This window comes from Phycicoccus sp. Soil748, assembly GCF_001428025.1.
GTDB lineage: Bacteria > Actinomycetota > Actinomycetes > Actinomycetales > Dermatophilaceae > Pedococcus.
In genome coordinates, this window is record NZ_LMSC01000012.1 from 419,348 (window position 1) to 518,567 (window position 99,220).

Consider the following 99,220-nt stretch of genomic DNA (forward strand, 5'->3'; position numbering starts at 1 on the left):
TGGGTCGTGGAGTCGGGGTGTGACGCCTCCCCCGACGTCGCGACGACGACGGTGGCGGGCAGCCCCGCCCGTCCTGAGGCGGCGAGCAGGCCCGCAGCGGCCAGCGTCTCGTCGTCCGGGTGGGCCGCGACCACGACGACTCCCGTCGAGGCGCCGAGCAGCTGCCGGTCGCCGACGCGGGTGTGGGTCCACAGGGCGCGGAGCCACTGCGCCTCCGGGGTACCCGCGGCGTGCGGGTCGAAGCCGGGTGCCTCGCCGTCCGGACGGCTGCCGGCGTCGCTCACGGTCGGTCGCTCACGGTCGGTCGCTCACGGTCGGTCGCTCACGGTCGGTCGCTCNTGGTCGGTCACTGCCGGCTGCCAGCACCTGCGCGCCGAGCGCCGCCTCGTCACGCTCGGCGTGGTGCTGGCGCAGGTAGACCTGCAGGTCGGCGGTGCGGGCGGCGTGCGCGGCGTCGGAGGTCAGTGGACCCGGCCCGAGGGCGTGGCCCACGCGCGTGGCGACGTCCTCGGCCACCGAGGCGACCACGCTGCGTACGCGTGCCGCGAGCAGGGCACCGGCGGCACCGTCGGCATTGCCGGCGTCCACCGCGGCAGCCGCCTCGGCCAGCACCGCGCGGGCGGCGTGCAGGCCGGTGTCGACCGCCCCGACGTGCATGAGCGCGACCTGGTCGGGCGCCCGGCGACCGGCTGTCGCAGCGAGGGTGCGGGCCATCCCGACCGCCCCGCCGTACCAGCAGGCCGCGACCCCCATGCCGCCCCACGCGAAGCCCGGGCGCTCGAGGTACCACTCGTCCCCACCCACCGGCTGGGCCGGCACGGCGTCGTAGTGGGTGGCCACGCTGGTGAGCTCGGGCAGGCCGCGGGAGACCCAGCCGGTCGGGTCGTCGTGGGTGACCCCGGGGTGACGCAGGTCGACGGCGAACGCGCGGCGGGCCGTCGGCGAGGTGTGGGCGGTCACGACGGCATGGGTCAGGTGCTGGGCCAGCGAGCACCAGGGCTTGGTGCCGGTGAGCGTCCAGATGCCGGTGTCGTCGGCCACGGCCTCCAGCCGGACCCCGGGCGCGTGCGCGGCGTAGACGCCCCAGGACTGCCCGGGACCAGCGCAGTCCCCCGCACCCGCCTGGTCGAGGATGGCGAGGGCGTCGAGGTGCGGCTCGACCGCCCGGGCGACGGTGAGGTCGACAGCAGCGAGCGAGGCCAGCAGCGACCACAGCTCGGCTGTGCGCCCGTGCCCGGGAAGCGGGACGTCGCCGAGGTCGTCGAGCAGGGCCAGTGCGGCGCCTGGGCCACCGGCTGCGTCCACCGCTCGCCGGAGCAGCTCGTCGACGCCCATGGAGGCCGCGCCTCCGGAGCCGGTGCCGGGCACGACACCCGAGGCACCCGGAGCGAGCTCCACCCAGACCGGGTCCGCCCCGGCAAGTCTCGCAGCCATCGGGTGCGGGGTGGGTGCTACTGGATCAGCTTGCGGTCGCGCAGGGTCGCCAGGGCCTCGTCGAGGATCGCCTTGCCGTCGGCGTCGGAGCGGCGCTCCTTCACGTAGGCCAGGTGCGTCTTGTAGGGCTCGACCTTCGGCGGGGCGGGCGGGTTGGCCTCGTCCTGGCCGGCGGGGAACCCGCAGCGCGGGCAGTCCCAGGTCTCGGGGACCGCGAGGCCCGGCTCCTCGGCGAAGCTGGGACGGGTCTGGTGGCCGTTGGCGCACCAGTAGGACACGAAGACGCGAGGAGCGGCGTCGCCGCGCTCGGCCTCGCCCATCGGGCCGGCGCCGACTCGGCTGCCGCGGATTGCGTTGCCACCTGCCATGTTGGAAGTACTTCCTCTCGGGTCAGGCGGAGAAGCGGTCGATGAGACCGATGCCGACGATGCACGCGAACCACACGATGCCCACCGCGACGGTGAAGCGGTCGAGGTTGCGCTCGGCCACGGACGACGAGCCCAGCGAGGTGGACATGCCACCGCCGAACATGTCGGACATGCCGCCACCCTTGCCCTTGTGGAGCAGGATGAGCAGCGTCAGGAACAGACCACCGATGACCAGCAGCACCTGCAGGCCAATGCGTACGGCTTCCACGGTTCACCCATCTTCGTCGACAACAGTCCGCCACCGAAACGGCAGCAGCGGTCAGGATACCTGTTCGCCGCGCCGGCCAGAACCGGCCGCGCCGGGCTCAGGCCGTCTTGTGGTGGTCGCGGTAGCGACAGATGGAGGAGAACTCCTCCGGCACGATCGAGGCACCGCCGACGAGGGCGCCGTCGACGTCCTCCTGCTCCATGATCGCGGCGACGTTGGCCGCCTTGACCGAACCGCCGTACAGCACCCGCACGCTGTCGGCGAGGCTGCCGCTGTAGAGCTCGGCCAGCTTGGTCCGGATGGCCGCACACACCTCCTGGGCGTCCTCGGGGGTGGCGACCTCACCGGTGCCGATCGCCCACACGGGCTCGTACGCGACGACCAAGGTCGCGGCCTGCTTGGCGGTGACGCCCGCGAGCCCGGCCTCGACCTGGGCCAGGACGTGCTGCACGTGCTCGCCTGCCTGTCGGACCTCGAGCCCTTCGCCCACGCAGAAGATCGGGACGAGCCCGTGCTTGAACGCAGCCTTGACCTTGGCGTTGACGACCTGGTCGGTCTCGGCGTGGTACTCGCGCCGCTCGCTGTGGCCGACCACGACGTAGCTGCACCCCAGCTTGGCCAGGAACGCGCCGGAGACCTCACCGGTGTAGGCACCGGCGTCGTGGACCGACAGGTCCTGGGCGCCGTGCCGCAGCTGCAGGCGGTCACCGTCGATGAGCGTCTGCACCGAGCGCAGGTCCGTGAACGGCGGGAGCACGACCACCTCGACGGCGGCGAAGTCGTGGCGGCCGTCGCGCAGGGTCCAGTCGAGCTTCTGCACGAGGTGGGTCGCCTGCAGGTGGTCGAGGTTCATCTTCCAGTTGCCCGCCATCAGGGGCGTGCGGCCGGAGGTCTTGGCTGCCATGGGGTGGTCCTAGGGGTGTGACGGTGGGCCGGGCGCTGGGCCCGGCCCACCGGGGACGTCGTGGGGCGGGTGGTGCGGTGGTCAGGCGCGGGTCTCGTCGAGCACCGTGAGACCCGGGAGCTGCTTGCCCTCGAGGTACTCCAGGCTCGCGCCACCGCCGGTGGAGATGTGGCCGAACTGCTCGTCGGCGAACCCCAGCTGCCGCACGGCCGCAGCGGAGTCGCCTCCGCCGACGACCGTCAGGGCGCCCTGGGCGGTCACCTCGACGAGGGCCTTGGCCACGGCAGCCGTGCCGGCGGCGTACGGCTCCATCTCGAACGCCCCCATGGGGCCGTTCCAGAAGACGGTGCGGCAGTCGGCGAGCTTCTCGGCGAACAGCACCCCGGACTCGGGGCCGATGTCCAGGCCCATCCGGTCGGCCGGTATGGCGCCGGCCGGCACCACGTCGTGCTCGGCGTCGGCCGAGAACTCGGTCGCGGCGACGATGTCGACGGGGAGCACGATCTCGACACCTCGCTCCTCTGCCTGGTCGAGGTAGCCCTTGACCGTCTCGACCTGGTCGACCTCGAGCAGGCTCTTGCCGACCTCGTAGCCCTGGGCCGCGAAGAACGTGAACACCATGCCGCCGCCGATGAGCAGGCGGTCGGCGGTCTGCAGGAGGTTGTCGATGACCCCGAGCTTGTCGGACACCTTCGCGCCACCGAGCACCACGGCATACGGGCGCTCGGGGTCCTGGGTCAGGCGCTGGAGCACGCCCACCTCGGTCTCGACCAGGCCACCGACAGCGGACGGCAGCAGGCGGGCCACGTCGTAGACGCTGGCCTGCTTGCGGTGCACCACCCCGAACCCGTCGGACACGAAGACGTCGGCGAGACCGGCCAGCTGACCGGCGAACTCGGCGCGCTCCTCGTCGGTCTTGGCCGTCTCCCCCGCGTTGAACCGCAGGTTCTCCAGCAGCACGACGTCGCCGTCCTGCGCGGCGTCGACGGCCGCACGGGCGCTGTCACCCACGGTGTCGGTGGCGAAGGTGACGTCGCGGCCGAGGACCTGCCCGAGGCGCTCGGCGACCGGGGCCAGGGAGTACCTGTCCTCGGGCGCGCCCTTGGGGCGCCCGAGGTGGGCGCACACGATGACGCGTGCGCCCGCCTCGGACAGGGCCTTGATGGTCGGCGCGGACGCCTTGATCCGGCCGTCGTCGGTGATGGTGCGCCCGTCGAGGGGCACGTTGAGGTCTGACCGGACGAGGACGCGCTTGCCGCGCAGGTCGCCCAGCTCGGAGATCGACTGCATGGGTCGGCTCAGTCCGCTCGGTGGGCGGCGCTCAGAGCGACGAGCCGACGAGGGTCACGAGGTCGGCGAGGCGGTTGGAGTAGCCCCACTCGTTGTCGTACCAGCCGACGACCTTGACCTGGTTGCCGATGACCTTGGTGAGGCCGGCGTCGAAGATGCAGGACGCCGGGTCGGTCTCGATGTCCTTGGAGACGATCGGGTCCTCGGTGTAGACGAGGATGCCCTTGAGCGGGCCCTCGGCGGCGGCCTTGACCGCGGCGTTGACCTCCTCGACCGTGGTCTCGCGGGACGCCTCGAAGGTGAGGTCGGTCGCCGAGCCGGTGGGCACGGGCACACGCAGCGCGTAGCCGTCGAGCTTGCCCTTGAGCTCGGGCAGCACGAGGGCGACGGCCTTCGCCGCACCGGTCGTGGTCGGCACGATGTTGAGGGCGGCGGCGCGAGCGCGGCGCAGGTCCTTGTGCGGGCCGTCGTGCAGGTTCTGGTCACCGGTGTAGGCGTGGATCGTGGTCATGAGGCCCTTGACGATGCCGAACTCGTCGTTGAGGACCTTGGCCATCGGCGCCAGGCAGTTCGTGGTGCAGGACGCGTTGGAGATGATCGTGTGCTTGTCGGCGTCGTAGGCGCTGTCGTTGACGCCCATGACGACGGTGACGTCCTCGTTCTTGGCCGGGGCCGAGATGATGACCTTCTTGGCACCGTTGTCGACGTGCACCTTGGCCTTGGTGGCGTCGGTGAAGAAGCCGGTCGACTCGATGACGACGTCAGCGCCCAGCTCGCCCCACTTGAGGTTGGCGGGGTCGCGCTCGGCGAAGACCTTGAACGTCTTGCCGCCGGCGGTGATGTCGGTGTCGGTCGAGGTGACGTCACCGTCGAAGCGACCGAGGATCGAGTCGTACTTGAGCAGGTGCGCCAGCGTGGCGTTGTCGGTGAGGTCGTTGACGGCGACGATCTCGATGTCGGCGCCGGAGGCGACCACAGCGCGGTAGAAGTTGCGGCCGATGCGGCCGAAGCCGTTGATGCCTACGCGAACAGTCACGATGCCTGGTCCTTCTCAGATGGGGACGGTATGCCGCGTGGCGCGGCACGAGTGTTCGCTCCGACCCTATTGGATCGGGCGGCCACGTCGACAGCGTGGTCCGGTGTACGGGCCGGTAACCGGCGGCCGCAAACCTGCCGGCAGGCCACGGCGACGAGCCGGCGACCAGCCAGGTGCAGATGGCGATGTGCAGAAGGCGAGGTGCAGCCGGCTAGGAGTCGCCGCCGTAGAGGTCGCGCGTGTAGACCTTCGCCTCGACGTCGCGCAGCTCGGCCACCATGCGGTTGGCGACGATGACGTCGGACTCGGCCTTGAACGCCGCGAGGTCGCGCACCACCCGGGAGCCGAAGAAGTGGTCGCCGGTCAGGCCCGGCTCGTAGACGACCACCTCGACGCCCTTGGCCTTGATGCGCTTCATGATCCCCTGCACGCTGCTGGACCGGTAGTTGTCCGACTCGGACTTCATGATCAACCGGTGGATGCCGACCACCGTGGGTCGGCGGCGCAGGATGTCGTTCGCGACGAAGTCCTTGCGGGTGGTGTTGGCGTTGACGATGCCCTCGATGAGGCTCTGGGGCACGTTCTGGTAGTTCGCCAGCAGCTGCTTGGTGTCCTTGGGGAGGCAGTATCCGCCGTAGCCGAAGGACGGGTTGTTGTAGTGGTGCCCGATCCGCGGGTCGAGGCCGACACCGTCGATGATCTGGCGCGAGTCCAGGCCGTGGGTGGCGGCAAAGGTGTCGAGCTCGTTGAAGAACGCCACCCGCATCGCCAGGAAGGTGTTGGCGAACAGCTTGATGGCCTCGGCCTCGGTGCTGTCGGTCAGCAGGACGGCGACGTCGTCCTCCTGCGCCGCCTCGAGCAGCAGGTCGGCGAACCGCTGGGCCCGGTCGCTGCGTTCCCCCACCACGATCCGTGACGGGTGGAGCAGGTCCCACAGCGCCTTGCCCTCGCGCAGGAACTCCGGGCTGAACACGACCGAGTCGAGGCCGAGCCGCGCCGACACCTCCTTCGTGAAGCCCACCGGCACGGTCGACTTCACCACCAGGGTCGCGGCGGGGTTGCGGCTCGAGGCGTCCTTGAGGACGGACTCGACGCTGGAGGTGTTGAAGTAGTTGGTGTCGGGGTCGTAGTCGGTGGGGGTGGCGACCACGACGAACTCCGCCCCCGCGTAGGCCTCGTCGGGGTCGGTGGTGAACGACAGGTCGAGGCCCCCGCCCGCCAGGAAGCGCTGGATGTCGGCGTCGTGGATGGGGCTGGTGCCGCCCTTGAGGGTCTGGACGCGCGCCTCGTCGATGTCGAGGGCCACGACGGGGTGCCGCTGCGCGAGCAGCACGGCGATCGAGAGCCCGACGTACCCGGTGCCGACGACCGTGACCCTGGTGCGGGCGGGGCCCTGGTCGGGGCCGGTGCCCCGGTTGGGAGCGGTGCCCTCGTCGGGGACCGCGCCCTGGTCAGGGGCGGCGCTCACGCGTCGAGCATGTCGGGCGTGAGGTTGGCCTCGGTACCGGGGATGCCGAGGTCCTGGGCCCGCTTGTCGGCCATCGCGAGCAGGCGGCGGATCCGTCCGGCCACGGCGTCCTTGGTCATCGGCGGCTGCGCCAGCTGGCCCAGCTCCTCGAGCGAGGCCTGCTTGTGCTGCAGACGCAGCTCGCCCGCCTCACGCAGGTGGTCCGGGATCTCCTCACCGAGGATCTCCATGGCGCGGTGCACGCGGGCGCCGGCGGCCACGGCCGCACGGGCGGAGCGGCGCAGGTTGGCGTCGTCGAAGTTGGCCAGGCGGTTGGCGGTGGCGCGCACCTCCCGGCGCATCCGGCGCTCCTCCCAGGCGAGGACTGCCTCGTGGGCGCCGAGCCGGGTGAGCATGGCGCCGATGGCGTCGCCGTCGCGGATGACCACGCGGTCGACGCCGCGGACCTCGCGGGCCTTGGCCTGGATGCCGAGGCGGCGCGCTGCACCGACGAGCGCCAGTGCTGCTTCGGGGCCCGGGCAGGTCACCTCGAGCGCGGACGACCGGCCGGGCTCGGTGAGCGAGCCGTGGGCGATGAACGCCCCGCGCCAGGCAGCCTCGGCATCGCACGCCGAGGCGCTGACGACCTTGGGCGGCAGGCCGCGGACCGGACGGCCACGGGAGTCGATGAGGCCGGTCTGGCGGGCGAGCGCCTCGCCGTCCTGCACGACGCGGACGACGTAGCGGCTGCCCTTGCGCAGGCCACCGGCCGCCAGGACGAGCACCTCGCACGGGTGGCCGTAGAGGTCGCCGATGTTCTTGCGCAGGCGGCGGGCGGCGTTGGCCGTGTCGAGCTCGGCCTCCACGACGATCCGGCCGCCCACGATGTGCAGGCCACCGGCGAAGCGCAGCGTGGCGGCCACCTCGGACTTGCGGCAGCAGGGTTTGGTGACGTCGAGCCTGCTCAGCTCGTCCTTGACCCGCGCCGTCATCGCCATGCCGTCATCCTGCCATCTCGCCGTACCGAGCCGGTGCAGTACCGACCGCTGCCTTCGTCCTGCCGGGCTCGTGCGTCACCGCACCGACAGGGCCTCACCCGAAGACGTCACGGTACGCCGCCGCGAGCCGCAGCGAGTCATGGTGCCCCGGTGCCCCGCGCTGTGCCACGGGCGCGATGACCACCTCCGCGCCGAGGCGCCCGGCCGCGGCCCGGAGCTCGTCGACGTCGTCCACCGCGACCGGGTCGGCCAGGACCACGTCGAGGCGCAGCCGGGGCGCGTGGTCGGCCAACGCCTCCACCTGCCGGGCACAGCTGAACCCGGCGGTCTCGCCGGAGTGCTCGAGGTTGAGGGTCAGCAGGCGCCGGGCGGAGGTGTCGTGCAGGGCGTCGCGCAGGCCGGGGACCAGCAGGTGCGGCATCACTGAGGTGAACCACGACCCGGGGCCCAGGATCACCCAGTCGGCCTCGCGGACCGCCTCGATCGTCGCGGGGGCCGAGGGCGGGTCGTGGGGCTCGAGGGCAATGCTGCGCACCCGTCCGGTGGTGGACGCGACCGCGACCTGGCCACGGACCGTCTGCACCGCCGAGGCGTCGGACGGGTCGAGACCCTCGATCTGGGCGGTGATCTCCAGCGGCACGGCCGCCATGGGCAGGACGCGCCCCCGGGCGTTGAGCAGGCGTCCGACCAGGTCGAGGCCGGCGACGGGGTCGCGGTCGAGGTCCCACAGGGCGGTGATGAGCAGGTTGCCGAGCGCGTGGCCGCCGAGCGGGCCGTCCCCGTGGAACCGGTGCTGCAGGACGTCGCGCCAGGTGTGGCCCCACTCGGTGTCGTCGCACAGCGCGGCCAGGGCCATCCGCAGGTCGCCCGGCGGCAGCACGTTGAACTCGTCGCGCAGCCGTCCCGACGAACCCCCGTTGTCGGCCACCGTGACCACGGCGGTGATGTCGTCGCAGACGAGCTTGAGCGCCTCCAGCGAGGCGGCCAGGCCGTGCCCACCCCCCAGGGCGACGACCGCGGGACCGCTCACTCCTGCCCCAGGTCGCGGTGGACGACGAACGTCGCGACGTCGTCGGTGGACAGCCGCGAGCGCAGGGCCTCGGCGACCGCCACCGACCGGTGCTTCCCGCCGGTGCAGCCGACGGCCAGGGTGGCGTAGCGGCGGCCCTCGCGGACGTAGCCGGCGACGACGGGCTCCATCAGGGCGGCGACCCGCTCCACGAACTCGGGCGCCCCCTCCTGGCCCAGGACGAACTCGGACACCTGCGGGTCCTTGCCGGTGAAGCTGCGCAGCTCGGGGATCCAGAACGGGTTGGGCAGGAAGCGCATGTCGAACACGAAGTCGGCGTCGAGCGGCACGCCGTACTTGAACCCGAAGGACATGACCGCGATCCGCACCTTGGGCCCGGCCCCCTCGCCGGCGAAGACAGGGTGGACCTTCTTGGCGAGCTGGTGGACGTTGAGGCCGGAGGTGTCGATCACGACGTCGGCCACCGACCGCAGGTCGGCCAGCATCTCGCGCTCGCGCACGATGCCGTCGAGCAGGCGACCCTCGCCCTGGAGCGGGTGCGGGCGGCGGACCGACTCGAACCGCCGGACCAGCGCCTCGTCGGTGGCGTCGAGGAAGACCAGGTTGGGGTGCCAGTTGCGCTCGCGCAGCTCGCCGAGGGCGGTCTGCAGGTGGGCGAAGAACCCGCGGGCCCGCACGTCGACCACGGCCGCGATCCGCGGCAGGCGCGCCGAGCTGCCCTCACCGTGCGCGAGGTCGGCCAGCGACACCAGCAGGTGGGGCGGCAGGTTGTCCACGACGTACCAGCCGGAGTCCTCCAGGACGTTCGCCGTGGTCGACCGGCCGGCGCCGCTCATCCCGGTGACGATGACCAGCTCGGGGCGCTGCCCGTGCTGCCCCTCGTCGTGCCCCTCCTGCTGCTCGGATCCCGCGGTGTCGCCTGGGGTGTCCCCTGCGGTTCTCACTGCCCTGCCCCGTCCTCGTCGATGATCTCGCCGGTCATGAGGTTGACGGCCGGTGTGGCCGGGCCCTCGCTGGACAACTCTGCCGCAATCGTGGCCGCCAGCGCAGGGCCGATGCCCGAAACCGCCACGAGGTCATCGACCGAGGCGGCCCGGACCTTCTTCACCGAGCCGAAGTGGCGCAGCAGCGCCTTGCGCCGGGTCTCCCCCAGGCCGGGTATGCCGTCGAGGGCGCTGGCGGTCATCGCCTTGGACCGGCGCTGGCGGTGGAACGTGATGGCGAAGCGGTGCGCCTCGTCGCGGACCCGCTGGAGCAGGTAGAGCCCCTCGCTCGTGCGCGGGAGGATGACGGGGTAGTCCTGCCCCGGCACCCAGACCTCCTCCAACCGCTTGGCGAGGCCGACGACCGCGATGTCGTCGATGCCGAGCGCGGACAGTGCCGCCCGCGCCGCGTTGACCTGCGGCAGGCCGCCGTCGACGACGACGAGGTTGGGCGGGTAGGCGAACTTCCTCGGCTTGCCGGTGTCGGGGTCGATGCGTTCCGGGCCGGCCTCGGGGTCGGGGCCCAGCTCGACGTCGGAGGACTGGTCGCGCTCCTCGAGGTAGCGGCTGAACCGCCGCGTCAGCACCTCGTCCATGGCCGCCGTGTCGTCGACGTCCTCGCCGCGGATGACGAACCGGCGGTACTCGGACTTGCGGGGCAGTCCGTCCTCGAAGACGACCATCGACCCCACGACCTGGGACCCCTGGATGTGGCTGATGTCGTAGCACTCGACGCGCAGGGGGGCGTCGACGAGGTCGAGGGTGGACTGCAGCTCCTGCAGCGCCTGGCTGCGTGCGGTGAGGTCGCCCGCCCTGGCCAGCTTGTGACGGGCCAGGGACTGCTTGGCGTTGCGGTGCACGGTCTCCAGCAGGGTGCGCTTGTCACCGCGCTGGGGCACGCGCAGGTCGACGTTGGAGCCGCGCAGCGACCCGAGCCAGGTCGACACCGCGTCAGGGTCGTCCGGGAGCACGGGCACGAGGACCTCACGGGGTACGCCCTCGCCGGACTCGCCGCCGTACACCTGCTGCAGGAGGTGGCCGACGATCTCGGGGACGGACTCGGCGTCCATCTCGGCGACCCAGCCCCGCTGGCCGCGCACGCGGCCGCCGCGGACGTGGAAGACCTGGACGGCGACCTCGAGGCCGTCCTCCTCGAGGGCGAACACGTCGGCGTCGGTGCCGTCGCCGAGGACCACGGCCGACTTCTCCAGGGCCTTGCCCAGGGCGACGAGGTCGTCGCGGAGCCGGGCAGCCTGCTCGAACTCCAGCTCCCGGGAGGCCGCGGCCATCTCGCGCTCGAGCCGCTTGACGAAGCGGGTGGTGTTGCCGGCCATGAAGTCGCAGAAGTCGGCGGCGATGTCGCGGTGCTCCTCCGGGCTCACCCTGCCGACGCAGGGCGCGGAGCACTTGTCGATGTAGCCGAGCAGGCACGGGCGCCCGACCTGCCCCGCGCGCTTGAAGACGCCGGAGGAGCAGGTGCGGACGGGGAAGACCCGCAGGAGCAGGTCGAGGGTCTCGCGGATGGCCCAGGCGTGGGCGTAGGGGCCGAAGTATCGGGTGCCCTTGCGCTTGGCGCCGCGCATGACCTGTGCGCGGGGGAACTCCTCCCCCATCGTCACGGCCAGGTAGGGGTAGGACTTGTCGTCGCGGTACTTGACGTTGAAGCGCGGGTCGAACTCCTTGATCCAGGAGTACTCGAGCTGCAGCGCCTCCACCTCGGTGGACACCACCGTCCACTCGACGCTCGCCGCGGTCGTGACCATGGTGGCCGTCCGCGGGTGCAGGGCCGACAGGTCCTGGAAGTAGGAGGACAGGCGGGGGCGCAGCGACTTGGCCTTGCCGACGTAGATGACGCGGCGGGCCGAGTCGCGGAACCGGTAGACGCCGGGGTCGACCGGGATCTCCCCCGGGGCGGGGCGGTAGGTCGACGGGTCAGCCACGAGTCCACTCTATGGAGCGCCACCGACGCCCCCGCGCCGAGGTGAGGTTCGCCGGGGTGAGGTTCAGGTGACGCTGATGCCGTCCCCGCTGATCGTGACCTTCTTCTCGGGCAGCGGGGAGGAGGCCGGTCCGTTCTTGACCGCGCCGGTGGTGATGTCGAACTTGCTGCCGTGGCAGGCGCAGTTGATGGTGCCGTCCGAGACGTCCGCGACGATGCACGCCTGGTGGGTGCAGACCGCGCTGAAGGCCTTGAAGTCCCCGGACGTCGGCTGGGTGACGACGACCTTCTGGTCAGCGAAGATCTTGCCGCCGCCCACCGGCACGGTGGCCTTGGAGATCGCGTCCTTCACGGCGTTGGTCGCCGAGCCGGCGGCGTCGCTCGCAGTCTGCTGGGCCGAGCCGCACCCCGCCAGGGAGGCTGCGCCCACCGCACCGACGGCGCCGAGGCCGGCGGAGGCGAGGACGGTCCGGCGCGAGGGGCCCTCGAGGGATCGGTCGTCGGTCTGGGTCATGGTGCGCCTTTCGGTGGGGAGCCGCGCACAGGGGTCGTCCGGTGCGGTGCGAGGGCCCGAGTATGCCGCCCGCACCCGGTAGGACGAACGGGGCCCGACGAGAGTTCACCGGGCCGTCTGGACGGCCGGTGTCTGGGATGTGCCGTTTGGTGAGACACGTGGTAACGACACGGTCACGCCTGAGACCAAGGTCCCCCTGTTCCCTGCGAGCCGCGTCATAGTCTGCACAACACCCCAACCGGGGTGACCGTGGGTGCTGCCTACCGCCGTCTCCACGAGCACCAAAGTGACTTCAGGAGGAGTCTTGCGTTCCGTCTTCAAGATTGGCGCGCCCGTCGTGGCTGCTGCCCTCGCACTGAGTGCCTGTGGTGGCACCACCAACGACGCCGGCTCCGGCAGCGGCGGCAAGGCGTGTGACCTCAAGATCGGCTTCTTCGGTGCACTGACCGGAGACGCCGCCAACCTCGGCATCAACATCAAGAACGGCGCCGAGCTCGCCGTCACCCAGTACAACGAGAAGCACGCGGACTGCAAGGTCTCGCTCACCTCGTTCGACAGCCAGGGCGACCCCTCGATCGCCCCCGGACTGGCCCAGAAGGCCGTCACCGACAAGAAGCTGGTCGGCATCGTCGGCCCCGCGTTCTCCGGTGAGTCCAAGGCTGCCGACCCGATCTTCGACAAGGCCGGCCTCAACATCATCACGGCCTCCGCCACCAACCCGGCGCTGTCCGAGAACGGCTGGAAGACCTTCCACCGCATCCTCGGCAACGACGCCACCCAGGGCCCGGCCGCGGCGAAGTACATCAAGGACGTCCTCAAGGCCCAGAAGGTGTTCGTCTCCGACGACACCTCCGAGTACGGCAAGGGCCTTGCCGACATCGTCAAGAAGGACCTCGGCTCGGCCGTGGCCGGCAGCGACGAGACCGCGGCGGACGGCAAGCAGGACGACTTCTCCCCCACCGTCACCAAGGCCAAGGCCTCGGGCGCGACCGTGTTCTTCTACGGCGGCTACTACTCCAACGCGAGCAAGCTCGTGAAGCAGCTCAAGTCCGGTGGCTTCACCGGCACCTTCGTCGCCGCCGACGGCGTCAAGGACGACGGCTTCATCAAGGGCGCCGGTGCGGCTGCCGAGGGCGCGATCGTCACCTGCCCGTGCCTGCCCCCGGACAAGGCTGCCGAGTTCTCGGCCGCCTACAAGAAGGCCTACAACTCCGACCCCGCGACGTACTCGGCCGAGGCCTACGACGCCGCGAACGTCTTCCTCGCCGGCATCGCCGCGGGCAAGACGTCCTCCTCGGACATGAACGCCTTCATCGGCTCCTACAGCGCCCAGGGCGTCACCAAGAACGTCAAGTTCGACGCCAAGGGTGAGCCCTCCGAGGTCTCCGTCTGGGCCTACAAGGTCTCCGGCGGCAAGATCGTCCCGGACCAGGAAATCAAGTAGCACCACACATGGCGGCCAGGGCTCTCTGCATCGAGGGTCCTGGCCGCTACCGTGTTCCCGTCCGGACCCGGACCTGCCGCGCTGAGGCGCTGCGGTCCCCCAATACGGAGGTCTGATGGATCTTCTCCTCAACCACTTCTGGGAGTTCACGATCACCGGGCTGGCCTTCGGGGCCGTCTACGCGCTGATCGCCCTCGGCTACACGCTCGTCTACGGCGTGCTGCGGCTCATCAACTTCGCCCACTCCGAGGTCTTCATGTGGGGCAGCTTCGCCTCCGTGTGGGTCCTGACCGCGCTGGGGGCGAGCAAGGCCAGCGGTGTCGGCGTCGTCGGCTTCCTCGTCATCGGCTTCGCCGCGGCGATGGTCACCTCGGCCCTGGTCGCCCTGGGCCTGGAGTTCGTGGCCTACCGGCCGCTGCGCAAGCGCAACTCACCACCGCTCATCGCGCTCATCTCCGCGATCGGCGCCTCGTTCGTCCTGTCCGAGGCGATGGGCCTGCGCGACAAGCCCTTCAAGTGGTTCGGGCTGGACACCGACCTCGCCAGCTACGTCGGCCGTCCCCGTGAGGCGTCGCCGCTGCCGCTGAACATCGACACCGTCCGGCTGTTCCGGGTGTTCGACTACCGCGTCTCCAACATCGACCTCATCGTGCTGGGCTCGGCCATCGTCATGATGGTCATCCTCGACCAGTTCGTGAAGCGGTCCCGCCTCGGCCGCGGCATCCGCGCCGTCGCGCAGGACCCCGAGGCTGCGGCCCTCATGGGCGTCAACCGCGACCGGGTCATCCGGCTCACGTTCGTCATCGGCGGCGCCATGGCCGGTGCCGCGGCGATGATGTACCTGCTCAAGATCGGTGTCACGCGCTACAACGCCGGCTTCCTGCTCGGCGTGAAGGCGTTCACCGCGGCCGTCCTCGGCGGCATCGGCAACCTGCGCGGTGCCCTGCTCGGTGGCTTCGTCCTCGGGGTGGCCGAGAGCTACGGGTCGGCGATCTTCGGCTCGAACTGGAAGGACGTGGTGGCGTTCACGCTCCTCGTCATCATCCTGCTGTTCCGACCCACCGGCCTGTTGGGTGAGTCCCTCGGAAAGGCCCGCGCATGAACGCCGTCTCCTCGTTCTTCCACGGCATCGGTGACCGCTTCCGGGCGCTCCCCCGCTGGGCCAAGATCGTGCTCGCCATCGCGGCGGCGGTCATCGTCTACCTGCTGCCGATCATCAACCCCCCGCTCATCACCACGACCGACTCCGACTTCGGCGCGGTCCTGTTCCTGTGCGCGTTGTACGCCCTGGTCGCCATCGGGCTCAACATCGTCATCGGCTACGCCGGCCTGCTCGACCTCGGCTACATCGGCTTCTTCGCGATCGGTGCCTTCACCGTCGGCGTGCTGGGCTCGGCCCACGCCAAGCTGCCGCTGCTGCTCTGCATCCCCATCGCCATGGTCGTCACCCTCGTCTCCGGCATCGTCCTCGGTGCCCCGACGCTGCGTGTCCGTGGCGACTACCTCGCGATCGTGACGCTCGGGTTCGGTGAGATCGTCCGCCTCATCCTCGTCAACGCCGACAGCCTGACCGGTGGCTCACGGGGCATCTCCAACATCCCGACCCCGCCGAACCTCGACCTGTTCGGCATCCCCCACCTGGTGTGGGACGGCTTCGTCGCCAAGGTCGACCTGTCCAACCAGACGCGGTTCCTGCAGTTCGGGGTCACCGACTCGATCCCCTACTACTGGCTGGCCCTGACCCTGGTCTTCATCGTGCTCTTCCTCGACTGGCGGATGCAGAACTCGCGCGTCGGCCGGGCCTGGGAGGCCACCCGCGAGGACGAGGACGCCGCCGAGCTGATGGGTGTCCCCACGTTCCGGTTCAAGCTGCTGGCGTTCGCGACCGGTGCTGCCATCGGTGGCCTGTCGGGTGCGCTCTTCGCCACCAAGCAGCAGTTCATCAACCCGGACAACTTCACCATCCTCTACTCGGTGCTGTTCGTGGCGATGGTCGTCGTCGGTGGCCAGGGCAACCGCTGGGGCGTCGTGGTCGCGGCCGCGCTGCTCACCTGGGCGCCCGAGAAGTTCCGCTTCCTCGCCGACGCTCGGTTCCTGCTGTTCGGCCTCGCGCTCATGGCGCTGGCCATCTTCCGGCCGCAGGGCCTGATGCCACCTCGAAGGTCGGTCCGCGCCAAGAAGGCCGACGAGGTAGCCCCTGACCAGATCGACGCGGAAGGAGTGGCTCGTGCCTGACACGACACCGGGTACCACCCCCGGCAGCACGCCCGACCCCGAGCAGCACGACACCGCCAAGGAGACCCGGGGCACCCGGGTCGACGACGACACGGTGCTCGGCCCCGACACCGAGGCGACGCCGGACACCTCCGTCGACATCTCCGTCGAGGAGGTCGCCGACCTGCCGAAGGGCAAGATGCTCGAGGTCGAGGACGTCACCCTGAGGTTCGGCGGTGTCACGGCGCTCGACGGTGTCTCGTTCCACATCAACACCGGCGAGATCCTCGGCCTCATCGGCCCCAACGGTGCCGGCAAGACGACCTGCTTCAACGTCATGACCGGCGTCTACCAGCCCACCTCGGGCGGCGTGCGGTTCATGGGCGAGCCGCTGGGCAAGCGCCAGAAGTTCCAGATCACCAAGCTGGGCATCGCGCGCACGTTCCAGAACATCCGGCTCTTCCACAACATGACGGCGCTCGAGAACGTCCTCGTCGGCGCCGACGCGCACCACTCCACCGGCATGTTCTCCGCGCTCCTGCGGCTCCCGAAGCACCACGCCGAGGAGTCCGAGGGCATGGACCGCGCCTACGAGCTGCTCAAGTTCATGGGGCTGGACAAGCGCGCCGACGAGCTGGCGCGCAACCTCCCGTACGGCGACCAGCGCCGCCTCGAGATCGCCCGCGCCCTCGCGACGAACCCCAAGCTGCTCTGCCTGGACGAGCCGGCGGCCGGCTTCAACCCGGCCGAGAAGGCCCGGCTCATGGAGCTCATCCAGTCGATCCGCGACCAGGGCTACACCGTCCTGCTCATCGAGCACGACATGAAGCTCGTCATGGGCGTGACCGACCGGATCGTGGTGCTGGAGTTCGGCAAGAAGATCGCCGAGGGCCTGCCTGCCGAGATCCAGGACAACCCTGCGGTCATCGCCGCCTACCTGGGAGTTGATGAAGATGCTTCTTGAGGTCGACGACCTCTGCGTCAACTACGGACGCATCGAGGCGATCCGCAACATCTCGTTCACGGTCGGCGAGGGCGAGGTCGTGACGCTCATCGGCGCCAACGGCGCCGGCAAGACCACGACGATGAAGACGGTCTCCGGGCTGCGCCCGGTGCGGCAGGGCTCGATCCGGTTCGAGGGCCAGGACATCACCACCGTCCCCGCCCACGAGCGGCCGGTGCTGGGTATCGCGCAGTCCCCCGAGGGCCGCGGCTGCTTCGTTGGCATGACGGTGCTGGAGAACCTCGACATGGGCGCCTACGCGCGCCCCGACCGCAAGTCGCCGAAGATCGGCGAGGACCGCGACCGCGTGTTCGGGCTGTTCCCCCGGCTCGCCGAGCGGCGCACCCAGGTCGCGGGCACCATGTCCGGCGGCGAGCAGCAGATGCTCGCCATCGGTCGCGCGCTCATGGCCAACCCGAAGCTCCTGCTGCTCGACGAGCCGTCGATGGGGTTGGCGCCCAAGCTGATCCAGCAGATCTTCGACATCATCACGGAGATCAACCAGCAGGGCACGACCGTGCTGCTCGTGGAGCAGAACGCGGCACAGGCGCTCAAGCGCGCGCACCGCGCCTACATCCTCGAGACGGGCGAGATCGTCCGCGAGGGCTCCGGCGAGGAGCTGGCCAACGACCCCGCCGTCAAGGCCGCCTACCTCGGTGGGGACCTGTAGTCCGACCCGGGCCCGTCACCTGACTCGGGCAGACGACCCACGTCGAGGGCTGAGGGGCGTGCCGCCCATGGGCAGCACGCCCCTCAGCCACGTCGGGGCCGGCATCCCGGCGTCTACTGCGGGACGACGGCGACACCCTGGTGCAGCACGCCGTTCACGGTGGTGAAGTCGCCCCCCACCACCAGCGCGCCGGGCACGCCGCTGACGCTCCATACGCCCATGGCGCTGTCGAACGCCGCGGTGCCGGTCACGAGCGCGCCTGTGCTCGAGCTGAACGCTGCGAAGCGTGCCCGGTCGGCCCGCGTGGAGCTCCCGGGCGCCACGGCGCACGAGCTTCCGTGGGTGCCGTAGTAGAACCGCCCGGCGACCTCGAACGCGCCCTGCATCCCGCCGTTGCACCAGGTGCGCCACAGCAGGCCGGTCGGACGGGTCGTCGTGCTGAGGTTGTAGGCGTCCCACTGGTAGATGTTGTCCGGGCAGACGTCGCCGCCGTAGAGGCGCCGGTCGTCCGGGCTGAGGTAGAGACGGGTGATCCACGGGCCGGCTCCCGAGCACCTGCCCACTCCGCCGAGCTGCCGTGGGTGGAGCGCGCCGTTGGTGCCGTAGACCACCGCGATCCCGGCCGGCATGGTGCGACCGTTCACCGTCGTGAAGGGGCCTCCGAGGTAGACGCGGCCGGCGTCGCTGCTGACCGCGAGGGACTGGACCATGCCGCCGGACCTGAGTACGCCGGTCGGGCCGACCGTGTCGGCGACGAACGTGGTGCTGAGGGCGCCGCTGGCCCCCCACAGCCTAGCGACGTGTCGGCGGGTCACCCCGTTGACCGTGGTGAACTGGCCGCCGGCGAAGAGCCAGCCGCGGGCGGTCCCGATCGACAGCACGCTGTTGTTGACCGCCGGCTTGAAGACGCCGTCGACGGAGCCGGTGCTCGCCACCACCGAGGCCAGGCGCGGACGGCTGACCCCACGGACGGCGAGGAAGGACCCGGCCAGGAAGAGGCGGGTGCCGTCGGTGGACAGGGCGAGGTCGAGCACCTCGTTGTCGGTGTTGGCGCTGAACGTGGGGTCGAGCTGTCCGGTCCTCATGTCGAGGGCGGCGACGCCCTGGCGCACCTGGCCGTTCACGCTGGTGAACTCGCCACCGACGTAGACCCGCGCCGCGTCGTCGGCCACGGCCAGGGTGTTGACCCGGTCGCCGGGCGTCGGGTTCCAGGCGGTGAGTGCACCGGTGCCGGTGAGGAAGGCGGCCGCGTCGTGCCGCGTGGTGGTCCCGGACCGGCCGAAGCGGCCTCCGACGTACAGCACGCCGTCACGCACCTGCAACGCCGCGACCTCGACCGAGCACGGCGGGTTGCTGTGGGCGTACCCGGTCGTGTGCCGGGTGTTGCAGCCGGCGAGGAGCGCGTTGAACGAGGTCACCGCACCCGCCGCGGTGACGGCCGCGAGCCGAGCCCGGCCCACCGAGGAGACGGTGCCGAACAGGCCCCCGACGAAGACCGTGCCCGTGGCCGGGTCCACGCGCAGCGCACGGACGGTGCCGTCGGCCGCCGGGGCCCAGGAGGTCGGGACGCCGTCCGCGGTGAAGGCGGCGAGACGGCTGCGCGGGACCTGGCCGCTGGGCCCGGACACGGCGGTGAAGGTGCCACCGACGTAGACCACGGAGCCGTCGGGTGAGACGTCGACGGTCTGGACGGCCCCGGACGCAGCCCCGGCGAACACCGGGTCGGTCGCGCCGGTCGAGGCGTCGAGCCGGACGAGACCCGAGTGCGGCTGGTCACCGACCGTGGTGAAGTCGCCGCCGGCGTAGATCGCGCCACCGGCCGCCGCGAGGGCACGCACCGTCGCGTTGGTGGGGGCGGCGGTCCATGACGTGACGATGGAGCCGAGGTCGGGGTCGACTGCTGCGAGGTGGGTCGCCGGCACTCCAGCGAGGCTCAGGAAGTCACCACCGAGCACCACCCCGGCTGAGGTGCGGGCCATGGCTCGGATCGGGCTGCCGGGCCTGGGGTTCCACGCGGACACGAGTCCCTCCGCCGTGACGCGCGCCGCACCGGGTCGGTACGCGGTGCCGACCCGCTTGAACCGTCCCGCGACGTACCAGCCGCCGGCACCGTCCGGGATCGCCGCATCCACCGGGCCGTCGATGCTCGGCCAGGCAGCGCGCACGCCCGTTCCGGAGTCGACCGGCACGCCGTACCCGGTGGTCGGGCCCACGTAGTCGAACCCACCGGCGAGGTAGACCCGGTCGCCGGACACCAGGGTGTCGCTGACGCGGCCGTTCGTGCCCCACCACGACGCCGGGTCCGCGACCCCAGTCGAGGTGGTGGTCGTGGTGGTGGTCGTGGTGGCGACGGTCGCAGACGTCGTGGCGGCGACGGACGCCGGCGCGGCGGCGGCGGTCCCCCACACCGAGGCGAGCGCCACCACTGATGCGGTCAGGACGGCAGGCCACGGTCGCATGACCGATCTCCTTGGCTGGGAACACACCGCGGTCGCGGCGACGTACCCATGAGACGCCAGGACGTCTGTGCCCGGATCGTCCTGCAGGGGCAGGAGGACCTACCGCAGGGGGCGGAGGAGAACAGGCTGTTTGGTTGTTGTTGCGTTCGGCTGTTCGGCGGACTCCTCGGTCGGCTGCGTGACCGGTGGACGAGCCCCGGGTCTCAGGCGCGCTTGCGGGTGCCTCCCTTGCCCGCGGCCGCCGTGCTCGCACCCTTGCCCACGCCGGTCTTGCCGGCGGTCTTGCCAGCGATCTTGCCGGCCGCAGCGGCCGCCTTGCCCGTGGAGGTCTTGCGTGCCGGGGCGGTGGTCGAGGCTGCCGCGCCTGCGGCCTTGCGTGCCTTCGGTGCGGCGGCGGTCTTCCGGGTCGCGGTCGCCTTCTCGGTCGCCGTCGTCCGCGCGGCGGTGGCGGCAGCCGTGCGCTTCGTGGCCCGGGTCACCGCCGCAGCCTTGGCCGCACCGGCCGCGGGCACCTTGGCGCCCGTGGGCCGGTGGGTCGAGCGCGCGCTCTTGGCGAGCACCGGTGCCAGGAACCGACCGGTGTGGCTGCCCTCGACCTCGGCCACCTCCTCCGGCGTGCCCTCGGCCACGACGAGGCCACCACCGCTGCCGCCCTCGGGACCCATGTCGACGATCCAGTCGGCGTTCTTGATGACGTCGAGGTTGTGCTCGATGACGATGACGGTGTTGCCCTTGTCGACCAGCCCCTGCAGGACCTCGAGCAGCTTGCGGATGTCCTCGAAGTGCAAGCCGGTCGTGGGCTCGTCGAGGACGTAGACGGTGCGGCCGGTGGAGCGCTTCTGCAGCTCGGAGGCCAGCTTGACGCGCTGGGCCTCGCCGCCGGAGAGCGTGGGCGCGGGCTGGCCCAGGCGCACGTAGCCGAGCCCGACGTCGTTGAGCGTCTTCATGTGCCGGGCGATGCCGGGCACCGCGGCGAAGAAGTCTGCGGCCTCCTCGATCGGCATGTCGAGGACGTCGGCGATGGTCTTGCCCTTGAAGTGCACCTCGAGCGTCTCGCGGTTGTAACGGGCGCCGTGGCACACCTCGCACGGGACGTAGACGTCCGGCAGGAAGTTCATCTCGATCTTGATGGTGCCGTCACCCGAGCAGGCGTCGCAGCGCCCGCCCTTGACGTTGAAGGAGAACCGCCCCGGCTGGTAGCCGCGGATCTTCGCCTCGGTGGTCGTCGCGAACAGCTTGCGGATCGCGTCGAAGACGCCGGTGTAGGTGGCCGGGTTGGAGCGCGGGGTGCGGCCGATGGGGCTCTGGTCGACGTGCACCACCTTGTCGAGGTGGTCCAGCCCCTTCACGGTCTTGTGGCGCCCGGGGACGTGGCGCGCGCCGTTGAGCTTGTTGGCGAGCACGTTGTAGAGGATGTCGTTGACCAGCGTCGACTTGCCGGAGCCGGAGACGCCGGTGACAGCCACGAGGTTGCCGAGCGGGAACGAGACGTCGACACCGTCGAGGTTGTGCTCTCGCGCCCCGACGACGGTGACCTCGCGCCCCTTCTCCTGGGGCCGGCGCTGCAGCGGGGTGGGGATCTCGAGGCGACCAGAGAGGTACTTGCCGGTGACCGAGTCCGGGTGGTCGAGCAGGCCCTGCACGGGCCCGGAGTGCACGACGACACCGCCGTGCTCGCCGGCGCCGGGGCCGATGTCGACGACCCAGTCGGCCGTGGCGATGGTGTCCTCGTCGTGCTCGACGACGATGAGGGTGTTGCCGAGGTCGCGCAGGCGGGTCAGCGTCTCGATGAGCCGGTGGTTGTCTCGCTGGTGCAGGCCGATGCTCGGCTCGTCGAGGACGTAGAGGACGCCGACGAGGCCCGACCCGATCTGGGTGGCCAGGCGGATGCGCTGCGCCTCGCCACCGGACAGCGTGCCGGCCGGGCGGTCGAGGGACAGGTAGTCGAGGCCTACGTCGAGCAGGAAGCCCAGCCGCGCGTCGATCTCCTTGATCACGCGCTCGGCGATCTGGCGCTCTCGGGGCGTGAAGTCGACCTCCTTGAGGAAGGCCGCGCACTCGGCGATGGCGAGGGCACAGATGGCCGAGATGCTGTGGCCGCCGATGGTGACGGCGAGCGACTCGGGCTTGAGGCGGGCCCCGCCGCACTCCGGGCACGGCACCTCCCGCATGTAGCCCTCGTAGCGCTCGCGGCTCCATTCGGAGTCCGTCTCGGAGTGCCGGCGCTTGACGAACGGGACGACGCCCTCGAAACCGGTCGTGTAGGAGCGCTCACGGCCGTAACGGTTCTTGTAGCGGACGTGGACCTTGTAGTTCTGGCCGTGGAGCAGGGCCTCGCGCGCCCGCGCCGGGAGGGCGTGGAACGGCGCGTCCATGGAGAACTTGAGGTCGTGGCTGAGGGCGGTCATGACCCGCTGGAAGTACTCGGCCGAGCCGCTCCCCTGGGCCCACGGCGCGATCGCACCCTCGGCCAGGGAGAGGTCCTCGTCGGGGACGAGGAGCTCGGGGTCGACCTCGAGCTCGGTGCCGAGACCGCTGCACTTGGGGCAGGCGCCGAACGGGCTGTTGAAGGAGAACGAGCGCGGCTCGACGTCGTCCATCGACAGGGGGTGGTCGTTGGGGCAGGCCATCCGCTCGGAGAAGCGGCGCTCGCGCTCCGGGTCGTCGGCCTCCTTGTCGACGAACTCGACGACGAGCACGCCCCCGGCCAGGCCGAGAGCGGTCTCCACGGAGTCGGTGAGGCGGCGCTTGGCGCCCGCGTCGTCGCCCTTGGCCACGAGGCGGTCGACGACGACGTCGATGGTGTGCTTGACCTGCTTCTCGAGCTTCGGCGGGTCGGTGAGCGAGACGACCTCGCCGTCGACCCGCGCCCTCGAGAAGCCCTTGCTCTGCAGCTCGGTGAAGAGGTCGACGTACTCCCCCTTGCGGGCGCGCACGACGGGCGCCAGCACCTGGAAGCGGGTGCGGTCGGGCAGCTCGAGCAGCCGGTCGACGATCTGCTGCGGGCTCTGCCGGGTGATCGGCTCGCCGCAGACCGGGCAGTGCGGACGGCCCGCGCGGGCGAAGAGCAGGCGGAGGTAGTCGTAGACCTCCGTGATGGTGCCGACGGTCGACCGCGGGTTGCGGTTGGTCGACTTCTGGTCGATCGAGACCGCCGGGGACAGGCCCTCGATGAAGTCGACGTCGGGCTTGTCCATCTGACCCAGGAACTGCCGCGCGTAGGCGGACAGCGACTCCACGTAGCGGCGCTGGCCCTCGGCGAAGATGGTGTCGAACGCCAGCGACGACTTGCCCGACCCGGACAGGCCGGTGAACACGATCATCGAGTCGCGGGGGAGCTCGACGGAGACGTCCCTGAGGTTGTGTTCGCGGGCGCCCCGGACGACGAGCTGGTCGTGGTTGGGGCGGGCTGGGGGCGTGGTGGGGTGCACTGCGGTCACGCGCTTCATGCTAGGTGCCTGCACTGACAGCCGCGTCACCAGCGCCTACCGTGACCCCATGACGACGCCTCGTACCCACGCATGACGACGCCCCCCACGAGCACCCCGATCGAGGAGTACGCCGTCCTCGGCGACACCGAGACCGCCGCGCTGGTCAGCCGGTCCGGGTCGATCGACTGGCTGTGCCTGCCGCGGTTCGACTCCCACGCGTGCTTCGCCGCCCTGCTCGGCACGCCTGAGCACGGCCGGTGGCTGCTGGGCCCCACCAAGAAGGCGCGCAGCACCCGCCGCTACCTGGAGAACTCCTTCGTGCTGGAGACCGTCCACGAGACCGACACCGGCTCCGTACGGGTGCTCGACCTCATGCCCATCGGCGACGGGCGGGCCGACATCATCCGCACGGTCGAGGGCCTGCACGGCACCGTGCGCATGCGCCACGAGTGGGTCGTCCGCTTCGACTACGGCACCGTGCGGCCGTGGGTCTCCCGGGGCGTGGGGCACCGCCTGGACAGCGACGTCATCACGGCGGTCGCCGGCCCGGACATGCTCATCCTGCGCGGCACCCGCCTCCCGACCGCCGTCGACGGTCACCACGTCGACGAGTTCGAGGTCGCCGCCGGCCAGGTCCAGACCTTCTCGACGACGTGGTTCCCCTCGTACGAGCCCGTCCCTCCCCCGCTGGACATCGACTCCCGCATCGAGGAGACCATCGCGCGCTCCAACGAGTGGGCGGGGCGCTGCAGCTACGGAGGCCCCTACAGCGAGCAGGTGGTCAGGTCGCTGCTCACCCTGCGCATGATGACCCACTCCCGCTTCGGCGGGATCGTGGCCGCCCCGACGACGAGCCTGCCCGAGGACTTCGGCGGGGAGCGCAACTGGGACTACCGCTTCTGCTGGCTGCGCGACGCGTCCCTCACCCTGGAGGCGCTGGTCAACTCGGGCTACCTCGAGGAGGCGAGGCTCTGGCGCAACTGGCTGATCCGCGCGGTCGCCGGCGACCCCGAGGACCTGCAGATCATGTACACGATCGACGGCGCCCGACGCCTTCCCGAGCGCACGCTCGACCACCTCCCGGGCTACGCAGGGTCCACGCCCGTGCGGATCGGGAACGGTGCCGTCGACCAGCGGCAGTCCGACGTGCTCGGCGAGGTCATGATCGCGCTCGACGAGGCCCGCGAGAAGGGACTCGAGGTCTCCCGGCAGGGCTGGGCCATGCAGCGCACGCTCGTCAACCACCTCGCCGAGCACTGGCAGCGTCCCGACAACGGGCTGTGGGAGATCCGCGGCCCGCTGCGCCACTTCACCCACTCCCGGGTAATGGTGTGGGCCGCCTTCGACCGCGCCGTACGCGGCGTGGAGCACTGGGGGCTCGAGGGCCCGGTCGAGCGGTGGCGCGCCCTGCGCGACCAGGTCCGCGAGGAGATCCTCGAGCACGGCTGGTCCGCCGAGCGGGGCACCTTCACCCAGCACTACGACACCGACCAGGTCGACGCCTCGCTCCTGCTCATCCCGCAGGTGGGCTTCCTGCCCCCGGACGACCACCGCGTCCTCGGCACCATCGCGGCCGTGGAGGAGGACCTCATGCGCGACGGCTTCCTCATGCGCTACCGGACCGAGACGAAGGTCGACGGGCTCTCCGGTGACGAGCACCCCTTCCTCGCCTGCTCGTGGTGGCTCGTCACGGCGTACGCACAGTGCGGCCACCTCGACAAGGCCCGCCCCCTCATGGAGCGGCTCGTGGCGGTGATGAACGACGTCGGCCTGGTGTCGGAGGAGTACGACCCGGTGGCCCGGCGAATGGTCGGCAACTTCCCGCAGGCGTTCTCCCACCTGGCCTTCATCGGTGCTGCGCACGCGCTCGCCGACGCGGAGGCGCGGGGTGCCGCCGAGGCGGGGACCCGGATACCGTGACGCGGATGACGCGCGAGCTCACCGTCCTGGCCGACCAGACCGACCGCCTCCTGGCCACCGCCCGGGGCCTCACCGACCCCGGCGGCCCCTCGTTGTGCGAGGGGTGGAGCCGCGGGCACGTCCTGACCCACCTCGCCCGCAACGCCGAGGCCATCGGCCGCCTCGCGTCGTGGGCGGTGACCGGACAGCGCGAGGAGATGTACCCCGGGGGTGCCGAGGCCCGCGACGCCGACATCGAGGCCGGGGCCCGCCGAGCCGCGGACGAGCTCGTCCGCGACGTGGCCGCCACGGCTGCAGACCTCGTCCCGCGCCTGGAGGCCCTCGAGGGGCCGCTGGCCGCCCAGGAGGTGGAGATGCGCGGCGGTATGCGGGTGCCGGCCACGGGACTGCCCTTCCTGCGGCTACGTGAGGTCGTCTACCACCACGTCGACCTCGACGCCGGGTTCGCGTTCGACGACGTGGATCCCGACCTGCTGCGCCGGTTCGTTGCCGACGCCGTGCACCGGCTCGGTCTCGGCAAGCGCCCGCCGGGCGTCGTGGTGCGCTCCGACGAGGGCGACGCCTGGACGGTGGGCGACGGCTCTGCGACCGTGGCCGGTCCCTTGTCCGGGATCCTGCTCTGGCTGGCCCGGCGCGACACGTCGCAGGTCCGCGCCGTCGACGGCGAGGTCCCCTCGCTCCCCCGCGGCGCCTGAGACCGTCAGCCCGTCAGCCCGTCAGGACGGACGGGCCGGTGATCCCGGCCCGTCGGGCGATGGCGACCGCGGCGAGCGCGGAGTGCACCTTGAGCTTGTGCAGGATGCTCTGGATGTGGGTGCGCACCGTGTTGGGCGACACGTGGAGCAGCTCGCCGATCTCCGTGCGGCTCATGCCCTCCGCGAGGCACCCCAGCACCTCGAGCTCGCGGGTCGTGAGCTCGCTGATCCCCTGCACGTGCTCCAGGGGTGCACGCTGGCCGCGGGACAGTGACACCAGCACCCCGGCGAGCAGCTCGGCGGGGATGCGGGTCTCGCCGTGGGCGACGCCGCGGACCGCCTCGACGAGGTCCTCGGCGGTGGCGGTCTTGGCCACCCAGCCGCGTACCCCGCCCTGGACCGCCTCGACGATCTGGCTGCCCGAGTCCAGCCCCGTGACGATGACGACCCCGACGTCGGGGCGCCGCTGCAGCGCCTCGACGGCCAGCGGCAGCCCGTCGACGCCTGCGAGGTCGAGGTCGAGGACCATGACGTCGAACTCGCCCTCCTCGAGCAACGCCTGCCCGCCCTCGAGGGTCGTGGCCGTCCCCACCACCGTGAGGTCCTCGTAGTCCGCGAGGCACACGACGAGGGCGTCCACGAAGACCTCGTGGTCGTCGACGACGACGACGCGTATGGGGGCTGGCATAGCGCAACCATGCCGTCTGGCGCCCGCGCCACCCACCGACCCGTGCTGGAGAAGGCCCTACGTCAATAGGGTGATTCTGCGGACGACCCCTCTCTGGGCACCCTACGGAGCATGCGCGAGGGCTCCCACACCGGTCATGACCGGCGCAGGAGCCCTCGGCACGTGCGGGCTCAGCGCAGGTGCACCGGCCACGAGTCGAGCGACCCGTGGGCGGACATGAGCGCGGCGGCCTGGAGCCGGGAGTGGACCCCCAGCTTCGTGAGGAGGTTCTGGACGTGGGTCCGGGCGGTGCTGCGCTGCACGCCCAGGGCCTCGGCCATCTCCTCGGTCGTCTGGCCCTCCATGATGCAGCGCATCACCTGCCACTCACGGTCGGTGAGGAACTGCAGGGCCCAGAGCGGGTCCTCGGTCGACTTCTGCGGGCGCAGTGCGCGCTGCAGCAGGGCCGGCTCGACCGCCAGCTGGCCGCGCACGGCACGGTCCAGCATCTCGACGATCTCGGCGATCGGCTTCTCCTTGCCGACGTAGCCGGACGCGCCCTCGACGATGGCCCGCCCGACGATGGCGTGGTCCGCCTCGGCCGAGAGCATCACGACCTTGGTCTCGGCGGAGACCTCCCGGATCTGGTGGATCGCCATGACCGAGGTGCCACTGGGGAAGTTCACGTCCAGCAGGCAGACATCCGGCTTGTGCATCTCGACGGCCGCGATGGCCTCCTCGGGGTTGCCCGCGAGGGCGACGACCTCGTGGCCAGCGGCACCGAGCGCGAGGCCGAGGGCCTCGAGCAGGAGCAGGTGGTCGTCACAGACGACGATCCTCATGACGCCACGGACCGGATGGCCGTGCCGGCGAGGGTGATGTCGGCGACGACGCCGCCCTCCTCGGCCGTGCTGATGCGGAACGAGCCGTGGCAGGCCGCCACCATCGCCCGCGTGGTGGTCAGCCCGAGCGAGGTGCGCGAGCTGATGCGCCCCAGCCCCGGGCCGTCGTCGCGCACGGTGACGTGCACGCCGGCGGCGTCGGTGTGGACGGCGACAGCCACGTGGCCGTCGTCGCCCGCGGCCCGGACCGCGTTGTCCAGGACGCAGGCGAGTGCCCGGCTCAGGGCCACGGGACGCGCCCATGCCCGGAGCGGGGTGTCCGCGTCGAGGGTGATGACGCAGGCGGCGGTCGCCTGCGCCCGGTCGACGGCCGACGCGGCAACCTGCACCACGTCGGTGTCGACGACCTCGTCACCGTGGGCCTCGCCGAGGACGACCTCGACGAGGTCGGCGAGCCATCGTGCCTGTCCGGCGATCCCATCCATCTTGCGACCGACGTCGCCGCCTTCGGTCCCCGACAGGAGGAGGATCGCAGCGAGTGGTTGACGCAGGTCGTGCAGCAGTGCCCTGACCGTGTCCATCTCTCCACCAGCGACAGATCGCTGGTAGTCCTGAATCTGTGCAGCCATGTGTTCCCTCACCAACCCGCGGACGGAAACCTGCACCCCCTGTGAGCTCTCCGTGGCTCCGCGACCGGTCAAACGTAGGACGTGCAAAAGAACGGCAGCAATAGTCATTAGGGACTAAGCGAGTTCGCTGAGTCATGCTGTTTGCCTACCCTCGTTGCAGAATGCATGACATGACCTACGACGGGCACACCACCCCATCCGCACGAGGCACCGAAATCGTCCTGGAGGTTCTCAGCATCCGGAAGATCTCCGTCTCGGCGATGGACAACAACGCCTATCTCCTGCGGTGCCGGTCCACCGGAGCACAGCTGCTCATCGACGCCGCGGACGAGGCGCCACGGCTGCTCGAGATGGTCGCCGAGGGCAGCGGCCCGCTCGAGACGGTGGTGACGACGCACCAGCACTGGGACCACCACCGCGCGCTCGCGGAGGTCGTCCGCGCCACGGGTGCGACGACGGTGTGTGGCGCCGACGACGCCGCCGGTATGCCGCTCCCCCCGGACCGCACGGTCGGCCAGGGCGACCAGGTGAGGTTCGGCGAGGTGGTGCTCGACGTCATCCACCTCCGCGGTCACACCCCCGGGTCGATCGCGCTGGCGTACGGCGACCCGCACGGCCACACGCACCTGTTCACCGGTGACTCGCTCTTCCCCGGAGGGGTGGGCAACACCAAGAACCCGGGCCAGTCCTTCGACTCCCTCATCGAGGACGTGACGACGCGGGTCTTCGACGTCTACGACGACGACACCCACGTCCACCCCGGGCACGGCGCCGACACCACGCTGGGCGCCGAGCGGCCGCACCTGCAGGAGTGGCGCGAGCGCGGCTGGTGACCTCGCGGGGTGGCCCGGGCAGATCGCGCCGACGGTCGGGCGGACACCCCGGGGACCGCGGCGTGGCGCTCACTACAGTCACCGGCATGTCGCCGCGCCGGGCACCCGCCCCTCCCCTGCTGCTCGTCCTCACAGCAGTGGTGTCGGTGCAGTTCGGCGGCGCGCTCGCAGCGACCCTCGTCCCCGAGATCGGCGCCGCGGGCTCGGTCACGTTGCGCCTGCTCTTCGCGACCCTGATCCTGCTCGGTATCGCGAGGCCCCGGCTCCGTGGTCACGACGCCGCGGCCTGGCGCACGGTCGTGGCCTTCGGGCTGGCCCTGGGCCTGATGAACCTCGCCTTCTACGCCTCCCTGGCGCACCTTCCCATCGGCGTGGCCGTCACGGTCGAGTTCCTCGGTCCGCTGACCCTGGCCACGGTGCTGGCCCGGCGAGCGCGCGACCTGCTGGCGGTGGCCGCTGCAGCTGTGGGGGTCGTCCTCATCTCCCGCGCCCTGCAGGTCCCGCTCTCCCAGATCGAGTGGACCGGGCTGGGTCTCGCGGCGCTGGCGGGAACCTGCTGGGCCGGGTACATCCTCGCCAGCGGCCGCGCCGGCACCCAGTTCGCGCAGCTCGACGGGCTCGCGCTGGCGATGACGGTCGCCTTCGTCGTCACCCTGCCGCTGGGGCTGCGCACCGTGCCGACGTGGACGGGTGAGTCGGTCGCGAAGGGTTTGGGCATCGCCGTGCTGTCCTCGGTGCTGCCGTACTCGCTCGAGCTCGCGGCCCTGCGGCACCTGACCGCGCGGGTGTTCGGCATCCTGCTCAGCCTCGAGCCCGCCGCCGCCGNGGATGGCCCTGGTGGTGCTGGCCAGTGCGCTCGTCATGGGAGGCGGGGGCCAGCGCCGCGACCCGGCGGCGCAGGGTGCCTAGGAGGTCGCGTCCGCGCGCTCGTCGCGCCGGGTCTTGAGCAGGCTGGCGACGGTGGTGACCCCGAGGATCAGGACGATCGCGGCCAGCGACACCGAGATCGGGATGTCGGGGGCTGCCTCGACGTGCTTGCCACCGTTGATGAACGGCAGCTCGTTCTCGTGGAGCGCGTGCAGCACGAGCTTGACGCCGATGAACGCGAGCAGCACGGCCAGCCCGATGCTGAGGTAGACGAGCTTCTTGAGCAGGCCGCCGATGAGGAAGTACAGCTGCCGCAGCCCCATGAGCGCGAACAGGTTCGCGGTGAGGACGAGGTACGGCTCCTTGGTCAGGCCGTAGATCGCCGGGATGGAGTCGAGCGCGAAGAGCAGGTCGGTCGTGCCCAGCGCCATGATGACGATGAACATCGGGGTGGCCAGCTTCTTGCCGTCGATCCTGGTGAACAGCTTGGCGCCGTCGTACTCCTGCGTCGCGGGGAACCGGCGCTCGACCCACTTCATGAAGCGGTTCTCCTCGTACTCGTCGTCGTCACCCTCGCCCTCGCGGGCCAGCTTGACCGCGGTGTAGATGAGGAACGCGCCGAAGATGTAGAAGACCCAGGAGAACTGGTTGATCGCCGCGGCGCCGGCGGCGATGAAGATGCCGCGCAGGATGATCGCGATGATGATGCCGATGAGCAGGGCCGCCTGCTGCAGCTTCTCGGGGACCCCGAACCGGGCCATGATCAACAGGAAGATGAACAGGTTGTCCACCGACAGCGAGTACTCGGTGAGCCACCCCGCGTAGTACTCCGTCATGAACTTCGCGCCGGCCTGGTCGTGGGTGAACCACCAGACGCCGAGGCCGAACACCACGGCGGCCCCGACGTAGAGGGCCAGCGCGCCGCTGACCTCCTTGGTCGTGGGCACGTGGGGGCGACGGGCGATGACGAACACGTCGAAGAGCAGGACCGCGGCCATCAGGCCGATGGTGAGCCACCAGACCCAGGTGGGGACCTGCATCTGGGTCGAGGTGGTGTAGGCGAGGGTGGTCAAGGCAGAGCCTTCCGGTCACGGGCGTGGCCGGAGGTCTCTCCCGCCCTGGTGTGGCGGACCGGTTCCCCGGGCCGCGTGGGCGTGGCCGGGGCCACGAGCCGGTCGGCCGTGATGACGAGGACACCGCGTGGGGATACTCCCCTCCGAGTGGTCAGCACCAGACTGTACCCGCCTCCCGGGGTGTGGCCCGACCCGTGTCCGGGTACAACGGGGCACATGGCTGAGAACACGTCGAGGAACAAGTCCGGCTCCGGCAAGGCCGACCCGGGTCCCAGCGTCAAGGACCCGGAGGTCTACGAGGCCCTGCGCGACGACGGCGCATCCAAGGAGAAGGCGGCCCGGATCGCCAATTCGGCAGCAGCGCGCGGCCGGTCGGCGGTGGGCCGCAAGGGCGGTGAGCACGGCGACTACGAGGACTGGAAGGTGGAGGACCTGCGCCACCGCGCTGCAGACCTCGGGATCGAGGGCCGGTCGTCGATGTCGAAGTCGGAGCTCATCGACGCCCTGCGCAACCACTGACCCGCGACCGGCTACTGGGTCGCGGCCGACATCTGCCGCAGCTCCTTCTTCAGGTCGCCGATCTCGTCGCGCAACCGGGCTGCCAGCTCGAAATGCAGGTCGGCCGCGGCCTGGTGCATCTGCGTCGACAGCTCCTGGATGAGGTTGGCCAGGTCGTTGGCGGGCAGGTTGCGCAGCCGGTCGGAGGCCACGCCGGCATCGGCCTGGACGGCCCCACGGCCACCCCGGCCGCCACCCTTGCCGCGTGACTGGCTGCGCCCCGAGCCGATGAGCGCCTCGGTGTCGGCGTCCTCCCGCTGGAGCAGGTCGGTGATGTCCGCGATCTTCTTGCGCAGCGGCTGGGGGTCGACCCCGGCCTCGAGGTTGTAGGCGATCTGCTTCTCGCGGCGGCGGGTGGTCTCCTCGATGGCCTCCTGCATGGAGGGCGTGATCTTGTCGGCGTACATGTGGACCTGGCCGGACACGTTGCGGGCCGCGCGGCCGATGGTCTGGATGAGCGACCGGGCCGACCGCAGGAACCCCTCCTTGTCGGCGTCGAGGATGCTCACCAGCGAGACCTCGGGCAGGTCGAGCCCCTCCCGCAGCAGGTTGATGCCGACGAGGACGTCGTACTCGCCCATCCGCAGCTCGCGCAGCAGCTCGACCCGTCGCAGGGTGTCGACCTCGCTGTGCAGGTAGCGGACCCGCACCCCCTTGTCGAGGAGGTAGTCGGTGAGGTCCTCGGCCATCTTCTTGGTCAGCGTGGTGACCAGGACGCGCTCGTTCTTCTCGGTCCGGACCCCGATCTCGTGCAGGAGGTCGTCGATCTGGCCCTTGGTGGGCTTGAGCACGACCTCGGGGTCGATGAGGCCCGTCGGGCGGATGATCTGCTCGACGACGCCGCTGCTCTGCGCCAGCTCGTAGGGACCGGGCGTCGCCGAGAGGTAGACGGTCTGGCCGATGCGGTCGAGGAACTCCTCCCACCGGAGAGGGCGGTTGTCCATGGCGGAGGGCAGCCGGAAGCCGTGGTCGACGAGCTGGCGCTTGCGCGACATGTCGCCCTCGTACATGGCCCCGATCTGGGGCACCGTCACGTGGGACTCGTCGATGACGAGCAGGAAGTCCTCGGGGAAGTAGTCGAGCAGGGTGTTGGGGGCCGAGCCGCGGGCCCGGCCGTCGATGTGCATCGAGTAGTTCTCGATGCCGGAGCAGGAGCCGACCTGCCGCATCATCTCGATGTCATAGGTCGTGCGCATGCGCAGGCGCTGGGCCTCGAGCAGCTTGCCCTGCTTCTCGAACGCCGCGAGCTGGTCGGCGAGCTCGAGCTCGATACCGCGGATCGCGCGCTCCATGCGCTCCGGGCCGGCGACGTAGTGCGTGGCCGGGAAGACGTACATCTCCTGCTCCTCGCGCATGATCTCGCCGCTGACGGGGTGCAGGGTGTAGATGCGCTCGATCTCGTCGCCGAAGAACTCGATGCGGACGGCCAGCTCCTCGTAGACCGGGATGATCTCGACGGTGTCGCCGCGCACCCGGAACGTGCCACGGGTGAACGCGAGGTCGTTGCGGGTGTACTGCATCTGCACGAACCGGCGCAGCAGGTCGTCGCGGTCGACCTGCTGGCCGACCTTGAGCCGGGCCATCCGGTCGACGTACTCCTGGGGCGTGCCGAGGCCGTAGATGCAGGACACCGAGGCCACGACGACGACGTCGCGACGGGTGAGCAGGGAGTTGGTCGCGCTGTGGCGCAGCCGCTCGACCTCGTCGTTGATCGAGGAGTCCTTCTCGATGTAGGTGTCCGTCTGCGGGATGTAGGCCTCGGGCTGGTAGTAGTCGTAGTAGGAGACGAAGTACTCGACCGCGTTGTGGGGCAACAGCTCTCGGAACTCGTTGGCCAGCTGCGCCGCCAGCGTCTTGTTGGGCGCCATCACCAAGGTCGGTCGCTGGACCTCCTCGATCAGCCAGGCGGTCGTCGCGGACTTGCCCGTGCCGGTGGCGCCGAGGAGGACGGTGTTCTCCTCCCCCGCCCGGACGCGCTTGGCCAGGTCGGCGATGGCCGCGGGCTGGTCGCCGGCGGGCTGGAACTCGGAGACGACCTGGAACGGTGCCACCGTGCGCTGCAGGTCGGTCGTGGGACGCATGGGACAACCGTATGCCTCCGCACCGACAGCGCACCGGTCGCCATGGTGTCGGGCACCGACGTCCGGGCCATGTCCGACCCCGCGCTACCGTGAGCGCCGCTCCGCCACCCGACCATCCCCACCCGTCACCGCCCCGTCCAAGGAGGCCACCCGTGTCCGCCCCGGCGACCACGTCCCGACTCACGCGCCGCGGCATACCGGTCGACCCGCGGTTGCGGGTCCTGGCCCTGGGCACCTTCGTCAACCGCGCCGGTGCCGGCGCGACCGTCACGACGTTCGCCCTGTACTTCACCCGGGTGGTCGGCCTGTCGGCCGCCCAGGTCGGGCTCGCGCTCTCGATCGCCGCGGTCGTCGGGATGCTCGCGCAGGTCCCGCTCGGCCACCTCGGTGACACCCGCGGGCCGCGCGAGGTGATGTCCGCGCTCACGGCCGGCTTCGGGGCGGTGGGGCTGCTGTTCCTCGTCGTGCGTGACTTCTGGACGCTGACCCTGGTGCTGGCCGTGGTGACCGCCCTGCAGAACGGCGGCGGCTCCGTGCGCAACGGCTACATCGGTCGGATCGCCGTCGGCGGCTCCGGGGTGGCCTTCAAGGCCTACCTGCGGGCGGTGACCAACCTGGCCATGTCGCTCGGGGCCGCCCTGGGAGGCATCGCCCTGTGGGTCGACCGGCCGTGGGCCTACCTCGCGGTGTTCGCCGTCGACGGCGTCACGGGCATCGTCGCCGGGCTGGTCAGCCTCCGGCTCCCGCACCTGTCCCCCGCCCCGGCGCGGGGAGCCGGTGAGCCCCGGCTCGCGGTCCTGCGCGACACCCCCTACGTCGTCGTGACCCTGTTGACCGGCATCGTCGCCATGCACTTCGTCGTCATGGAGATCGGCATCCCCCTGTGGGTCAGCCAGCACACGAAGGCCCCGACCGCGATCGTCGCGGTGCTGCTCGTCCTCAACACCGTCGCCGTGACGCTCTTCCAGGTGCGGATGACCCGTGGTGTGGACGGCGTCGTCGAGTCCTCGCGCACCATGGTGCACGGTGCCCTGTGGATCGCCGTGGCGTTCGCCGTGATCGCGACCTCGGGCTGGCTGGGACCTGTCGGTGCCGCTGCGGTGCTGGTGGTGGGCGCCGCCGTCCACGTGGTCGGCGAGATGCGCTCCAGTGGTGGGCAGTGGGGTGTCCAGATGGGCCTGGCCCCGCAGGAGCGGCAGGGCCAGTACCAGGGCTTCGCCGGCCTCGGCTTCTCGCTGTCCAACGTCGTGGCGCCGACCCTCATCACGCTGCTGTGCATCGAGTGGGGCTGGCCGGGCTGGCTGGTCCTGGCCGCGCTGGTGTTGGGCGCTGCCCTCGCCCTACGGCCCGTCACCGCCTGGGCGCAGCGGACGCGCGAACGCTACGGCGCCCTCTCGGCCACGGGCTGAGACGTCGCTGCGAGCGCCCCGCTGCCCGCGTTGACTGCGGGGGTGGACACAGCTGCCGTCGGAGAGACCCGGCGGTGGGCGATGCTGGTGGCCAGCACCCTCGCGCAGGCCGCTTCGGCGATCGCCCTGCACGGGCCGGCCTTCCTCATCCCGGTCCTGGTGAGGCGCCTGGACCTGTCACTGGCGCAGGCGGGTCTGGTCAGTGCCGCTCCCGTGGTGGGCGTGATGCTCACCCTCGTCGGCTGGGGGCTGCTCGTCGACCGCAGGGGTGAGCGGCTCGTCCTCGTCACGGGCCTGTTCCTGACGTCCGCAGCGTGCCTCGCCGGCACCGTCGTGCACGGCCCGGTCGCTCTGGCCCTGACGCTGTTCCTCGCCGGCGGCGCCGCAGCCTCGGCGAACGCCGCCAGCGGTCGCGTCATCGCCGGCTGGTTCCCGCCGCACCGACGGGGGCTCGCCATGGGCATCCGCCAGATGGCCCAGCCGCTCGGCGTGGGCGTCGCCGCGGTCACCATGGCCGTCATCGCGGACGCGGACGGCATCGGCGCGGCCCTGTGGGTGCCGACGGTCGCGGCCGCCGTGGCGGCGGCCCTGGTGGTTGTGGTCGTGCTCGACCCGCCGCGACCGGCCCGGCGCGCCGTCCGCGCCGACAACCCCTACCGACGCGACCGCTACCTCGGGCGCATCCACGGGGTCTCGATGCTGCTCGTCGTGCCGCAGTTCGTGGTGTGGACCTACACGCTGGTCTGGCTCGTGGACGACCGTGGCTGGTCGCCCGGTGCTGCCGGTGGGCTCGTCGCGCTCACGCAGGCGGCAGGCGCGCTCGGTCGCATCGGGGTGGGCCACCTCTCGGATCGCGTCGGGAGCAGGATGCGTCCGCTGCTGTGGGTGGCCCGCGGCGCCGTCGTGGCGATGCTGGTGCTCGCCGCCACGACCGGGCTCGGCTGGGGCCTGGCGGTGGTGGTCCTGGTCGTCGCGTCCGTAATCACCGTGGCCGACAACGGGCTCGCCTTCACCGCCGTGGCCGAGCGCGCCGGGCCGTTCTGGAGTGGCCGGGCCCTGGGGGTGCAGAACACCGGCCAGTTCCTCGTCGCCGCGGTGGTGCCCCCGCTGGCGGGGCTGGCGGTCGTGCACGCCGGGTACGCCGCGGCGTTCGCCCTCGCAGGAGTCGTCGCCACTGCAGCCCTTCCCCTCGTCCCGGTACGGGCCGAGGACCGGCTCACCTGAGCCAGAGACTCACCCCGACCACGGCACCGCCCAGCGAGCACAGCACGGTGACGGCCAGGACGAGCGACATGGGGGTGTAGGGCGAGTAGCCACGGGAGTCGTCGCCGAGCTGGCCGAGGCGCCGGTGCACCGACCAGACGAGGACGCCGCTGACGGCCATGGCTGCCGCTGCGCCCACGGCCACCGGCGTCACGTGGGTGCGCAGGGACACCAGCACCAGGGGCACGAGGCACACCAGCGCGGTCACGGCGGTGCGCTGCCACGCCAGGGCGGTGCGCTCGGGCTGTAGGGCATCGCGGCCGGGTACGTGACCCCTGGGCCCACCACGAGAGCGGCGGAACCGTCCAGCGGCCAGCCGGGTCACGCCACCGACGCCCCGCCCGGCCACGTCACCGGCGCCCCGCCCGGCCACGCCACCGGCGTTCGGCCGGGTCGGGTTCATCGGGTGGTGAGCTCGACGACCGACAGGGTGAGGGTCAGCGCGGCCAGCGCCACCACGCCGGCCGCCAGCATGGCCAGGGCGCGGGGCGCCGGGAGGGGGCGCCCGAGGCGTAGGGCACGTTCGACGCGGGCCCAGGCGGACACGGAACGCAGCGCGAGCGCGCCCCCGCCGAGACAGGACGCGGCTCCCACGAGCGGCGCCCAGTCCGGCATCCCGTCCAGGCTCGAGACCGAGACGATGGCGACGCCGCCACCGACGAGGGCCAGTGCCGTGCGCATCCAGGCAAGAGCGGTGCGCTCGTTGGCCATGGAGAAGCGGGGGTCAGGCTCCTCCCCCACGCCGTACACCCGGTCCGGGCGCCTCGTCTCGCCGTGGCCGGCGTCCGTACCCTGCGCGTCAGCCACGACCCGGCTCCCAACCGCTGTCCAGCGCCCAGGCCCGCGCGCGCTCGTGGGCGGCGTCGAACCACGGCTCCTTGGCGTCGGCGTACTCCTCGACGGAGGACGAGCTGCCGGCCAGCCGGTGCTTCTGCGCGGCGTACTCCTCCCGGGCGAGGTCGTCGGCGCGCAGCCAGTCGCGGAACTGCAGCGCCCAGCGCCATCCCGGGCTGTCGATGACACGGACGTGGATGTGGGCCGGCCGCCCCGGGTCGGCGCTGGCGAGGAACCGCTTGGGCCAGGGCGTCCCGTCCTTGGCGTTGTCCTCGGCGGTCGGGACCGGCCTGGGGAAGCCGGCGTCGTCGAGGGCAGCCACGACGGCCGGGGCGTCGACGTCGGACAGGGACCGCACGCCGACCTGGAGGTCGATGATGTCCTTGGCCGCGAGCCCCGGCACCGCGGTGCTGCCGACGTGGTCTGCGGTGACCAGCACGTCGCCCAGCACGTGCCGAAGCCGCGCCAGCAGGCGCGTCGCCTGGTCGGGCCAGGTCGGGTCAGGGTCCACGAGCACGACGCGCGCAGGCCGGTGGGCGCGCCGACGGTGCCGGACGTTCGCCTCGAAGGGCACGAGCCGCTCGGCCCAGAGCCCGTCGACGCAGGCCAGGAGAGCCTCGCGGGTGTCGTCGTTGTCGAGCCAGACGTCGGCGGCGGCCCGCCGCTGCTCGTCGCCGGCCTGGGCGCCGATGCGGCTGCGCGCGTCGGCCTCGGTCATCCCCCGAGTGGCTGCCAGGCGGCGCACACGCGTCGTCTCGGCCGCGCCGACGACCACGACGAGGTGGTAGGCGGCCCCCATGCCCTTCTCGACGAGGAGCGGGACGTCGTGGACCACGACGGCGTCCGGCGAAGCGGTTGCGAACAGCTCGGCGGTGCGGCGCGCGATGAGCGGGTGCGTGATCCCCTCGAGGTCGCGCCGCGCCTGCTCGTCGCCGAACACGAGTGAGCCCAGGGCCGGTCGGTTGAGCGCCCCGTCGTCATCGAGGACGTCGTCGCCGAACCGCTCGGCGACCGCGTGCAACCCCTCCGAACCCGGCGCAACGACCTCCCGGGCCAGCACGTCGGCGTCGACCACGACCGCCCCGAGCTCCGCGAGCCGTCCGGCCACGGTGGACTTCCCGGACCCGATGCCCCCGGTGAGGCCCACGCGCAGCATGGCGCCACCCTACCGAGGTGGCGGGTCAGAGCACCGGGGCCGCTGCCGGACCGGCGTAGTGGCACGCCACGCCGTGGTCGGCGTCGAGCGGCACCTGGGCCGGCACCTCCTTGACGCACCGCGTGCGCTCCTGCTCGGTCAGCTCCTCCCGGAACCGCGGGCACCGGGTGTGGAAGACGCAACCGCTCGGCGGGTTGATCGGCGACGGCAGGTCGCCGGTGAGCAGGATGCGCGCCCGCCTGTTCTCCTTGCGGGGATCGGGCAGCGGCACGGCGGACAGCAGGGCCTGGGTGTACGGGTGCAGGGGGTCGCCGTAGAGCTCGTCGCGGTCGGCCATCTCCATGATCTTGCCCAGGTACATGACGGCCACGCGGTCGCTGATGTGGCGGACCACTGAGAGGTCGTGGGCCACGAAGACGTAGGTGAGATCGAAGTCGTTCTGGATGTCCTCCAGGAGGTTCACGACCTGGGCCTGGATGGACACGTCCAGCGCCGACACCGGCTCGTCGCAGACGATGAGGGACGGGCGCAGCCCGATCGCCCGTGCGATACCGATGCGCTGGCGCTGGCCCCCGGAGAACTCGTGCGGGTAGCGGTTGTAGTGCTCGGGGTTCAGGCCCACGCGTTCCATGAGCCGCTGGACCTCGGCCTTGACGCCGCCCTCGGGGTCGATCCGCTGGATGGCGAACGGGGCCCCGACGATCGAGCCGATGGTCTGCCGGGGGTTCAGCGAGCCGTACGGGTCCTGGAAGATCATCTGCATCTCCAGCCGGAGCATCCGCAGGTCGTGGCCCGTGACGCCGGTGATGTCCCGCCCCTTGTAGCGGATGCTGCCCGAAGTCGGGGGCAGCAGCTGCAGGATGGTGCGGCCCGCAGTGGACTTGCCACAGCCGGACTCCCCCACGACACCGAGGGTCTCCCCCTTGCGCAGGCGGAACGAGATGCCGTCCACGGCCTTCACCGGGTCGGCGGGCCGCCGGAAGAGGCCGGAGGTCTTCATGGGGAAGTACTTCTTGAGGTCCTCGACCTCGAGGAGCACCTCACCGAGCTCAATGCGGTTCCCGGTCTGCGTCCTGCGTCCACTGAAGCGGCGGCGTCCCGGCGGGGCGCCCTGGCCGGCGCTCACAGCGACGGCCTGATCTGCGTCTGGAAGATGCGGATCCGCTCGTCGGGCGGGATGAGGCACCGTACGGGGTGTGGCCTGTCCGCGTCGAAGCCCGGCTCGACCTGCGCGCACCCGAGCCGGGCGTCGTCCCTGAACGTGCAGCGCGGGTGGAAGGCGCAGCCGGAGGGCGGCGAGATGAGCGAGGGCGGGTTGCCCGGGATGGGCCGCAGACGCTCGATCCGCAGCCGGTCCATCCGGGGCATCGACTGCAGCAGACCCCAGGTGTACGGGTGCTCGGGGGCGTAGAAGAGCTCCTCGGCGACGCCCCGTTCGACCGCGCGGCCGGCGTACATCACGAGGATCTCGTTCGCCATCTCGGCGACTACTCCCAGGTCGTGGGTGATGATGATGATCGAGGAGCCGAACTCCTTCTGCAGTCCCACGAGCAGGTCGAGGATCTGCGCCTGGACGGTGACGTCCAGGGCGGTGGTCGGCTCGTCGGCGATGACCAGGCGCGGGTCGTTGACCAGGGCCATCGCGATCATGGCCCGCTGTCGCATCCCGCCCGAGAACTCGTGGGGGTACTGGTCGATCCGCTTGGCGGGGTTGGGGATCCCCACCCTGTCCAGCATGTCGATCGCGCGCTGTCGGGCTGCCGACTTGCTGGTCTCGTGGTGCACGAGGTAGGCCTCCACCACCTGGTTCCCCACGGTGTAGTAGGGGTGCAGGGCCGAGAGCGGGTCCTGGAAGACCATCGCGACGTCCTTGCCACGGCGACGACGCAGCTCCTCGTCGCCGAGGCCCAGCAGGTCGACTCCGTCGAAGGAGATCAGGCCCGAGATCTCGGCCCGCGTCCCGCGGTAGAGCCCCATGATCGCCTGGCTCGTGACGGACTTGCCCGACCCCGACTCGCCGACGATGCCGAGCGTCTCCCCCTGCCTGAGGTCGAAGCTCAGCCCGTCGACCGCCTTCACCAGGCCGTCCTCCGTGGGGAACCGCACGCGAAGGTCCCGCACCGACAGCAGCACGTCGCCGCCCGGCGCCCTCTCCTCGCTCTCGACGCTGAGCGCAGTACTCATCGACGACTCACCCCTCCCTGCTCGTCGGGCGCATCAGCCGAGCCTCACGCGCGGGTCGATGAACGCGTACAGCACGTCCACGATGATGTTGGCGGTGATGACGAAGAAGGCGGCGACGATGACGATGCCCACGTCGACCGGCAGGTCGAACGTCGTCGACGCCTGCACGGCCAGCTTCCCGAGGCCGTCGTAGTTGAAGACCGTCTCCGTGACGATGGCCCCCGCGAGCAGGCCGCCGAGGTCGAGCCCGGCGATGGTGGCGATCGGGGTCAGGGCCGCACGCATGGTGTGCTTGTAGAGGATCTTGCGTTTCGTCAGCCCCTTCGCCACGGCGGTGCGGATGTAGTCCTCCCCCATCGACTCGATCACGAAGGCGCGTGTCAACCGCACGTAGGCGGCCATGAAGAACAGCGCCAGGGTGAGGCCGGGCAGCACCAGGCCCATCAGCCACGAGGCGGGACTCTCGCTGAACGGCGTGTAGACAGGCACCGGGGTCAGCTGCCACTTGATGGCCACGTAGATGTACAGCGTCAGGCCGACGAAGAACGTGGGGAAGGCGTAGAAGACCAGGGAGGTGCCCACAAGGGCGCGGTCGGTGAACCGCCCCTTCCTCAGCGCCGCGATGACCCCGCCCGAGACGCCGAGCACCATCCACATGATGAAGGCGGCGAAGGCCAGTGAGGCCGTGACCGGCAGCTTGCTCATGAGGATGGACGTGACGTTGTCGTTCATCAGGGGCGAGTAGCCGAGGCATGGTGCCGGGCACTTCGCGATGGTCTGGGGGGCCGTCTTCTTCAGGGCGGGGTCGTCGGGGAACTCACGACCCACGAAGACTCCCTTGACGAAGTCCGCGTACTGCGCGACGACGGGTTTGTCGTAGCCCAGCGCCCTGCGGTTCTGCTCGATGAGCTCCGGGGTGCAGTTCTTGCCGCAGGTGAAGCGGGCCGGGTCGGCCCCGCCGGAGAAGAACAGCAGGTACGTGACCGCGGACATGACGAAGAGCATCACGATGCCGGTGACCACGCGACGCACGACGTAGGCGAGCACGGCACCCCCTCACTGGTGGGCGGGACCGTGCGGGTCGACGAGCCTGTGGTCGCGACCCGCACGGTGGGGTCCATGGGAGGGCGGGTGCCCTCGCACGGGTGGTGCTACTTGGTCTTCACCCCGATGGAACCCAGCTCCGGGTAGCCGTTGGAGGCGGGCGTCTGCATGTAGTTCGTCACGCCCGATCCGTGGAGGAAGAAGAAGCGGTCGACCGACAGCGGGACGTACGCGACGTCCTGTCCGAGGAGGTCGTCGAGCTTGTTGAGCACCGTCGCCGCCGACTGCACGTCGGGCTTGGCGGCCGCCTCGTCGATCAGCTTGTTTGCCGCGTCGCTGGTGTAGTTGCCGTAGTCCTGTCCGTTCGACTTGGGGGTGAGGTTGATCCGGGCGTCGAACAGCGGTGGCGTGACGGTCGCCTGGGTGGGCCAGTCCGCACCCCAGCCGCCCCACATCACGTCGGACTTGTTGTTGGACGGGTTCTGGATCACGTCGTAGTAGGTGTCGGTCAGCGCGTCCAGGGTCACCTTGAAGCCGGCCTTGTCCCAGCCTGCCTTGAGTGCCGCGGCCGAGTTGTCACTGGCCGGGGTGCCGCCCTGGTAGGTGTAGGTGATGGGGTACGGCATCGGCACTCCCGCCTGCTGCAACAGCTGCTTCGCCGCGGCCGGGTCACCGGTGGGTGGAGCGCTGAAGTTCGGGTTGTCCTTGTAGCCGATGAGGACCGGGTTGACGATGGACTTCGCCGGGTGCCCGTACTTGTCGCCACCGCGTGCGGTGATGTAGCCCTGCTGGTCGGTCGACATCTTGAGTGCCTCACGGACCTTGAGGTTCTTCATGCGGTTGAAGTTCGGCAGTACGTAGTCCACGAACGGTGCGTCGACCAGGGTGCTGCGCGCCTTCACGGCCGGGTTGCTGTCGACCTGGCTGTAGAAGGCCGGCGGGACGTTGCGGTCGGTCACGGCGTACTTGTCGTTGCCGCTGTCCGCGATGAGCCGCTGGGAGATGATCTCCTCGGTCAGACCCTCGATGAAGACGATCTTGTCGGGGAGCGCCTTGCGCAGGGTGTCCTCCTTGGGGTCCCAGTTCGGGTTGCGCACGAACGTGCCACCGACGCCCTTCTTCCACGTCCCCTGGATCATGTAGGGCCCGTCGGAGAAGATCGCGTAGTTGGACTGGTCGCCCTTGTCCTGGTCGGCCCGGTAGGGGGCGAAACTGCGCAGCGAGGCAATCGCCAGTGGGAAGTCGGCCCACGGCTTGTTGAAGTGGTAGGTGATCTTCTTGCCCTCGCAGGTCACGGCCTTGTCGAACTCGGCCTGCCCTGCCTTCTTGTACGGCCCGTTGTAGACCGGCAGTCCGTTCTTCGCGGGCACGTCGAGGTAGGCCAGCGCGTAGTTGGGCCCGCCCGTGATCACGTCGGTGGAGAAGCCGCGGGAGAACCCGTACTTGAGGTCCTCACAGGTGATCGGCTTCCCGTCCTGCCACTTGACGCCGTCCTTCAGCGTGAAGGACCACACCTTGCCGCCCTCGGTGGAGGTCCCGGTGTCGGTGGCGAGGTCGGGCACCGGCGTGGTGCCCTTCTTGACGTCCGTCTCGATCGGGAACGACACCAGGTCGCGGTAGAACAGCCGGTTCTCGTTGGCCAGGTCGCGCCCGATGTACGTGCGCTGGGGATCCAGATGCTCCGCGGAACGCTTGGTCAGGTAGTACAGCGTGCCCCCCTTCGCACTACCGACCGCTCCACTGCTGCTGCCGCCGCCCTTCGGGGCCGTGGTGCCGCTGCAGGCCGCCATGGCCAGCACCGAGCCGGCGGCCAGGAGTGTCAGCGCACCATTCCTCGTGATGATCATGTGCTCTCCTTCGATCGTGCATCGATCGTGTCGATGCGCTCACCCGTGCCGAGTCAGCGCAGGGAGTGTCTGGGGGTTGTGAATGCCCCGGTGTCGTTCGCGGTGCCGAACCTGTCCTCCACCGCGGCCTTCACCGTGTTCACCGTCCGGCCTTCGGGTCGAAGGCATCGCGCAGGCCGTCGCCCAGCAGGCTGAACGAGATCACCAGCACCGCGATGGTCAGGGCGGGGTAGAAGAAGAAGGTGAAGTCCGCCGGGGCGTAGTTCACGGAGTACTTCAGGATGTTGCCCAGCGTGGGGGTGGGTGGCTGGATGCCCACCCCGAGGAAGCTCAGGGTGGCCTCGGCGGAGACGTTGACCGGCAGGAGCAGGGTGAAGTAGACGAGGATGGGGGCCCACAGGTTCGGGACCAGCTCCTTGACGTAGATGCGCCCGTTCCTTGCCCCCAGGCTCCGGGCGGCCTCGATGAACTCGCGCTCCCGCAATGAGAGCACCTGGCCCCGGATGATCCTCGCGATGTAGGGGATGGCGAAGATCCCGAGCACCAGGATGATGTAGAGCCCGTTGCTGGGGTTGCCCGCCGGGACCCCGAGCGACGTGAGCCGCTGGATGAACATTCCCGACAGGGCGAGCAGCATCAGCGTCTGCGGGAACGACAGCATCATGTCGATGAAGCGGGTGATGAAGAAGTCCGACTTGCCTCCGCGGAAACCGGCGACGACTCCAAGGGCAGTGCCCCCGACGATCGAGATGACGGTGGCCGACAGCGAGACGATCATGGAGAAGGTCATCCCGAGCAGGATCCGCGACAGGACGTCGCGCCCTGTTCCGGGCTCCAGGCCCAGCGGGTGCGCCAGGCTCATCCCCCCGGGCGTGCTCGACTTGGGCAGGCCCCCGGTGTTGGGGTCGATGAGCTCGCCGTGGAAGGAGTTGGGGTCCAGGACCCCGAGCTTGGACAGCAGCGGCGCGACGATGGCCACAACGACGGCCAGCAGCACCACGGTGAGGACGCCCATGGTGATCTTGTCCCGACGCAGGCGCGCCCGGGCCAGCTGGGCGGGAGTACGCCCGGCAATCACCTTCTCCGCGGTCTCCGCCCCGATGGCCAGGTCGGAGTCCAGGGTGTCGACCGGGGCGTCCCTCTGGGGGCCCCTCGGGTGGTCGGTCATCTGACGACCAGCGAAGTCCGACCGCCGGCCGGGAGCATACGCCGAGGACGAGTCCTCGCTGTGTTGCGGCCGTGGTCAGGAGCCATGGGACACCATCTCCTCTCCTCGCAGTCTCGACCTGCCCCCCACCACGGTCAATGACCCCTGGGTCTCGATTCGGGAGCGGTAAGGACACGCCGGGACCACGGTCGCGGCGACGCGGAGACGAACGAAAGCCTTGCTGGCGCAAGGCTTTTGCTGCGATGGGTGGAGAGCGCCCCCGTTTGGGCGAGTCGCGAGGTCCGTGCGGCCGGTGGCGAGGTCCGCGCCGCTCGAGGGACCGTGACCGGGTCCCCCGCAGCGGGCCGAGAGGGAGTCAGCTGTCGGCGAGGCGGGCGGGGAACCCGCCGGTGGCGACCGGCCCCCAGCGCGTCGGCGTGATGCGCAGCAGGGACTTGTCCTGGGTGACCATCGCCTCGCGGTACTCGTCCCAGTCGGGGTGCTCGCCCGAGATGTTCCGGAAGTACTCGACGAAGGGCTCGACGTCGTCGCGGGCGTCGATGACCTCCGCATCGCCGTCCACCTGGACCCAGGCCCCGCCGAAGTCGTCGGACAGCACCAGCACCGTCGCCTGCGGTCGCTTGCGCAGGTTGGCCGTCTTCGCGCGCTCGCGGTAGCTGGAGATGACGAGCCGGCCGCTGTCGTCGACGCCACCGGTCACCGGTGAGGTCTGGGGGCGGCCGTCGGCGCGGGTGGTGATGAGCACCATCTGGTGCCGGGGCCGGACGAAGTCGAGCAGCCCGTCGAGGTCCACGTCGGTGTTGGTCGCAATGGTTCGTGCCATGCCGCCATCCTCACATGCGACGTCCCGCGGACGCGCCGTCGAGGACGGGACGCCGGGACACGACCTGGTGCCACCACACCGTGGTCAGCGCGGCCACCAGCCCCAGGGAGCTCAGGGCCCGCACGACGGCGACGTAGACCACCATCGTCACCGGCTCCCCCGCCAGGGCAGCATCCGACGCGAAGACACTGCCTGCCACCAGGGGCAGCGCCAGCAGCGCCACCCAGGCGGTTCGGCGCTCCCCCGGCGTCGCCCGCCGCCCACCGGGGTACCGGGGCGTGGTCTCCTCGAGCGCACGCCCGGCCCACACCAGGACGAGGACCAGTCCGACCACACTGCTGCCGTACTGCGCGACCGAGTACACGGGCAGGCCCAGGGTGACCACGCGGTCGAACACCGCCGGCCAGCGCATCACCGCCCAGCCGTTGGCATGCGTGAAGGCGTCCCACACCAAATGGGTCGCGCCCCCGAGCAGGAGGCACGGCACCGACCACAGCCACTCCCGCGCGGTCGGGCGCAGCGGCGGCGGCACCCGCTCACGGTAGGAGCGCGGGGCGAGGTCGCGCAGGACGGGCCCGGCCGCAGCACGCCACAGCCCCACCAGGACCAGCCCCAGCAGGAGGTCGAGCGTGAGCAGCCCGTGCACCGAGTGGGAGACGTCCCGGTAGTCGCCGATCGGTACGAAGTACAGGACGTCGGGGACCATCGAGCCGATCACCAGGGCGCAGGGCACCACCCAGCTAGGCCGTCGCCGACCCACCACGGGCAGCACCGCGGCGACGTGGGCGGGCGTGAACGGCATACGGGAGAATCTAACCCGGACGCCGAGAGACCCGGCTCCCCATCGGGAGCCGGGCCTCTCGAAGCCGTCCAGCCGTGCACCGAGGTGCGTGGCTGGCGTGGGCTCAGTTGCCGGTGAGCTTCTCGCGCAGAGCGGCCAGGGCCTCGTCGGAGGCCAGGGTGCCCTCGGAGACCGGGGCGGCCGGACGGCTGCCGCTGCCCGAGTCGCTGTCGGACGCGGACGAGCCCGAGTCGGACGAGTAGGACGTCGCAGCGCCAGCGTTGGCCGCAGCCTCGGCGTCGGCCTTGGTGGCCTCCTCGACCTGGGCCTTGTGGGCCTCCCAGCGGGCGTGGGCCTCGGCGTACTGCTTCTCCCACTTCTCGCGCTGGGTCTCGTAGCCCTCGAGCCACTCGTTGGTCTCGGGGTCGAAGCCCTCGGGGTACTTGTAGTTGCCCTGCTCGTCGTACTCCGCGGCCATGCCGTAGAGGGTCGGGTCGAACTCGGCGACGGGCGCGCTGTCGTCGTTGGCCTGCTTGAGGCTCAGCGAGATCCGGCGACGCTCGAGGTCGATGTCGATGACCTTGACGAAGATGTCGGAACCGACCGTGACGACCTGCTCCGGCAGCTCCACGTGGCGCTCGGCCAGCTCGGAGATGTGGACCAGGCCCTCGATGCCGTCGTCGACGCGCACGAACGCACCGAACGGGACGAGCTTGGTGACCTTGCCCGGGACGACCTGACCGATCGCGTGGGTCCGGGCGAAGTGCTGCCACGGGTCCTCCTGAGTCGCCTTGAGCGACAGGGAGACACGCTCGCGGTCCATGTCGACGTCGAGGACCTCGACGGTGACCTCCTGGCCCACCTCGACGACCTCGGACGGGTGGTCGATGTGCTTCCAGGACAGCTCGGAGACGTGGACGAGGCCGTCGACCCCGCCGAGGTCCACGAACGCACCGAAGTTGACGATCGAGGACACGACGCCGGAGCGGACCTGCCCCTTCTGGAGCTCCTTGAGGAACGTGGTGCGGACCTCGGACTGCGTCTGCTCGAGCCAGGCGCGGCGCGACAGGACCACGTTGTTGCGGTTCTTGTCGAGCTCGATGATCTTGGCCTCGATCTCCTTGCCCACGTAGGGCTGGAGGTCGCGGACGCGACGCATCTCGACGAGGGACGCGGGGAGGAAGCCACGCAGGCCGATGTCGAGGATGAGACCACCCTTGACGACCTCGATGACGGTGCCGGTGACGACGCCGTCCTCTTCCTTGATCTTCTCGATCGTGCCCCAGGCGCGCTCGTACTGCGCACGCTTCTTGGACAGGATCAGACGACCTTCCTTGTCCTCCTTCTGAAGGACCAGGGCCTCGACCTCGTCGCCGACGCTGACGACCTCAGAGGGGTCGACGTCGTGCTTGATGGAGAGCTCGCGCGAGGGGATGACACCCTCGGTCTTGTAGCCGATGTCGAGCAGGACCTCGTCCCGGTCGACCTTGACGATGCGACCCTCGACGATGTCGCCGTCGTTGAAGTCCTTGATGGTCGCGTCGATGGCGGCAAGGAGGTCTTCCTCAGAGCCAATGTCGTTGATGGCGATCTGAGGGGCGGTCTTCTCGACCGTGCTGGCAGTCATGTAGTAGGAACTCCGATGATGGACAGTGAATAGAAGTGGGTGTTGTGTGCGCCCTAGGCGCCCCGCAGTCGGCGGCACGACGAAGCACGCACACGGAGGTGCTCCCCCACACTACCGAGGCGGTCCCCGCACGGTCAAAACACGACAGGAGCAGCCGTGGACGAGTTTGCGCAGGTCAGCCGCCGCGAGGCCGGGGCGGACGAGACCGCGGCCGCGAACCGGTCCTGGTGGGACGCCGAGGCCGGTGGCTACTACGCCGAGCACGGCAGCTTCCTCGGCGACACCGAGCTCGTCTGGGGTCCCGAGGGCTGGCGCGAGGACGAGCTCACGCTGCTCGGTGACGTCGACGGCAAGGACGTCCTGGAGATCGGGGCCGGCGCCGGCCAGGGTGCGCGGTGGGTGGCCCGGCACGGCGGGCGCGTCGTGGCCACGGACCTGTCCGCCGGAATGGTGCGCAAGGGCCTCGACCTCAACCTGAGGTCCAGCCCTGGAGGAGGCTCCGTGCCGGTCCCGTTCGCCCAGTGCGACGCGGTCGCGCTCCCCTTCGCCGACCACGCCTTCGACCTCGTGTTCACCGCGTACGGCGCCGTGCCCTTCGTGGCCGACACGGCCCTGCTCATGCGGGAGGTCGCGCGTGTCCTGCGCCCCGGGGGCCGGTTCGTCTTCTCCACGACCCACCCGGTGCGGTGGGCCTTCCCCGACGACCCCGGACCTGACGGCCTGACGGCGACCCAGTCGTACTTCGACCGCACGCCGTACGTCGAGAGCGACTCCGACGGCGAGGCGACGTACGTCGAGCACCACCGAACGCTCGGGGAACGGGTGCGCGAGCTCGTCGGCGCGGGACTCTTCCTCGTCGACCTCGTCGAGCCGCCGTGGCCCGAGCGCAACGAGCAGTCCTGGGGTGGCTGGTCGCCGTTGCGGGGCCGGCTCCTCCCGGGCACGGCGATCTTCGTCTGCTACCGCCCCTGACCTGCCTCTTCGCCGGAAACAGGTGCGCTGCTCGACGTGCGAGTTGCCCCGGTTGGTTCTAGCGTCGATGCGGCGCTCCACCTGGCCGGTGGCGGCGCGACGTCGACTCAACGAGGAGGTACCTGTGGCGTCAGACGTCGAGACAGGACGCATCACCACCGACATCCCCGCGAGGCTGGACCGCCTCCCCTGGGCCCGGTGGCACTGGATGGTCGTCATCGGGCTGGGGACCGTGTGGATCCTCGACGGGCTCGAGGTGACCATCGTCGGCTCCATGTCCGAGGCCCTCAAGCCCGCGAACACCGGGCTCGGCCTGAGCAGCTCCGACATCGGCCTCGCCGGGGCCGTCTACGTGGCAGGTGCCTGCATCGGGGCCCTGCTCTTCGGCCAGCTGACCGACCGCTTCGGCCGCAAGAAGCTCTTCCTGCTCACCCTCGGCGTCTACATCTTCGCCACGGTGCTCACGGCCTTCTCCCCCACCCCCCTCTGGTACTTCGTCGCCCGCTTCATCACCGGCATGGGCATCGGTGGCGAGTACGCAGCCATCAACTCGGCCATCGACGAGCTGATCCCCAAGAAGTACCGCGGGCGCGTGGACGTGGCCATCAACGGCTCCTTCTGGGTCGGCGCCGCGCTCGGCTCGCTGCTGACCATCCCGCTGCTCGACCCCAAGGTCCTCGACCCCGCGCTCGGCTGGCGCCTGGCCTTCGGCCTCGGCGCCGTGCTCGCCGTCGGCATCCTGGTCGTGCGGCGCCACGTCCCCGAGAGCCCGCGCTGGCTGTTCATCCACGGCCGCGAGGACGAGGGCGAGAAGATCGTCAAGGACATCGAGGGCACCGTCTCGGAGGAGACCGGTGGCAACCTGCCGTCCGTCGACGACGAGCCGATCACCATCCGCCAGCGCCGGACCATCTCCATCCCGGAGATCGCCAAGACGGTCTTCACGCTGTACCCCCGGCGCACCGTCCTCTGCTTCGCCCTGTTCGTCGGGCAGGCCTTCCTCTACAACGCGTTCTTCTTCACCTACGGCGACAGCCTGACCACCTTCTTCGGGGTCAAGCAGACCGGCTGGTACATCGCGATCTTCGCCGTGAGCAACTTCGCCGGGGCCCTGCTCCTCAGCCCCCTGTTCGACACGGTCGGGCGCGTCCGGATGATCACGGGAACCTACATCCTGTCCGGCGTGCTGCTGGCGGTCGCCGGGTTCAGCCTCGGCGGGCTGAGCGCCGTGACGCTGACGATCTTCGGTGTGGTGATCTTCTTCTTCGCCTCCGCCGGGGCCAGCGCCGCCTACCTGACGGCCAGCGAGGTCTTCCCGCTCGAGACGCGGGCCCTGTGCATCGCGTTCTTCTACGCCATCGGGACCGCCGCCGGCGGCATCAGCGGACCGCTGCTGTTCGGCAAGCTCATCGACAACGCCTCGGCCTCCAAGGACATCACCGGCCTCGCAGTCGGCTACTTCCTCGGAGCCGCCCTGATGATCCTGGGCGGCCTCGCGGAGGCGTTCCTCGGCGTCAAGGCCGAGGGCCAGTCGCTGGAGAGCATCGCCCAGCCGCTGACCGCGGACGAGGCGCAGGAGGAGGGCAGCAGCACGGACACCGGCCGCGCCCAGCCGTCCGCCTCCCCCGCCTGACCCGCACGACCTGCAGGGCTCTTCGCCCAGACGCGACGAAGGGGGCGGTCCCGACCAGGACCGCCCCCTCGTTGCTGTGTGCCGTCGGGCCCAGGGCGTCAGCCCTGCACCCGTCGGCCTCAGATGAAGCGACGGCGCAGGAAGGCCGCACCACCCGCGAGGCCGAACGCGGCCACCGCACCGAGGCCGCGGCCGACGTTGCGGCCACCCTCACCATCGGCACCGGCGAGCTCGTAGGAGTACGCCGTGTTGCCCACCGCGTCGGCCGGGGCGCCGTAGGCCATGCCCTCGGACTTGGCGCGCTCGGCACCAGCCACGATGAGGGCGTACTTCTGGCCGTAGTCCGCCGCAGTCGACTTGCCCGCCTCGACGAGCTTCTTGGTGCCCTCGTCGGACAGCTTCTGGGCGCCGTCCTTCAGCTTCGGCGCACCGCTGGCGGCCTGCGCGAGGCCGTCCTTGAGCTGGCCGGAACCGTCGGCCGCGTCGCCGAGGCCGCTGGAGAGCTGGTCGGCACCCGTCCGCAGGTCACCCGCACCGGCGTCGAGCTTGCCCGCGCCCTCCCGAGCCGTCCCGGTCCCGTCGGCAAGCTGGCCCGCACCGTCCGAGAGCTGCTTGGCGCCGTCGTCGAGCTGTCCCGCGCCTGCGGAGAGGTCACCGAGGCCCGAGTCGAGCTGCGCCGCGCCACCGGCAAGCTGGTCGGCACCGGCCGCCAGGTCGTCCGCTCCCGTGGACGCCTCACCGAGGACTCCGGAGAGGCTGTCCGCGATCCCGGCGACGAGCTGATCGATGCCCGCCGCGACCAGGCCCTGGACCTGATTGATGCCGCAGGGGTTCTTGGTGTTGGTCGGGTCATCCAGCTTGCAGTTCGGGTTGCTGATACCGAGCTTGACCTGGTCCAGCCCTCCGCTGATCTGGTCGAGGCCGTAGAGCAGCGTGCCGTCCGTGGACTTGTCACCCACACCGGCGACGAGCTCGTTCAGGGCGTACAGGGCGGTCTCACCCGGGACGTCACGCGAGCCGATGTTGGCCAGGATCTGGTCGAGGCCGTACAGGGCCGTCTGGCCCGGGGTGGTGCGCGAGCCGAGCCCGGCGACCACCTTGGCCAGCGTGATCTTGGCAGTCACGGCGGCACCGGCCTTCGGGTCCGGAATCCCCGGTGCGCTGAAGAAGCTGGGCGCAATGACCGTGCACAGGTCGGTGGGGCTCGCCACGAAATGCGCGATATCCACCTGGCCGAGGGAGGTCAGCCCGTCCTGGTTGTTGGGGCACCCGAGCACGGCCTGCAGGTTCATCAGGCCCTGCTTGGCACCAGGGCTGGTCGCGCTGGCGTTGTCGAGCCCGGTGAGGATGCTCGTGAGCGCCTGCTTGGCCCCCGGCGTCGTCGCGCTGTTCTGGTCGAGCTTGTCGAGGAGCTGGTTGAGGACCTGCTTGACGCCACCGGGGTCCGTCGGGCCGAGCGCGCCCTTGGGGTGGTCGAGACCGGCCGTCATGGTCCCGGCGCCGTCCTGCATCTGGGCGATGCCCCAGAGGATCGTGCCGGTCTGCGATGCAGAACCGATGCCCTTCTGCACTGCGGTCAGGGCGTCCTTGAGCTGAGCGACGCCATCCGCGACGTCCGGGTTCTCCGGCAGCTTGGCGACGCCGTCCTGGATGAGGGCGAGGCCGTCGGCCAGCTGCGCCGACCCGTCGGCGACCTGGTTGGCGCCGCCGGCCACCTGCGCCGAGCCGTCCTTCGCCTGCGCGGCGCCGGACTTGAGCTGGCCCGCACCCCCGGAGAGCGCCTTCGAGCCGTCGGCCAGCTTCTTGGCCCCGTCGTCGAGCTGGCCCACGCCACCGCTGAGCTGGCTGGTGCCGTCCTTGAGCTGGCCTGCACCGGCAGCGAGAGCCTTGGCGCCGGGCGCTGCCTGCCCGGCCAGGCCGGCGTTGAGCTGGTCGGCGCCGTCGCGCAGCTTGATGAGGCCGGCGAGCAGGTCGCCCGCGCCGTCACGCAGCTTGAGCAGGTTGGCGTCGATCTCGGTGGCACCGGCGGTCAGGGTCGAGCCGGTCTCGGCGCCACCCTTGTAGGACTCGGCGCCGCCCTTGAACGAGGGGCTGTCGAGGGGACTGACCGGCAGGGCCGAGATGGAGGCCTTCGGCACGACGCCGTCCGAGATCTTCGCCTCGTAGCCGAAGGTCGCCGAGGGCTTCCCGATCGGCCCGAACAGGGTCATCGTGAACGACATCTTGGTGCCGCCACGACCGTCGCCGGCCATGTTCGCCTCGGCCGACTTCACGTCGGTGAAGGTCGAGGGCAGCACGGTGGTCAGCGACCCCACCATCGGGATGACGACGTCCTCGCTGGTCGACGTGGTCTTGCCGGTGCCGTCGTCGAACGAGACCGTCTGCGTCTGCCCGGTCATGTTGGTGACGGTGTACTGCACCTTGAGGACCCCGCTGCGGCCGACGACGTCGCCGGGCTGCACGGTCTTGCCGTCGAGGGTGTAGGTGACGTCGACCTTGAGCGGCAGGCGCTTGGTGTAGTCGCTGACCGAGCGCAGGCGCTTCTCACCGTCGACGGTGTAGGTGCCCACCATGTTGCCGTTCTTGACCTCGAACCCGCCGAAGCCGTCGAGGTTGCGCAGCCCGTTGGTCTCCACCGGGTTGGACAGGTCCACCGTGCCCTTGCCCTGCATGGCCACCTGCTCGTACACGCGAGCCGTGTCGAGCTTGCCGCTGGCGTCGAGGTAGGCCTGGATGGTCTCGGTGTTCGACACCAGGACGTCACCGGACGAGGCGGCGAACGCGGGCCCGCAGACCAGCACCAGGGCGGCGGGCACCGCGAAGAACGCAGCTCCCGCGCCGACGGCCGTCTTCTTCTTCAGCATCACTTGGTCTCCCCTGCGAAGAGGCCGTCGAGGCCTTCGGACTCGTCACGTGCGGTGGTGGTGGTTGTGGCGGCGGCGGGTGCGGCGGCGCCCAGGCCCTCGGCCACCAGGGAGGTGGCGAGGTAGCCCAGGGCCACGGCGAACAGCACCGTGGTGGCAGCGGTGGGCGCCTCCGCGAGGAACTGCGACGGCGCGTTGGTGTAGGTCTCCTCGTAGGCGCCGACGATGGCCGCCGCACCGAGGAGGCCGCTCCACAGCGGCAGGCGTCCGGCGCTCACCGAGCAGGCGACGGCGACGAGGGCCACGACGAGGAACGCCGCGGCCGCGCGGCCACCGGCCGAGTCGGGCAGCAGCGCCGCGCGCAGCGCGAAGCCGATCCAGGCCAGCACGAAACCGACGGCGAAGCCGCCCAGCTTGCCCAGCGCGGGGGAGTGCGGCACCAGGCCCAGCACACCGCCGAGGGCGGCTCCCATCAGGGCCACGTGCTGGAGGTCGAGCCCGAAGAGCTCCCCCAGACCGATGATCAAGGCCGCAAACACGGCCAGCACAAGCCCAGCGATCAGGCTCCGTCGCATGTCCACCTCACAGTAAAAGCACCCGACGTCCGTTGGCGGGTGCGAATGGTTACCGAAGAGTAGAGGTGACAGGTGGCTACACGTGGTGCATTCGCGAAATTCGTGTATGGCGCGTCGTGCTCAGTGGGCGGCGTCGTGCCAGGACCGGCCGACGCCGACGCTGACCTCCAGCGGCACGTCCATCTCGACGGCACCACCCATCTCACGGCGGACCAGCGCCTCGACGTCCTCGGCCTCCCCCGGAGCGACCTCGAGGACGAGCTCGTCGTGGACCTGGAGCAGCTGTCTCGAACGCGCTCCCGACTCGGCCAGCGCCTTGTCGACGCGCAGCATCGCCAGCTTGATGATGTCGGCCGCCGACCCCTGGATGGGCGCGTTGAGCGCCATCCGCTCCGCCATCTCGCGGCGCTGGCGGTTGTCGGACGTGAGGTCGGGCAGGTAGCGGCGCCGGCCCAGCATGGTCTGCGTGTAGCCCGTGCCGCGGGCCTCGGCGACCACCTCGGTCAGGTAGTCGCGCACCCCGCCGAAGCGGGCGAAGTACTCGTCCATGAGCCCCTGCGCCTCACCGGTGGAGATGGTCAGCTGCTTGGACAGGCCGAACGCGGACAGGCCGTAGGCGAGCCCGTAGGACATCGCCTTGACCTTGGAGCGCATCGCAGGGGTGACGTCCTGCGGCTCGACGGAGAAGACGCGCGAGCCGACGAAGCGGTGCAGGTCCTCCCCCGTCCGGAACGCCTCGATGAGGCCCTCGTCGCCGGACAGGTGGGCCATGATGCGCATCTCGATCTGGCTGTAGTCCGCGGACAGCAGCGACTCGTAGCCCTCCCCGACCACGAACACCTCACGGATGCGGCGCCCGGCGTCGGTGCGGATCGGGATGTTCTGGAGGTTGGGGTCGGTCGACGAGAGCCGGCCCGTGGCCGCGATGGTCTGCTGGTAGGTGGTGTGGATGCGGCCGTCGGCAGCCACCGACTTCTGCAGGCCCTCGACGGTCACCCGCAGCCGCGCCGCGTCGCGGTGGCGCAGCAGGGCCTCGAGGAACGGGTGCTCGGTCTTGGTGAACAGGTCGGTGAGGGCGTCGGCGTCGGTGGTGTAGCCCGTCTTGGTGCGCCGCGTCTTGGGCAGGCCGAGGGTCTCGAAGAGGACCACCTGCAGCTGCTTGGGCGAGCCGAGGTTGATCTGGTCGCCGCCGATCGCGTCGTAGGCGTCCTGCTGCGCCTCGCGGACCTTGGCGGCGAAGTCCTTCTCGAGCTCGTCCATGACGGCGGTGTCGGCGGCGATGCCCGTGCGCTCCATCTCGGCGAGCACCCGCTCGAGCGGGAGCTCGACGTCACGCTGCAGCTCGGTGCCGCCGGTCGCCTCGAGCTGGTCGGTCAACGCCACCCCGAGGTCGAGGACGGCGCGCGCCCGGATCATCGCCTCCCGCGCGACGGCGTCGTCGTCGGCCGCGAAGTCGAGCAGCCCCTGGCCGGAGTCAGGGGTCTCGGCGCGCAGCTCGCGCCCGAGGTTGCGCAGGACGAGGTCGCCGAGGTCGTAGGAGCGCTGGTCGGGGCGCACGAGGTAGGCGGCCAGCGCGGTGTCCATGACGACCCCGCGCAGCTCGAACCCGCGCTCGGCGAGCGCCTGCAGCTGCCACTTGGCGTCGTGCAGGACCTTCGGGGAGTCGGGGTCGGCCAGCCAGGCCGCCAGCGCCGCCTCGGTCTTGGGGTCGGCCGTCGCGAGGTCGAGGTAGCCCGCTGGGCCCTCGCTCGGCGCGACCGCGACGGCGAGCGCCTCGCCGGCCCCGGCGCGGTAGTGACCCGTGACCGCCAGCCCCGCGGTCAGCCGCTGACCGTGCACGCCGTCGCCGAAGAACACCGCACCCGTGTCGGCGTCGAGCACCGAACCCTCGACCTCGAAGCCGTGGTCGGCCTCCTCCTGCGGCGCCTCGAGGTACTCGAACAGCCGGTCGCGCAGCACGCGGAACTCGAGGCTGTCGAAGACGGTGTGGACCTGCTCGCGGTCCCAGTTCTGGCGCTCGAGCTCGTCGATGGTCACCGGGAGCTCGAGGTCGCGCAGCAGGTGGTTGAGCCGGCGGTTGCGCAGGACACCGTTGAGGTGCTCGCGCAGCGACTCCCCCGCCTTGCCCTTGATCTCGCCGGCGTGGGCGACGACGCCCTGCAGGTCGCCGTAGAGGCCCAGCCACTTGGCGGCGGTCTTGGGGCCGACGCCGGGCACCCCTGGCAGGTTGTCGCTGGTCTCGCCGACGAGGGCGGCGAGGTCGCTGTAGCGCTCGGGGGCGACGAGGTACTTCTCCTCCACGGCCTTGGGGTCCATGCGCCAGACCTCGGACACGCCACGCACCGGATAGAGCAGGGTGACCTTGTCGGTGACCAGCTGGAAGGCGTCGCGGTCGCCGGTGCAGATGACGACGTCCATGCCCTGCGCGGTGGCCTGCGTGGTCAGCGTCGCGATCACGTCGTCGGCCTCGTAGCCGTCCATCTGCACGTGCTTGATCTTGAGGGCGTCAAGCACCTCCCGGACCAGGGCGACCTGTCCCTGGAACTCGCTCGGCGTCGCCGACCGGGTCGCCTTGTAGTCGGCGTACTCCTCGCTGCGGAACGTCTGCCGGCTGACGTCGAACGCGACGGCCACGTGGGTCGGCTGCTCGTCGCGCAGCACGTTGATCAGCATCGACGTGAAGCCGTAGACGGCGTTGGTGTGCTGCCCGGTGCTCGTCGAGAAGTTCTCGACGGGCAGCGCGAAGAACGCCCGGTAGGCGAGGGAATGACCGTCGAGGAGCAGGAGGCGACTCACGCATGGCAGCCTATTGCCCGTGACCGACACCAACGACTTCGCCTCGACGCTGAAGGCCATCGAGGACCTCAACCCCGACTCGCTGCTGCACCGCATGCACATCGAGATCCTCGAGGGGACCCCTGACCGGGTCGTCGGCCGCATGCCCGTCGAGGGCAACACCCAGCCCTACGGCCTCCTGCACGGCGGCGCCTCGGTCGTCCTGGCCGAGTCGCTGGGCTCGATCGGTGCGGCCCTGCACGCCGGTCCCTCGCGCATCGCGGTCGGGCTGGACATCAACGCCACCCACCACCGCGCTGCCCGCTCCGGGTACGTCACGGGCACCGCGACCGCCCTGTCGCTGGGCGGCACCCTGGCGAGCTACGAGGTCGTGATCACCGACGAGCAGGACCGGCGCGTGTGCACGTGCCGGATCACCTGCCTGATCCGCGACGCCGCCCCCGGCGCCTGAGGAGGACGCGCGGCGGGCGCCCCGGGGGGTACGGCGCGCGGGCGCCTGGGGACGTACGGCGTCAGCCGGCGAGGCGGTTGGCCGACGCGGCGGCGCGGGCGCGCAGCGAGCGACGGCGGTGCAGCAGCGCGTCCAGCGTGTGCTGGCGCTGCTCGTCGGCGCCGAGGCGGCGACGCAGCGCCGCCACGGTGGTGATGCGCCGGACGACCTGGGAGCTGAAGCCGAGGCGGGCGAAGAACCGGTTGGCGTCACGGTCCTGGGCCGGCACGTTGCAGCCGATCTGGTCGCAGCCACGCGAGTCGGCGTAGAGGCTCACCGCGCCCATGAGCTGCTTGGCGACCCCGTGCTTGCGGGCCTCCGGCACGACGTAGAGCTGGTCGATGGTCACGCAGGGCGCCTCGGTGAGCGCCGAGAACGGGCTGGTGGCAGCGACGGCGAAGCCGACCGCGCGGCCGTCGGCCATGGCGACATACGCCCGCACGTCCTCGCGCGTCAGGGCTGCTGCGACCCGGCCCTCGGAGGCGGCGCGTGCGGCGACCTCGGGACTGACACCGGCCTCCACCCGCGAGGACATCCACAGCTCGGTGAAGGAGCGCTGCTCGTCGTCACGCACACGTCGGACACTGATCGCGGGACGGCTCACCGGTTCCTCCATCGTCGACGGTATGACTCCTGTGCGCGCGGCTCCCCCGAAGACCGCCGGCGGGAGGGTGGCCCCGCCAGACGTAGGACTCTAGGGCCATCGCCGCGAGTTCGTGAAGGGTTCAACAAGACTCGGCTCCGGAAGTGAATGGGCTTGCCTGTGGCAGCCCGTGTTTCGGCTCGACGACGACTGCCTCGAAGGCGTCGGACGTGCTCACAAGGCCTGCTCATAGACGTAGTCGTCCTCGTAGCGTTCGCCCACGAGGAAGCGCTTGGTGCCCACCCGCTCGAAGCCGCTCTTGCCGTAGAAGCGCTGGGCCCGCTCGTTGAGCTGGTTGACCCCGAGCCAGGCCCCGGCCGACCCCCGGGCGCGGGAGGCGTCGAGGCAGGCCTCCATGAGCAGGCGGCTGGTGCCGGCGCCGTGCCGGTCGGGCAGCACGTAGATCTTGCTCAGCTCGGACGTCGGGTGGTGGCGCAGCGCCGCGCGCACGTCCGGGTCGGCCGGCTCACCGGTGACGAGCATGGCGTACCCGGTGGCGTGGCCGTCCTCCTCGGCGAGGAACAAGTCACGCGCGGGGTCGGCGAGGTAGCCCTCGAAGCACTCCTGTGACAGGACGGTCGCGATGAACGTGTCGATCGACGCCTGGGTCGTGTGCGGCGGGCACGCGAGGGCGAAGGTGGCTGCCGCCACGGCGGCGAGCGTCACGGCGTCGGCCGGTGTGGCCGACCGCACCTGCACGGGCACGGCTCAGGCCTTGTCCATGCCGCTGACTACCGCATCGGCGACCTCGCGCATCCCGAGCCGGCGGTCCATGGCCGTCTTCTGGATCCAGCGGAACGCCTCAGCCTCGGTCACCTTGAGCTTCTTCATGAGGATGCCCTTGGCGCGGTCGACGGCCTTGCGCGTCTCGAGCCGCTCACCGAGGTCGGCGATCTCGCTTTCGAGCGCCTTGACCTCGGTCCAGCGGTGCCGGGCGATGTCGATGGCGGGCGTGAGGTCCGAGGCAGTGAACGGCTTGACGATGTAGGCCATCACTCCGGCGTCGCGGGCCCGCTCGACGAGCTCGGTCTGGCTGAAGGCGGTGAGCATGACGACGGGGCAGATCTTCGCGGAGCCGATCTCCTCAGCGGCGGTGATGCCGTCCATGACGGGCATCTTCACATCCATGATGACGAGGTCGGGGGTGAGCTCCTTGGCCATCTCGACGGCCTGCTCGCCGTTGCTCGCCTGCCCGACGACCTCGTAGCCGGCCTCCGTGAGCATCTCCGCGAGGTCGAGCCGGATGAGGGCCTCGTCCTCGGCGACGAGGATGCGGGTCGACTTCGAGGGCGCGGTCTGGGCTTCGGTCTCGCTCACGGGGACGAGCATAGGAGACGCACGTTAACGGCACGTTGCCCGGTCACGCGTCCGCCCCCCTGCCGTCGCGGTGCGGACGCCTCTGGACGCACCACTTCCCGCGAACGACGTACTCGGCGTGCGGGAATCAGCCGTTTCGACGGTTTTGGTGCTGGGGCACGGTGCGTTGAGGTCCGGTCAACCGCGTTCTCCCAGGGGGTCGAACATGCGACATGGACTCAGCACCGTGCTGCCCGTGGCACTGCTGGCATCTCTGGCTGCGTGCTCCGCGGGTCGCACTGCGGAGCACGGGACGGTCACCGTCACGGTCACGCGCGACCAGCCGACGAAGACCGTCGTGACACCATCCACGGCGCCACCTGGCCGGAGCGTCACCGCCTCGGCCACGAGCAGCCAACCACCCCACGCGGAAGTCGGCCTTCGCCCGGGTGAAGGGTGGCAGCCAGGCGCGGATGTGGCGCTGGTGCGAACTTCGGCCGACCTACCCGGGAAACCGCCGTCGTGGTCCTCGGTGATCATCGACGGGGTCACCAGGTACGGCCTCCTGGAGCTCGACTTCGCGGCCAACCACGGCAACAGCGGTGGTCCGGTGATCAACGCCAGAGGCCAGGCCGTCGGCCTGGTCGACGCGCAGACCGACTATGTGAACGACCAGGGCGCGCAGTCGGGAGAACGACAGGGCGACCGGCTTGCGGTCGCTGCGTCGACGGCGCAGAAGGACCTCGAGCGGTGGAGGTCGGATCCCGAGTCGATCAGGCCGCCGGACTGCGCGGAGGTCATCGGACCTGATGGCGAGCGGATGCCGGCAGACCAGTACCCGCAGGACATCGCCCAACAGGCGTTCCAGACATTGCGCATCTACTTCGGGTCGGTCAACAACGGCGACTACCCCACTGCGCTGGCGCAGCTTGCCCACCCGGTCTCAGTGGGGGAGTTCGCCCGGCGCGTCAAGAGCGCGAACGACACCGACTTCGAGGTCGGGGACGTCTCGTTGGACGCGGTCGGGAACCCCGTCGTGTCGTTGACGTTCCAGAGTCACCAGGACGCAGGGGACGGCCCTGCTGACCGGCCGGAGGAAACCTGCACCCGGTGGTCCTTGGACTACCAGTTCAGCAAGGTCAACGGCCTGTGGCTGATCGAGCGTGCGCGCAGGAACACGACCACGAGCCGGCAGACCAACCGTGCAGCTGACCGGTCGCGCCGTCCATGGGACGACTACCCGCGCTGGTGCCGAAGATGGGACTCGAACCCACACGCCCTTGCGAGCAGAGCATTTTGAGTGCTCCGTGTCTGCCATTCCACCACTTCGGCGCACCCGCCGGACGGGCCGACGGACGGTGCGGGACGAGCATACAAGCGCGGGAGGGCGCCACCGGACACACGAACGCCGCGCCGGGGACGACCCACCGCGGCGCGCGTGCCGGCCGGGCCGGGCACGCGCCCTACAGCCGCTTCAGTCCTGGAGGTCCTCGTAGGCCGGGGCCACCTTGTTGACGGCGTCGCCCATCTTGTGGACCCGCAGCGCGTTGGTGGAGCCCGGGATGCCGGGCGGCGAACCGGCGACGAGGATGACCAGGTCGCCCTCCTTGACGCGGCCGGACCCGAGCAGCGACTTGTCGACCTGGTGGGCCATCTGGTCGGTGTGCCGGGCCATGGGCACGAGGAACGTCTCGATGCCCCAGGCCAGGGCGAGGCGGGAGCGCGTGTGCGGTTCGGGCGTGAACGCCAGCATGGGGATCCGCGGCCGGATGCGCGACATGCGCTTGGCCGTGTCACCCGACTGTGTGAAGGTGATGAGGTACTTCGCCCCGAGCAGCTCGCCGATCTCGACCGCTGCGGCGGACACCGCGCCACCCATGGTGTGGGGCTTGGTGCCGAGGGGGCGGATGCGGTCGAGGCCGTGCTCCTCGGTGCTCTCGATGATGCGGGCCATCGTCTCCACCGCCGTGATGGGGTGGGCGCCCACGCTCGTCTCGCCGGAGAGCATCAGCGCGTCGGCGCCGTCGAGGACGGCGTTGGCGGCGTCGGAGGCCTCGGCGCGGGTGGGCCGTGGGTTGTCGATCATCGACTCGAGCACCTGCGTCGCGACGATGACGGGCTTGGCGTTGGCGCGGGCGATCTCGATGGCGCGCTTCTGGACGAGCGGCACCTCCTCGAGGGGCAGCTCGACGCCCAGGTCGCCGCGCGCCACCATGACGCCGTCGAAGGCGCCGATGATCTCGACGAGGTTCTCGACCGCCTGCGGCTTCTCGATCTTGGCGATGACCGGCAGCCGGACGCCGACCTCGTCCATCACCTCGTAGACGTCGTCGAGGTCCTTGGCGGAGCGGACGAACGACAGCGCGATCATGTCGGCGCGGAGCTTCAGGGCCCAGCGCAGGTCGGCCTTGTCCTTCTCGGACAGCGCCGGGACGGAGACCGCGACACCCGGCAGGTTGATGCCCTTGTTGTTGGAGACGGTGCCGCCCACCGTCACCTTGCAGCGCACGTCGGTCTCGGTGACCTCTACGGCCTCGAGGGCGACCTTGCCGTCGTCGATGAGGAGCGCGTCGCCGGGGCGCACGTCGCCCGGCAGGCCCTTGTAGGTGGTGCCCACCTCGGACGCGGAGCCGTCGACCTCGCGCGTGGTGATGGTGAACTCCGCGCCGTTGGCGAGCTCGACCGGGCCGTCCTTGAAGCGGGCGGTGCGGATCTTGGGCCCCTGCAGGTCGACGAGGATGCCGACGGCGTGGCCGGTCTCGTCGCTGGCCGCCCGGATGGAGCGGTAGATCTCCTCGTGCACGGAGTACTCGCCGTGGGAGAGGTTGAGGCGGGCCACGTCCATGCCGGCGACGACGAGCTCACGGATGCGCTCAGGGCTGGAGACAGCCGGGCCGAGGGTGCAGACGATCTTGGCGCGACGCATGGGACCGAGCCTATCGGGCAGGTCGCAGCGGACGTGACCCCGGTCACCCTGCGGACAGGCGTCCCGCAGGGTGACCGAGGCGGTCAGACGACCAGCGGGCGGTCGTTCGGGTTGATCGGGCGCGGCAGGGCGGTCTGCCCGGTGAGGAAGCGGTCGACCCCTGCGGCGGCCGAGCGCCCCTCGGCGATGGCCCACACGATCAGCGACTGGCCGCGTCCCGCGTCGCCGGCGACGAAGACCCCGGGCACGCTCGACATGTAGTCCTTGTCGCGCTTGACGTTCGAGCGCTCGTCGAGCTCGACCTCGAGCTGCTCCACGACGCCGGGCTTCTCCGGGCCGAGGAAGCCCATGGCCAGCAGGACCAGCTGCGCAGGCAGCACCCGCTCGGTGCCCTCGACCTCGTCGAAGCCGTGGTCGCCACGCTGCACGTCGACGACGCGGATGCCGCTGACCTTGCCGTCCTCGCCGAGGATCTCCTTGGTGGACACGGCATACAGGCGCTCGCCGCCCTCCTCGTGCGCGGAAGCGACGCGGAAGAGCATGGGGTAGGTCGGCCACGGCTGGCCCGTGACGCGCTCCTCCCCCGGCTGCGGCATGATCTCCAGGCTCGTGACCGAGCGCGCACCCTGGCGGTGCGAGGTGCCGATGCAGTCGGCGCCGGTGTCGCCGCCGCCGATGACGATGACGTCCTTGCCCTCGGCGGTCACCTGGCCCTCGACGGCCTCGCCGAGCGCGGCCCGGTTGGCCGGCGGGAGGAAGTCCATCGCCTGCATCACGCCGTCGAGCTCGCGCCCTGGGACGGGCAGGTCACGCGGCACGGTCGCGCCGATCGCCAGCACCACCGCGTCGTAGCGGTCGCGCAGCTGTCGGCCGGTCACGTCCTCACCGACGGCGACGCCGCTGCGGAAGCGGGTGCCCTCGGCCTCCATCTGGGCGATGCGGCGGTCGAGGACCGACTTCTCCATCTTGAACTCGGGGATGCCGTAGCGCAGCAGACCTCCGGGCTTGTCGGCGCGTTCGTAGACGGCGACGGTGTGGCCGGCCCGGGTCAGCTGCTGGGCTGCGGCGAGACCAGCGGGCCCGGAGCCGACGACCGCGACGGTCTTGCCCGACAGGCGCTCGGGTGCCTGCGGCTGCACGTAGCCCGAGTCGAAGGCGCGCTCGATCGTCGTGACCTCGACCTGCTTGATGGTCACCGCGGGCTGGTTGATGCCGAGCACGCAGGCGGTCTCGCAGGGCGCGGGGCACAGGCGACCGGTGAACTCCGGGAAGTTGTTGGTCGCGTGCAGGCGCTCGATGGCCTCGCGCCAGTCACCCTTCCAAGCAAGGTCGTTCCACTCGGGGATCAGGTTGCCGAGCGGACAACCGCTGTGGCAGAACGGGATCCCGCAGTCCATGCAGCGTCCGGCCTGGCGCTGGAGCTGCCCGAGCTCCTGCTCCTCGTAGACCTCCTTCCAGTCCCTGATGCGGACCGGGACGGGCCGACGGGTCGGCAGCTCGCGCTCACGCGTCTTGAGAAAGCCCTGGGGGTCAGCCACGGGAAGCCTCCATGATCCGCTCCCACACCTCGGAGCCGTTGATGTCGAGTCCCTCCGCCTCGGCGGCGGCGCGCACGTCGAGGACGCGCTGGTAGTCGCGCGGCAGGACGAGGGTGAACCGCTGCTTCGCCGCGTCCCAGTCCTCCAGGAGCTGGGCGGCGACGGTGGACTCGGTCCACTGGACGTGCTTGCCGAGCAGCTCGCGGACCACGGTCTCGTCGTCGGCCCGCAGCGCCGACAGGTCGACGAGCTCGCGGTTGACGCGGTCGGCCGCGAAGTCGAGCACGTAGGCCACTCCCCCGGACATGCCGGCCGCGAAGTTGCGCCCGGTGGGGCCGAGGACGAGGACGGTGCCGCCGGTCATGTACTCGCAGCCGTGGTCGCCGACGCCCTCGACGACGGCGGACGCACCGGAGTTGCGGACGGCGAAGCGCTCGCCGACCTTGCCGCGGAGGAAGAGCTCACCCGACGTGGCGCCGTAGCCGATGACGTTGCCGGCGATGACGTTCTGCTCGGCCTGGAGCGGCGCTGCGCGGTCCGGGCGGACCACGACGCGGCCACCCGAGAGGCCCTTGCCGACGTAGTCGTTGGCGTCGCCGTGCAACCGCAGGGTCACCCCTCGCGGCAGGAACGCGCCGAGCGACTGGCCGGCCGAGCCCTTGAGCGTGAGGTCGATCGTGTTGTCCGGCAACCCCTCCGGGTGGGCCTTGGTGACCTCGTGCCCGAGCAGGGTGCCGATGGTGCGGTTGACGTTGCGCACGGCGACCTCACCGGTGACCGGCGTGCCGTCGCTGATGGCCTCACGGGCGATGGCGATGAGGTGGTGGTCCAGGGCCTTCTCGAGGCCGTGGTCCTGCGTCGTGGTGTTGCGGCGCGGTGAGCCGTCCGGGCTCTGCACGTCGGCGAAGATCGGGCTGAGGTCGAGCCCGGCCGCCTTCCAGTGGGCGACGGCCTTGGTCGCGTCGATGGCCGACACCTGGCCGACCGCCTCCTCGATGGAGCGGAAACCCAGTGCTGCCAGGTGTTCCCGCACCTCCTCGGCGATGTACTCGAAGAACGTCTCGACGAACTCGGGCTTGCCGGAGAACCGCTTGCGCAGCTCGGGGTTCTGGGTGGCGATGCCGACGGGACAGGTGTCGAGGTGGCAGACGCGCATCATCACGCAGCCGCTGACGACCAGCGGTGCCGTGGCGAACCCGAACTCCTCCGCACCCAGCAGCGCCGCGATGACGACGTCGCGACCGGTCTTGAGCTGGCCGTCGCACTGCACCACGATGCGGTCGCGCAGGTTGTTGAGCACCAGCGTCTGCTGGGTCTCGGCGAGGCCGATCTCCCAGGGACCACCAGCGTGCTTCAGGGACGTCAGCGGCGAGGCGCCGGTGCCGCCGTCGTGGCCGGAGATGAGCACGACGTCCGAGTGCGCCTTGGAGACGCCTGCAGCCACCGTGCCGACCCCGATCTCGGAGACCAGCTTGACGTGGATCCGCGCCTCGGGGTTGGCGTTCTTGAGGTCGTGGATCAGCTGGGCGAGGTCCTCGATGGAGTAGATGTCGTGGTGCGGCGGCGGGCTGATGAGGCCGACGCCCGGCGTCGAGTGCCGCGTCTTCGCCACCCAGGGGTAGACCTTGTGGCCGGGCAGCTGGCCGCCCTCGCCGGGCTTGGCGCCCTGGGCCATCTTGATCTGGATGTCGCCGGACTTGGTGAGGTAGAGCGAGGTCACGCCGAAGCGGCCCGAGGCCACCTGCTTGATGACCGAGCGGCGCTCGGGGTCCATCAGGCGGTCGACGTCCTCGCCGCCCTCACCGGTGTTGGAGCGCGCGCCGAGCCGGTTCATCGCGACGGCGAGGGTCTCGTGGGCCTCGAGGCTGATCGACCCGTAGGACATCGCCCCGGTGCTGAACCGCTTGACGATCTCGCTGACCGGCTCGACCTCGTCGATGGGGACCGGCTGGCGCGGGCTGGACCCACCGAGCTCGAACAGGCCACGCAGCGTCATGAGCCGCTCGGACTGCTCGTCCACGCGCTGGGTGTACTGCTTGAAGATGTCGTAACGGCGCTGGCGGGTGGAGTGCTGCAGGCGGAACACCGTGTCGGGGTCGAACAGGTGCGGCTCGCCCTCGCGGCGCCACTGGTACTCACCGCCCACGTTCAGCTTGCGGTGCGGGAGGCGCACGCCGTCCGGCGGGTATGCCGCGGCGTGCCGGGCCGCGGTCTCGGCGGCCACGACGTCGAGGCCGATCCCGCCGAGCTGGCTCACGGTGCCGGTGAAGTAGCGGTCGACGAGCTCCTGCGACAGGCCGATGGCCTCGAAGACCTGGGCGCCGCGGTAGGACGCCACGGTGGAGATGCCCATTTTCGACATCACCTTCAGGACGCCCTTGCCGAGCGCCTTGATGAGGTTCTTCACGGCCTGCTCGGGGCTGACGCCCTCGATCGCCCCTGCGCGGACGAGGTCCTCCACCGACTCCATGGCGAGGTAGGGGTTGACGGCGGCGGCGCCGTACCCGATGAGCAGGGCGACGTGGTGGACCTCGCGCACGTCACCGGCCTCGGCGACGAGGCCGACCAGCGTGCGGGTCTTCTCGCGGATGAGGTGGTGGTGCACTGCGGACGTGAGCAGCAGCGACGGGATGGGCGCGTCGTCGCGGCCGGAGTCGCGGTCGGAGAGCACGACGAACCGGGCGCCGTTCGCGATGGCCTGCGAGACCTCCGCGAAGATCTCCTCGAGCCGGGCCTGCATGGCGGCCGCCCCACCGGAGACGTCGTAGAGGCCGCGCACGACGTGGGTGGCGTAGCCGGGCAGGTCGCCGTCGGCGTTGACGTGCACGATCTTGGCGAGCGCGTCGTTGTCGATGACGGGGAACGGCAGGACCACCTGGCGCGCGTGGGCCGGCGTCGCCGCGAGGGCGTTGCCCTCGGGGCCGATGACGGTGCCGAGGGAGGTGACGAGCTCCTCGCGGATGGCGTCGAGCGGCGGGTTGGTCACCTGCGCGAACAGCTGGGTGAAGTAGTCGAAGATGAGCCGTGGCCGGTCGGACAGCACCGCGATGGGCGTGTCGGTGCCCATCGACCCGAGCGCCTCTCCGCCGGTGCGGGCCATCGGCGTGAGCAGGATCTTGAGCTCCTCCTGCGTGTAGCCGAAGGTCTGCTGGCGACGGGCCACCGAGGCGGCAGTGTGCACGATGTGCTCGCGCTCGGGCAGGTCGTCGAGGTGGATGAGCCCGGCGTGGAGCCACTCGTCGTAGGGGTGCTGCGCGGCGAGCGAGGACTTCACCTCGTCGTCGCTGACGATGCGGCCGTGCTCGGTGTCCACGAGGAACATGCGGCCCGGCTGCAGCCTGCCCTTGCGGACCACGCGGGTGGGGTCGAGGTCGAGCACGCCGGCCTCGGACGCCAGCACGACGAGCCCGTCGTCGGTGACCGAGTAACGCCCGGGGCGCAGGCCGTTGCGGTCGAGTACGGCGCCGATCAGCGAGCCGTCGGTGAAGGTGACACAGGCCGGGCCGTCCCACGGCTCCATGAACGTCGAGTGGAACTCGTAGAACGCCCGCCGGGCAGGGTCCATCTCCTCGTGGTTCTCCCAGGCCTCCGGGATCATCATGAGGACGGCGTGCGGCAGCGACCGGCCGCCGAGGTGGAGCAGCTCCAGCGTCTCGTCGAAGGAGGCGGAGTCGGACGCCTCGGGGGTGCAGATGGGGAACAGCCGCTCGAGGTCGCCTGGGATGACGTCAGAGACGAGCTGGCTCTCGCGGGCGCGCATCCAGTTGCGGTTGCCCTTGACGGTGTTGATCTCGCCGTTGTGGGCGATGAGCCGGTAGGGGTGCGCGAGCGGCCAGCTGGGGAAGGTGTTGGTCGAGAACCGGGAGTGGACCAGCGCGAGCTGGGTCTCGAACCGGCGGTCGGACAGGTCGGGGAAGAACGGCTCGAGCTGGCCGGTGGTCAGCATGCCCTTGTAGACGAGGGTGCGGCACGACAGCGACGGGAAGTAGACCTCGGTCTCGCGCTCGGCCCGCTTGCGCAGGCAGAACGCCAGGCGGTCGAGCCCGATGCCGACCATGCGCCCCGACGCCGAGGCGACGAAGAGCTGCCGGAAGAACGGCATGCAGTCGCGCGCCGGCTGCCCGATGAGGTCGCTGCTCACCGGGACGTCGCGCCAGCCGAGGACGCGCAGGTTCTCCTCCGCGGCGATGGTCTCGATCCGAGCGACGGCCTCCGCGCGCTCGGCCTCGTCGACCGGCAGGAAGGCCAGGCCGACGGCGTACGCGCCGGCGACGGGGAGGTCGAAGTCCACGACCTCGCGCAGGAAGGCGTCCGGGATCTGGGTGAGGATGCCGGCCCCGTCGCCCACCAGGGGGTCGGCGCCGGTGGCTCCACGGTGCTCGAGGTTGCGCAGCGCGGTGAGCGCGTGGTCGACGATGTCGTGACCGGCGCTTCCCCTCATCGTCGCCACGAGGGCCACGCCACACGCGTCGTGCTCGTGCTCGCGGCGGTAGAGCCCGGTGTCGGCGGGCTGGGCGGAGAAGCGCGCAGGAGTCACGTTCGGGTCACCGTCCTAGGGGGGTCGTGGTGCGTCGGAGATGACCTGCTGGACACCTCTGGACACGCGCGTGGACGGCCTTGGCCACGGCTGCGACGAGGATACCGGGAACCCCTCCCGTCCTAGAATGTGAGCCGAGCTATTCCGTATCCTGAGACGTCGCGAGGGGCTCCGTGCGGGCGGAACGGTCGGGCAGCGCCAGCGGGCGCCGCCTCCCCAGCCACACGAGGAAGACCCCGAGGAGGAACACGAGGATGCTCACCCAGACGTTCACCCGGACGCCGAAGATGTGGTTGGCCTCGTCGCTGCGCATCAGCTCGAAGACGATCCGGCCCACCGGGTACCCCGCGACGTAGAGGCCGAACAGCTGCCCCTTCCGCAGGCGCCGGCGGCGGTCGACGACGACCAGGAATAGGGCCAGCAGCAGGCACCACACCGACTCGTAGAGGAACGTGGGGTGGAACGTGCCGAGCACGACGGCCTTGCCACTCGCGTCGCGCACCGCGTGGCCTGCGGCCTGGTCCCACTCGTGGATGGTCAGCCCCCACGGCAGGTCGGTGCGGCCGCCGTACAGCTCGTTGTTGAACCAGTTGCCCCAGCGGCCGAGTGCCTGGGCCACGGCGACACCGGGGACCGCCGAGTCGACGAAGTCGTGGAACGAGACGCCATGACGCCGGGCGCCCAGCAAGGCCCCGAGCGCGCCGAGCGAGATGGCGCCCCAGATGCCGAGGCCACCCTGCCAGATGTACAGGGCGCGGATGGGGTGCCCGCCTTCGCCGAAGTAGGGCTGCGGCGTGGTGATGACGTGGTAGAGCCGACCCCCGACGATGCCGAAGGGCACCGCCCAGGCCGAGATGTCGACGGCCTTCTCCACGGCGTGGCCGCGGTCGACCAGGCGCCGCCCGGTGATCCAGACGGCGGCGACGATCCCCGCGAGGATGCACATGGCATACGCGCGCACCGGGAACGGGCCCACGTGCCACACCCCCGAGGTGGGGCTGGGGATGGTCGCCGGCAGCCCTGCGGGCACCGCCAGGACCGCTGCGGTGGTCACTTCGTGGCGGCCTTGACCTGCGCCGCGAGCGACTCGGCGGTGAAGCCCTTGAGGTCGAGGGTCTTGCCGTTGAGCTTGAGGGTCGGCGTGCCGTTGACGCCGTCCTTCTCGGACTGGGTCTGGACGGACTCCACGTACTGGTTGTGGGCCTTGGTGTCGTAGCACTGCTGCCAGGTCTTCAGCGCGGCGCCGGTGATGCCCGCCTTCTGCGCGAAGGACGTGAGGTCGGCGTCGGTGTAGCCGGCGCCCTCCTTGAGCGGCTGGCCGCCGAAGTTGGCCGAGTGGTAGGGCATGAACTTGCCCTGGTCAGCGGCGCAGGCGGCGCCGTTGGCGGCGCGGTTGCTGGAGTCGTTGCGCAGGTTGTCGTCGAGGAAGCTCAGCGTGTGGACGACGAGGCGGACCTGGTTCTTCTCGGCCAGGGCCTCGATGTCGGCGCCGAAGCGGTGCTCGAACTCGGCGCAGATCGGGCACTGGAAGTCCTCGTAGAGGTCCAGCGTCGGCACCGTCGTGGGTGCGTCCGGGTTGACCAGGATACCGGCCCCCATGGCAGCAGCACCCTTCGGCAGTGACGAGCCGCCGGCCTTCGTGGCCTGCTGCTTGTCCGACTGGCCCAGCACGACGGCCGTGACCACCGCAGCGATGACCAGCACCACGACCACCGCGGCCACCACGACCCGGTTGGCGCCGTTGCCACCGGCCCGGCCCTTCGGCGTCGCCGCCTGGATCTTGGCCTTGCGGCTGGCGCTGCTGCTGGTCATGCGTGGACCCTCTCTTCGTAGCCTGCGGGGAACAGGAGCCGCTCGAGGGCCAGTGCCGTGGTGGGCCTCTTGACGAGCCAGGCCGCGCACAGCATCAGCCCGACGTCGCGGGCGATCTCCTGGGGGTACTGCGTCTGGGCGGCGGCAATGGTTCCCCCCTTGCCGAAACAGCCGCAGTCGATGCTCAGGCCACGGGCCCACGCCGAGGCGATCCCGATGATGAACACGACCATGAGGAACCCTGCCACGGCGGCGCTGACCCGGGTGAACAGCCCGACCACGAGCAGCACGCCAAGGGCGACCTCGAGGATGGGCAGGCCGTAGCCGATGACGCCAGCGAGGTCGTAGGGCAGGAGCTGGTAGGCGCGGACCGCCCGCGCGGAGGTCTCGAGGTGACCGACCTTCAGCAGGCCCGCAACGAGGACGACACCCCCGAGCAGGAGCCGGGCCACCAGGCCCACGACGTCCCGGTGGCGGGGGTCTGGCAGGACGGCCATGTCAGCGACCGCTCCTGACGCCCTCGGCCAGGTCGGCGACGAGGGCACGGAGGGCGGTGAGTCCCGACTCGAGGTCCGGGGCCTCGGTGAGGCAGCGCACGAGCGCCGACCCGACGATGACGCCGTCGGCGTAGGCGGCGACCTCGGCGGCCTGGGTGCCGTCGGAGACCCCGAGGCCGACGCAGACGGGCAGGTCGGTGACCGCCTTGGTCCGGCTGACGATCACCGAGGCGGCGTCGCCCATGGAGGTGCGCGCACCGGTGACACCCATGTGGGAGACGGCGTAGACGAAGCCCCGGCACTGGGACGTCACGGCGGCGATCCGCTCCTCGGTGGAGCTCGGGGCGACGAGGAAGATGCGGTCGAGGCCGGTCTCGTCGCTGGCCGCGATCCAGTCGTCCGCCTCGTCGGGGATGAGGTCGGGAGTGATGATCCCGGCTCCCCCGGCCTCGGCCAGGTCGGTGGCGAACTGCTTGGCACCGTGGCGCAGGATGAGGTTCCAGTAGGACATCACCAGCGGCGGGGCGCCGGCGTCGCGCACCGCACGGGTGGCACGGAAGGCGTCGTCCACCCGTACCCCGTGCTTGAGCGCCTGGTCGGCGGCGTAGGCGATGACGGGACCGTCCATGAGCGGGTCGCTGTAGGGGATGCCGACCTCGACGATGTCCGCGCCGGCCTCGACCATGGCCACCATCGCGGCCACCGAGCCCTCGACGGTGGGGTAGCCGACGGGCAGGTAGCAGACCAGGGCCGCGCGGTTCTCCTCACGGCAGCGCTGCAGGACCTCGCTGACACCGATGCTCACAGCTGGGTCCTCCCGTCGCCCTCGGCCCGCGGTTCGTCGGCGGTGCCGCTCGGGACCGCGTCGCCGTCGATGAGGCCGAAGTACTCCGCGGCCGTGTGCATGTCCTTGTCGCCGCGACCGGAGAGGTTCACGAGCAGGAGCGCCTCCGGGCCGAGCTCGCGCCCGACCTCCATGGCCCCGGCGAGCGCGTGCGCCGACTCGATGGCCGGGATGATGCCCTCGGTGCGGCAGAGCAGCTCGAACGCCTTCATCGCCTGCTCGTCGGTCGCATAGCGGTACTCGGCCCTGCCGGAGTCGCGCAGGAACGCGTGCTCGGGCCCGACGCTCGGGTAGTCCAGCCCCGCGGAGATCGAGTGCGACTCCAGCGTCTGGCCGTCGTCGTCCTGCATGAGGTAGCTGAAGGTGCCGTGGAGGACGCCGGGCGAGCTCGCCGCGAAGCGGGCCGCGTGGCGGCCGCCCTCGACGCCCTCTCCCCCGGCCTCGACGCCGATGAGCCGCACGCCGGCGTCGTCGATGAACCGGTGGAAGATGCCCATTGCGTTGGAGCCTCCGCCGACGCAGGCGATGACGGCGTCGGGCAGGCGGCCGGCGAGGTCGAGCACCTGGCCGCGCGCCTCCACGCCGATGATGCGGTGGAAGTCGCGCACCATCTCGGGGAACGGGTGCGGGCCGGTGACCGTGCCGAGGATGTAGTGGGTGTCGCCGACGTTGGTGACCCAGTCGCGCAGGGCGTCGTTGATGGCGTCCTTGAGCGTGGCGCTGCCGGTGGGCACGGCCTTGACCTCGGCGCCCAGCATGCGCATGCGGGCGACGTTGAGCGCCTGCCGCTCGGTGTCGACCTTGCCCATGTAGATGACGCAGTCCAGCCCCATCAGGGCGGCGGCGGTGGCCGTGGCGACACCGTGCTGACCTGCGCCGGTCTCGGCGATGACCCGGGTCTTGCCCATCCGCTTGGTCAGCAGGGCCTGGGCAAGCACGTTGTTGATCTTGTGGGACCCGGTGTGGTTGAGGTCCTCCCGCTTGAGGACGATCCTGGCTCCGCCAGCGTGCTCCGCGAACCGCGGCACCTCGGTGATGATGCTCGGGCGCCCGGTGTAGGTACGGTGCAGCATCTCGAGCTCGCCCAGGAAGGCGGGGTCGACCATCGCCTTGCGACGCGCCTCGTCCAGCTCCTCGAGGGCGGGGATCAGGGCCTCGGGGACGAACCGCCCGCCGAAGTGGCCGAAGCGACCCGGCCGGGCCAGGGGTTCGGGGGTCAGGTCGGTCATGAGTGGGCTCCCGCCGCGATGAGGTCGTGTGCCGCCCGGCGGGGCTCGGCCCCGCGCACCAGGGCCTCGCCGACGAGTACGGCGTCCGCCCCCTCCCCCGCGTAGCGTGCGGCGTCGGCCGGGCCGGAGACCCCGGACTCCGCCACCTTCACGCACGAGTCGGGGATGAGGGGGGCCAAGCGGCCGAAGGTGTCGGGGTCGACGGCCAGGGTCTTGAGGTTGCGGGCGTTGACGCCGATGACCGAGGCCCCGGCGTCCACCGCCCGCGCGGTCTCCACCTCGTCGTGGACCTCGACGAGCGCCGTCATGCCGAGGTCACGGGCCAGGGCCTGCATGCGGACCAGGTCGGCCTGCTCCAGCGCGGCGACGATGAGCAGGATGATGTCGGCGCCGTGGGCGCGTGCTTCGAAGAGCTGGTAGTCCTCGACCATGAAGTCCTTGCGCAGCACCGGGATCCGCACCGCGCGGCGTACGGCGTCGAGGTCCGCGAGCGAGCCGCCGAAGCGACGCCGCTCGGTGAGCACGCTCACCGCGGTGGCCCCGCCCGCCTCGTAGTCCGCGGCAAGCGCAGCCGGGTCGGCGATGGTGGCGAGGGCGCCCTTGCTCGGGCTGGACCGCTTCACCTCGGCGATGAGCGACAGGCCGGGGCGGCGCAGGGCGGCCTCGGCGTCGACGGCCGGGGCGGCCTCGCGGGCGAGCCGCTCGACCTCGGTCAGGGGGGTGGTCGCGATGGCGCCCACGAGATCCTCGCGGACGCCCGCGACGATCTCGTCGAGCACGGTGGCCATGTCCCACAGGCTAACCAGCGGCCGCGCCGGCGCCGCCGTCAGGGTCGGAGTACGGACAGGGCCGGCAGCAGCCGCAGCGCCCCGAAGGCCAGCAGCCCGACGGCCCAGGCCGCCGCGAGCGCCGAGGCGTGGGCCGCCATCCAGGCGGTGAGCGCGGTGGCGACGCGGGTTCCGCGGTGGCCCTCGCGGCTGGGACCCGGGCCGCCGACCCGGGCGACGAGCCACACGGCGTACGTGCCGACCACCAGCACGGTCGTCAGGACTGCCCAGGCGTTGCTCGAGAGGGCGGCGGCGACGTCACCGGTCAGCAGGTCGTGGACCGCGCGGAGCCCACCGCAGCCGGGGCACGGGACGCCGGTCAGGGCGAGGAAGGGGCACGTCGGCCACGCTCCGGGCAGGTGGGGGTCGCGCGCGAGCAGGGCTGCGGCGAGGGTGGCGCCGCCCGCCCCGCCCAGCGCCGGGCCCTTCAGGCGCGCAGCCGACGGCTGCACGCGGGGGTGCGCGGCGCCCCGGGCGACCGCGGCACCCACCGGATCAGCTGACGCCGGAGGAGTTCGAGCTGCGCGAGGTCACGGGCGGGACGTCCTTGGCGCCGTAGCCGGCCATGCCGAGGACCTTGCCGGCCACGACACCGACGACGCAGATGACGGCCCCGACCACGAAGAGGGGGACGCTGGTGACGACGACCGACCACGACATGACCGCCGAGCCGACCAGGAGGACCGTCACGGCCGTCCACGCGGCGACGCTGTGGCCGTGGTCTTCGTGGATCTCGTGCTCTGCCATGGTGCCTGGCTCCTGTGGAGGTGAGGGGTGGTCGTTCGCGACCATTCTGTCAGGTGCCGGAAGGGTCGTGGCGTTCGGTAGGGTCCTCCCCCGCGTCGAGGCGGTCCCAGTCGCTGGCGACGCGCTGGCCACGGGCTCCCGCGGTCGCGCCCGGCGCCTCGTAGCGGGCGCCGAGGCCACGCCAGCCGCGCGCCCCGAACCAGCCACCCACGGCGGCCAGCAGCAGGGGCACGCAGGCGACGAGCGCGACCCACGGCCACGACGTCGGCGTCGCATGGGTCTCGAGGGTCCCCGTCCGGCCGAGGGACCGGGCGGCCTCCCGCCCCAGCGCCTCCTGCGGTGACAAGGCCACGTGGGCGGCCAGCCAGGCCTCGCCGAGCGCGGCCAGCGCCAGGACGACCACGGTGACCCGACGCACCACCGGACCGCTGGTCGTGCTCGCCAGCGCCGCGGCCGCGGCAACGAGCGCCAGCGCCACGACGCCCGAGGCGACCTGGCTGCCGGTCCCCGTGACGCGGCTCGCCCCCATCACCGGGTCGTCGATGGTGCCGGTCACCCACGTCCGCCCGCCACTGGCGAGGAGGGTGCCGGCTCCGAGCAGGGCGAGCAGGATGACGGCGGCCTTGGACGTCAGCCGCAGCCGCCTCATCGCACGGTCCGCAGGGCCGAGGCGGTGGCGACCGCGCGCAGGGCGGCGGCGGCCTTGTTGACCGTCTCCTCGTACTCGGCCGTGGGGACGGAGTCGGCGACGATCCCGGCCCCGGCCTGCACGTGGGCGGTGCCGTCCTTGATGACGGCGGTGCGGATGGCGATGGCCATGTCGAGGTCTCCGTGGAAGTCGAGGTAGCCGACGACACCGCCGTAGACCCCGCGGCGGCTCGGCTCGTAGTGCTCGATGAGGCTGAGGGCCCGCGGTTTGGGGGCGCCGGACAGGGTGCCTGCCGGGAACGTGGCGGCGAGGACGTCGTACGCCGTCCGGCCGGGGGCGAGGTCGCCGACCACCGTGGACTCGAGGTGGGTCACGTGCGAGTAGCGGCGCACCTGCATGAGCTCCACGACGTCGACGGTGCCGGCCTCGCAGACCCGCTGGAGGTCGTTGCGCCCCAGGTCGACGAGCATGACGTGCTCGGAGCGCTCCTTGGGGTCGGCGAGCAGGTCCTCGGCCAGGCGCAGGTCGTCCTCGGGCGTCTTTCCCCGCGGGCGGGACCCGGCGATCGGGTGCGTGATCGCGCGGCGACCCGTCACCTTGACCAGGGCCTCCGGCGAGGAACCCACCACGTCGTACGCGGTGCCGTCCTCGAGCGGCAGGCGCAGGAGGTACATGTAGGGGCTCGGGTTGGATGTCCGCAGGGCCCGGTAGACGTCGAGTGCATCGGCCTCGCACGGCGTCGAGAACCGCTGCGAGAGCACGACCTGGAAGACCTCACCCGCCCGGATGTCCTCCTTGGCGAGCTCGACCATCTCCTCGAAGTCGGCTTGGGCGTAGTTGCTGCGGACCTCACCGCGCGCCCGCTCGAAGGCGTCAGGGTCGACGGTGGCGACGGTGCTGGGTGCGGCCGCCGCCAGGGCGGTCGTCATGGTGTCGAGCCGGGCGACGGCGTCGGCCCAGGCGTCCTCGACCCGCTCGTCGGTGTCGTCGAAGTTGACCGCGTTGGCGACCAGCAGCACCGAGCCGTCGGCGTGGTCCAGCACGGCCAGGTCGGTCGCCAGCATCATGGTGATCTCGGGGAGCTTCAGCTCGTCCGGGACGGTCGACGGCACCTTCTCCCAGCGGCGTACGGCGTCGTAGGTGATGGCGCCGACCATGCCTCCGGTCAGCGGCGGCATTCCCTCGATGGGCTCGGTGGCCAGGGCCGCGACGGTGTCGCGCAGGGCGTCGAGGGGGCTGCCGTCGGTGGGCACGCCAACCGGCGGCTCGCCCACCCAGTGCGCCTGCCCGTCGCGCTCGGTGAGCACCGCCCCGCTCGCAGCGCCGACGATGGAGTAGCGGGACCAGACGCCGCCGTGCTCGGCGGACTCGAGCAGGAACGTCCCCGGCCGGTCACCGGCGAGCTTGCGGTAGAGCCCGACCGGCGTCTCGGCATCCGCCATGAGGCGCCGCACCACCGGGATGACCCGGCGGTCGCGGGCCAGCAGCTGGAAGACCTCAAGGCTCGGCCAGGTCGAGCCGAACGCGAGGTCGGGAGCGGGGTCGCGCAGGCCCTCACCCATGCGACACCGCGGCACCGAGGTCACCGGCGTCGAAGCAGGTGCGGTCACCGGTGTGGCACGCGGCGCCGACCTGGTCGACGCGCACGAGCAGCGCATCACCGTCGCAGTCGATGGCGACCGACTTGACCAGCTGGACGTGGCCGCTGGTGTCGCCCTTGCGCCAGTACTCCTCGCGGCTGCGCGACCAGAAGGTCACGCGACCCTCGGTCAGAGTGCGACGCAGCGCCTCGTCGTCCATCCAGCCGAGCATCAGGACCTCGCCGGTGTCGTGCTGCTGCACCACGGCTGCGACGAGCCCCTGGTGGTCACGCTTGAGGCGGGTCGCGATGCTGGGGTCGAGGGCGGCGGGAGAGGTCACTCGCCCCATTGTGCCGAAGGTCCGGACGGTGCAGCAGGTCGGGCCGGGGCGCGGGACGCGAGCAGGGCGGGTGGTGGCGGCTGGTCGAGGCCCGGGTCGGTCAGAGCGGCGACACGGTGGGTCCCGCGGCCGTGACACGGACCAGGTGGTGGTCGGGGACCTCCTCCCAGCCGGGGGTCTCGTCGGGCTCGCTGGCCACGAGGACCCCGCGTTCGTCCTGGCGCAGCCACAGGGTGTCGCCCCAGCGGGTGGCCAGCAGCTCGTCGCGCGACAGCAGCAGGAGGTTGAGCCGCGCGTCCGGGTCCGCGGCCGCGACGGTCGCCAGCGTCTGCCCCACCCGATTCGGACCCTGCTCGACCACCCGGGCGGCGAGCAGGGCGGCGTCGCAGGCCGACTCGGCAGCCAGGCTCGGCCCGACCGCCTCGCGCGCGACCCGGCCGTTGTGCGACACGAGCCACCCGTCGTGGAGGAACGGTGCTGCAGCCGTCGCGTCGGCCGGCATCCCCGCGCTGGCAGAGCGCACCGCGGCGACGACCCGGCACGAGACGAGCAGCGGTGCGACCGAGGCGAGGTTGGTGTCGGACCACATCGGCTTGTCGGACCTCCAGCGGACCGGCTCGCCGCCGCCGTCGGGGTGCAGTCCGACGCCCCAGCCGTCGGCGTTGACGGTGCCGTGGGCCTGCCTGCGGGGAGCCCAGGACTGGGTGAGCAGCCCGTGGGCCGGCTGCAGCACGAGGTCGGCGACGCTCGTGGGCTCGCCGAACCAGGCGAGGTGGCGGCACACCTCAGGCGTCCCAGGCCAGGCGGACACCGGTGAAGATCTGCCGGCGGAACGGGTGGTCCCAGTTGCGGAACGAGGGGCGCACCGTCGAGGCCGCGGTCGCCCACGAGCCGCCGCGCAGGACGCGGTAGTCGCCGCCGAAGAAGGGCGCGCTGTACTGCGCGTAGAGCATGGGGCTGAACCCGGGCCACGGCTCGAACCCCGACGAGGTCCACTCCCACACGTCGCCGATGAGCTGCTCGACGCCGTACGCGGAAGCGCCCGCCGGCAGGGCACCCACCGGCGCGGGGCGCAGGGCACCACCGCCGAGGTTGGCGAGCTCGGGGGTGGGCGGGCTGTCGCCCCAGGGCCAGCGCCGTCGCCGGCCGGCGACCGGGTCCCAGGCGCAGGCCTTCTCCCACTCGACCTCGGTGGGCAGCCGGGCCCCGGACCAGCGGGCGAAGGCCTCGGCCTCGAAGTGGGTGACGTGCTGCACCGGCTCGTCGGCAGGGACGTCCTCGCGGACGCCGAACCGCGTGCGGCTGCCGTCCTCGTGCCAGGCCATCGGCCGCTCCAGGCCGGCCTCCTGGCGGTGCTGCCAACCGCGGTCCGACCAGAGCTCGGGGCGGATGTAGCCGCCGGCCTCGATGAACGCCTGCCACTCGGCGTTGGTCACCGGCACGCGCCCGATGCGGAACGCGGGGACGTCGACCACGTGGGCGGGACGCTCGTTGTCGAGGGACGTCGGCTCGTGAAGCACGTCGACCCCGAGCACGAACTCCCCCGCCGGGACGAGGACCGCGTCGCGTGTGACCCGGCGGCCCGGCGGCAGGGTCCGCGTGGGGCTCAGCACCGACGCGCCGGCGCGCAGCTGGAGGGTGGCGAGCATCGTCTCGTCGTGCTGCTCCTCGTGCTGGACGACCATGGCGTAGGGGAAGACGTCGGTCGCGCGGTCCAGCGCGTCGAGCACCCTCCCACGCACCTCCCGGCCGTAGCGGCGAGCCTCGACCGGCGGCAGCAGCGGCAGGGTCGACCGGATGGCACGGGGCTGGGTGAACGCGTCGTAGAGCGCGTCGACCCCGGGCGGCAGCAGCCCGGCCCGCGTGGCGTCACCCTCCCGGATGAGCCACAGCTCCTCCTGCTGGGAGATGTGGGCGAGGTCCCACACCAGCGGGCTCATGATCGGGCTGTGCTGGGCGAACAGCTCCTGCTCGTCGAGCTCGGTCAGCCAGGTGGTCCTGGCCCGGGCCAGCTCGAGGTCGCGAGCGACCGCGCCGGCTTCCAAGGGGCTCTGGGGGTTTTGGGGGTTTTGGGGGCTCAGGGCGCTCAGGGCGCTCAGGGGGCTCTGGGGGTTCTGCTCAGGCATGTGCCATCTCCTCCATGACCACGGCAGGACCTCGTCCGCGCAGGTCGTCGGTGACCAGGGTGCCGGGACTGCGGCCGTCCGAGGCGAGGTCGGCGAGCTCGGCGACGGCGTCACGCACCTGCTCGGGGACGGCGCCGGCTGACTCCCGCAGGCAGGACGTCGCCGCCGCCCGCAGCACGGGGTCGGCCAGGCCGCTGCGAGCGGCCGCCTGCGCACGGTCGGCGGTCCGCGCCGCGGCCTCGTCGACCACGGGGTACAGCGACTCGTCGTCCATCCACACCGTGGCGAGGGCGGCGACCGCCGGCCACCACCGCGACGGCAGCACGTCGAGGCACCGCAGCTCCAGCCAGCCGCGCAGGCGCACGGGCGGGAAGAGCGTGGTGAGCTGGCGCCTGACGTCGCCCGCGGTGGCCGGCGGCCAGTGGCGCGGGGCCGTGATCCACTGCCGCAGGCTGCGTCGCTCGTCGGCAGCTGCCACGCCACCCGGGGCAGCCGGCACGAGCACCACCTCGGCCTCCAGGGCCCGCTCGGCCCACGCCTCGACCGGGTCGGCGAGGTGGGGAAGGCGGCCGGCGCGCAGCTCGCCCAGGCCGGACCAGGCCCGTTGGCGCGCCGAGTGCCAGCCGGTGTCGCGGCCTTCGAGGAAGGTGGAAGAGCCGCTCAGGGCGGTCAGCAGCGGCGCCAGGCCCTGCGCCCGGCCGACCCGGGCAGACCACTGGTCGCGGGACCCGGCCTGGAGGTTGACCTGCAGCGCCGCGGTCGAGCACATCATCGTCGCACCGTGCCCCTGGGTCGCCGCGGCAGCCGAGAACCACGCCTCCATGGCGGCATACCGCTCGCCCGGGTTGACCCGGCGCGGGGGCCGCACCGGGTCGGCGCCGAGCAGCACCCAACCCAGCCCCTGCTGCGCCAGGGCGGCGCGCACCACGGCGGTGTCCTGCTCCATCGCGTCGAGGGCGGTCGCGAGGTCGGGGTGGGGCGCCGAGGAGACCTCCAGCTGGCCGCCGGGCTCCAGCGTGACGCGGCCGCCGCGGGGCAGCAGGGCGTGGCGCGTGGCCACCTCGAGCAGGACGTCGTAGGGCGGGGACGCGGTCACGTCGCGGCGCACCACCGTGTGCCCCTCCACCTCCAGCCCCACCGTGCCGACGGGCTGGTCGTGCAGTGCGAGTGACCTCACCAGCTCGCGTGCCTCGTGGAGGCTGACGACTGCGTCGTCCGGCACGTGCGCCGTGGCGGCGACGGGTCGGTGGTCGGTGGATGTGGTCACAGGTCCTGCCCCTCGCGGTCCGGGCCGGATCCACTGCGGGATCCGCGGGTCATCGGGGCGACCGGGCTGTCAGGACCAGGCCGTCCGTGGACCATCATGCAACAGCCCACCGACAGCGACCTGTCGAGCGTCCAGACGGAGCGCTCAGCCCCGCTGCTGCGCCGACCAGGAGGCGTACAGCGCGGAGTACACGCCCCCGGCGCGCACCAGCTCGCGGTGGGGGCCGCGCTCCACGATGTGCCCGCGATCCACGACGACGACCTCGTCGGCGGCCTCGGCCGTCGACAGCCGGTGGGCGATCGCGACAGAGGTGCGTCCACGCGTCAGTCCCTCGAGTGCGCGCTGGAGGCGGACCTCGGTCGAGGGGTCGACCGCCGACGTCGCCTCGTCGAGGACGAGCAGGTCGGGGTCCGCGAGGTAGGCACGGGCCAGCGCGACGAGCTGCCGCTCCCCTGCCGACAGCGACTCGCCGCGCTGGCCGACCTCGGTGGCCAGGCCCTGCGGGAGCCCCGCCAGCCAGGCGTCGAGGCCGAGCTCGGTGATGGCCAGGGTGATGTCGTCGTCGCTGGCGTCGGGGCGCCCGAACCGCACGTTCTCGCGCAGCGTCGCGTCGAACAGGAACCCCTCCTGCGGCACGAGCACCACGCGCTCCCGCAGCGAGGAGAAGCGGACGTCGCGCAGGTCGACGCCGTCGATGCGCACGGTCCCGGTGCTGGGGTCCATGAGCCGGGTGAGGAGCTTGGCCAGCGTCGACTTGCCCGACCCGGTCTCGCCCACGATCGCCACGCGCGAACGCGGCGCGATCGACAGGTCGACGTCGTGGAGCACGGTCGCGCCGCCCGGGTAGGCGAAGGAGACGCCCTCGAAGTCGACGGTGATGGGGCCGCGCGGCAGCACCTGCCCGGCGTCGCCGGGGTCGGCCACGTCGGCCCGGGTGTCGACGACGCCGATCACGCGCCGCCAGCCGGCGACGGCGTTCTGGAGCTCGTTGAGGATCTCGGTGGCCTGCTGCACCGGCTGGGTGAACAGGTTGACGAGGAAGAGGAACGCGAGCAGCTGGCCGAGGGTGAGGTCGTCGTGCACGGCCTGGACGGTGCCGACCACCAGCACCACCGCGAGCGTCAGGCCGGCGACGAGCTGTCCCGAGGAGAAGGCGACCACCGACCGCACCTGGGCCCGGATGGCGGCCGACCGGTGCCCCTCGATCGCGGCGTCGATGCGCGCGGCGGTGCGCTCCTCCACGCCGTACGCCCGGATCGTCGCGGCGCCCACGACCGACTCGGACACGGCAGCGAGCAGGTCGCCGACGCGCTCGCGGACGGCGGTGTAGGCGCGCCCCACGATGGTCTGGAACCGGCGGATGACGAACAGCAGCGGCACGAAGCAGAGCCACACCACGGCCGTCAGCAGGGGGCTGTAGAACAGCATCAGCCCCGTGGCCACGGCGATCTGCCCCAGGCTGAGGACGAGGATGATCCCGCCGAACTGCACGAACTGGGAGATGGTGTCGACGTCGGAGGTCACCCGGCTCACCATCGAGCCGCGGCGCTCGGTGTTCTGGGTCAGCGTCGACAGGTCGTGGATGTGCCGGAAGGCCCTCAGCCGCAGGGACGCCAGGCCGGCCTCGGAGGCGCGGAAGAGGCGCACGTTGACGGCGTACGCCGACAGCGCGGTGGCGACGACGGCGATGAGGGCGAGCAGGACGTAGCGGGTGACCAGGCCCGGGTCGGGGCCTCCCTTGCCGAGCAGGCCGTGGTCGGTGGTCTGCTGGACCACGAAGGGCACGACGACCCGGCCGACGGTCGTCACCGCGGCGAGCGCGAGGGTGACGCCGATGCCGCGACGCAGCTCGGGTGACAGCTCGAGACCGCGGCGCAGCGTCGCGACGGTGCCGAGGTCGGACGTGGCCTCGATGGACGTGCTCATCGGACGACCTCCTCCTCGTCGGCGGTGACCGCGGCGCGCTCGGCGGCCTCCCGTGCGTAGGCGGTGACGAGGCGCTCGTAGCCCTCGCACCGCTGCTGCAGCTCCTGGTGGGTGCCGTGGTCGACCACGCGCCCGTGCTCGACGTAGACGATCTCGTCGGCGAGCGTGATCGTGGACATCCGGTAGGCCACGACGAGCACGGTGGTGCCGCTGCTCGAGCGCCGCAGGCCGGCCAGGATCGCCTGCTCCACGGCCGGGTCGACGGCACTCGTCGCGTCGTCGAGCACGAGCAGCTGCGGCGTGCGGATGATCGCCCGGGCCAACGCGATCCGCTGCCGCTGGCCACCCGAGAGAGAGGCGCCCCGCTCCCCCACCCGCGTGTCGAGCCCGGCGCCGAGGGCCTCGACGAAGGTGTAGGCCTGCGCGACCTCGAGGGCTGCCCAGACCTCCTCGTCGGTGTGGTCCAGGCCGAGGGTGATGTTGCCCCGGACCGTGTCGTCGAACATGAACGTCTGCTGCGGGACGAGCGCCGCCACCGAGGACACCCCGCCTCGGACCACCCGGCGCAGGTCGGTGCCGTCGAGCGTGACGTCGCCACGGTCCGGGTCGACGAGCCGCAGGGTGAGGTTGGTCAACGTCGACTTGCCGGACCCGGTCGGGCCCACGAGGGCCACGGTGGACCCCGCGGGCACGTCGATGCTCACGTCGTGGATCGCCTGGAAGCGGGACTCCCGGCCGGCCTCGTCGACGATGTCGTAGGAGTAGTCGACCCCCTTCAGCTGCGACCGGGCTGCCCCCGAGTGCTTGAGCTGCTGGTCGCCGAAGGCCAGCTCGCCTCGGGCCTTGAGGACCGCGTCGACCCGGTCCCAGCCGACGACGGTGCGCGGGAGCTCGCCGAGGACCCAGCCGAGGGCCCGCACCGGGAAGGCCAGCACGGAGATGAGGTAGGCCACCTGCACGACCGCGGCCGGCTGGAGCACGCCCACGGCCACTTGGTGGGTGCCGACCGCCAGCACGGCAAGGGTGCCGATGGTGGGGATGGCCTCGATGACCGGGTCGAAGGTGCCGCGGGTGCGGCCGACGTCGACGTTGGCCCCCTGGAGCCGGCGGGTGACCTCCTCGAACCGCACCGCCTCCTGCTCCTCGCGCCCCATCGACTTGACCACGAGCGCCGCCTCGAAGCTCTCGTGGGCGACCTCGCTCACCTCCGCGCGCAGCTGCTGGGCGCGCGACACCCGAGGCGACATCGCCCGCTGGAACACGAGGTTGGCCAGGAACAGCGCCGGGAAGACCGTGAGGCCGATGACGGCCATGATCGGGTCGACCAGGACCATCTGCACGATGCCCGCGACGAGCATGACGATCACGCCGAGTGCCATGGGCAGCGGGGCGAACACGTTCCAGGTCGCCTCGACGTCGGCGTTCGCGTTGGACAGCAGCTGGCCGGAGGGGTGCCGGTGGTGCCACGACAAGGGCAGGCGGAGGTACTGGCGGGTGACCTCGCGCCGGTAGCCGGCGGCCACGTTGTACATGGTGAACCCCGCGGCGATGCGCCGGATCACCACGCCCACGACGTTGAGCAGCACCGCTCCCGCGACCCACGCGAAGATGGTCCAGAGCTGGGGGCTGGTCACCGAGCCGGCCTTGACCGCGGGCTGGATCTGCTCGCGCGTCACCTTGCCGATGGCCGAGGCGGTGAGGACCGTCATGACGCCGTAGAGGGTGCTGCCGGCCACGGCGAACGCGAACCAGCGCGGCTCGCGCCGGATCCCCACCCCGACGATGGCGAGGCTCCGGCGCAGCGACGGCGCGGCGTCGACGGACACGGTTAACCTCCGGTGGAGCACGAGTGGGATCGGGTGTCACCTTCTCACGGGCCACCGACGCGGGCGCGCGCGGCCGAGGTCACGTTGCCCACCCAGCCGCACCGCGCCACCCACCAGTACGGCGCCCCCTCCGGGCCGCGCCGCCGTCGGGCGCCATGATGGGGCCATGACCCACCTCGCCCGGTCCGAGCGCGACGCCTTCTGCGACTCCCTCCTCACCGCCGGGCCGCACGCGCCCACCCTGTGCTCGCCGTGGGACGCGGCCGAGCTCGCCGCGCACGTCGTGGTGCGCGACCGCCGCCCCGACCTCGCCCCCGGCATCTGGGTGCCGCCCCTCGCCCACCGACTCGAGGAGGGCCAGGCCGCGTATGCCGCCAAGCCCTTCCCGGAGCTGGTTGACCTCGTGCGTTCCGGTCCGCCGGTGTGGTCGCCGGTCCGGCTGGCGCCGGTCGACGACGTCGTCAACCTCGTGGAGCTGTTCATCCACCACGAGGACGTGCTGCGCGGCGACGAGCAGCGTGGACCCCGTCGGGTCGTCGCGGACCGCGAGTCGCGGGCCCTGTGGCGCTCGCTCTCGCGGCTGGCCAGGGTGTTCTTCCGCCGCAGCCCCGTCGGGGTGGTGCTGCGCACGCCCGACGGCCGCACCCTCCACGCCCGCAGCACCACCGAGCTCGGCACCGTGGTCCTGGAGGGGCGCCCCGAGGAGCTGCTGCTCACGGCGTACGGGCGGCGCAGGGTCGCCGAGATCGAGGTGACCGGCAGCAAGGACGCGGTCGACGCCCTCTGGGCCGCCCCGCTCGGCCTCGCCTGACGCCGCTCCGTCCGAGGCCCATGCGCGGCGCGGACGAGGGCCGCGTGGGCCTGGCCCTGCGCAGGGCGAGCCCGGTCGGACCCGCCGTCAGCGGACGGCGATGCCGTCGGCGCGCAGCGCGTCCTTGACGTCGCCGATAGACAGCTCGCCGAAGTGGAACACGCTGGCCGCGAGGACCGCGTCGGCGCCGGCGTGCACGGCCGGCGCGAAGTGCTCGACGCGTCCCGCGCCCCCACTGGCAATGAGCGGCACCGTCACGGCGGGCCGCACGAGGCGGATGAGCTCGAGGTCGAAGCCGTCCTTGGTGCCGTCGGCGTCCATCGAGTTGAGCAGGATCTCCCCCGCCCCCAGCTCCGCCGCCCGCGCGCACCACTCCACGGCGTCGAGGCCCGTGCCCTGCCGTCCCCCGTGGGTCGTCACCTCGAACCCCGGCACCGTCCGCCCCGAGTCGTCGCGACGGCGGCGCACGTCGGCCGACAGCACGAGCACCTGTGACCCGAACCGGTCGGCGATCTCGGCGATGAGCTCGGGCCGGGCGATCGCAGCGGTGTTGACGCCCACCTTGTCCGCGCCCGCGCGCAGCAGCCGGTCGACGTCGTCGGGCGTGCGCACGCCACCGCCGACCGTGAGCGGGATGAACACCTGCTCCGCGGTCCGGCGCACGACGTCGTACGTCGTCTCCCGGTCGCCGCTGCTCGCGGTGACGTCGAGGAAGGTGAGCTCGTCGGCGCCCTGCTCGCCATACGCCTTGGCCAGCTCGACGGGGTCGCCGGCGTCGCGCAGGTCCATGAAGTTGACGCCCTTGACCACCCGGCCCGCGTCGACGTCGAGACAGGGGATGACGCGGGTGGCGAGGCTCACCGGCACAGGCTAGCGACCTAGGGTGGAGCCCATGCAGCGCGACCCGGGCGAGCACCCCAGCCCCCAGCTCGTAGCCCGGCTCACCCGCCTCGCGCTCGCCGCGCCGAACCGTGCCGGCTCGACCCGGCTCGTGGCCGTCGACGGCCCCAGCGGTGCGGGCAAGACCACCCTCGCGGACGCCCTGGCCCTCGAGCTGGGGGCACCGGTGGTGCACATGGACGACCTCTACCCGGGCTGGGACGGCCTGCGCGAGTCGCGGTTGCGCGTGCAGGACTGGGTGGTCGCACCGCTGCGCGCCGGCCGGCCGCCGCGCTACCGGCGCTGGGACTGGGCCCGGTCCGAGTACGGCGCGTGGGTGGAGCCCGAGCCCTCCCCGGTCGTGGTCCTCGAGGGTTGCGGGTCCGGGGCGCTCGACACCGCCGACGCTCTGTCGCTGCTCGTGTGGGTGGAGGCCGAGGAGGCTGTCCGGCGTCGGCGGGGCCTGCGCCGTGACCCCGGCTACAAGGACTTCTGGGACCGGTGGGGGCGCCAGGAGCGCGAGGTGTACGCGGCCGACAGGACGCGGGCGCGCGCCGACGTCGTGGTCGACACGACGCCGCCCGGTGCGACCACCGGGCACGACGCGGCCGACGGGCTCGGACGCCATACTCGGCGCATGGCCACCGAGGCACAGGCGGACGACCGGGTGAGAGACCCCGCCGAGTGACACCCGAGCCCACCCGCGGGCTGTCCCGCGTCCGCGCTCTCGTGGCACGCGGTCGCTCGCGGGGGACACCGACCTCGGACGACCTGGCCCGCGCGGCGGACCGGGCCGCGAACCGGTCGCGCCGCGAGGCCAGGGCGAGGACCGCCCGGCTCGCCAGCCGACTTGCGTTCATCGTGCAGTGCGGCCTGGGCGCGGCCGTCGCCTGGTGGGTCGCGACCGGGCTGCTGGGTCACGTGCGGCCGTTCTTCGCCCCCGTCACCGCCATCGTCTGCCTCGGCATGTCCTACGGGCAGCGGCTGCGCCGGGTGGGCGAGGTCATGAGTGGTGTGGCCGTCGGGGTGTTCATCGGCGACGCCTTCGTGCACGTCTTCGGCAGCGGCTCCTGGCAGATCGTCGTGGTCGTGGTGATCTCCATGAGCGTGGCCGCGCTCCTCGGGGCCGGCATGATCCTCACCACGCAGGCCGGGGTGCAGTCGGTCATCGTGACCACCCTCGTCGCCGGCCCCGGCCAGGGCTTCACGCGGTGGCTGGACGCCGTCGTCGGCGGGAGCGTGGCCCTGCTGTTCACCCTCGTCGCCCCGGCCGCGCCGCTGCGCCGACCACGCCAGCAGGCTGCCCTGGTCGTCGAGGAGATCAGCGGCATCCTCACCGACACGGTCCGCGCGCTGCGTGAGAAGGACGGAGACCTCGCCTCGGCGACGCTGTCCCGGGCGCGCGACTCCGAGGGGATGCTGACCGAGGCGCGCGCGCTGTCGGCCGAGGGCATCGCGGTGGTGCGGCTGTCGCCGATCCGGCGCCGGCACCTGCCCGGCGTGCAGGCGATCGCCGACCTCCTCGAGCCGCTGGACCGGGCCATCCGCAACCTGCGCGTCCTGGTCCGCCGGGCGGCGATCGCGGTCTGGCGCGACGAACCGGTGCCGACCGCCTACCTGCGCCTGCTCGAGGCCCTGGCGGAGACGACGACCGACATCTCGCGCGAGCTGTTCGAGCGACGGCTGCCGACCCACGCGCGCGTCGGCCTACACCGGATCGGCGAGGCGAGCGCGGTCATCGACCCGTCGTCCGGACTGTCGGGCGAGGTGATGCGGGCCCAGATCCGCTCGATGGTCGTCGACCTGCTGATGCTGACCGGCATGCCGCTGGACGAGGCCCGGGAGATGGTGCCCGAGTCGATGACCCATGGGCCGGAGGACGGCTGACCCCTGCGAGACTGGCGGCGATGACCTCGCGACGCCACCTCCCTCCCTTCTGGCTCATGGCGCTCGGCCTCGTGGCCGTGGCCGTCAACCTGCGGACCGCGATGGCCAGCGTGCCGCCGGTGGTGCAGACGATCGGCGCCGACCTCGGCCTGTCCAACGCCGCGCTCGGGGCACTGACGACGCTGCCGGTGCTGTGCATGGGCGTCTTCGCGCCGGTCGCCCAGCGCGTGGCCGCGAGGATCGGGGCCGCTGGCGCCATCGAGGTGTCGGTCCTGTGCGTCGCCGCCGGGCTCGCCCTGCGCCTCGGGGGCGGCCACGTGTGGCTGCTCTACGCCGCGACGTTCGTCGCCGGGGTGGGCATCGCCATCGGCGGCACGCTTCTGCCCGGGCTGGTCAAGGAGCTGTTCCCACCCCAGCGGGCCGGCCTGGTCACCGGGCTGTACATGCTGGCGATGATGGGTGGGGCCGGTGCCGCCTCCGCACTGTCGGTGCCCCTCCAGGAGCGCCTGGGGTCGTGGGAGGCGTCGCTCGGCTCGTGGTCGGTGCTGGGGGTGCTCGGAGCCCTCGCCTGGATACCGGTGTGGCGCGGCCACACGCGGCACCGCGCGGCCAACCCCATGGTGGTCGCCCCGGCGCGCCTGCCGTGGGGCCATGTCACCGCCTGGCTGGTCGCGGCCTACCTCGCCGTCCAGTCCGTGGAGTTCTACTCCTCCCTCGCCTGGATCGCGCCCACCTACCGGGCCCGCGGCTGGGACCCCACGCACGCGGGATACCTGCTCAGTGCGTTCACCGCCGCCCAGCTCGTCTCCGGGCTGCTCGCGCCTGCTCTCACCGACCGGGTCCACGACCGACGCGTCCTCCTGGTGGCCTCGTCCGTCCTCGGCCTGCTCGGGCAGGCCGGGCTGTGGCTGGCCCCGGGCGGCGCCCCGTGGGTCTGGGCGGCGGTGCTGGGTCTGGGCCAGGGAGCCGCGTTCGCCCTCGGCCTGGTCCTCATGGTCGACTACGCCGCCACCCCCGCCGCCAGTGCGCGGCTGGCCGGTATGGCGTTCCTCTTGAGCTACGGGCTCGCCTCGCTCGGCCCCGCCGCCATGGGCGCGGTGCGCGACGCGACCGGCGGGTTCGACGCGGTGTGGATGTCCCTGACGCTGCTGATGGCCGCCCAGCTGGCGGTCGCGTTCGCGTTGCGCCCCTCGCTGCGCAAGATCAGCTGACCGCGACGCGACGGCGGCCGCCCCGCGACCGCTCAGGGTCAGGGCGTGTCACGCAGGGGTGACGTCGGGGCTGGTCGCCGACGGGCCGAGCGCCTGCACGAGGGCGGCGAGTCGGCTGGCCTCGGAGCGTCCCACCTCGGCGTCCGCCTTCTGGATCGCCATGACCGCAACGGTGTCCGTGTCGTCGAGCTCGAGGGTGACCCAGGGGTCGCCGCCGCCGAACCGCACGTCGACGACCGACTGCCACGCGATGACGCGGGTGGTGAAGAGGTTGCGCACCGTGAGCGACTCACGGGTGGGCAGAGCGCGGATGGAGGCGAAGCGCCACAGGATCGCAGCGATCGCCACGCCGAGCAGGGCGAAGAAGACCTTGTCGCCGGCGCGCCAGGTGCCGCCCTGCTCGGGGCTCGGCAGCACGACCGCGATGACCGCGAAGACGACGAGGGCCGCCACCGCGAAGGCGAGGGACACGGTGCGCCCCCGGTGGGGACGGAACGGCGCGAAGGCCGCCACCTCGTCGGGCGAGGCGCCCGCAGACCGGGGGCGAGGGCTCACAACCGGCACGCGGCGATGTCGGTGACGAGGATCGCCCGGGCCCCGAGGTCGTAGAGCTCGTCCATGATGGCGTTGGTCAGGTGCCGCGGGACCATGGCGCGCACGGCGGCCCAGTCCTTGTTCTGCAGCTGGGAGACGGTCGGCGACTCCAGGCCGGGGGTGATCGCGCAGGCGTCCTCGACGAGGTCGACCGGCACGTCGTAGTCGAGCATGACGTAGTGCCGGGCCGTGATGACGCCGGTCAGGCGGCGCCGCAGCACCTCGACGGCAGCCGCCTCGCCGGAGCCCTCACGCCGGATGAGCACCGCCTCGCTGCGAAGGATCTCCTCGCCGAACACCTCCAGCCCCTGCTGGCGCAGGGTGGTGCCGGTCTCGACGACGTCGGCGATGACGTCGGCGACCCCGAGCGTGATCGCGGTCTCGACCGCGCCGTCGAGGCGCACGACCTGGGCGCTGATGCCCTGGCCGGCGAGGTGCTTCTCGACCAGGCCCGAGTAGCTCGTCGCGACACGGCGGCCGGCGATCTCCTCGACGGACGCGCACGTGCCGGGGCGCGCGGCATACCGGAAGGTCGAACCGCCGAAGCCCAGCGGCATGACCTCGATCGCGGCGCTGCCGGAGTCGAGCAGCAGGTCACGTCCGGTGATTCCGCAGTCGACGGTGCCGGAGCCGACGTAGACCGCGATGTCGCGCGGGCGCAGGTAGAAGAACTCGACGTCGTTGTCGCGGTCGGTGACGATCAGCTCCTTGCTGTCGCGACGGACGCGGTAGCCCGACTCACGCAGCATCTCCACTGACGACTCGGACAGGGATCCCTTGTTGGGGACGGCAATTCGCAGCATGACGGTGGTTCCTAGAGGTGGGTGTAGACGTCGTCGAGGGTCAGGTCGGAGGCCAGCATGAGCACCTGGAGGTGGTAGAGCAGCTGGCTGATCTCCTCGGCTGTGCGCTCCTTGCCCTCGTGCTCCGCGGCCATCCACACCTCGGCGGCCTCCTCGACGATCTTCTTGCCGATGGCATGCACGCCGGCGTCCAGCTCACGGACGGTCCCCGAACCCTCGGGTCGGGTCACCGCCTTGTCGGCCAGCTCGGCGTACAGCTCGTCGAAGGTCTTCACGCGCCAAGGGTACGGGTGAGTGCGGCACCGTCCGAATGCGGACCGCCAGCCGGGACCGCGCGCGCAACTTTCGGCCCATGGGCCCGTATCCGTCCCGCGCACCGCCTCCACAGGCGCAACTTTCGGCCCATGGGCCGGCACCCTGAGACGCCTGCACGTTCCTGCGCGGGCGGGCGTCCGCTCAGACGTGCAGGTCCCGTAAGGTGACGGCGGTGGCGACCGCGGCGGTCGCGGCCTCGTGCCCCTTGTCCTCGCTCGACCCCTCGAGCCCGGCGCGGTCGAGGGCCTGCTGCTCGTCGTCGCAGGTGAGCACACCGAAGCCGACGGGCACGCCGGTGGTGACGCTCACCTGGGTCAGGCCGTTGGTCACGCCCGAGCAGACGTAGTCGAAGTGCGGGGTGCCGCCCCGGATGACGACACCCAGGGCCACGAGGGCATCGTGGGTGCCGGCGAGCCGGGCGCAGGCGACGCTGAGCTCGACGGTCCCCGGCACCCGGACGACGGCCGGGTCGTGGATGCCGGCGTCGGCCAGCCCTCGCAGGGCGCCGGCGACGAGGCCATCCATGACGACGTCGTGCCAGGAGGCGGCCACGACGGCCACCCTCAGGCCCGACCCGTCGACCGCGATGGTGGGTGCTCCGTGTCCGCTCATGCCGAGGCTCCGTGGTCGGTGTCGAGGAGGAGGCGGTGACCCATGCGGTCCCGCTTGGTGCGCAGGTAGGCCTCGTTGGTGGGCAGCGGCGCGATACTGATCGGCTCCACCGCCGGGACGTCGATCCCGTGCTCGCGCAAGGCGTTCACCTTGAGGGGGTTGTTGGTCAGCAGCCGCACGGCCTCGACCCCGAGGTCGACGAGGACGGCCGCACCGGCGGCGTACTCCCGCGCGTCGATGGGCAGGCCGAGCTCGACCTGCGCGTCGACGGTGTCAAGGCCCTCGTCCTGCAAGCCGTAGGCGCGCAGCTTGGCCACCAGGCCGACGCCGCGGCCCTCGTGACCTCGCAGGTAGACCACGGCGCCGCCCTCGGCCGCGACGCGCTCAAGGGCACGGTCGAGCTGGGCCCCGCAGTCGCACCGCTGCGAACCGAAGACGTCGCCGGTGAGGCACTCGGAGTGCAGACGCACCAACGGCGCCCGGCCGACCAGGCCACGGGGGCTCACCAGGGCGAGGTGCTCGGCCCCGGTCACGACGTCGCGGTAGCCCAGCGCACGGAAGGTGCCGTGCGGCGTGGGCAGCTCGGTGTCGGCGAGCCGCTCGACCCGGTCGTGGCGCTGCCGCCAGGCGATGAGCTGGGCGATGGTGACCACGGGCAGTCCCTCGCGGCGACCCGTCTCGAGGACCTGGGGCAGGCGCATCATCGTGCCGTCGTCGTTGACGAGCTCGCCGATCGCGCCCACCGGCTCGAGCCCCGCCAGCCGGCACAGGTCGACCGCGGCCTCGGTGTGGCCGGGGCGCTCGAGGACGCCGCCGTCCCTGGCGCGCAACGGGATCACGTGCCCGGGGCGCACGAAGGACTCCGGCGTCGCCGCCGGGTCCGCGAGCAGCCGTATGGTGCGTGCGCGGTCGGCCGCGCTGATGCCGGTGGTCACTCCCCCGGCTGCGTCCACCGTCACCGTGTAGGCCGTGCGCAGGGGGTCGCGGTTGTCGGCGACCATGAGCGGCAGGCCGAGGCGGTCGGCCGTCGCACCGGTCAGCGGGGCGCAGAGGTAGCCGCTGGAGTGCCGGATGGTCCACGCCAGCCACTCGTCGGTGAGGGTCTGCGCGGCGAGGACGACGTCACCCTCGTTCTCACGGTCCTCGTCGTCGGTGACCAGCACCGGTCGACCGTCGCGCAGCGCCTGCAGCGCCTCCTCGACCGTCGCGAGCCCGGGTCCGCCCGGCCCACCCGGTGCAGGTCGTGTGCCGGTCATGCCGTGGCCTCGGCCAGCTCCCGATCCGGGCTCGCCTCGGTGCGGGACGCCTTGAGCCAGACGAAGAAGCCGTAGAGCACCAGGACGCCGTACACGGCGTACAGGACCGCGGAGGGGTAGAAACGCGAGTGCCACAGCAGCGGCACCCCGACGAGGTCGACGGCGATCCACGCCAGCCAGAAGTCGTTCCAGCCGCGGGCCATCGCGTAGGTGGCAACCATCGAGCCGACGAAGATCCAGGCGTCGCACCAGAAGTACCAGCGGGGCGCGGGCCAGCCGGCACCGATGGTCGCGAACACCCACTGCATGACGACGACGCCGGCGACCCAGGCGCCGAGGTAGGCCGCGCGCTCACGGACCGTCGCCCAGCGCGGGGTGATGGCCGGGGAGTCCTCGCCCGGGTGTGCCCGGTTGCGCAGCTGCTGCCAGCGCCACCAGCCGTAGACGCTGGTGATGATGAAGAACACCTGGCGCCCGGCCTGGCCGTAGAGCGTCTCCTGCTGCGGGTTGGAGAAGGCGACACCGAAGAACACGGTGAACAGCAGCGCGTTGCCGACGATCCCGACGGGCCACGCCCAGACGCGTCGCCGCATGCCGCCGATGGCCGAGGCGAAGCCGAACGCGTTGCCGACCACCTCCCGCCACAGGAGCGGGTGCCCGGCGACCTGCAGCTGGGCGTTGAAGAGCGTCTCGAGCCAGTTCATGCCTGCGTCTCCTGGTGGTTCGGGGTGGGGGTGGTGTTCGGGGTGGGGGTGGAGATCGGGGTGGGAGTCGGGTCGGTGTTCGGGGTGGCGCCGGCCGCCATCAGGCGCTCGACGTACTTGGCGATCACGTCGACCTCGAGGTTGACCGGGTCGCCGACCGCCTTGTGCCCCAACGTGGTCAGCTCCAACGTCGTCGGGATGAGCGACACCGTGAACGAGTCGGGGCCGGCGCTGGCGACCGTGAGGCTGACGCCGTCGACGGTGACCGAGCCCTTCTCGACGACGTAGCGCGCCAGGGCCCGGGGCAGCGACAGCTCGACGACCTCCCACCGGTCGCCTGGCGTCCGCCGCAGCACCGTCGCGGTGCCGTCGACGTGGCCCTGCACGACGTGGCCGCCGAAGCGACCGTCCGCCGGCATCGCGCGCTCGAGGTTGACGGGTGCACCCTCCACGAGCGCGCGCAGGCTCGACCGGCTCAGCGTCTCGGCCATGACGTCGACAGTGAACTGCTCGTCGTCGTGCTCGACGACGGTGAGGCAGACGCCGTTGACCGAGATCGAGGCGCCGTGCACGGCGTCGGAGGTGACCAGCGGGCCGTGGACGGTCAGGCGTGCGGAGTCGGCGCCGGGTTCGAGCGCGACGACGCGCCCGAGCTCCTCGACGATGCCGGTGAACATCAGTGGCTCTCCTTCAGGCAGGCCGTGACGCGCACGTCGTGGCCGATCAGGGTGATGTCGGTGGGTTCGAGGCGCAGGGCGTCCCCGATGGTGGTGATGCCGAGGTCGCCGACGGACGGCCGGCCACGCCCCAGGAACACCGGCGCGATGTAGGCGACGACCTCGTCGACCAGGCCGTCGGCGAGGAAGGCCGCGGCGACGGTGGGGCCGCCCTCGAGCCACACGTGGTGGACGCCGGCCTCGGCGAGGGCGGTAAGGACGTGCTTGGGGTCGCGGGTGCGCAGGTGCCAGGTCGGCGCGGCGTCGTCGAGCACGTGGGCGTCCGCAGGGAGGTCCCGCTCCCCCATGACGACCCGCAGCGGCTGGGTGTCCATGAGCGAGCCGTCCGGGTGCCGGGCGGTGAGGTACGGGTCGTCCGTGAGCGCCGTACCGGTGCCCACGAGGACCGCACCGCACTCCGAGCGGAGACGGTGCACGTCGTGGCGGGCCGCCTCCGAGGTGATCCACCGGCTCGTGCCGTCGGCCGCGGCGCTGCGTCCGTCGAGGGTGGTGGCGAGCTTCCACGTCACCCACGGGAAACCTGTCGTCGCGAGGTGGGTCCACGAGCGGTTGAGGGCGGTCGCCTCCTCGGCCAGCACCCCACCCCGTACCTCCACACCGTGCTCGCGCAGCCACCCGGCCCCGCCGGCCGCGACGGGGTTGGGGTCCGTCTGCGCGTGGACCACGCGCGCGACCCCGGCGGCGTGCAGCGCCTCGGCGCAGGGCCCGGTGCGCCCGGTGTGGGCGCACGGTTCGAGGGTCACGTATGCCGTCGTGCCCCGGGCGGCGTCGCCGGCTGCCAGCAGCGCGGCCGCCTCGGCGTGGGATGTGCCGGCGCCGCGGTGCCAGCCCTCGGCCACGACCTCGCCGTCGGGGGACACCAGGACGCAGCCGACGCGCGGGTTGGCGTCGACCAACGGCCCGCGAGCGGCGAGCTCGAGGGCGCGACGCATCCAGCGCTCGTCGGGGTCCTGCCCCTGCGACGCCGCGTGCTGCGAACCGTGAGTATCCTGCATGTCCTGCCCTCGTGCTCCAGACCAGTGGGTCGAGCTCCGGGGGACGTGCGGTCGACACCACGGCTGCACGGCGACCGCCGACGGCCGGAGCCGTCGTCACCACCGCACAGGACGCGGAGTCCTGCCTTGCTCGTGCTGCCTACCATCCGGACTTTCACCGTCGGTCCTGGAGTTCCACCAGGTCAACCGGCCGCTGGCTGCGGTCGGGTCGCGGACTGTCACCGCCGGTTCGGAGTTGCACCGACCCCGGAGCACGTCACCCCAGTATGCCAGCGGTCCCCGGGAAGGCGCACAGTCGGCTCAGGTGACGGTCCTCACCCGGGGTCGGCGACAGGTACGCCTCAGTGGGCGTGGCGTCGGGCGAGGTCGCGCAGCTCGTCCACGGCCTGTGCCGCGTCCTGGGCGCCGTACACCGCCGACCCGGCCACGAACACGTCGGCGCCGGCCTCCGCGCACTGCTCGATGGTCGTGGCGGACACTCCCCCGTCTACCTGCACCCAGACCTCACCGCCGTGGCGGCGCACGGCCTCCCTGACCTCGGCGACCTTGGGCATCTGGTCGGCCATGAAGGACTGGCCACCGAACCCCGGCTCGACCGTCATGACCAGCACCATGTCGAGCTCGGGCAGCAGGTCCTCGTAGGGGGCGAACGCCGTACCCGGCTTCACGGCCATGCCTGCCCGCGCTCCGGCCCCCCGGATCGACCGTGCGACGTCGCGGGGGTTGCCGGCCGCCTCCACGTGGAAGGTGACGGACGCGCCCCCGGCCTCGGCGTACTGCGGTGCCCAGCGGTCGGGGTCGTCGATCATGAGGTGGCAGTCGAGCGGGATCGGGCTGACCTTGGCCAGGGCCTCCACGACGGGAAGGCCGAGGGTCAGGTTGGGCACGAAGTGACCGTCCATGACGTCGACGTGCGCCCAGTCGGCGTTGCTGATGCGGCGCAGCTCCGACTCGAGGTTCGCGAAGTCGGCCGACAGGATGCTGGGCGAGATCTGCACGGCGCTCACCCTAACGGGCCGGACTTGCGCAGCAGGGCCAGGAACATCCCGTCCGTGCCGTGGACATGGGGCCAGAGCTGGACCGTCGGACCGGGCCCGGGAACGGGTACCGGCTGGCCCTGGGCGTCGAGCAGGAACGGACGTGCGTCGATGAGCTCGACGTCGTCGCGCCGCTTGGTCACGTCCCGCACGACGAACTGGGTCTCGGCCAGGTGGGGGCTGCACGTGGCATACGCGACCACGCCGCCGGGGGCCGTCGCATCGATGGCCGACGAGAGCAGGTCCCGTTGCAGCGCACCGAGATCCGCGAGGTCGGCCGGCGTGCGGCGCCAGCGCGCCTCGGGGCGTCGTCGCAGCGCGCCGAGGCCGGTGCAGGGGGCGTCGACCAGGACGCGGGTGTAGCGGCCGGGTTCGTCGGCACCGATGTCGCGGCCGTCGCCGGTGCGAACCTCGATGGTCCGCCCCAGGTGACCGGCCTGCAGCAGGGCGGGACGCAGGGTCTGGCGCACCAGCTCGGTGCGGTGCTCGCTCACCTCGTTGGCGGTGAGGTCCGCACCTGCCCGCAGCGCCAGCGCAGCCAGCAGGCCGGCCTTGCCCCCTGGGCCGGCGCACAGGTCGAGCCACCGCTCCGGCCCCTCGGCCTCCACGGGCACGGCGGCCAGCGCGAGGGCGAGCAGCTGGGAGCCCTCGTCCTGGACCGCGGCGCGCCCCTCGCGCACGGCGGGTACGGCGCCCGGGTCGCCGCCGGGGAGCACCGCGCCGACCGGCGACAACGGGGAGGCCTCGGCTCCCGACTCGACGAGCTCGTCGACACTGGCCTGGCCGGGACGGGCGACGAGCGAGACCTTGGCGGCCGCGTTGTCGGCCGTGACGAGGGCGGTGAGCTGCTCGTCGACGGTCTCGGCCGTCGCCGCGCCGTGGCCGAGCAGGGCTGCCCGCAGCGCCCGCACGACCCAGTCGGGGTGCGACTGCTCGACGGAGAGCCGGGTCACGAGGTCGCCCTCGGCCGGGACGACCTCCGCCAGCCAGGCGTCGAGGTCGCGCTCGCTGATGCGGCGCATGACGGCGTTGACGAAGCCGGACGCCCCTGCGCCGTTGACCTTGCGCGCGAGGGCGACGGTCTCGTCGACCGCGGCGTGGGTCGGCACGCGCATGCCGAGGAGCTGGTGGGCCCCGAGCCTCAGGGTGTCGAGCACGTTGGCGTCGATCTTGGCCACGGGGCGGCCCGCGGCGACGGCGATGACCGGGTCGTAGAGACCGTGCATGCGGATCGCGCCGTAGACGAGCTCGGTCGTGAACGCCGCGTCGCGACCGCGGATCTGCTTGTCCCGCAGCTCCCGCGGTAGCTCGAGGTTGGCGTAGGCACCGGCCGCCACCGCGCGCATGACCGTGTAGGCAGCCAGCCGCTGGGGGTCGCTGGTGCGACCGCGCTCGCTCGGCCGCTGCGCGGAGCGCTGCTGCCCGCCGTGCACGCGCTCGGGGCGCTGACGCCCTTGGGCGTTGCGGCGACCTCCGGCACCCTGGTTGCCGCCGCGTCCTGAATCACCTCGTCCTGCGCCGCCGCGTCCTGAATCACCTCGTCCTGCGCCGCCGCGTCCTGCGCCGTGCTGGCCGTCGTCGCGTGCGGGGCTCATGCTGCTCCTCCGTCGTCGAGACACTCACCGGCGGTGATGCGTACGCCGCGGGCCCAGTCGGCTGCGGCCATCTCCTTCTTGCCGTGCGGGCGCACCTGCGTCAGGCGCACCGGCGTCGTCGCCGTGCCCACCCACACGTCGCGCTTGCCCGCGTGCAGCTCGCCGGGCGCGAGGTGCGGGACCTGCGCCACCGCGTCGCCCCGCTCCGGTGACACCGGGGCCAGCTTGAGTCGCTCGCCCCTGAACGTCGTCCAGGCACCCGGCGCGGGCGTGCAGCCGCGGACCAGCCGGTCGACGGCGACGGCCGGCAGCTCCCAGCGCACCCGCGCATCCGCCACGTCCAGCTTGGGCGCGAGCGAGACGCCGTCGGAGGACTGGGGCACCGGCTGGAGCGAACCGTCCTCGATCCCGTCCATGGTGGCGACGAGGAGCCCCGCTCCACCCTCGGCCAGCCGGCCGAGCAGGTCCCCGGTGGTGTCGGTGGGCCGCACGCGCTCGGTCATCACGCCGTACACGGGCCCGGTGTCCAGGCCCTCCTCGATGAGGAAGGTCGACGCGCCGGTCACCTCGTCGCCGGCCATGACAGCGTGCTGAACCGGTGCCGCACCACGCCAGGCAGGCAGCAGCGAGAAGTGCAGGTTCACCCAGCCATGGGTGGGGATGTCGAGGGCGACCCGGGGGACGAGCGCGCCGTAGGCGACGACGGGGCAGGCGTCCGGTGCCAGCTCACGAAGCCGGTCGAGGAAGGCGGGGTCACGGGGAGTGGCCGGGGTCAGGGCCTCGACGTCGTGGTCCTGGGCCCAGCTGCGTACGGGTGACTGGGCGACCGTGCGACCCCGTCCCGATCGCGCGTCCGGACGGGTGACGACGGCCACGACCTCGTGGCGGGAGGCGTGCAACGCCTCGAGGGCCGGGACTGCCACCTCGGGGGTGCCGGCGAAGACCAGTCGCACGTCACATACCCCGGCCGAAGGTCGCGTGCGGGCTGACCTTGACCGTGGGGGCGGGCTCCCCGGACCACTCCGCCTCGCGGATCGCGCGCATGGCGAGCTTGCGCTGCTCGCGGTCCATGCGGTCGATGAACAGGATGCCGTCGAGGTGGTCGGTCTCGTGCTGGATGCACCGCGCCATCAGCTCCGAGCCCTCGATGGTGACCGGCTCGCCGAACTGGTTGAAGCCCTTGGCCACGACGCGCAGCGCGCGCGGGGTGTCGAACCGCAGGCCGGGGAAGGACAAACATCCCTCCTCTCCGTCCTGCATCTCGCTGGACAGGTCGAGGTCGGGGTTGACGAGGTGGCCCAGCTCGCCGTCGATCCAGTAGGTGAAGACGCGAAGTCCCACACCGATCTGAGGGGCTGCGAGGCCCGCTCCGGGCGCGTCCATCATCGTGTCGGTCAGGTCCTTCACCAGCTGGCGCAGCTCGCGGTCGAAGTCGACCACGGGCGCGGCCTCGGTACGCAGCACCGGGTCACCGAAGAGGCGGATGTTCTGGATCGACACGGCGACAGTCTAGGTGGGGCGGCGCGTTCACTGGTTCGCACCGGCACTGTGTTGGCAGCTGGGAGCCGCTTCGCTCGCGGATTGCGTTCCGCTGCAAGCGGATTCATGCTCTCCTCCCCTTCCATGATTGTTCGAACACCTGTACGATTGAGGCATGTCCACCGCCCCGCTCGCGCAGTCCCGGCACCGCCGNGGTCGACGCCGCGTCCGCGTTGGGTGCGGGTGAGCTGTCGCTGGACCAGGTCGCGGTCATCGCCCACGGCTTGCCGGCCGGCTACCAGGCCTCGGTCACCGCGTTGGCCCGGGAGGCCACGGTGCCGCAGCTGCGCCGCGCCGTGAGTAGACACGCTTTCCCCGCTCAGCCCGCGGCCGGAGCCATAGGCAGTGACACTGAGGCAGCAGCGACCGAATTGGACCCGCGCGCAGCCGTCGAGCAGGAGCAGGAGACTGCCCGCGGTTCTGCATCGGAGCGGAGGGCGTGCGCGAAGCCGGAGCTGTCGATGAGCTACGACGCGGACGGCCGGTTCCAGCTGCGCTACTCCGCCCCGGCCACCATCGGCGCCCTGGTCGAGCAGGCCGTCAAGGAAGCCAAGGACGCCCTGTTCACCCGT

The 99,220-nt window shown here is 71.6% G+C and carries 87 protein-coding genes, 1 tRNA gene and 1 riboswitch (1 of these 89 only partly in view); of the genes, 19 read left to right on the forward strand and 69 right to left on the reverse strand.

Features of this window, described 5'->3' with window-relative positions; all coding sequences use genetic code 11:
- The 12 genes from ASG70_RS18245 to ASG70_RS18305 all read right to left on the reverse strand — a co-directional run.
- Nucleotides 1-284, reverse strand: the beginning of a protein-coding gene (locus tag ASG70_RS18245; RefSeq protein ID WP_056885234.1) for a PIG-L family deacetylase. 1,141 nt of this gene lie to the left of the window's left edge; the window shows 284 of its 1,425 coding nt (coding positions 1-284); the start codon lies at nt 282-284; its stop codon lies beyond the left edge, outside the window.
- Between the two features lie 1,167 nt (nt 285-1,451).
- Complete coding sequence (locus ASG70_RS18255) at nt 1,452-1,802, reverse strand: RNA polymerase-binding protein RbpA (protein ID WP_056885235.1); 351 nt, start codon at nt 1,800-1,802, stop codon at nt 1,452-1,454.
- Nucleotides 1,803-1,824: 22 nt separating this feature from the next.
- Entirely contained in the window at nt 1,825-2,070 is a 246-nt protein-coding gene (secG, locus tag ASG70_RS18260) for a preprotein translocase subunit SecG (protein WP_056885236.1), read from the reverse strand.
- Between the two features lie 97 nt (nt 2,071-2,167).
- Nucleotides 2,168-2,974 (reverse strand): triose-phosphate isomerase, encoded by an 807-nt coding sequence (gene tpiA / locus ASG70_RS18265; RefSeq protein ID WP_056885237.1) that lies wholly within the window; start codon nt 2,972-2,974, stop codon nt 2,168-2,170.
- A gap of 81 nt (nt 2,975-3,055) precedes the next feature.
- Entirely contained in the window at nt 3,056-4,264 is a 1,209-nt protein-coding gene (gene pgk / locus ASG70_RS18270) for a phosphoglycerate kinase (protein WP_056885238.1), read from the reverse strand.
- A 31-nt stretch (nt 4,265-4,295) separates the two neighbouring features.
- Nucleotides 4,296-5,300: a type I glyceraldehyde-3-phosphate dehydrogenase gene (gap, locus tag ASG70_RS18275; protein WP_056885239.1), complete on the reverse strand. Its 1,005-nt coding sequence runs from the start codon at nt 5,298-5,300 to the stop codon at nt 4,296-4,298.
- A gap of 211 nt (nt 5,301-5,511) precedes the next feature.
- Entirely contained in the window at nt 5,512-6,768 is a 1,257-nt protein-coding gene (locus ASG70_RS18280) for a nucleotide sugar dehydrogenase (protein ID WP_082590998.1), read from the reverse strand.
- Entirely contained in the window at nt 6,765-7,745 is a 981-nt protein-coding gene (gene whiA, locus ASG70_RS18285; protein WP_056885240.1) for a DNA-binding protein WhiA, read from the reverse strand. Before whiA ends, ASG70_RS18280 begins: the two co-directional genes overlap by 4 nt.
- 94 nt (nt 7,746-7,839) lie before the next feature.
- The gene (gene yvcK, locus ASG70_RS18290; protein ID WP_056885241.1) at nt 7,840-8,775 is read right to left on the reverse strand and encodes a uridine diphosphate-N-acetylglucosamine-binding protein YvcK; all 936 of its coding nucleotides are present in this window, start codon (nt 8,773-8,775) and stop codon (nt 7,840-7,842) included.
- Nucleotides 8,772-9,719 carry an RNase adapter RapZ gene (rapZ, locus tag ASG70_RS18295; RefSeq protein WP_082590999.1) on the reverse strand — a complete coding sequence of 316 codons (948 nt, stop codon included), beginning with the start codon at nt 9,717-9,719 and terminating at the stop codon, nt 8,772-8,774. The genes yvcK and rapZ overlap by 4 nt, the downstream gene beginning before the upstream one ends.
- Nucleotides 9,716-11,698 carry an excinuclease ABC subunit UvrC gene (gene uvrC, locus ASG70_RS18300; RefSeq protein WP_056885242.1) on the reverse strand — a complete coding sequence of 661 codons (1,983 nt, stop codon included), beginning with the start codon at nt 11,696-11,698 and terminating at the stop codon, nt 9,716-9,718. The genes rapZ and uvrC overlap by 4 nt, the downstream gene beginning before the upstream one ends.
- A 63-nt stretch (nt 11,699-11,761) precedes the next feature.
- The gene (locus tag ASG70_RS18305) at nt 11,762-12,211 is read right to left on the reverse strand and encodes a Rieske (2Fe-2S) protein (protein ID WP_056885243.1); all 450 of its coding nucleotides are present in this window, start codon (nt 12,209-12,211) and stop codon (nt 11,762-11,764) included.
- A 304-nt stretch (nt 12,212-12,515) separates the two neighbouring features.
- On the opposite strand from ASG70_RS18305, the gene ASG70_RS18310 reads away from it, so the two are divergent.
- From ASG70_RS18310 to ASG70_RS18330, 5 genes are all read left to right on the forward strand, one after another.
- A complete protein-coding gene (locus ASG70_RS18310; protein ID WP_082591000.1) occupies nt 12,516-13,655 on the forward strand; it encodes a branched-chain amino acid ABC transporter substrate-binding protein in 1,140 nt (379 codons plus the stop codon).
- 115 nt (nt 13,656-13,770) lie between these two features.
- Nucleotides 13,771-14,757 (forward strand): branched-chain amino acid ABC transporter permease, encoded by a 987-nt coding sequence (locus ASG70_RS18315; RefSeq protein WP_056885244.1) that lies wholly within the window; start codon nt 13,771-13,773, stop codon nt 14,755-14,757.
- The gene (locus tag ASG70_RS18320) at nt 14,754-15,890 is read left to right on the forward strand and encodes a branched-chain amino acid ABC transporter permease (RefSeq protein ID WP_056885245.1); all 1,137 of its coding nucleotides are present in this window, start codon (nt 14,754-14,756) and stop codon (nt 15,888-15,890) included. Before ASG70_RS18315 ends, ASG70_RS18320 begins: the two co-directional genes overlap by 4 nt.
- Nucleotides 15,883-16,833 carry an ABC transporter ATP-binding protein gene (locus ASG70_RS18325; RefSeq protein WP_369818946.1) on the forward strand — a complete coding sequence of 317 codons (951 nt, stop codon included), beginning with the start codon at nt 15,883-15,885 and terminating at the stop codon, nt 16,831-16,833. Before ASG70_RS18320 ends, ASG70_RS18325 begins: the two co-directional genes overlap by 8 nt.
- Nucleotides 16,823-17,542, forward strand: a complete 720-nt coding sequence (locus ASG70_RS18330; RefSeq protein ID WP_056885365.1) for an ABC transporter ATP-binding protein — start codon at nt 16,823-16,825, stop codon at nt 17,540-17,542. The genes ASG70_RS18325 and ASG70_RS18330 overlap by 11 nt, the downstream gene beginning before the upstream one ends.
- Nucleotides 17,543-17,655: 113 nt before the next feature.
- Here the strand turns inward: ASG70_RS18330 and ASG70_RS18335 are convergent, their stop codons facing one another.
- Nucleotides 17,656-20,001 carry a hypothetical protein gene (locus ASG70_RS18335; protein WP_056885246.1) on the reverse strand — a complete coding sequence of 782 codons (2,346 nt, stop codon included), beginning with the start codon at nt 19,999-20,001 and terminating at the stop codon, nt 17,656-17,658.
- Nucleotides 20,002-20,204: 203 nt separating this feature from the next.
- Nucleotides 20,205-23,450 (reverse strand): excinuclease ABC subunit UvrA, encoded by a 3,246-nt coding sequence (gene uvrA, locus ASG70_RS18340; RefSeq protein ID WP_082591001.1) that lies wholly within the window; start codon nt 23,448-23,450, stop codon nt 20,205-20,207.
- 72 nt (nt 23,451-23,522) lie between these two features.
- Between uvrA and ASG70_RS18345 the strand changes: the two genes are divergently transcribed.
- Nucleotides 23,523-25,352 (forward strand): glycoside hydrolase family 15 protein, encoded by a 1,830-nt coding sequence (locus ASG70_RS18345; RefSeq protein ID WP_056885247.1) that lies wholly within the window; start codon nt 23,523-23,525, stop codon nt 25,350-25,352.
- A gap of 5 nt (nt 25,353-25,357) precedes the next feature.
- Nucleotides 25,358-26,047 (forward strand): maleylpyruvate isomerase family mycothiol-dependent enzyme, encoded by a 690-nt coding sequence (locus tag ASG70_RS18350; protein WP_056885248.1) that lies wholly within the window; start codon nt 25,358-25,360, stop codon nt 26,045-26,047.
- Nucleotides 26,048-26,060: 13 nt separating this feature from the next.
- On the opposite strand, the gene ASG70_RS18355 is transcribed toward ASG70_RS18350, so the two are convergent.
- The 3 genes from ASG70_RS18355 to ASG70_RS19435 form a co-directional block, all read right to left on the reverse strand.
- Nucleotides 26,061-26,735, reverse strand: a complete 675-nt coding sequence (locus tag ASG70_RS18355; protein ID WP_056885249.1) for a response regulator transcription factor — start codon at nt 26,733-26,735, stop codon at nt 26,061-26,063.
- 170 nt (nt 26,736-26,905) lie between these two features.
- The gene (locus ASG70_RS18360; protein ID WP_056885250.1) at nt 26,906-27,556 is read right to left on the reverse strand and encodes a response regulator transcription factor; all 651 of its coding nucleotides are present in this window, start codon (nt 27,554-27,556) and stop codon (nt 26,906-26,908) included.
- A complete protein-coding gene (locus ASG70_RS19435) occupies nt 27,553-28,185 on the reverse strand; it encodes a sensor histidine kinase KdpD (protein ID WP_162253943.1) in 633 nt (210 codons plus the stop codon). The genes ASG70_RS18360 and ASG70_RS19435 overlap by 4 nt, the downstream gene beginning before the upstream one ends.
- A gap of 170 nt (nt 28,186-28,355) precedes the next feature.
- Between ASG70_RS19435 and ASG70_RS18370 the strand changes: the two genes are divergently transcribed.
- Both ASG70_RS18370 and ASG70_RS19090 read left to right on the forward strand, forming a co-directional pair.
- Nucleotides 28,356-29,018, forward strand: a complete 663-nt coding sequence (locus ASG70_RS18370) for an MBL fold metallo-hydrolase (RefSeq protein ID WP_056885252.1) — start codon at nt 28,356-28,358, stop codon at nt 29,016-29,018.
- A 326-nt stretch (nt 29,019-29,344) separates the two neighbouring features.
- On the forward strand, nt 29,345-29,843 hold a 499-nt coding region (locus ASG70_RS19090), incomplete at its 3' end, for a DMT family transporter (RefSeq protein ID WP_235531586.1).
- 80 nt (nt 29,844-29,923) lie between these two features.
- On the opposite strand, the gene ASG70_RS18380 is transcribed toward ASG70_RS19090, so the two are convergent.
- On the reverse strand, nt 29,924-30,925 hold the full coding sequence (locus ASG70_RS18380) for a TerC/Alx family metal homeostasis membrane protein (RefSeq protein ID WP_056885366.1): 1,002 nt from the start codon (nt 30,923-30,925) through the stop codon (nt 29,924-29,926).
- Between the two features lie 249 nt (nt 30,926-31,174).
- On the opposite strand from ASG70_RS18380, the gene ASG70_RS18385 reads away from it, so the two are divergent.
- Nucleotides 31,175-31,477 (forward strand): Rho termination factor N-terminal domain-containing protein, encoded by a 303-nt coding sequence (locus ASG70_RS18385; RefSeq protein ID WP_056885254.1) that lies wholly within the window; start codon nt 31,175-31,177, stop codon nt 31,475-31,477.
- Between the two features lie 11 nt (nt 31,478-31,488).
- On the opposite strand, the gene uvrB is transcribed toward ASG70_RS18385, so the two are convergent.
- Nucleotides 31,489-33,597 (reverse strand): excinuclease ABC subunit UvrB, encoded by a 2,109-nt coding sequence (uvrB, locus tag ASG70_RS18390; RefSeq protein WP_056885255.1) that lies wholly within the window; start codon nt 33,595-33,597, stop codon nt 31,489-31,491.
- Between the two features lie 152 nt (nt 33,598-33,749).
- On the opposite strand from uvrB, the gene ASG70_RS18395 reads away from it, so the two are divergent.
- Complete coding sequence (locus ASG70_RS18395; RefSeq protein ID WP_056885256.1) at nt 33,750-35,006, forward strand: MFS transporter; 1,257 nt, start codon at nt 33,750-33,752, stop codon at nt 35,004-35,006.
- Nucleotides 35,007-35,048: 42 nt separating this feature from the next.
- Nucleotides 35,049-36,230 (forward strand): MFS transporter, encoded by a 1,182-nt coding sequence (locus tag ASG70_RS18400; protein ID WP_200949334.1) that lies wholly within the window; start codon nt 35,049-35,051, stop codon nt 36,228-36,230.
- Here the strand turns inward: ASG70_RS18400 and ASG70_RS18405 are convergent.
- From ASG70_RS18405 to rpsA, 11 genes are all read right to left on the reverse strand, one after another.
- Nucleotides 36,223-36,672: a DUF202 domain-containing protein gene (locus ASG70_RS18405; RefSeq protein WP_056885258.1), complete on the reverse strand. Its 450-nt coding sequence runs from the start codon at nt 36,670-36,672 to the stop codon at nt 36,223-36,225. The two genes, ASG70_RS18400 and ASG70_RS18405, sit on opposite strands and share 8 nt — an antisense overlap.
- Entirely contained in the window at nt 36,669-37,076 is a 408-nt protein-coding gene (locus tag ASG70_RS18410) for a YidH family protein (RefSeq protein WP_235531576.1), read from the reverse strand. The genes ASG70_RS18405 and ASG70_RS18410 overlap by 4 nt, the downstream gene beginning before the upstream one ends.
- Nucleotides 37,069-38,259 carry a dephospho-CoA kinase gene (gene coaE / locus ASG70_RS18415; protein ID WP_056885259.1) on the reverse strand — a complete coding sequence of 397 codons (1,191 nt, stop codon included), beginning with the start codon at nt 38,257-38,259 and terminating at the stop codon, nt 37,069-37,071. The genes ASG70_RS18410 and coaE overlap by 8 nt, the downstream gene beginning before the upstream one ends.
- Nucleotides 38,260-38,284: 25 nt before the next feature.
- Nucleotides 38,285-39,385, reverse strand: a complete 1,101-nt coding sequence (locus tag ASG70_RS18420) for an ABC transporter ATP-binding protein (RefSeq protein ID WP_369818947.1) — start codon at nt 39,383-39,385, stop codon at nt 38,285-38,287.
- Nucleotides 39,382-40,443 (reverse strand): ABC transporter ATP-binding protein, encoded by a 1,062-nt coding sequence (locus ASG70_RS18425; RefSeq protein ID WP_056885261.1) that lies wholly within the window; start codon nt 40,441-40,443, stop codon nt 39,382-39,384. The genes ASG70_RS18420 and ASG70_RS18425 overlap by 4 nt, the downstream gene beginning before the upstream one ends.
- Nucleotides 40,444-40,476: 33 nt before the next feature.
- Nucleotides 40,477-41,490 (reverse strand): ABC transporter permease, encoded by a 1,014-nt coding sequence (locus tag ASG70_RS18430; RefSeq protein WP_056885262.1) that lies wholly within the window; start codon nt 41,488-41,490, stop codon nt 40,477-40,479.
- Nucleotides 41,491-41,594: 104 nt separating this feature from the next.
- Nucleotides 41,595-43,334 carry an ABC transporter substrate-binding protein gene (locus ASG70_RS18435; protein WP_056885263.1) on the reverse strand — a complete coding sequence of 580 codons (1,740 nt, stop codon included), beginning with the start codon at nt 43,332-43,334 and terminating at the stop codon, nt 41,595-41,597.
- Between the two features lie 139 nt (nt 43,335-43,473).
- Nucleotides 43,474-44,502: an ABC transporter permease gene (locus ASG70_RS18440; RefSeq protein ID WP_082591005.1), complete on the reverse strand. Its 1,029-nt coding sequence runs from the start codon at nt 44,500-44,502 to the stop codon at nt 43,474-43,476.
- A gap of 355 nt (nt 44,503-44,857) precedes the next feature.
- The gene (locus ASG70_RS18445; protein WP_056885264.1) at nt 44,858-45,325 is read right to left on the reverse strand and encodes a PPOX class F420-dependent oxidoreductase; all 468 of its coding nucleotides are present in this window, start codon (nt 45,323-45,325) and stop codon (nt 44,858-44,860) included.
- Between the two features lie 10 nt (nt 45,326-45,335).
- Complete coding sequence (locus ASG70_RS18450; protein ID WP_056885265.1) at nt 45,336-46,127, reverse strand: DUF4184 family protein; 792 nt, start codon at nt 46,125-46,127, stop codon at nt 45,336-45,338.
- Nucleotides 46,128-46,230: 103 nt separating this feature from the next.
- Entirely contained in the window at nt 46,231-47,733 is a 1,503-nt protein-coding gene (gene rpsA, locus ASG70_RS18455) for a 30S ribosomal protein S1 (protein WP_056885266.1), read from the reverse strand.
- A 156-nt stretch (nt 47,734-47,889) separates the two neighbouring features.
- On the opposite strand from rpsA, the gene ASG70_RS18460 reads away from it, so the two are divergent.
- On the forward strand, nt 47,890-48,705 hold the full coding sequence (locus ASG70_RS18460) for a class I SAM-dependent methyltransferase (RefSeq protein ID WP_056885267.1): 816 nt from the start codon (nt 47,890-47,892) through the stop codon (nt 48,703-48,705).
- A 124-nt stretch (nt 48,706-48,829) separates the two neighbouring features.
- Nucleotides 48,830-50,338: an MFS transporter gene (locus ASG70_RS18465; protein ID WP_056885268.1), complete on the forward strand. Its 1,509-nt coding sequence runs from the start codon at nt 48,830-48,832 to the stop codon at nt 50,336-50,338.
- A 119-nt stretch (nt 50,339-50,457) separates the two neighbouring features.
- Here ASG70_RS18465 and ASG70_RS18470 read toward each other — a convergent pair whose 3' ends face one another.
- From ASG70_RS18470 to polA, 3 genes are all read right to left on the reverse strand, one after another.
- Entirely contained in the window at nt 50,458-53,202 is a 2,745-nt protein-coding gene (locus ASG70_RS18470; RefSeq protein WP_156400083.1) for a hypothetical protein, read from the reverse strand.
- Nucleotides 53,202-53,741, reverse strand: a complete 540-nt coding sequence (locus tag ASG70_RS18475) for a hypothetical protein (protein WP_156400084.1) — start codon at nt 53,739-53,741, stop codon at nt 53,202-53,204. Before ASG70_RS18475 ends, ASG70_RS18470 begins: the two co-directional genes overlap by 1 nt.
- A gap of 156 nt (nt 53,742-53,897) precedes the next feature.
- A complete protein-coding gene (gene polA, locus ASG70_RS18480) occupies nt 53,898-56,573 on the reverse strand; it encodes a DNA polymerase I (RefSeq protein ID WP_056885271.1) in 2,676 nt (891 codons plus the stop codon).
- Nucleotides 56,574-56,667: 94 nt separating this feature from the next.
- On the opposite strand from polA, the gene ASG70_RS18485 reads away from it, so the two are divergent.
- Nucleotides 56,668-57,024 (forward strand): PaaI family thioesterase, encoded by a 357-nt coding sequence (locus ASG70_RS18485; protein WP_082591008.1) that lies wholly within the window; start codon nt 56,668-56,670, stop codon nt 57,022-57,024.
- A gap of 61 nt (nt 57,025-57,085) precedes the next feature.
- Here the strand turns inward: ASG70_RS18485 and ASG70_RS18490 are convergent, their stop codons facing one another.
- The 23 genes from ASG70_RS18490 to ASG70_RS18600 form a co-directional block, all read right to left on the reverse strand.
- Nucleotides 57,086-57,637 (reverse strand): GNAT family N-acetyltransferase, encoded by a 552-nt coding sequence (locus ASG70_RS18490; protein ID WP_056885273.1) that lies wholly within the window; start codon nt 57,635-57,637, stop codon nt 57,086-57,088.
- A gap of 243 nt (nt 57,638-57,880) precedes the next feature.
- A complete protein-coding gene (locus ASG70_RS18495; RefSeq protein WP_056885274.1) occupies nt 57,881-58,411 on the reverse strand; it encodes a GNAT family N-acetyltransferase in 531 nt (176 codons plus the stop codon).
- 3 nt (nt 58,412-58,414) lie between these two features.
- Nucleotides 58,415-59,023 carry an ANTAR domain-containing response regulator gene (locus ASG70_RS18500; RefSeq protein ID WP_235531577.1) on the reverse strand — a complete coding sequence of 203 codons (609 nt, stop codon included), beginning with the start codon at nt 59,021-59,023 and terminating at the stop codon, nt 58,415-58,417.
- A 1,225-nt stretch (nt 59,024-60,248) separates the two neighbouring features.
- A tRNA-Leu gene (locus ASG70_RS18505) sits at nt 60,249-60,334 on the reverse strand.
- 142 nt (nt 60,335-60,476) lie between these two features.
- Nucleotides 60,477-61,928 (reverse strand): pyruvate kinase, encoded by a 1,452-nt coding sequence (gene pyk / locus ASG70_RS18510; RefSeq protein WP_056885276.1) that lies wholly within the window; start codon nt 61,926-61,928, stop codon nt 60,477-60,479.
- 83 nt (nt 61,929-62,011) lie between these two features.
- On the reverse strand, nt 62,012-63,466 hold the full coding sequence (locus tag ASG70_RS18515; protein ID WP_056885277.1) for a glutamate synthase subunit beta: 1,455 nt from the start codon (nt 63,464-63,466) through the stop codon (nt 62,012-62,014).
- Entirely contained in the window at nt 63,459-68,003 is a 4,545-nt protein-coding gene (gene gltB, locus ASG70_RS18520; protein ID WP_056885278.1) for a glutamate synthase large subunit, read from the reverse strand. Before gltB ends, ASG70_RS18515 begins: the two co-directional genes overlap by 8 nt.
- A 139-nt stretch (nt 68,004-68,142) precedes the next feature.
- The gene (gene lgt, locus ASG70_RS18525; RefSeq protein WP_235531578.1) at nt 68,143-69,057 is read right to left on the reverse strand and encodes a prolipoprotein diacylglyceryl transferase; all 915 of its coding nucleotides are present in this window, start codon (nt 69,055-69,057) and stop codon (nt 68,143-68,145) included.
- Nucleotides 69,054-69,815 (reverse strand): thioredoxin domain-containing protein, encoded by a 762-nt coding sequence (locus tag ASG70_RS18530; protein WP_056885279.1) that lies wholly within the window; start codon nt 69,813-69,815, stop codon nt 69,054-69,056. The genes lgt and ASG70_RS18530 overlap by 4 nt, the downstream gene beginning before the upstream one ends.
- Nucleotides 69,812-70,312: a DoxX family protein gene (locus tag ASG70_RS18535; protein ID WP_056885280.1), complete on the reverse strand. Its 501-nt coding sequence runs from the start codon at nt 70,310-70,312 to the stop codon at nt 69,812-69,814. Before ASG70_RS18535 ends, ASG70_RS18530 begins: the two co-directional genes overlap by 4 nt.
- 1 nt (nt 70,313) lies before the next feature.
- On the reverse strand, nt 70,314-71,111 hold the full coding sequence (gene trpA / locus ASG70_RS18540) for a tryptophan synthase subunit alpha (RefSeq protein WP_056885370.1): 798 nt from the start codon (nt 71,109-71,111) through the stop codon (nt 70,314-70,316).
- Between the two features lie 2 nt (nt 71,112-71,113).
- Nucleotides 71,114-72,385 carry a tryptophan synthase subunit beta gene (trpB, locus tag ASG70_RS18545; RefSeq protein WP_056885281.1) on the reverse strand — a complete coding sequence of 424 codons (1,272 nt, stop codon included), beginning with the start codon at nt 72,383-72,385 and terminating at the stop codon, nt 71,114-71,116.
- Nucleotides 72,382-73,173, reverse strand: coding sequence for an indole-3-glycerol phosphate synthase TrpC (gene trpC, locus ASG70_RS18550; protein ID WP_056885282.1), 792 nt, complete (start codon nt 73,171-73,173; stop codon nt 72,382-72,384). Before trpC ends, trpB begins: the two co-directional genes overlap by 4 nt.
- 38 nt (nt 73,174-73,211) lie before the next feature.
- Nucleotides 73,212-73,703: a DUF2752 domain-containing protein gene (locus ASG70_RS18555; RefSeq protein ID WP_056885283.1), complete on the reverse strand. Its 492-nt coding sequence runs from the start codon at nt 73,701-73,703 to the stop codon at nt 73,212-73,214.
- A gap of 4 nt (nt 73,704-73,707) precedes the next feature.
- On the reverse strand, nt 73,708-73,959 hold the full coding sequence (locus tag ASG70_RS18560) for an HGxxPAAW family protein (RefSeq protein ID WP_056885284.1): 252 nt from the start codon (nt 73,957-73,959) through the stop codon (nt 73,708-73,710).
- Between the two features lie 49 nt (nt 73,960-74,008).
- A complete protein-coding gene (locus ASG70_RS18565) occupies nt 74,009-74,608 on the reverse strand; it encodes a Trp biosynthesis-associated membrane protein (protein WP_056885285.1) in 600 nt (199 codons plus the stop codon).
- Nucleotides 74,605-76,170: an anthranilate synthase component I gene (locus ASG70_RS18570; protein WP_056885286.1), complete on the reverse strand. Its 1,566-nt coding sequence runs from the start codon at nt 76,168-76,170 to the stop codon at nt 74,605-74,607. The genes ASG70_RS18565 and ASG70_RS18570 overlap by 4 nt, the downstream gene beginning before the upstream one ends.
- On the reverse strand, nt 76,163-76,537 hold the full coding sequence (gene hisI / locus ASG70_RS18575) for a phosphoribosyl-AMP cyclohydrolase (RefSeq protein ID WP_056885287.1): 375 nt from the start codon (nt 76,535-76,537) through the stop codon (nt 76,163-76,165). The genes ASG70_RS18570 and hisI overlap by 8 nt, the downstream gene beginning before the upstream one ends.
- A 91-nt stretch (nt 76,538-76,628) precedes the next feature.
- Nucleotides 76,629-77,339 (reverse strand): ergothioneine biosynthesis protein EgtC, encoded by a 711-nt coding sequence (gene egtC / locus ASG70_RS18580; RefSeq protein ID WP_200949335.1) that lies wholly within the window; start codon nt 77,337-77,339, stop codon nt 76,629-76,631.
- Complete coding sequence (egtB, locus tag ASG70_RS18585; RefSeq protein ID WP_082591010.1) at nt 77,314-78,654, reverse strand: ergothioneine biosynthesis protein EgtB; 1,341 nt, start codon at nt 78,652-78,654, stop codon at nt 77,314-77,316. The genes egtC and egtB overlap by 26 nt, the downstream gene beginning before the upstream one ends.
- Nucleotides 78,647-79,921 (reverse strand): glutamate-cysteine ligase family protein, encoded by a 1,275-nt coding sequence (locus ASG70_RS18590; protein WP_056885290.1) that lies wholly within the window; start codon nt 79,919-79,921, stop codon nt 78,647-78,649. The genes egtB and ASG70_RS18590 overlap by 8 nt, the downstream gene beginning before the upstream one ends.
- Nucleotides 79,922-80,065: 144 nt before the next feature.
- Nucleotides 80,066-81,847 carry an ABC transporter ATP-binding protein gene (locus ASG70_RS18595; RefSeq protein WP_056885291.1) on the reverse strand — a complete coding sequence of 594 codons (1,782 nt, stop codon included), beginning with the start codon at nt 81,845-81,847 and terminating at the stop codon, nt 80,066-80,068.
- The gene (locus ASG70_RS18600) at nt 81,844-83,673 is read right to left on the reverse strand and encodes an ABC transporter ATP-binding protein (protein ID WP_056885292.1); all 1,830 of its coding nucleotides are present in this window, start codon (nt 83,671-83,673) and stop codon (nt 81,844-81,846) included. Before ASG70_RS18600 ends, ASG70_RS18595 begins: the two co-directional genes overlap by 4 nt.
- 166 nt (nt 83,674-83,839) lie before the next feature.
- Here ASG70_RS18600 and ASG70_RS18605 point away from each other — a divergent pair, with 166 nt between their 5' ends.
- On the forward strand, nt 83,840-84,484 hold the full coding sequence (locus ASG70_RS18605) for a TIGR03085 family metal-binding protein (protein WP_056885293.1): 645 nt from the start codon (nt 83,840-83,842) through the stop codon (nt 84,482-84,484).
- Nucleotides 84,485-84,571: 87 nt separating this feature from the next.
- On the opposite strand, the gene hisF is transcribed toward ASG70_RS18605, so the two are convergent.
- A complete protein-coding gene (gene hisF, locus ASG70_RS18610; protein WP_056885371.1) occupies nt 84,572-85,345 on the reverse strand; it encodes an imidazole glycerol phosphate synthase subunit HisF in 774 nt (257 codons plus the stop codon).
- Between the two features lie 31 nt (nt 85,346-85,376).
- Here hisF and ASG70_RS18615 point away from each other — a divergent pair, with 31 nt between their 5' ends.
- The 3 genes from ASG70_RS18615 to ASG70_RS18625 are packed head-to-tail and all read left to right on the forward strand — an operon-like array spanning nt 85,377 to nt 88,461.
- The gene (locus ASG70_RS18615) at nt 85,377-86,051 is read left to right on the forward strand and encodes an AAA family ATPase (protein WP_056885294.1); all 675 of its coding nucleotides are present in this window, start codon (nt 85,377-85,379) and stop codon (nt 86,049-86,051) included.
- A complete protein-coding gene (locus ASG70_RS18620; RefSeq protein ID WP_235531580.1) occupies nt 86,048-87,250 on the forward strand; it encodes an aromatic acid exporter family protein in 1,203 nt (400 codons plus the stop codon). Before ASG70_RS18615 ends, ASG70_RS18620 begins: the two co-directional genes overlap by 4 nt.
- 20 nt (nt 87,251-87,270) lie before the next feature.
- Nucleotides 87,271-88,461 carry an MFS transporter gene (locus ASG70_RS18625; protein WP_235531581.1) on the forward strand — a complete coding sequence of 397 codons (1,191 nt, stop codon included), beginning with the start codon at nt 87,271-87,273 and terminating at the stop codon, nt 88,459-88,461.
- Between the two features lie 48 nt (nt 88,462-88,509).
- Here the strand turns inward: ASG70_RS18625 and ASG70_RS18630 are convergent, their stop codons facing one another.
- The 12 genes from ASG70_RS18630 to def form a co-directional block, all read right to left on the reverse strand.
- Complete coding sequence (locus tag ASG70_RS18630) at nt 88,510-89,016, reverse strand: PH domain-containing protein (protein WP_056885295.1); 507 nt, start codon at nt 89,014-89,016, stop codon at nt 88,510-88,512.
- The gene (hisG, locus tag ASG70_RS18635) at nt 89,013-89,858 is read right to left on the reverse strand and encodes an ATP phosphoribosyltransferase (RefSeq protein WP_056885296.1); all 846 of its coding nucleotides are present in this window, start codon (nt 89,856-89,858) and stop codon (nt 89,013-89,015) included. The genes ASG70_RS18630 and hisG overlap by 4 nt, the downstream gene beginning before the upstream one ends.
- A gap of 11 nt (nt 89,859-89,869) precedes the next feature.
- Nucleotides 89,870-90,133: a phosphoribosyl-ATP diphosphatase gene (locus ASG70_RS18640; protein ID WP_056885297.1), complete on the reverse strand. Its 264-nt coding sequence runs from the start codon at nt 90,131-90,133 to the stop codon at nt 89,870-89,872.
- A 181-nt stretch (nt 90,134-90,314) separates the two neighbouring features.
- Nucleotides 90,315-90,785 carry a 6,7-dimethyl-8-ribityllumazine synthase gene (ribH, locus tag ASG70_RS18645; RefSeq protein ID WP_056885298.1) on the reverse strand — a complete coding sequence of 157 codons (471 nt, stop codon included), beginning with the start codon at nt 90,783-90,785 and terminating at the stop codon, nt 90,315-90,317.
- Nucleotides 90,782-92,041 (reverse strand): bifunctional 3,4-dihydroxy-2-butanone-4-phosphate synthase/GTP cyclohydrolase II, encoded by a 1,260-nt coding sequence (locus ASG70_RS18650; RefSeq protein WP_056885299.1) that lies wholly within the window; start codon nt 92,039-92,041, stop codon nt 90,782-90,784. The genes ribH and ASG70_RS18650 overlap by 4 nt, the downstream gene beginning before the upstream one ends.
- Nucleotides 92,038-92,745 carry a nicotinamide riboside transporter PnuC gene (gene pnuC, locus ASG70_RS18655; protein WP_056885300.1) on the reverse strand — a complete coding sequence of 236 codons (708 nt, stop codon included), beginning with the start codon at nt 92,743-92,745 and terminating at the stop codon, nt 92,038-92,040. Before pnuC ends, ASG70_RS18650 begins: the two co-directional genes overlap by 4 nt.
- Complete coding sequence (locus ASG70_RS18660; RefSeq protein ID WP_082591012.1) at nt 92,742-93,422, reverse strand: riboflavin synthase; 681 nt, start codon at nt 93,420-93,422, stop codon at nt 92,742-92,744. Before ASG70_RS18660 ends, pnuC begins: the two co-directional genes overlap by 4 nt.
- Nucleotides 93,422-94,477 (reverse strand): bifunctional diaminohydroxyphosphoribosylaminopyrimidine deaminase/5-amino-6-(5-phosphoribosylamino)uracil reductase RibD, encoded by a 1,056-nt coding sequence (gene ribD / locus ASG70_RS18665; protein WP_082591013.1) that lies wholly within the window; start codon nt 94,475-94,477, stop codon nt 93,422-93,424. The genes ASG70_RS18660 and ribD overlap by 1 nt, the downstream gene beginning before the upstream one ends.
- Before the next feature lie 129 nt (nt 94,478-94,606).
- A riboswitch (FMN riboswitch) is annotated at nt 94,607-94,735 on the reverse strand.
- A gap of 83 nt (nt 94,736-94,818) precedes the next feature.
- Complete coding sequence (gene rpe / locus ASG70_RS18670; protein ID WP_056885302.1) at nt 94,819-95,475, reverse strand: ribulose-phosphate 3-epimerase; 657 nt, start codon at nt 95,473-95,475, stop codon at nt 94,819-94,821.
- 5 nt (nt 95,476-95,480) lie between these two features.
- Entirely contained in the window at nt 95,481-97,109 is a 1,629-nt protein-coding gene (locus ASG70_RS18675; RefSeq protein WP_082591014.1) for an RsmB/NOP family class I SAM-dependent RNA methyltransferase, read from the reverse strand.
- Nucleotides 97,106-98,062 (reverse strand): methionyl-tRNA formyltransferase, encoded by a 957-nt coding sequence (locus tag ASG70_RS18680; protein ID WP_056885304.1) that lies wholly within the window; start codon nt 98,060-98,062, stop codon nt 97,106-97,108. Before ASG70_RS18680 ends, ASG70_RS18675 begins: the two co-directional genes overlap by 4 nt.
- Nucleotide 98,063: 1 nt before the next feature.
- The gene (gene def / locus ASG70_RS18685) at nt 98,064-98,609 is read right to left on the reverse strand and encodes a peptide deformylase (protein WP_056885305.1); all 546 of its coding nucleotides are present in this window, start codon (nt 98,607-98,609) and stop codon (nt 98,064-98,066) included.
- Nucleotides 98,610-99,220: the final 611 nt, after the last annotated feature.

Bases quoted from the DNA above. Each gene is read 5' to 3' on its own strand.
- ASG70_RS18625 (WP_235531581.1), top strand. From the start codon at position 87,271: ATGACCTCGCGACGCCACCTCCCTCCCTTCTGGCTCATGGCGCTCGGC.
- rpsA (WP_056885266.1), bottom strand. From the start codon at position 47,733: ATGACTGCCAGCACGGTCGAGAAGACCGCCCCTCAGATCGCCATCAAC.
- ASG70_RS18565 (WP_056885285.1), bottom strand. From the start codon at position 74,608: ATGAGGCGGCTGCGGCTGACGTCCAAGGCCGCCGTCATCCTGCTCGCC.
- ASG70_RS18615 (WP_056885294.1), top strand. From the start codon at position 85,377: ATGCAGCGCGACCCGGGCGAGCACCCCAGCCCCCAGCTCGTAGCCCGG.
- ASG70_RS18305 (WP_056885243.1), bottom strand. From the start codon at position 12,211: ATGACCCAGACCGACGACCGATCCCTCGAGGGCCCCTCGCGCCGGACC.
- ASG70_RS18435 (WP_056885263.1), bottom strand. From the start codon at position 43,334: ATGATCATCACGAGGAATGGTGCGCTGACACTCCTGGCCGCCGGCTCG.
- ASG70_RS18425 (WP_056885261.1), bottom strand. From the start codon at position 40,443: ATGAGTACTGCGCTCAGCGTCGAGAGCGAGGAGAGGGCGCCGGGCGGC.
- ASG70_RS18335 (WP_056885246.1), bottom strand. From the start codon at position 20,001: ATGCGACCGTGGCCTGCCGTCCTGACCGCATCAGTGGTGGCGCTCGCC.
- ASG70_RS18445 (WP_056885264.1), bottom strand. From the start codon at position 45,325: ATGGCACGAACCATTGCGACCAACACCGACGTGGACCTCGACGGGCTG.
- trpB (WP_056885281.1), bottom strand. From the start codon at position 72,385: ATGACCGACCTGACCCCCGAACCCCTGGCCCGGCCGGGTCGCTTCGGC.
- pnuC (WP_056885300.1), bottom strand. From the start codon at position 92,745: ATGAACTGGCTCGAGACGCTCTTCAACGCCCAGCTGCAGGTCGCCGGG.
- ASG70_RS18440 (WP_082591005.1), bottom strand. From the start codon at position 44,502: ATGACCGACCACCCGAGGGGCCCCCAGAGGGACGCCCCGGTCGACACC.
- ASG70_RS18345 (WP_056885247.1), top strand. From the start codon at position 23,523: ATGACGACGCCCCCCACGAGCACCCCGATCGAGGAGTACGCCGTCCTC.
- ASG70_RS18530 (WP_056885279.1), bottom strand. From the start codon at position 69,815: ATGACCAGCAGCAGCGCCAGCCGCAAGGCCAAGATCCAGGCGGCGACG.
- ASG70_RS18350 (WP_056885248.1), top strand. From the start codon at position 25,358: ATGACGCGCGAGCTCACCGTCCTGGCCGACCAGACCGACCGCCTCCTG.
- pgk (WP_056885238.1), bottom strand. From the start codon at position 4,264: ATGCAGTCGATCTCCGAGCTGGGCGACCTGCGCGGCAAGCGCGTCCTC.
- tpiA (WP_056885237.1), bottom strand. From the start codon at position 2,974: ATGGCAGCCAAGACCTCCGGCCGCACGCCCCTGATGGCGGGCAACTGG.
- ASG70_RS18485 (WP_082591008.1), top strand. From the start codon at position 56,668: ATGCACATCGAGATCCTCGAGGGGACCCCTGACCGGGTCGTCGGCCGC.
- ribH (WP_056885298.1), bottom strand. From the start codon at position 90,785: ATGAGCGGACACGGAGCACCCACCATCGCGGTCGACGGGTCGGGCCTG.
- ASG70_RS18535 (WP_056885280.1), bottom strand. From the start codon at position 70,312: ATGGCCGTCCTGCCAGACCCCCGCCACCGGGACGTCGTGGGCCTGGTG.
- egtB (WP_082591010.1), bottom strand. From the start codon at position 78,654: ATGCCTGAGCAGAACCCCCAGAGCCCCCTGAGCGCCCTGAGCGCCCTG.
- ASG70_RS18570 (WP_056885286.1), bottom strand. From the start codon at position 76,170: ATGGGTGAGGGCCTGCGCGACCCCGCTCCCGACCTCGCGTTCGGCTCG.
- hisG (WP_056885296.1), bottom strand. From the start codon at position 89,858: ATGCTGCGAATTGCCGTCCCCAACAAGGGATCCCTGTCCGAGTCGTCA.
- ASG70_RS18315 (WP_056885244.1), top strand. From the start codon at position 13,771: ATGGATCTTCTCCTCAACCACTTCTGGGAGTTCACGATCACCGGGCTG.
- ASG70_RS18595 (WP_056885291.1), bottom strand. From the start codon at position 81,847: ATGAGCACGTCCATCGAGGCCACGTCCGACCTCGGCACCGTCGCGACG.
- ASG70_RS18660 (WP_082591012.1), bottom strand. From the start codon at position 93,422: ATGTTCACCGGCATCGTCGAGGAGCTCGGGCGCGTCGTCGCGCTCGAA.
- ASG70_RS18675 (WP_082591014.1), bottom strand. From the start codon at position 97,109: ATGAGCCCCGCACGCGACGACGGCCAGCACGGCGCAGGACGCGGCGGC.
- uvrA (WP_082591001.1), bottom strand. From the start codon at position 23,450: ATGAAGCGCGTGACCGCAGTGCACCCCACCACGCCCCCAGCCCGCCCC.
- uvrB (WP_056885255.1), bottom strand. From the start codon at position 33,597: ATGCGTCCCACGACCGACCTGCAGCGCACGGTGGCACCGTTCCAGGTC.
- ASG70_RS18380 (WP_056885366.1), bottom strand. From the start codon at position 30,925: ATGCAGGTCCCCACCTGGGTCTGGTGGCTCACCATCGGCCTGATGGCC.
- trpC (WP_056885282.1), bottom strand. From the start codon at position 73,173: ATGGCCACCGTGCTCGACGAGATCGTCGCGGGCGTCCGCGAGGATCTC.
- ribD (WP_082591013.1), bottom strand. From the start codon at position 94,477: ATGCAGGATACTCACGGTTCGCAGCACGCGGCGTCGCAGGGGCAGGAC.
- ASG70_RS18405 (WP_056885258.1), bottom strand. From the start codon at position 36,672: ATGAACCCGACCCGGCCGAACGCCGGTGGCGTGGCCGGGCGGGGCGCC.
- ASG70_RS18320 (WP_056885245.1), top strand. From the start codon at position 14,754: ATGAACGCCGTCTCCTCGTTCTTCCACGGCATCGGTGACCGCTTCCGG.
- ASG70_RS18255 (WP_056885235.1), bottom strand. From the start codon at position 1,802: ATGGCAGGTGGCAACGCAATCCGCGGCAGCCGAGTCGGCGCCGGCCCG.
- pyk (WP_056885276.1), bottom strand. From the start codon at position 61,928: ATGCGTCGCGCCAAGATCGTCTGCACCCTCGGCCCGGCTGTCTCCAGC.
- whiA (WP_056885240.1), bottom strand. From the start codon at position 7,745: ATGGCGATGACGGCGCGGGTCAAGGACGAGCTGAGCAGGCTCGACGTC.
- ASG70_RS18450 (WP_056885265.1), bottom strand. From the start codon at position 46,127: ATGCCGTTCACGCCCGCCCACGTCGCCGCGGTGCTGCCCGTGGTGGGT.
- hisI (WP_056885287.1), bottom strand. From the start codon at position 76,537: ATGGGGCGAGTGACCTCTCCCGCCGCCCTCGACCCCAGCATCGCGACC.
- ASG70_RS18355 (WP_056885249.1), bottom strand. From the start codon at position 26,735: ATGCCAGCCCCCATACGCGTCGTCGTCGTCGACGACCACGAGGTCTTC.
- coaE (WP_056885259.1), bottom strand. From the start codon at position 38,259: ATGCTGCGCGTGGGCCTCACCGGGGGCATCGGGTCCGGGAAGTCCACC.
- ASG70_RS18605 (WP_056885293.1), top strand. From the start codon at position 83,840: ATGACCCACCTCGCCCGGTCCGAGCGCGACGCCTTCTGCGACTCCCTC.
- ASG70_RS18330 (WP_056885365.1), top strand. From the start codon at position 16,823: ATGCTTCTTGAGGTCGACGACCTCTGCGTCAACTACGGACGCATCGAG.
- ASG70_RS18360 (WP_056885250.1), bottom strand. From the start codon at position 27,556: ATGAGGATCGTCGTCTGTGACGACCACCTGCTCCTGCTCGAGGCCCTC.
- ASG70_RS18470 (WP_156400083.1), bottom strand. From the start codon at position 53,202: ATGCTGAAGAAGAAGACGGCCGTCGGCGCGGGAGCTGCGTTCTTCGCG.
- ASG70_RS18560 (WP_056885284.1), bottom strand. From the start codon at position 73,959: ATGGCAGAGCACGAGATCCACGAAGACCACGGCCACAGCGTCGCCGCG.
- ASG70_RS18385 (WP_056885254.1), top strand. From the start codon at position 31,175: ATGGCTGAGAACACGTCGAGGAACAAGTCCGGCTCCGGCAAGGCCGAC.
- ASG70_RS18650 (WP_056885299.1), bottom strand. From the start codon at position 92,041: ATGACCGGCACACGACCTGCACCGGGTGGGCCGGGCGGACCCGGGCTC.
- ASG70_RS18370 (WP_056885252.1), top strand. From the start codon at position 28,356: ATGACCTACGACGGGCACACCACCCCATCCGCACGAGGCACCGAAATC.
- ASG70_RS19435 (WP_162253943.1), bottom strand. From the start codon at position 28,185: ATGGCTGCACAGATTCAGGACTACCAGCGATCTGTCGCTGGTGGAGAG.